General features: G+C 51.4%; 108 protein-coding genes and 3 pseudogenes (1 of these 111 cut by a window edge). 77 read left to right on the forward strand and 34 right to left on the reverse strand.

All coding sequences use genetic code 11. From position 1 onward, the window contains the following. From H8K43_RS00525 to H8K43_RS00565, 9 genes are all read right to left on the reverse strand, one after another. Window positions 1-271 carry the 5' portion of a hypothetical protein gene (locus H8K43_RS00525; RefSeq protein WP_186902049.1) on the reverse strand. Its footprint begins 110 nt before the window's first position, so 271 of the gene's 381 nt are visible here — the first part of the coding sequence; the start codon lies at window positions 269-271; the stop codon falls past the left edge of the window. A gap of 76 nt (window positions 272-347) precedes the next feature. Next, the gene (locus H8K43_RS00530) at window positions 348-1,139 is read right to left on the reverse strand and encodes a M24 family metallopeptidase (RefSeq protein ID WP_186902050.1); all 792 of its coding nucleotides are present in this window, start codon (window positions 1,137-1,139) and stop codon (window positions 348-350) included. A gap of 324 nt (window positions 1,140-1,463) precedes the next feature. Continuing rightward, on the reverse strand, window positions 1,464-1,922 hold the full coding sequence (locus H8K43_RS00535; protein ID WP_186902051.1) for a hypothetical protein: 459 nt from the start codon (window positions 1,920-1,922) through the stop codon (window positions 1,464-1,466). Window positions 1,923-2,477: 555 nt separating this feature from the next. After that, window positions 2,478-2,759: a hypothetical protein gene (locus H8K43_RS00540; RefSeq protein WP_186902052.1), complete on the reverse strand. Its 282-nt coding sequence runs from the start codon at window positions 2,757-2,759 to the stop codon at window positions 2,478-2,480. Window positions 2,760-2,988: 229 nt separating this feature from the next. After that, a complete protein-coding gene (locus H8K43_RS00545; protein ID WP_186902053.1) occupies window positions 2,989-3,411 on the reverse strand; it encodes a hypothetical protein in 423 nt (140 codons plus the stop codon). A 70-nt stretch (window positions 3,412-3,481) separates the two neighbouring features. Continuing rightward, window positions 3,482-3,922, reverse strand: a complete 441-nt coding sequence (locus H8K43_RS00550; RefSeq protein ID WP_186902054.1) for a hypothetical protein — start codon at window positions 3,920-3,922, stop codon at window positions 3,482-3,484. Window positions 3,923-4,091: 169 nt separating this feature from the next. Continuing rightward, window positions 4,092-4,625, reverse strand: a complete 534-nt coding sequence (locus tag H8K43_RS00555) for a hypothetical protein (protein WP_186902055.1) — start codon at window positions 4,623-4,625, stop codon at window positions 4,092-4,094. A 79-nt stretch (window positions 4,626-4,704) separates the two neighbouring features. Further along, window positions 4,705-4,995, reverse strand: a complete 291-nt coding sequence (locus H8K43_RS00560; protein WP_186902056.1) for a putative quinol monooxygenase — start codon at window positions 4,993-4,995, stop codon at window positions 4,705-4,707. Window positions 4,996-5,163: 168 nt separating this feature from the next. Next, entirely contained in the window at window positions 5,164-5,922 is a 759-nt protein-coding gene (locus tag H8K43_RS00565) for a helix-turn-helix domain-containing protein (RefSeq protein ID WP_186902057.1), read from the reverse strand. 71 nt (window positions 5,923-5,993) lie between these two features. On the opposite strand from H8K43_RS00565, the gene H8K43_RS00570 reads away from it, so the two are divergent. The 18 genes from H8K43_RS00570 (at window position 5,994) to H8K43_RS00655 (ending at window position 26,529) form a co-directional block, all read left to right on the forward strand. Beyond that, the gene (locus H8K43_RS00570; protein WP_186902058.1) at window positions 5,994-6,266 is read left to right on the forward strand and encodes a hypothetical protein; all 273 of its coding nucleotides are present in this window, start codon (window positions 5,994-5,996) and stop codon (window positions 6,264-6,266) included. Beyond that, the gene (locus H8K43_RS00575) at window positions 6,244-6,924 is read left to right on the forward strand and encodes a hypothetical protein (RefSeq protein WP_186902059.1); all 681 of its coding nucleotides are present in this window, start codon (window positions 6,244-6,246) and stop codon (window positions 6,922-6,924) included. Before H8K43_RS00570 ends, H8K43_RS00575 begins: the two co-directional genes overlap by 23 nt. Window positions 6,925-7,013: 89 nt before the next feature. Further along, window positions 7,014-7,817 carry a TatD family hydrolase gene (locus H8K43_RS00580; RefSeq protein ID WP_186902060.1) on the forward strand — a complete coding sequence of 268 codons (804 nt, stop codon included), beginning with the start codon at window positions 7,014-7,016 and terminating at the stop codon, window positions 7,815-7,817. A gap of 12 nt (window positions 7,818-7,829) precedes the next feature. Beyond that, a complete protein-coding gene (locus H8K43_RS00585; protein WP_186902061.1) occupies window positions 7,830-10,271 on the forward strand; it encodes a DNA internalization-related competence protein ComEC/Rec2 in 2,442 nt (813 codons plus the stop codon). Window positions 10,272-10,348: 77 nt separating this feature from the next. Then, window positions 10,349-11,155, forward strand: a complete 807-nt coding sequence (locus H8K43_RS00590) for an alpha/beta fold hydrolase (protein ID WP_186902062.1) — start codon at window positions 10,349-10,351, stop codon at window positions 11,153-11,155. A 20-nt stretch (window positions 11,156-11,175) separates the two neighbouring features. Next, window positions 11,176-12,174 (forward strand): lipid A deacylase LpxR family protein, encoded by a 999-nt coding sequence (locus H8K43_RS00595; protein ID WP_186902063.1) that lies wholly within the window; start codon window positions 11,176-11,178, stop codon window positions 12,172-12,174. Window positions 12,175-12,409: 235 nt separating this feature from the next. Continuing rightward, window positions 12,410-14,038, forward strand: coding sequence for a CTP synthase (locus H8K43_RS00600; protein WP_186902064.1), 1,629 nt, complete (start codon window positions 12,410-12,412; stop codon window positions 14,036-14,038). Between the two features lie 10 nt (window positions 14,039-14,048). Further along, window positions 14,049-14,903: a 3-deoxy-8-phosphooctulonate synthase gene (gene kdsA, locus H8K43_RS00605; RefSeq protein ID WP_186902065.1), complete on the forward strand. Its 855-nt coding sequence runs from the start codon at window positions 14,049-14,051 to the stop codon at window positions 14,901-14,903. A 186-nt stretch (window positions 14,904-15,089) separates the two neighbouring features. Then, window positions 15,090-16,373: a phosphopyruvate hydratase gene (gene eno, locus H8K43_RS00610; protein ID WP_162018381.1), complete on the forward strand. Its 1,284-nt coding sequence runs from the start codon at window positions 15,090-15,092 to the stop codon at window positions 16,371-16,373. 137 nt (window positions 16,374-16,510) lie between these two features. Next, window positions 16,511-16,888, forward strand: a complete 378-nt coding sequence (gene ftsB, locus H8K43_RS00615; protein ID WP_186902066.1) for a cell division protein FtsB — start codon at window positions 16,511-16,513, stop codon at window positions 16,886-16,888. 169 nt (window positions 16,889-17,057) lie between these two features. Then, window positions 17,058-18,731: an AMP-binding protein gene (locus H8K43_RS00620; RefSeq protein ID WP_186902067.1), complete on the forward strand. Its 1,674-nt coding sequence runs from the start codon at window positions 17,058-17,060 to the stop codon at window positions 18,729-18,731. Window positions 18,732-18,743: 12 nt separating this feature from the next. After that, window positions 18,744-21,104 (forward strand): bifunctional salicylyl-CoA 5-hydroxylase/oxidoreductase, encoded by a 2,361-nt coding sequence (locus H8K43_RS00625; RefSeq protein ID WP_186902068.1) that lies wholly within the window; start codon window positions 18,744-18,746, stop codon window positions 21,102-21,104. After that, the gene (locus tag H8K43_RS00630) at window positions 21,101-21,904 is read left to right on the forward strand and encodes an SDR family NAD(P)-dependent oxidoreductase (RefSeq protein WP_186902069.1); all 804 of its coding nucleotides are present in this window, start codon (window positions 21,101-21,103) and stop codon (window positions 21,902-21,904) included. Before H8K43_RS00625 ends, H8K43_RS00630 begins: the two co-directional genes overlap by 4 nt. Window positions 21,905-22,021: 117 nt before the next feature. Further along, a complete protein-coding gene (locus H8K43_RS00635; RefSeq protein WP_186902070.1) occupies window positions 22,022-22,504 on the forward strand; it encodes a MarR family winged helix-turn-helix transcriptional regulator in 483 nt (160 codons plus the stop codon). Window positions 22,505-22,602: 98 nt separating this feature from the next. Then, a complete protein-coding gene (locus H8K43_RS00640; RefSeq protein ID WP_186902071.1) occupies window positions 22,603-23,457 on the forward strand; it encodes an enoyl-CoA hydratase family protein in 855 nt (284 codons plus the stop codon). Window positions 23,458-23,461: 4 nt separating this feature from the next. Next, window positions 23,462-24,700, forward strand: a complete 1,239-nt coding sequence (locus H8K43_RS00645; RefSeq protein ID WP_186902072.1) for an acyl-CoA dehydrogenase family protein — start codon at window positions 23,462-23,464, stop codon at window positions 24,698-24,700. Further along, a complete protein-coding gene (locus H8K43_RS00650; RefSeq protein ID WP_186902073.1) occupies window positions 24,700-25,092 on the forward strand; it encodes a RidA family protein in 393 nt (130 codons plus the stop codon). Before H8K43_RS00645 ends, H8K43_RS00650 begins: the two co-directional genes overlap by 1 nt. Before the next feature lie 261 nt (window positions 25,093-25,353). After that, complete coding sequence (locus tag H8K43_RS00655) at window positions 25,354-26,529, forward strand: acyl-CoA dehydrogenase (protein ID WP_222610917.1); 1,176 nt, start codon at window positions 25,354-25,356, stop codon at window positions 26,527-26,529. Window positions 26,530-26,805: 276 nt separating this feature from the next. On the opposite strand, the gene H8K43_RS00660 is transcribed toward H8K43_RS00655, so the two are convergent. Continuing rightward, window positions 26,806-28,701 carry a DUF5018 domain-containing protein gene (locus H8K43_RS00660; protein ID WP_186902075.1) on the reverse strand — a complete coding sequence of 632 codons (1,896 nt, stop codon included), beginning with the start codon at window positions 28,699-28,701 and terminating at the stop codon, window positions 26,806-26,808. A 305-nt stretch (window positions 28,702-29,006) separates the two neighbouring features. On the opposite strand from H8K43_RS00660, the pseudogene H8K43_RS00665 reads away from it, so the two are divergent. The 5 genes and pseudogenes from H8K43_RS00665 to H8K43_RS00685 all read left to right on the forward strand — a co-directional run. Continuing rightward, a pseudogene (locus tag H8K43_RS00665) lies at window positions 29,007-29,222 on the forward strand (acyl-CoA dehydrogenase family protein); the annotation flags it as partial. 291 nt (window positions 29,223-29,513) lie between these two features. Then, window positions 29,514-29,927, forward strand: a complete 414-nt coding sequence (locus H8K43_RS00670) for a TIGR02594 family protein (protein WP_186902076.1) — start codon at window positions 29,514-29,516, stop codon at window positions 29,925-29,927. A gap of 53 nt (window positions 29,928-29,980) precedes the next feature. Then, window positions 29,981-30,253 carry a hypothetical protein gene (locus tag H8K43_RS00675; protein ID WP_186902077.1) on the forward strand — a complete coding sequence of 91 codons (273 nt, stop codon included), beginning with the start codon at window positions 29,981-29,983 and terminating at the stop codon, window positions 30,251-30,253. 101 nt (window positions 30,254-30,354) lie between these two features. Next, window positions 30,355-30,759 carry a VOC family protein gene (locus H8K43_RS00680; protein WP_186902078.1) on the forward strand — a complete coding sequence of 135 codons (405 nt, stop codon included), beginning with the start codon at window positions 30,355-30,357 and terminating at the stop codon, window positions 30,757-30,759. A gap of 156 nt (window positions 30,760-30,915) precedes the next feature. Further along, the gene (locus H8K43_RS00685) at window positions 30,916-31,323 is read left to right on the forward strand and encodes a DUF4279 domain-containing protein (protein ID WP_186902079.1); all 408 of its coding nucleotides are present in this window, start codon (window positions 30,916-30,918) and stop codon (window positions 31,321-31,323) included. Between the two features lie 67 nt (window positions 31,324-31,390). Here H8K43_RS00685 and H8K43_RS00690 read toward each other — a convergent pair whose 3' ends face one another. Beyond that, window positions 31,391-31,960 carry an Hcp family type VI secretion system effector gene (locus tag H8K43_RS00690; RefSeq protein WP_186902080.1) on the reverse strand — a complete coding sequence of 190 codons (570 nt, stop codon included), beginning with the start codon at window positions 31,958-31,960 and terminating at the stop codon, window positions 31,391-31,393. A 45-nt stretch (window positions 31,961-32,005) separates the two neighbouring features. Continuing rightward, a complete protein-coding gene (tssC, locus tag H8K43_RS00695) occupies window positions 32,006-34,048 on the reverse strand; it encodes a type VI secretion system contractile sheath large subunit (protein WP_186902081.1) in 2,043 nt (680 codons plus the stop codon). A 660-nt stretch (window positions 34,049-34,708) separates the two neighbouring features. Between tssC and H8K43_RS00700 the strand changes: the two genes are divergently transcribed. The 3 genes from H8K43_RS00700 to H8K43_RS00710 all read left to right on the forward strand — a co-directional run bounded on the left by H8K43_RS00700 (window position 34,709) and on the right by H8K43_RS00710 (window position 40,085). After that, on the forward strand, window positions 34,709-37,036 hold the full coding sequence (locus H8K43_RS00700) for a glycosyl hydrolase family 18 protein (protein WP_230403603.1): 2,328 nt from the start codon (window positions 34,709-34,711) through the stop codon (window positions 37,034-37,036). Between the two features lie 8 nt (window positions 37,037-37,044). Next, a complete protein-coding gene (locus tag H8K43_RS00705) occupies window positions 37,045-38,436 on the forward strand; it encodes a glycoside hydrolase family 19 protein (RefSeq protein ID WP_222610918.1) in 1,392 nt (463 codons plus the stop codon). Between the two features lie 113 nt (window positions 38,437-38,549). After that, a complete protein-coding gene (locus H8K43_RS00710) occupies window positions 38,550-40,085 on the forward strand; it encodes a glycosyl hydrolase family 18 protein (RefSeq protein ID WP_186902083.1) in 1,536 nt (511 codons plus the stop codon). Between the two features lie 96 nt (window positions 40,086-40,181). Here the strand turns inward: H8K43_RS00710 and H8K43_RS00715 are convergent, their stop codons facing one another. Both H8K43_RS00715 and H8K43_RS00720 read right to left on the reverse strand, forming a co-directional pair. Then, window positions 40,182-40,700, reverse strand: coding sequence for a M23 family metallopeptidase (locus H8K43_RS00715; protein WP_186902084.1), 519 nt, complete (start codon window positions 40,698-40,700; stop codon window positions 40,182-40,184). Window positions 40,701-40,758: 58 nt separating this feature from the next. Next, the gene (locus H8K43_RS00720) at window positions 40,759-41,313 is read right to left on the reverse strand and encodes an RDD family protein (RefSeq protein WP_186902085.1); all 555 of its coding nucleotides are present in this window, start codon (window positions 41,311-41,313) and stop codon (window positions 40,759-40,761) included. A gap of 70 nt (window positions 41,314-41,383) precedes the next feature. Between H8K43_RS00720 and H8K43_RS00725 the strand changes: the two genes are divergently transcribed. Beyond that, window positions 41,384-42,343, forward strand: a complete 960-nt coding sequence (locus H8K43_RS00725) for an HD domain-containing phosphohydrolase (RefSeq protein ID WP_186902086.1) — start codon at window positions 41,384-41,386, stop codon at window positions 42,341-42,343. Here H8K43_RS00725 and hslO read toward each other — a convergent pair. Together hslO and H8K43_RS00735 are read right to left on the reverse strand one after the other, a co-directional pair. After that, a complete protein-coding gene (gene hslO, locus H8K43_RS00730; RefSeq protein WP_186902087.1) occupies window positions 42,340-43,269 on the reverse strand; it encodes an Hsp33 family molecular chaperone HslO in 930 nt (309 codons plus the stop codon). The genes H8K43_RS00725 and hslO overlap by 4 nt on opposite strands. Before the next feature lie 87 nt (window positions 43,270-43,356). Further along, complete coding sequence (locus H8K43_RS00735; protein WP_186902088.1) at window positions 43,357-43,881, reverse strand: gamma carbonic anhydrase family protein; 525 nt, start codon at window positions 43,879-43,881, stop codon at window positions 43,357-43,359. Between the two features lie 163 nt (window positions 43,882-44,044). Here H8K43_RS00735 and H8K43_RS00740 point away from each other — a divergent pair, with 163 nt between their 5' ends. Then, a complete protein-coding gene (locus H8K43_RS00740; RefSeq protein ID WP_186902089.1) occupies window positions 44,045-44,887 on the forward strand; it encodes a ferritin-like domain-containing protein in 843 nt (280 codons plus the stop codon). A gap of 102 nt (window positions 44,888-44,989) precedes the next feature. Here H8K43_RS00740 and H8K43_RS00745 read toward each other — a convergent pair whose 3' ends face one another. Continuing rightward, window positions 44,990-45,610 carry a head GIN domain-containing protein gene (locus tag H8K43_RS00745; protein ID WP_186902090.1) on the reverse strand — a complete coding sequence of 207 codons (621 nt, stop codon included), beginning with the start codon at window positions 45,608-45,610 and terminating at the stop codon, window positions 44,990-44,992. Window positions 45,611-45,814: 204 nt separating this feature from the next. Next, complete coding sequence (locus H8K43_RS00750) at window positions 45,815-46,342, reverse strand: GNAT family N-acetyltransferase (RefSeq protein WP_186902091.1); 528 nt, start codon at window positions 46,340-46,342, stop codon at window positions 45,815-45,817. Between the two features lie 277 nt (window positions 46,343-46,619). Here H8K43_RS00750 and H8K43_RS00755 point away from each other — a divergent pair, with 277 nt between their 5' ends. Beyond that, window positions 46,620-47,156, forward strand: a complete 537-nt coding sequence (locus H8K43_RS00755; protein ID WP_186902092.1) for a flagella assembly protein FlgT middle domain-containing protein — start codon at window positions 46,620-46,622, stop codon at window positions 47,154-47,156. A 33-nt stretch (window positions 47,157-47,189) separates the two neighbouring features. Here H8K43_RS00755 and H8K43_RS00760 read toward each other — a convergent pair whose 3' ends face one another. Continuing rightward, window positions 47,190-48,884, reverse strand: coding sequence for an acyl-CoA synthetase (locus H8K43_RS00760; protein ID WP_186902093.1), 1,695 nt, complete (start codon window positions 48,882-48,884; stop codon window positions 47,190-47,192). Window positions 48,885-49,038: 154 nt separating this feature from the next. Here H8K43_RS00760 and H8K43_RS00765 point away from each other — a divergent pair, with 154 nt between their 5' ends. The 3 genes from H8K43_RS00765 (at window position 49,039) to H8K43_RS00775 (ending at window position 52,898) form a co-directional block, all read left to right on the forward strand. Beyond that, window positions 49,039-49,962, forward strand: coding sequence for an alpha/beta fold hydrolase (locus tag H8K43_RS00765; protein WP_230403604.1), 924 nt, complete (start codon window positions 49,039-49,041; stop codon window positions 49,960-49,962). Window positions 49,963-50,173: 211 nt separating this feature from the next. After that, on the forward strand, window positions 50,174-51,061 hold the full coding sequence (locus H8K43_RS00770; protein WP_186902094.1) for a phosphatidate cytidylyltransferase: 888 nt from the start codon (window positions 50,174-50,176) through the stop codon (window positions 51,059-51,061). Window positions 51,062-51,110: 49 nt separating this feature from the next. Then, entirely contained in the window at window positions 51,111-52,898 is a 1,788-nt protein-coding gene (locus tag H8K43_RS00775) for a bifunctional alpha/beta hydrolase/class I SAM-dependent methyltransferase (protein ID WP_186902095.1), read from the forward strand. Here H8K43_RS00775 and H8K43_RS00780 read toward each other — a convergent pair. Further along, on the reverse strand, window positions 52,852-53,487 hold the full coding sequence (locus tag H8K43_RS00780; protein ID WP_186902096.1) for a CDP-alcohol phosphatidyltransferase family protein: 636 nt from the start codon (window positions 53,485-53,487) through the stop codon (window positions 52,852-52,854). The two genes, H8K43_RS00775 and H8K43_RS00780, sit on opposite strands and share 47 nt — an antisense overlap. Further along, window positions 53,484-54,722: a phosphatase PAP2 family protein gene (locus H8K43_RS00785; RefSeq protein ID WP_186902097.1), complete on the reverse strand. Its 1,239-nt coding sequence runs from the start codon at window positions 54,720-54,722 to the stop codon at window positions 53,484-53,486. Before H8K43_RS00785 ends, H8K43_RS00780 begins: the two co-directional genes overlap by 4 nt. 56 nt (window positions 54,723-54,778) lie before the next feature. Here H8K43_RS00785 and H8K43_RS00790 point away from each other — a divergent pair, with 56 nt between their 5' ends. From H8K43_RS00790 to H8K43_RS00840, 11 genes are all read left to right on the forward strand, one after another. Then, the gene (locus H8K43_RS00790) at window positions 54,779-55,849 is read left to right on the forward strand and encodes a patatin-like phospholipase family protein (protein WP_186902098.1); all 1,071 of its coding nucleotides are present in this window, start codon (window positions 54,779-54,781) and stop codon (window positions 55,847-55,849) included. Window positions 55,850-55,860: 11 nt separating this feature from the next. Continuing rightward, window positions 55,861-56,610: an SDR family NAD(P)-dependent oxidoreductase gene (locus tag H8K43_RS00795; RefSeq protein WP_186902099.1), complete on the forward strand. Its 750-nt coding sequence runs from the start codon at window positions 55,861-55,863 to the stop codon at window positions 56,608-56,610. Window positions 56,611-56,789: 179 nt separating this feature from the next. Further along, window positions 56,790-58,034 carry a cystathionine gamma-synthase family protein gene (locus H8K43_RS00800; RefSeq protein WP_186902100.1) on the forward strand — a complete coding sequence of 415 codons (1,245 nt, stop codon included), beginning with the start codon at window positions 56,790-56,792 and terminating at the stop codon, window positions 58,032-58,034. An 84-nt stretch (window positions 58,035-58,118) separates the two neighbouring features. Further along, on the forward strand, window positions 58,119-60,617 hold the full coding sequence (locus tag H8K43_RS00805; RefSeq protein ID WP_186902101.1) for an ABC transporter permease: 2,499 nt from the start codon (window positions 58,119-58,121) through the stop codon (window positions 60,615-60,617). Window positions 60,618-60,673: 56 nt separating this feature from the next. Beyond that, the gene (locus H8K43_RS00810; RefSeq protein WP_186902102.1) at window positions 60,674-61,117 is read left to right on the forward strand and encodes a group II truncated hemoglobin; all 444 of its coding nucleotides are present in this window, start codon (window positions 60,674-60,676) and stop codon (window positions 61,115-61,117) included. Between the two features lie 14 nt (window positions 61,118-61,131). Further along, window positions 61,132-62,577, forward strand: a complete 1,446-nt coding sequence (locus H8K43_RS00815; protein WP_408058476.1) for a DNA recombination protein RmuC — start codon at window positions 61,132-61,134, stop codon at window positions 62,575-62,577. Window positions 62,578-62,789: 212 nt separating this feature from the next. Continuing rightward, window positions 62,790-63,215, forward strand: coding sequence for a hypothetical protein (locus tag H8K43_RS00820; protein ID WP_186902104.1), 426 nt, complete (start codon window positions 62,790-62,792; stop codon window positions 63,213-63,215). Between the two features lie 125 nt (window positions 63,216-63,340). Then, the gene (locus tag H8K43_RS00825) at window positions 63,341-63,826 is read left to right on the forward strand and encodes a hypothetical protein (protein WP_186902105.1); all 486 of its coding nucleotides are present in this window, start codon (window positions 63,341-63,343) and stop codon (window positions 63,824-63,826) included. Window positions 63,827-64,190: 364 nt separating this feature from the next. Beyond that, entirely contained in the window at window positions 64,191-64,820 is a 630-nt protein-coding gene (locus H8K43_RS00830) for a hypothetical protein (protein ID WP_186902106.1), read from the forward strand. A 327-nt stretch (window positions 64,821-65,147) separates the two neighbouring features. Then, the gene (locus H8K43_RS00835; RefSeq protein ID WP_186902107.1) at window positions 65,148-65,579 is read left to right on the forward strand and encodes a hypothetical protein; all 432 of its coding nucleotides are present in this window, start codon (window positions 65,148-65,150) and stop codon (window positions 65,577-65,579) included. A gap of 116 nt (window positions 65,580-65,695) precedes the next feature. Further along, window positions 65,696-66,316, forward strand: a complete 621-nt coding sequence (locus H8K43_RS00840) for a hypothetical protein (protein WP_186902108.1) — start codon at window positions 65,696-65,698, stop codon at window positions 66,314-66,316. Between the two features lie 74 nt (window positions 66,317-66,390). Here H8K43_RS00840 and H8K43_RS00845 read toward each other — a convergent pair whose 3' ends face one another. From H8K43_RS00845 to map, 3 genes are all read right to left on the reverse strand, one after another. Next, window positions 66,391-67,137, reverse strand: a complete 747-nt coding sequence (locus H8K43_RS00845; protein ID WP_162018437.1) for a pseudouridine synthase — start codon at window positions 67,135-67,137, stop codon at window positions 66,391-66,393. Between the two features lie 156 nt (window positions 67,138-67,293). Then, entirely contained in the window at window positions 67,294-69,846 is a 2,553-nt protein-coding gene (locus H8K43_RS00850; protein WP_186902109.1) for a [protein-PII] uridylyltransferase, read from the reverse strand. Between the two features lie 10 nt (window positions 69,847-69,856). After that, window positions 69,857-70,717 (reverse strand): type I methionyl aminopeptidase, encoded by an 861-nt coding sequence (gene map / locus H8K43_RS00855; protein ID WP_329604469.1) that lies wholly within the window; start codon window positions 70,715-70,717, stop codon window positions 69,857-69,859. A 251-nt stretch (window positions 70,718-70,968) separates the two neighbouring features. Here map and rpsB point away from each other — a divergent pair, with 251 nt between their 5' ends. From rpsB to H8K43_RS00995, 28 genes are all read left to right on the forward strand, one after another. Next, a complete protein-coding gene (rpsB, locus tag H8K43_RS00860) occupies window positions 70,969-71,715 on the forward strand; it encodes a 30S ribosomal protein S2 (protein WP_162018440.1) in 747 nt (248 codons plus the stop codon). A gap of 132 nt (window positions 71,716-71,847) precedes the next feature. Further along, entirely contained in the window at window positions 71,848-72,729 is an 882-nt protein-coding gene (tsf, locus tag H8K43_RS00865) for a translation elongation factor Ts (protein ID WP_162018441.1), read from the forward strand. 175 nt (window positions 72,730-72,904) lie between these two features. Then, window positions 72,905-73,621, forward strand: a complete 717-nt coding sequence (gene pyrH / locus H8K43_RS00870; protein WP_162018442.1) for a UMP kinase — start codon at window positions 72,905-72,907, stop codon at window positions 73,619-73,621. Between the two features lie 73 nt (window positions 73,622-73,694). Then, on the forward strand, window positions 73,695-74,255 hold the full coding sequence (gene frr / locus H8K43_RS00875; protein WP_186902111.1) for a ribosome recycling factor: 561 nt from the start codon (window positions 73,695-73,697) through the stop codon (window positions 74,253-74,255). A gap of 192 nt (window positions 74,256-74,447) precedes the next feature. Beyond that, complete coding sequence (locus H8K43_RS00880; protein ID WP_186902505.1) at window positions 74,448-75,278, forward strand: phosphatidate cytidylyltransferase; 831 nt, start codon at window positions 74,448-74,450, stop codon at window positions 75,276-75,278. A gap of 28 nt (window positions 75,279-75,306) precedes the next feature. After that, window positions 75,307-76,488, forward strand: coding sequence for a 1-deoxy-D-xylulose-5-phosphate reductoisomerase (gene ispC / locus H8K43_RS00885; RefSeq protein ID WP_186902112.1), 1,182 nt, complete (start codon window positions 75,307-75,309; stop codon window positions 76,486-76,488). Next, entirely contained in the window at window positions 76,488-77,873 is a 1,386-nt protein-coding gene (gene rseP, locus H8K43_RS00890; protein ID WP_186902113.1) for an RIP metalloprotease RseP, read from the forward strand. Before ispC ends, rseP begins: the two co-directional genes overlap by 1 nt. A 134-nt stretch (window positions 77,874-78,007) precedes the next feature. Further along, the gene (gene bamA / locus H8K43_RS00895; protein ID WP_186902114.1) at window positions 78,008-80,359 is read left to right on the forward strand and encodes an outer membrane protein assembly factor BamA; all 2,352 of its coding nucleotides are present in this window, start codon (window positions 78,008-78,010) and stop codon (window positions 80,357-80,359) included. Between the two features lie 45 nt (window positions 80,360-80,404). Continuing rightward, a complete protein-coding gene (locus H8K43_RS00900) occupies window positions 80,405-80,935 on the forward strand; it encodes an OmpH/Skp family outer membrane protein (protein ID WP_186902115.1) in 531 nt (176 codons plus the stop codon). 2 nt (window positions 80,936-80,937) lie between these two features. Continuing rightward, on the forward strand, window positions 80,938-81,996 hold the full coding sequence (gene lpxD / locus H8K43_RS00905) for a UDP-3-O-(3-hydroxymyristoyl)glucosamine N-acyltransferase (RefSeq protein WP_186902116.1): 1,059 nt from the start codon (window positions 80,938-80,940) through the stop codon (window positions 81,994-81,996). Further along, entirely contained in the window at window positions 81,993-82,454 is a 462-nt protein-coding gene (fabZ, locus tag H8K43_RS00910) for a 3-hydroxyacyl-ACP dehydratase FabZ (RefSeq protein ID WP_162018449.1), read from the forward strand. Before lpxD ends, fabZ begins: the two co-directional genes overlap by 4 nt. Beyond that, a complete protein-coding gene (gene lpxA / locus H8K43_RS00915; protein ID WP_186902117.1) occupies window positions 82,454-83,242 on the forward strand; it encodes an acyl-ACP--UDP-N-acetylglucosamine O-acyltransferase in 789 nt (262 codons plus the stop codon). Before fabZ ends, lpxA begins: the two co-directional genes overlap by 1 nt. 14 nt (window positions 83,243-83,256) lie before the next feature. Next, a complete protein-coding gene (lpxB, locus tag H8K43_RS00920; protein WP_329604460.1) occupies window positions 83,257-84,408 on the forward strand; it encodes a lipid-A-disaccharide synthase in 1,152 nt (383 codons plus the stop codon). A gap of 150 nt (window positions 84,409-84,558) precedes the next feature. Next, a complete protein-coding gene (locus H8K43_RS00925; RefSeq protein ID WP_186902118.1) occupies window positions 84,559-85,344 on the forward strand; it encodes a TatD family hydrolase in 786 nt (261 codons plus the stop codon). Between the two features lie 3 nt (window positions 85,345-85,347). Continuing rightward, the gene (locus H8K43_RS00930) at window positions 85,348-86,004 is read left to right on the forward strand and encodes an ankyrin repeat domain-containing protein (RefSeq protein ID WP_230403605.1); all 657 of its coding nucleotides are present in this window, start codon (window positions 85,348-85,350) and stop codon (window positions 86,002-86,004) included. 628 nt (window positions 86,005-86,632) lie between these two features. Then, complete coding sequence (locus H8K43_RS00935) at window positions 86,633-88,366, forward strand: ABC transporter permease (protein ID WP_329604461.1); 1,734 nt, start codon at window positions 86,633-86,635, stop codon at window positions 88,364-88,366. A 133-nt stretch (window positions 88,367-88,499) separates the two neighbouring features. Further along, window positions 88,500-89,798 carry an ABC transporter ATP-binding protein gene (locus H8K43_RS00940; RefSeq protein ID WP_186902120.1) on the forward strand — a complete coding sequence of 433 codons (1,299 nt, stop codon included), beginning with the start codon at window positions 88,500-88,502 and terminating at the stop codon, window positions 89,796-89,798. A gap of 158 nt (window positions 89,799-89,956) precedes the next feature. Beyond that, a complete protein-coding gene (locus H8K43_RS00945; protein ID WP_186902121.1) occupies window positions 89,957-90,502 on the forward strand; it encodes a hypothetical protein in 546 nt (181 codons plus the stop codon). Between the two features lie 151 nt (window positions 90,503-90,653). Beyond that, window positions 90,654-91,226, forward strand: a complete 573-nt coding sequence (locus tag H8K43_RS00950) for a hypothetical protein (RefSeq protein WP_186902122.1) — start codon at window positions 90,654-90,656, stop codon at window positions 91,224-91,226. A 691-nt stretch (window positions 91,227-91,917) separates the two neighbouring features. Next, window positions 91,918-92,370, forward strand: coding sequence for a DUF2214 family protein (locus H8K43_RS00955; protein ID WP_186902123.1), 453 nt, complete (start codon window positions 91,918-91,920; stop codon window positions 92,368-92,370). 374 nt (window positions 92,371-92,744) lie between these two features. Further along, entirely contained in the window at window positions 92,745-93,128 is a 384-nt protein-coding gene (locus H8K43_RS00960; RefSeq protein WP_186902124.1) for a hypothetical protein, read from the forward strand. A 95-nt stretch (window positions 93,129-93,223) separates the two neighbouring features. Then, the gene (locus H8K43_RS00965) at window positions 93,224-93,661 is read left to right on the forward strand and encodes a hypothetical protein (protein ID WP_186902125.1); all 438 of its coding nucleotides are present in this window, start codon (window positions 93,224-93,226) and stop codon (window positions 93,659-93,661) included. A gap of 26 nt (window positions 93,662-93,687) precedes the next feature. Further along, window positions 93,688-93,918, forward strand: a complete 231-nt coding sequence (locus H8K43_RS00970) for a hypothetical protein (protein WP_186902126.1) — start codon at window positions 93,688-93,690, stop codon at window positions 93,916-93,918. A gap of 361 nt (window positions 93,919-94,279) precedes the next feature. Then, on the forward strand, window positions 94,280-95,497 hold the full coding sequence (locus H8K43_RS00975; protein ID WP_186902127.1) for a hypothetical protein: 1,218 nt from the start codon (window positions 94,280-94,282) through the stop codon (window positions 95,495-95,497). A 29-nt stretch (window positions 95,498-95,526) separates the two neighbouring features. Continuing rightward, the gene (locus H8K43_RS00980) at window positions 95,527-96,567 is read left to right on the forward strand and encodes a hypothetical protein (protein WP_186902128.1); all 1,041 of its coding nucleotides are present in this window, start codon (window positions 95,527-95,529) and stop codon (window positions 96,565-96,567) included. Window positions 96,568-96,609: 42 nt separating this feature from the next. Further along, window positions 96,610-96,855, forward strand: a complete 246-nt coding sequence (locus tag H8K43_RS00985) for a hypothetical protein (RefSeq protein ID WP_222610919.1) — start codon at window positions 96,610-96,612, stop codon at window positions 96,853-96,855. 12 nt (window positions 96,856-96,867) lie between these two features. After that, on the forward strand, window positions 96,868-97,179 hold the full coding sequence (locus H8K43_RS00990) for a hypothetical protein (protein ID WP_186902130.1): 312 nt from the start codon (window positions 96,868-96,870) through the stop codon (window positions 97,177-97,179). A gap of 447 nt (window positions 97,180-97,626) precedes the next feature. Beyond that, on the forward strand, window positions 97,627-97,959 hold the full coding sequence (locus H8K43_RS00995; RefSeq protein ID WP_186902131.1) for a LysM peptidoglycan-binding domain-containing protein: 333 nt from the start codon (window positions 97,627-97,629) through the stop codon (window positions 97,957-97,959). A gap of 425 nt (window positions 97,960-98,384) precedes the next feature. On the opposite strand, the gene H8K43_RS01000 is transcribed toward H8K43_RS00995, so the two are convergent. Then, window positions 98,385-99,731: a type II toxin-antitoxin system HipA family toxin gene (locus tag H8K43_RS01000; protein ID WP_186902132.1), complete on the reverse strand. Its 1,347-nt coding sequence runs from the start codon at window positions 99,729-99,731 to the stop codon at window positions 98,385-98,387. 2 nt (window positions 99,732-99,733) lie between these two features. Further along, a complete protein-coding gene (locus tag H8K43_RS01005; protein WP_186902133.1) occupies window positions 99,734-99,997 on the reverse strand; it encodes an XRE family transcriptional regulator in 264 nt (87 codons plus the stop codon). Between the two features lie 215 nt (window positions 99,998-100,212). Between H8K43_RS01005 and H8K43_RS01010 the strand changes: the two are divergent. The 3 genes and pseudogenes from H8K43_RS01010 to H8K43_RS18880 form a co-directional block, all read left to right on the forward strand. After that, window positions 100,213-100,988, forward strand: a pseudogene (locus H8K43_RS01010) (transposase). Between the two features lie 133 nt (window positions 100,989-101,121). Beyond that, on the forward strand, window positions 101,122-101,469 hold the full coding sequence (locus H8K43_RS01015) for a hypothetical protein (RefSeq protein ID WP_186902134.1): 348 nt from the start codon (window positions 101,122-101,124) through the stop codon (window positions 101,467-101,469). Between the two features lie 290 nt (window positions 101,470-101,759). Continuing rightward, window positions 101,760-101,924: pseudogene (locus H8K43_RS18880) on the forward strand (transglutaminase-like domain-containing protein); the annotation flags it as partial. A 213-nt stretch (window positions 101,925-102,137) separates the two neighbouring features. Here the strand turns inward: H8K43_RS18880 and H8K43_RS01025 are convergent. Then, the gene (locus H8K43_RS01025; protein WP_186902135.1) at window positions 102,138-102,440 is read right to left on the reverse strand and encodes a hypothetical protein; all 303 of its coding nucleotides are present in this window, start codon (window positions 102,438-102,440) and stop codon (window positions 102,138-102,140) included. A gap of 631 nt (window positions 102,441-103,071) precedes the next feature. Between H8K43_RS01025 and H8K43_RS01030 the strand changes: the two genes are divergently transcribed. The 3 genes from H8K43_RS01030 to H8K43_RS01040 all read left to right on the forward strand — a co-directional run bounded on the left by H8K43_RS01030 (window position 103,072) and on the right by H8K43_RS01040 (window position 105,698). Then, window positions 103,072-103,749 carry a thiol:disulfide interchange protein DsbA/DsbL gene (locus H8K43_RS01030; RefSeq protein ID WP_186902136.1) on the forward strand — a complete coding sequence of 226 codons (678 nt, stop codon included), beginning with the start codon at window positions 103,072-103,074 and terminating at the stop codon, window positions 103,747-103,749. Window positions 103,750-103,785: 36 nt separating this feature from the next. Next, on the forward strand, window positions 103,786-104,730 hold the full coding sequence (locus H8K43_RS01035; protein ID WP_186902137.1) for an L-lactate dehydrogenase: 945 nt from the start codon (window positions 103,786-103,788) through the stop codon (window positions 104,728-104,730). Window positions 104,731-104,912: 182 nt separating this feature from the next. Next, the gene (locus H8K43_RS01040; RefSeq protein WP_186902138.1) at window positions 104,913-105,698 is read left to right on the forward strand and encodes a tetratricopeptide repeat protein; all 786 of its coding nucleotides are present in this window, start codon (window positions 104,913-104,915) and stop codon (window positions 105,696-105,698) included. A gap of 19 nt (window positions 105,699-105,717) precedes the next feature. On the opposite strand, the gene H8K43_RS01045 is transcribed toward H8K43_RS01040, so the two are convergent. The 7 genes from H8K43_RS01045 to H8K43_RS01075 all read right to left on the reverse strand — a co-directional run bounded on the left by H8K43_RS01045 (window position 105,718) and on the right by H8K43_RS01075 (window position 115,332). Then, window positions 105,718-108,954, reverse strand: coding sequence for an error-prone DNA polymerase (locus H8K43_RS01045; protein WP_186902139.1), 3,237 nt, complete (start codon window positions 108,952-108,954; stop codon window positions 105,718-105,720). Next, entirely contained in the window at window positions 108,951-110,516 is a 1,566-nt protein-coding gene (locus H8K43_RS01050) for a Y-family DNA polymerase (RefSeq protein ID WP_186902140.1), read from the reverse strand. Before H8K43_RS01050 ends, H8K43_RS01045 begins: the two co-directional genes overlap by 4 nt. Window positions 110,517-110,563: 47 nt before the next feature. Beyond that, window positions 110,564-111,265, reverse strand: a complete 702-nt coding sequence (imuA, locus tag H8K43_RS01055) for a translesion DNA synthesis-associated protein ImuA (RefSeq protein ID WP_186902141.1) — start codon at window positions 111,263-111,265, stop codon at window positions 110,564-110,566. Window positions 111,266-111,431: 166 nt separating this feature from the next. Next, window positions 111,432-113,039 carry a sensor domain-containing diguanylate cyclase gene (locus tag H8K43_RS01060; RefSeq protein WP_186902142.1) on the reverse strand — a complete coding sequence of 536 codons (1,608 nt, stop codon included), beginning with the start codon at window positions 113,037-113,039 and terminating at the stop codon, window positions 111,432-111,434. Window positions 113,040-113,201: 162 nt separating this feature from the next. Then, on the reverse strand, window positions 113,202-113,627 hold the full coding sequence (locus H8K43_RS01065; protein WP_186902143.1) for a hypothetical protein: 426 nt from the start codon (window positions 113,625-113,627) through the stop codon (window positions 113,202-113,204). A 2-nt stretch (window positions 113,628-113,629) separates the two neighbouring features. Beyond that, a complete protein-coding gene (locus tag H8K43_RS01070) occupies window positions 113,630-114,898 on the reverse strand; it encodes a porin (RefSeq protein WP_186902144.1) in 1,269 nt (422 codons plus the stop codon). 101 nt (window positions 114,899-114,999) lie between these two features. Further along, entirely contained in the window at window positions 115,000-115,332 is a 333-nt protein-coding gene (locus H8K43_RS01075) for a ComEA family DNA-binding protein (RefSeq protein WP_222610920.1), read from the reverse strand. Between the last annotated feature and the right edge of the window lie 11 nt (window positions 115,333-115,343).

The raw sequence follows: 115,343 nt of genomic DNA on the forward strand, positions 1-115,343 counted from the left end.
CGACCGCATTCAGCAAGACCAGACCCAGGCACACACCAAAACCTGCGCCAAAAACAAGTTGATCCCGGCCCGACCAGGAAAGAGGAAAAACGATGGTGCACAACATGGCTATGTTGTAGACGATTGCTAACAAGAGCGCACTCGTATTTACTTGTCCACCAGGTAGCAGCCAGTCGATGGCCGCAACAGACCAGATGGCTGTAGTTTTCAAATAGGTCAATACGCAGATAAGCAGCGTGATGAAGTGGCAGATGATGACTGTGCGTTTCATGTGATTTTTTTCTGGGTTAAGCTGCACTTAGAAATAAAATACTTGTAGCTTCGTCCTTAAATGTTATGTTGGCTATTCACTTATATGTAGAAGTGAGTACCTCGGGGCCATTGTCACCAATCAGCACAACATGACTAAAGACCGCTGACGGAAGCCGCTCTTTGTCAATCACCGTCCAGTTATCCGCAGCTAGTTTTTCATGCGGTTGTGCTGTATGTCCCAACGCTAGTAAAGAAAACATCGTTCCTGTCGAAAGGGTATGATCTTCGCCTATAAGTCCCTTTGGTAAAACAAATTGTGGAAGCATGATTGGTTCCCGGCCTATCAGGTGACCAGAAAACTTCTTAGATAAAACCATTTTTTCCGCCAGAGCGACTTCATGCAATGCAGTCACGATGCTTGAGATCTTCGCATTTGGTACGCAAATCTGAATTGCTTTTTCCAGGCATTTCATTGTGGATGACATTATATGGATTTTTGCTGGCGAAGCTTTTTCTTCCCCTGCAAGCACGGTCCAGTTCTGACTGCAAAGCGCACTCATAGCGTCATTCGTTCCGAGTGATATCTTGATCAAATCACCTGCTTCAATAAGCGTGTTATGTTTTGGTATTCCATTCATTATTTCGTGGTTACGGCAAATGGAAATATCTTCTGGAAATGAAAACTGCTTGCGAAATGAAAATTCAACTCCGGTTTCTTTCGCTGCTGCACGCGCTATGTCCGCCAGGTCTGCCGTTGTTCTGCCTGGAACGATGCTACTCAGGATTTGATCGAAAATGAAATTTTGCTTTTTTGCGAGTACTTTTATCCGCTCAATAGTTACTTGATCGTTTGCTTGGGTCGGAATTAGTTTTGTATAGAGCGGCATGTGATGATTGAAAAGTGGAATATTTTTCGTACGGCCAGACGATGGTTCGCTAACTTGTTTTAATGAAGAAAACGCATTTAGCCTTGGAATGCTGGCATGAGCACAAAACCTAGGCACAAGCAATGTTTCGCAATCAACGCTAATGCCTGGTTGTCTTGTGTGCGAAGTGAATCGTCCCGACTTTGGTAGGCAGCTCTGAACTTATAGTTTAGCCCAACAGGGGGCAATATGAGCTTGTGAGTGTCATACAAAACAATTTAAGATTGAAGTCACGGATCGCGGCCGCCCGGTCACTGAACTGGAAGAACGACTCTGTTCACTTTTTCATTTTACCTTCCCTGCAAATTGAGCCCGAACGCATACCTTGTATTTATCATCCCGTTGAGAATTTTCTTTAAAACATGTGGATAAGGCGTTAATGTCGATTTGGGGAGTGGTCAAAATATCCAGGTTTTGTTCGCATAAGCTTTGAAAATATTCTTGAAAGATTAGTAAATCCACGCGCCAATCTTCCGAGAAATTGTTTTTTTCAATAAATTTTACAGTGGCGACAATATGCTCTTTATCATCACCTAGCTTTTGATATTCATCTCCACCTAGATAAATCATATGACGCCAAACCTCTGCCATTGGGCCTGACATTGGATTTTTCTTTAAAGACTCAATTGTCGTTTTTTTTGTTATCACCATAGTCCCGGCAAGATTGCCACGTTCAATGCACTTTTCCGCTGCAAAAACAAAATGGCTGAAGAAAAGTATGAGTAATCCAACGATAAATTTCATATATAGGCACATGCTTGAATGATTGTTTGTGTGGGTACGTTTCCGAATTTTCGCATTCTTATTCTTGAACTAAGCTAATCAAGTTCAGATTATTTTTTATAAGCCAAACCGCCTGCCAATTGCCAACATGAGTGATGAAGTATCTTCGCTAGTTTTGAACATCATTCTGCACTATGTGGTTCGTCGAATCGTCCTTTGATGGCAAACTGAGTGGTAAATTGCTACTCTCTTTATTCATACAGCCTATTGGCACATCCGTGGCAAACATTTTCGAGGTAGGCAAGTGCTTGCCTGGATTTATTAGTGCCAGCAATTATGGGTGCTATTTCTTCTTGATACATGTGCAGCCGCCCATGGTTTGGCAACTGTCTTTGTATTGCCTAAAAGCGATGTTAGCGTCTGTCACACTTTCAGTGTAAAGAATTTTCTCAAATTCTACGTCATAGATAATGTCGGACCCACCGGTTCTACCCCACCATACGCGGATAAAAATGAGTTTTTCGTTGATCCACTTTACACCGGAGAGGCCGAAAATGTTTGTGAAACTAATGTCTGTCAGATTGGGTTTTTCTGAATAAACCGTGATGTGACCACGAGGCCGACTATTTTTTTAATAAACAGGTAAGCCTTGTTTGGAGATATTTCACCCTGTGATGGCTTTTCGGCAGCCCGGTTTGTGATTTTTATGTTTTGCTCAATGAGTGAGTGAAAATCATCATATGAATGGACATTTCTCGACTCTCGCCAACAATCTGGAGGTGAGCCAGGCCACATTTTTTCTTCTGCAAGTGCAGTATTTGAGAGAAATGAAATAATCATGCAAAGAATGAACTTCATTCTGGGCTCCCCAAACGTTTGACAAGTGCTGTTCGCCTAATGCGGGACGAATGGATGGAATGATTAGACTTCATTTCAGTTCAAATGCGGAAATTACACTCGATAACATTTAAGCTTGATGTCATTGATATGTGCTTACAAGATTTTCCGTCTCAATAAGCGAAAAACTTACTCCTGAACAGAGAATGACGCATGCCCGCCTATCCCCTACTCACCCCAAACCCAGTACTCATCTCAACAAATCCGTACCCGGCAACATCTCTAATTCACCCTGCTTTTGCACCACCACATTCAACGGCATATAGCCTTTGGTTCGCGGGCAGTTTTCGAAGTCGGTGACATCAACTTTGTACGGCCCGTACCACTTGTAGGCGCCGGAAAAGCCGCCGTATTGGTAGACCCAGGCTTGCTGCGCATTGCGATCGATCAGTGCGGCGTACAGAAACTGGTCGGTGGTGCCTACGGGTTCATGCAGGGATATGGTGCGTAGTGCCTTGCTGTCTCCGGTGGAGAGGGTGGGGGCTTCGACAGCCTCTGACAAGACGATTGCGGGCGGCGTCAAGGCAGTGAGTTTGCACACAGGCTGGGTTTCTGTGGCGTAGGCAGAAGCAGTGCTTGCAGCGGCGATGAAAAGTGTCAGCAGGGCTTGCATGATGTGTCCTTGATTGCGTAAGAAATATGGCGAACCCGGATGCGGGATACCGGGTATTGCCTGACGAATCTCAATGATCGCGTTTGTAAAGCCAGACACCGAGCGGTAAGGCAAACAGTGGCAAGACCAGGGCAGCGATGGAAGACCATACAGGGACAGGCAGATCATGGGGCAGGCGTTGCACCCAGACGCATAAACCAGCTGCGAACAGACTGGCCAGCAGTGTGTTGCGCGTAAGTCCTGATGCACTGAGTTTGACTACCCAGCCGCCGCCAGCTAACGGACCTATCAGGCTTAACAGGTGAGCGCCGATCAGTGTGAGTGTGAACGCGAGTGTGCTGACATCCGATGCTGTGGCTGGTACGCCAGGGGTGTTGTGTAGCCAGAAATATCCCGATGTGACGGCAAATACAATAGCGTTGCTGAGGCCGCAGCTCACCATTGCACCAAACAAGACAGCAGCGCAGTTACGGACAGAATCAGGAGTGGCAAGCAGTTGTTGGGTATTCATGTTGCATGTTGTTATAAATTAATTCTTTGACTTTAGCATAGTCGTGTTCATTTTGATATTTAATTGAATCAATAAAGCTTACGTCACATCGCGCTGTTGCGGCTGTTGCCTGCAAAGCGTTTCGGCAGTTATTTTGTTAAAAATCCAGCCAAAAACTGAGCAATACTGACTAGGCTTCAACGTCTTTTCGCAAACGGCTTAGTCTGGTCTGCGCCGCACGCAGTAAAGCTTTGCTGTATATGTGATGAAAACCGGATAGCAGGTGGAAAACAAATCCAAAAGATGCGCTGCCATCCGCTGCGCGTGATTTGGGGACAACCACGCTGCCAAAGTAAAGCCGGGTTGTATGGTGTTGCTGCGTATTCAGTGCCTCCACCATGAGCCAGGAGCGTGTGCGTCTGGTGGCATCGCGCAGCAGGATTTGCCTGGCATTGCGCTGTTCCACATCCCAGATCGCAAATTGGCGGGTTTGATTCAGCGCCAGTTGTTCTGCATCGTGTTCAGTTGACGGGCGCCTGGCGAGCCATCTCAGCAGGAAGCGTTCTATCCTAAACAGTGGTGTGGTGTAGAAGGCATATACGTAATCGCTGAGCGTAATTTCATGCGCCAGATCGATGTAATAACAATCGGCATAGGCACCGGACTTGCCATAGCTAGCTGATAAAGCGAGGTCCGGTAGTGTGCATTGATGTATGGTCTGCATGGTGTTTTAAAAACTGACTGGCTTGCTATAGCTTTGTCGACGCCGCCTCAACAGGCCGCGCCGACTGAGTAGTTTTAACTTATATGACCGAGCACTGCTGCACCGTGAGTGCTGTAATCATTGCGCCGGCTTGTTCTTTGAAACGTGCCAGACTGCTGCCCTGATCGTGTGCTTGATAGGCTTCCTGGTTGGCGTATAACTCAAAGATCATGATGGTATTGCTGAGTTCATCAGGCTGCAGTAATTCAAATTGCAGCGTGCCTGCTTCGGTTTGCAGACTGCGTTGCTGATGGTCACTGAGTGCTTGTAAAAATGCCGCTTTGGATTCTTCTTGATAAGAGATGGAGACAACGAGCGCTACTTTTTTCATGCTGAACTTTCAGGTGGGTGTGAGCAGGGTTAAGGCTAAACAGATCAGCCTAAGCAAATCAGCGAAAAACAAATGCTGGGTGTAAATGTAGCATTTCTATTAATAATGTGCCGGACTATCCCTGGTTTGCTTTTCCACTGCCTGGCTTTGCTCAGCGATGTGCGCGGCTCATTTTGCCTTGCCCGGCAATCTTCTGAAACCGGTAAATTCTGCCGGTTCCCATTCACGGCTGGCCAGCAGCAGGCCAACGCCACGCCGTTTTTTGAGCGGGGCGGCCAGACTTTCCTGATGCAGGTCGGCGAATTTGCGTTTGAGCTGGCGCAGTTCGCTATGTAGCTTGCTGATGGCGGCTTCGGTCAGCATGCCATGGCTGAAGCTCAGCGTTTGCTCGTCGTCGTGGAAGTGGGAATCCAGAAAATCATGTAAGCCGGATTGCTGAAAATACTGGCGTATCGGGCCAGCGGGCAGCCATTCGAAATCGCGTGTGATGTTGAGACGGATGCGGTTGCCGGGTAAGAGTGTGATCAGCCCCAGCTTATCGAGCTTGAGCAGGTAGTGCAGGCATTCCGGTTCGGTATAGCGATAAACTTGCATGATCTCTTCCATACTCCAGTGATTGATAGCGCAGACTGCAACCAGCAACAGGCGTTTATCGGCGACCAGTTCTTTTTCCTGATTCTGGTTCAGCGTGGGCAGACGGTTGCCCTGATGATTGGCTTCCTGCGTCAGTTCCATCAAGGTCAAGCCGAGAAAATGTGCGATTTGCAGTATGCGTTCCAGACTCAGATTTACGGCGTTCTCTTCGCGCAGTATGCGCTTCACACTGGCCTCTGACAGCGCCAGCGCTTCCGCTACATCACGATAGGTTTTCCCTTGCAGCTTGAGCTGGCTTTTGATGGTGCGCATGATTTGCCGGATTTCATTCATGGTTTGCCTTGCCTCTGTGTTTATTCTGCCAGCTCGCTGAACGGGCCTGTTGATTTCGATGAAGTTGCACTATGGTAGCGATTTCAGCTACTTTTCTTGCGATAACAACTGACTTTTTCCTGCATGGTTTCATTATTTGCCTTGCTTTGGCAAGCTCTGCGCTGGTTTTTTGGTCAAATAACGTCACTAACAAGCTGCCTCTGGGCAGTCTGTTAGTCAGTGATGTCGATATGGAGGAAAACAATGCGTATATCAATGAAGTGGCTGCCGACAGCGATAGTATTCATCAGTATGTGTGCGATGTTATGGCATGGACCGGTCTTGCAATTGGCCCATTATCATGAATTTGCCGATCAGGGTGTCTGGCTGGGTATTCCGCATGCTGCCGATGTATTGAGTAATCTGGGCTTCGCGTTCGTTGCTGCGCTGGCGGGTTATCAGCTGTTTGTGCAGCAGCGTTACGCACGTTCAGCGTCGGCGCTGCCTGCGTTTGGCTTATTGTGTGTGACCGTATTCCTGACCGCAGCTGCATCGGCTTACTATCATCTGGCGCCGGATGATGCGCGTTTGTTTTGGGACAGGATGGCGATTGCCATTGCATCCGTTTGCCTGATCTGCGGCTTACGTGCCGATGCTAAGCCGGGCATGACGCCGTATCGCGCCTTACTTGAGTTAATGCTGGGCCTGATGCTGGCAGTCGCCAGCGTGATTTGGTGGCGCTACAGCGCAGACTTGCGTCCCTATCTGTTGCTGCAGTTATGGACAGTGCTGCTGGTCATAGTGTGGCAAGGTATCTGGCAAGTCGATCACCGGGTTCGTCGCTGGTTTAATGCCGCCATCGCCTGTTATGTACTGGCTAAGCTGGCTGAAATGGCGGACCACCGCATCCTGAGCCTGACCGCTTGCGTTAGTGGCCACAGTCTGAAACATCTGATCGCAGCAGGTGCCGCAGCCTGTGTTTTTTATGGTTTGCGGCAAGCTTGTGCGAATCCGGTGAGGTGAACCGCCGCCACGCTAACTTCCGCTTGGCGTCATAAGCAGAATTCCCGCATAATCGGCGCATTAGTAGCCAATTTGCAAAGTGAACAGGTATGTGGATAGATACGCATTGTCATCTCGATGCGAGCGAGTTTGGCGGGACTTCGCTGCAGCTTGCACAGCAGGCGGTGGCGGCAGGGGTGAGTCAGATTGTGGTACCAGCGGTGCATCTGAACTTGTTCAATCAGGTGCAGCAACTGGCGCAGCAGCATGCGGCATGCGTGTATGGGCTGGGCATCCATCCCATGTATGTGCCGACTTCGGATGAAAGTCATTTGCAGATTTTACGTCAGCGTATAGAGCAGGTGCTGAGCAGTGAACACGCGCATCAGCTGGTTGCGGTCGGTGAGATAGGCTTGGATTATTTTGTACCTGCGCTGACCCAAAGTCCTTTGCTGGAAAAGCAGGAATTTTTTTATACCGAGCAGTTAAAAATCGCCAGGGATTTTGATTTGCCGGTCTTGCTGCATGTACGGCGTTCGCAAGACAAAGTACTCAAGCATTTGCGCCGCATCCGGGTTCGGGGCGGAATCGCGCATGCCTTCAATGGCAGTGTGCAGCAAGCCGGGCATTTTCTGGATCTGGGTTGTAAGCTGGGCTTTGGTGGCGCGATGACGTTTACGCGCGCTTTGCAAATCCGCCGACTGGCAGCGGAACTGCCACTCGATGCGCTGGTGCTGGAAACCGATGCGCCTGATATACCGCCCAGCTGGATCAGGGAAGGCTATAACCGGCCGGATCAGATACCGGCGATAGGCGCAGTGCTGGCGCAGTTGCGCGCGATGGATGTCGCTGACATCGCAGCGGCCAGTTCACGCAATGCGCGCGAGGTGTTGCCGCGCCTTTTACTCAATTGAGGTAATAGCGTCATGCGCAGCTTTGCTATCGCACTGACGCTGGGTATCTTGTGGCTGCAACAGCAAGCCAGCCTGCTGACATCAACGACGCTGATCGCTGTGCTTGTTGCCGCAGGCGGCTTATGGCTGTGCGTGTTCAAACTGCATTTGCCTTATGTGCGCAGAGCGGCTGCATTGCTGGCTGCTGCGCTGATAGGAATAGCCTGGGCTGACTGGCGCGCAGAGCTGGCTTTGCAAACCGCCTTGCCAGAGGCCTTGGAAGGACGCGATTTACTGGTGACTGGCGTGGTAGCCAGCTTGCCGGGCGTGAATGTGAATGGCAGCAGCTTTCAACTGGACGTTGAGACTCTGAGCGAATTCAAAGCTGCGCAAACAAGCGCAGCGCAAGCCCCACTGCCGGGTCAAGACCGGCTTCCCTCCCGTATCAGTTTATTCTGGCCAGCCAGAGCTGGTGAGGCGCCAAGCCTCAAAGCAGGTCAGCGCTGGCGCTTGCCGGTACGTCTGAAACGTCCGCATGGCAATCAGAATCCTGGCGGTTTTGATGCCGAATTGTGGATGCTGGAACAGGGTGTACGCGCTACCGGCACGATACAAACCGCACAGTCAGCCGCAATTCAGCCGCTACAGGACTTTGTGCCGGGTGTGCTGTATGCGGTAGACCGTTGTCGCGGCTGGTTGCGCGAACGTATCCATGCAGCCTTGCTTGGTAAGCCCTATGCAGCAGTGGTGGTGGCGCTGGTGATCGGCGATCAGCGCGAAATCCGTCAGGCGGAATGGAATATTTTTCAGCGTTCCGGCATCGGTCATCTGATCAGCATTTCTGGTTTGCACATCACCATGCTGGCGGGTTTTTTTGCGGTGTTGATGGGTGCTTTGTGGCGACGTTCATTCTTCATATTCCATACACGGCCTTTGCCATTAAGGCTGCCGGCGCAAAAGGTGATGGCGGCGACGGCTGCTGCAGTCGCTGTGCTGTATGTGGCACTGGCAGGGTTTGGTGTGCCTGCGCAAAGAACGATGTATATGCTGCTTACGGTTGCAGTAGCGATTTGGAGCGGGCGTTTTAATCAATTTTCTTCTGTGCTTGCACTGGCGCTGTGTGTGGTGCTGGTGATTGATCCCTGGGCTCTGATGTGGCCGGGATTCTGGCTGTCCTTTGTGGCGGTTGCAGTGATTTTGTATGTGGCCAGAGATGAAGCTATTGGCAGCCTCAATGCAGACAGTGACTGGCGGGTGCGTCTGCGCCGCAACTGGCATGCCGCATTGCGTACCCAGTATGGCATCACGCTGGGTTTGCTGCCACTGACCATGCTGCTGTTTGCGCAGATTTCGCTGATTAGTCCGCTGGCGAATGCGTTTGCGATACCGCTGGTGAGTTTTCTGATTACCCCGCTGGTCTTGTCTGGTGTCTTCCTGCCTGAGCCTTTCTGTGGCTGGCTGCTGAGTCTGGCGCATGCCGGTATTGCGCTGATGGCGGAGTTGCTGGCCTGGCTCAGTGCGCCGGACTGGGTGATCTGGACTGCGCCACAACCATCCTTGCCGATGTTTTTGCTGGCGATGCTAGGGGTGTTGTGGCTGCTGGGGCCGCGTGCTTTGCCGATGCGCTGGTTGGGGTTGGTCTGCTTGCTGCCTGTGCTGATGCCGCATCCACCCGCAATAGCTGAGGCAGGCTTTCGCGCCACGGTGCTGGATGTGGGGCAGGGTACCGCTGTGCTGATACAGACCCGGCAGCATACGCTGTTATATGACACTGGTCCGGCTTACGGCCAAGATAGCGATGCGGGTAGCCGCGTGATTTTGCCGTTTTTACGGGCTCAGGGCATACGCAAACTCGATCGTTTGCTGATTTCACATCAGGACACCGATCACTCAGGCGGTGCTGCCAGCATACTGGCGCAAATGGCAGTAGATGGCGTGATCAGCTCCCTGCCTGATCAGCATGCCCTGCGTCAGTCTGCACGCCCGCACAGCGCCTGCGTTGCAGGCCAGTCCTGGCAATGGGATGGTGTCACATTTGAGATGCTGCAGCCGACTGCAGCCAGCTATGCGAGCGATAAATGGAAGCCCAATGCGCGCAGCTGTACCCTGAAAATTTCGACGCCGCAGTTATCTATGCTGTTACCAGGCGACGCAGAAGCGATACAGGAAGACGAGATGCTGCATATGCTGCCTGAGAAACTGCCAGCTACCGTTTTGCTGGCGCCGCACCACGGCAGCGGCACTTCATCTACGGCGGCATTTCTGCAAGCGGTGCATCCTGAACTGATTGTGATCCAGTCTGGCTACCTGAATCGCTACCACCACCCCAAGCCTGTGGTGCTGGAACGCTATCAGGCATTTGGAATAAACCATCTAAGAACCGATGAGGCAGGTGCTATTCAACTTGATTTTGAAGCATCATTGCATATTTCCGAATATAGAAAACAACACGCGCGTTACTGGTATGGGCAATAAGCCCAAAAACAGGGAAAAAACATAAACACAGTCAGTCTGCAGGTACGCGCGCAAACAGGAAGATGAAGGCAGGGGACATGCAAACAAATATTCATTTCGTACACGGTAATGGCTTCCCATCTGGCAGCTACCGTGTTTTTCTCGATCACTTGCGGCAGGAGTATGAGGTACAAGTGACGGAAAAAATCGGCCACCAGGCGAATTATCCAGTCACTGATGGCTGGCCGCATCTGGTGCAGGAGTTAATCGATACGCTGGAAAGCCGCTATCGGCAGCCAGTGATTTTAGTCGGGCATTCGCTGGGTGGCTTGCTGTCGCTGATGACCGCGCAGCAGCGACCGGATCTGGTCAAGGCAGTAGTGGTGATCGATTCGCCAGTAGTGGCGGGCTGGCGCGCGATGCTGTTGCGGGTCAGTAAGTGGCTGGGCATCGATAAGAAGTTTTCACCGGCAGCCGCTTCTGAAAACCGGCGTCATCTGTGGCCTGATCAGGACGCTGCGTATCAGCATTACGCCGCCAAAGAGATTTTTGCAATCTGGCCGCCGGAAGTATTGTGGGATTATGTGCGCGCCGGTACCATGCCGTGCGAACAAGGCGTGACGCTGAGTTTTGACCGCGCCATAGAAACTGCGATTTACCGCACGCTGCCGCATACTTTGGGCAAGTTGTTGCGCAAGCGGCCGCAAGTGCCAGTCGGTTTCGTGGGTGGTAATGAGTCGTTGGAATGCCGTCAGGCCGGTGATTACTACACCCGTAAATTAATGGGTAAGCATTATCAACTGATACAAGGCGGGCATTTGATTCCTATGGAGGCGCCGGCACAAACCGCGACGGCGGTACTGGCGATGTTGAATGCAATGCGCAGTGAAGAAAGAGGTCTATGAATAGGTCTATGAAGAGGTCTATGAGTAAAGCTAAGCAAAATGCCGATGGCGTACTGAATAAAAAGCTGAGCTGCTTTAACGGGCTGGCAACGATGGCTGCACTTTCACTGCTGACTTTGGCGCCGCTGGTGGCGCAGGCACAAGTGCTGGCTGATGCGCCTGACTGGCAGGAAATGCAGCAGGTAGTGCGTGCTGGTAAGCAGCAACTGCAACTGAATATAGAAAATGACAGCCTGTTGCTGAATCGTGATGATCGCTTCTATACCAGCGGCATTCATCTTCAGAAGTCGTTTGCTGTGGCTGATCAGTTACGCCAGACGGAGTACGGCTGGCGCGTAGGGCAGGATTTGTACACTGCCTCTGATATCAAACTCACACCTGCGCAAATTCCTGTGCCTGATCACCCCTATGCGGGCTGGCTGTATGGCGGCTTTTTTAAGACCAGTGCTTATGCTACCGGGCGCAGTATCAGTTATGGGCTGGATTTCGGTTGCCTGGGGCCTTGCGCCGGGGGTAAATGGACCCAGGAGCAGCTACACCACGTGATTAAGCAGCCGCAACCGCAAGGCTGGAGTACCCAGCTGAAGAACGAGTTTGGCCTGATGCTGCATGCGGCTTATGCGCCGGGCCGTATGCTGCCGTGGTCGGGCATGGATCTGACTCCGGCTGTGAAGGGGCGCTTCGGCAATATCATGACCGATGTATCGGCCCAGCTGGAATGGCGCATAGGGCAGTTGAATTTGCTGCCCGCGCAGGATGCCAGCTATGGCTTTGCACGCGCAGAGCCTAAGTACACGGCTTACAATGCGACCGTGCAGGGTGGCTACTTTGCGCATCAGGCGAATGCCTTACATGCTAAGCGCTGGGGTGGTGAGCTGGAGCTGGGCTATCGCTGGCAAAAAAATGGCTCAGGCGTGCTGGTTTCGCTGGTGCGTCGTGCTAACGAGATAGAAGAGATTTCCAATGCTTATGGCGCGCAGAATTTCGTGAAATTGCAATTTAATTACGCGCTTAAGTAAGTCAGCTTCGCCACTGTTAATTAGCAAGAATGTGCAAGTTGATAGCCAGCCCTATTCTTCAAGGCTGGCTGCTTGCCGCGCGTTTGCCGGCTTAGGCGGCAATGGTGCTGAACCTGTGACTTAAGCAAGGGCAGTCTGAATAAAAAAGCGGCAGGATTCACGCGGGACTCGTCTACATGAACAAGAGTGATGTATAATTCGAATTTCCCGCTTGTGCCATCGGGCACCTTCTGCAATGACAAAGTTCGTATTCGTTACGGGGGGCGTAGTCTCCTCACTAGGCAAAGGCATTGCTGCCGCCTCTCTCGCCGCTATTCTTGAATCCCGCGGTCTCAAAGTCACTATGCTCAAACTCGATCCATATATCAATGTGGACCCGGGTACCATGAGCCCTTTCCAGCATGGCGAAGTGTTTGTTACCGATGACGGTGCAGAGACCGATCTGGATCTGGGTCACTATGAGCGTTTCATCAGCTCCAAGATGAAAAAAGTGAATAACTTCACCACTGGTCAGATCTATGAATCCGTCATTCGCAAAGAGCGTCGTGGCGAATATCTGGGTAAGACAGTGCAGGTTATTCCGCACATCACCAATGAAATTCAGGAATTCATCCACCGCGGTGCGGCTGGTGCCGATGTGGCGCTGGTTGAAATCGGCGGTACTGTCGGTGATATCGAGTCTTTGCCCTTCCTCGAAGCAGCACGTCAGCTCAGTCTGCGCGCAGGTCGCAATGCAGCAGCCTTCGTGCATCTGACACTGGTGCCTTACGTGGCAGCGGCTGGTGAACTGAAAACCAAGCCTACCCAGCACAGCGTTCAGAAGCTGCGTGAAATCGGTATTTTCCCGGATGCTTTGCTGTGCCGCGCTGACCGCCGCATTCCGGATGATGAACGCGCTAAAATCTCCCTGTTCGCGAACATTCCTGAAGAAGGCGTGATCTCGGTCTGGGATGCAGACACCATCTACAAAATTCCTCAGATGCTGCATGATCAGGGTCTGGACAAAATCGTGTGTGACGCGCTGGGACTCAATCCTAAGCCAGCAGATCTGTCCATGTGGGACAAACTGATTTTTGCGCTGGAAAATCCTAAGGCAGAAGTCACTATCGGTATGGTCGGTAAGTATGTCGACCTGACTGAATCCTACAAATCCCTGACCGAAGCGCTGCGTCATGCAGGTATTCATACCGAAAGCCGCGTCAATATCGAATACGTGGATTCAGAAGAAATCGAAGCGCACGGTACTAAATCGCTGGAAAAATACGATGCGATCCTGGTGCCTGGCGGTTTCGGCAAGCGCGGTGTAGAAGGAAAAATCCTGGCTGCCCGCTTTGCACGTGAACACAAAGTACCTTACCTCGGTATCTGCCTCGGTATGCAAGTGGCGCTGATTGAATACGCGCGTAACATGGCTGGTCTGAAAATGGCGAATTCCACAGAATTCGATCCTGAAACAGAACAGCCAGTTGTTGCGCTGATCGATGAATGGCAAAACGCCGACGGTAAAGTTGAAAAGCGTGACGAGAATTCTGATCTGGGCGGCACTATGCGTCTGGGCGCGCAGACTTGTGCCATCAAGCCGGATACGCTGGCAGCAGAAATCTATGGCACGGTTGTGACTGAGCGTCACCGTCATCGCTACGAAGCAAACAATCATTACCTGGAACGCATAGAAGCAGCCGGTCTGGTGGTGTCTTCCCGCACTGCCTCCGAAGATCTGTGCGAGATCATGGAATTGCCACGTGATGTACATCCTTTCTACATCGGCGTGCAATACCATCCTGAGTTCAAATCCACGCCACGTGATGGACATCCGCTGTTCATCGCATTTGCAAAAGCGGCGTTAGCCCATAAAAAGGCATAAGGAATCAAGCATGAAATTATGTGGATATGATGTCGGTCTGGATCAGCCATTTTTTCTGATCGCCGGTCCTTGCGTGATCGAATCAGAACAAATGGCGCTCGATACCGCAGGAATTCTGCGCGATATGACCAAGGAACTCGGTATTCCTTTCATTTACAAATCCTCTTTCGATAAGGCGAACCGTTCTTCCGGTTCTTCTTTCCGTGGTCTGGGGATGGAAAAGGGTCTGGAAATACTCGCCACAGTCAAACGCGAAATCGGCGTGCCAGTACTGACGGATATCCACTCGATAGATGAGATCGCGCCGGTTGCGGCTGTGGTTGACGTGTTGCAGACGCCAGCTTTCCTGTCGCGTCAGACGGACTTTATCGAGGCCTGTGGCCGTGCCGGTAAGCCGGTCAATATCAAAAAAGGCCAGTTCCTGGCACCGCATGACATGGTCAATGTGATCGCCAAGGCACGCGCTGCGGCACGTGCAGCAGGCTTGAATGAAGATAACTTCATGGCTTGTGAGCGTGGTGCTTCATTTGGTTATGGCAATCTGGTTTCTGACATGCGTTCACTCGCGATTATGCGTGAAACCAATTGCCCGGTCGTGTTTGATGCGACCCATTCCGTGCAATTGCCGGGCGGGCAGGGTACGTCTTCCGGTGGTGAGCGTCAGTTTGTTCCAGTGCTGGCGCGTGCCGCAGTCGCGGTCGGTGTGGCTGGTCTGTTCATGGAAACGCATCCTGATCCGGCCAAGGCTTTGTGTGATGGCCCGAATGCCGTACCGCTGAACCGCATGAAAGAATTGCTGTCCACCCTGACGGATCTCGATCGTATCGTCAAGAAGAATGGATTCCTCGAATCCAGCTTTGCTTAATCATTGATTGGTGACACTCACTGCTGTCGCTGATCCTTGCGGCAGCAGTGAGATGGTCGTCTTGCTTCTGCTGCGTTAGTCTCCTGATGGCTTGCCTGTGCTTGGTTGGCTATGAATCTCAAGACCGCAATCCCGGATGCAAAACTTTTTATTTTGTACGCAATTTTGATCGTTTAGGAGATATAAATGAGTGCTATCGTTGACATTATCGGTCGTGAAGTGATTGATTCACGCGGTAACCCAACCGTGGAATGTGACGTTTTGCTGGAATCCGGCGTCATGGGCCGTGCTGCTGTTCCTTCCGGTGCATCGACCGGTTCCCGTGAAGCTATTGAATTGCGTGATGGCGATAAATCCCGTTATCTGGGCAAGGGCGTACTGAAAGCCTGCGAAAACATCAACACAGAAATCGCAGAAGCGATCATGGGTCTGGATGCGAATGAACAGGCTTTCCTGGATCGCACTCTGATCGATCTGGATGGTACAGAAAACAAAGGCCGTCTGGGCGCGAATGCGATGCTGGCGGTTTCTATGGCGGTTGCTAAAGCAGCGGCGGAAGAAGCTGGTCTGCCACTGTACCGTTACTTCGGCGGTTCAGGCGCAATGCAATTACCTGTGCCTATGATGAACGTGATCAACGGCGGAGCACATGCTGATAACAACCTGGACATCCAGGAATTCATGATTATTCCGGTTGGTGCTCCTTCCTTCCGTGAAGCAGTCCGTTACGGCGCTGAAGTATTCCATGCACTCAAAAAAATTCTGCACGACAAAGGTCTGACCACAGCCGTTGGTGACGAAGGCGGTTTTGCACCTTCCGTTGATAACCACGAATCCGCGATTAAACTGATCATTCAGGCGATAGAAGCGGCTGGTTACGAGCCAGGCACACAGATCGCTCTGGGTCTGGATTGCGCAGCATCTGAATTCTACAAAGACGGCAAATATCACCTCGAAGGTGAAGGCCTGACTTTGTCTTCCACCGATTTCACTAACCTGCTGGCGACTTGGGTCGACAAATATCCTATCATCTCGATTGAAGATGCGATGGCAGAGGGCGACTGGGATGGCTGGAAAATCCTGACTGAAAAACTGGGCAAAAAAGTACAGTTAGTCGGTGATGATCTGTTCGTGACCAACACCAAGATCCTGAAAGAAGGCATACAAAAAGATATCGCCAACTCTATCCTGATCAAGATCAATCAGATCGGTACTCTGACTGAAACTTTCGCAGCGATAGAAATGGCAAAACGTGCTGGTTACACCGCTGTTATTTCTCACCGTTCCGGCGAAACAGAAGACAGCACCATCGCTGATATCGCAGTTGGTATGAATGCGCTGCAGATCAAAACTGGCTCTATGTCCCGTTCTGACCGTACAGCAAAATACAATCAATTGCTGCGTATCGAAGAGGATCTGGGTGAAGTTGCCAGCTATCCAGGCCGTGATGCATTTTACAACCTGAAGTAATCTGCTATAGTCGGCCAGTTAGTCAGACTTTGTCAGTGTGGCCGTGAATTTGCGGCCCGGCACTGACAACTGCTGAATATGGCCATAGGGGGAACCTGGTTCCCCTTTTTTCTTCTGTTCATTGTTAGTGAGTTGCTGTGCGTCTGATCGCAGTCGTTTTCCTGTTGTTACTGGCCGTCATACAGTACCCGCTCTGGTTGGGTAAGGGGGGGTGGTTGCGTGTATGGGAGCTGGAACGTCAGCTGACCCAGGCACAGGGACGCAATGACAAATTGAAAGAACGTAACAGCAAGCTGGAATCCGAAGTCATGGATCTCAAAACCGGTACCGATTCCGTTGAGGAGAGGGCGCGTTTTGAGTTGGGCATGATACGAAAAGATGAAATTTTTGTTCAGGTGCTGGATCCTAACAGCACACTGCCAGCACCTCCCATACCGGCTGCACCAGCTGTATCGACGAAAGCAGCGGTGCCAGTCAAAACTCCAGCCACAACACCGGCTAAGAAAAACCACTGATTGTTCTTTCTCGTCACCGGTTAAGCTTAGTGCACCTGTCTGATCCTGCATCGCCCGTTGTTCCACTGCCTCATCAATAAGAAAAAATCGCTTTACCTAAATTTATTTTAGGTTTAAAGTAATTTGGCTGTGTATTTTATGCAGCACATCTTTGAATGATGGAGGGGCTATGGCAGATATCAGTGCACATCAGGCATTACATCAGACTGCGCATCTGGATACATTTACGCATGCGCATTTACCGCCTGCCGAGTTTTGGCCTGAGCGCAGTTTTGCGCTGCCTGAACTGAAATACCCGGAACAATTCAACTGTGTCGATGCGTTTTTAGACAAGGCGCACGATGCGCAATTTGCTAATAAGCCCGCTATCCTGAGTGCAGAGCTGCAATGGACGTATGCAGAATTACTGGCACAGGTAAATCGCATTGCGCATGTGCTGACCCAGGATATGGGCGTAATTCCGGGTAACCGTGTGCTATTGCGGGGTACTAACCATGCGATGCTGGCTGCCAGCTTTTTAGCGGTGCTGAAAGTTGGCGCGGTTGCTGTCCCCACCATGCCCTTGCTACGCGCTAAAGAGCTGGGTGTAATGATAGATAAAGCGCGCATCAGTCACGCGATTTGCGATTTTCATCTGAAAGCTGAAATGGAAGAGGCCCAGGCCACCCACCCAGAATTACGTCAGCTGATTTTTTACCGTGGCGGTGAAAACAGTCTGGAAAGCCGCATGGCAGCGATGCCTGCAGAATTCACCAGTTTCGCCAGCTATGCTGATGATGTGTGTCTGATCGGGTTCACCTCTGGCACTACCGGCACGCCTAAGGCCACCATGCATTTTCATCGCGATATGCTGGCCATCTGTGATTGCTTTCCACGCTCAATATTAAAAGTCAGGGAAAGCGATATTTTTATCGGTACGCCGCCGCTGGCATTTACTTTTGGGCTGGGTGGTTTGCTGTTATTCCCTTTGCGTTACGGCGCGACCACAGTGCTGTCAGAAAAAATGACGCCTGACGCCTTACTGCAAGCGATAGTGCGCTATCAGGCCACGGTCTGTTTTACCGCGCCGACTTTCTATCGTCAGATGGCGCTGCTGGCGAAAGGCATGGACTTGCGCTGTCTGCGCGAAACCGTGTCAGCCGGTGAAATGCTGCCGATTTCCACACGTCAGGCCTGGCAGGAAGCGACAGGATTGCGCATGATAGATGGTATCGGTGCGACCGAGATGCTGCATATTTTTATCTCCGCTGCTGGCGATCAGGTCAGGCCGGGCGCGACCGGTAAGCCTGTGCCCGGTTATCAGGCCTGCATACTGGACGCTGATGGGCAGCCAGCGCCTCCGGGTGTGGTGGGGCGGCTGGCGGTTAAAGGGCCGACTGGTTGCCGTTATCTGGCTGACGAGCGTCAGCTTAATTACGTGCATCAGGGCTGGAACCTGACCGGTGACGCCTATGAAATGGATAACGATGGCTATTTTTATTACCGTGCCCGCACCGACGATATGATCATCTCGGCCGGATATAACATCGCTGGCCCCGAAGTGGAGGATGCGATTCTGCTGCATCCTGCTGTGGCTGAATGCGCGGTGATCGGCATTGCTGACGAACAGCGTGGCCAACTGGTCAAAGCCTTTGTCGTACTGCGCGCCGGACAGGAAGCCTCTGAACAGATGGTCAAGGCGATCCAGGACTTTGTCAAACAGTCGATTGCACCTTACAAGTATCCGCGTGCCATCGAATTCCGCAGCAGCCTGCCTCGTACCGAAACCGGTAAATTACAGCGTTTCCGCTTGCGCGAAGCCAGCACAACGCCCCCGCCTGCAGCGCATCCATCAGCTCAGTGAAAGGATAAGAACATGAATATTCTGTGTATAGGTGGCGGCCCTGCCGGTTTGTATTTCGCACTGCTGATGAAGAAGCAAAGACCTGAGGCCACGATCACCGTCTTGGAGCGCAATCAGCCTTACGATACCTTTGGCTGGGGCGTGGTATTTTCTGACCAGACCCTGGGTAATCTGGAGCAGGCAGATGCAAAGACCGCCGCGCAGATACTGGCAGCCTTTAATCACTGGGATGACATAGATGTGCATTTCAAAGGACAGCTGGTCAGCTTCGGTGGTCATGGGTTTTGCGGCATAGGCCGTCAGCGTCTGCTCAACATTTTGCAGCATCGCTGTGAAGAGCTGGGCGTGCAACTGGTGTTTAATCAAGACGTTGAGGATGAGCAGGCGCTGGTACTGCAGTATCAGCCTGACCTGATCATCGCAGCAGATGGTTTGAACAGCCGCCTGCGCAGTAAATATGCGGCAGTTTTTCAGCCTGACATTGATACCCGGCGCTGCCGTTTTGTCTGGCTGGGTACTAAGCAGCGTTTTCCGGCTTTTACTTTTGCGTTTGAAGAGACAGAATTCGGCTGGTTCCAGGCACATGCCTATCAATACGATGGCGAGACGTCGACCTTTATCGTGGAGACGCCGGAAGAAGTCTGGCTGCGTGCCGGGCTGGATCAGATGAGCCAGGAGCAGGCGATACAGTTTTGTGAAAAGCTGTTTGCGCGCTATTTGAATGGACATGCACTGATGTCGAATGCGCGTCATTTGCGTGGCTCTGCTAACTGGATCAAGTTTCCACGCATCTTGTGTCAGCGCTGGGTACATCATTTGCAGGTTGCACAAAAATCTGTACCGCTGGTATTGATGGGCGACGCCGCACATACCGCGCATTTCTCTATCGGTTCCGGTACCAAACTGGCACTGGAAGATGCGATAGAACTGGCGCAGAGCTTTGCAGCACAAGGCAATGCTGATCTGCATTCGGTGTTGACTCAGTATGAAAGCAAGCGCTCGGTGGAAGTGCTGAAGATACAAAGTGCGGCGCGCAATTCCATGGAATGGTTTGAAAGCGTGAGCCGCTATTCGCAACTGCAAGCACCACAATTTGCGTATTCCATGCTGACCCGCAGCCAGCGTCTGTCGCATGAAAACCTGCGTCTGCGTGATCCCGCCTATATCGCCGGACTTGAACAGAATCTGTCACAGCAAGCCTTTGCCGCAGCGGGCCTGCCATTGCCAGTGACAGAACGGCCAGTGCCGCCTATGTTGACGCCGTTCCGCTTGCGCGAGCTGGTACTGCCTAACCGCATCGTGGTTTCGCCTATGGCGCAATATTCGGCACAGGATGGCGTGGTCGGTGATTATCATCTGGTGCATCTGGGCAGCCGTGCGATGGGCGGTGCCGGACTGGTGATGGCAGAGATGACTTGCGTATCGGCCGATGCGCGTATCACACCGGCTTGCCCGGGGCTGTATGCCGATGCGCATATCCCGGCCTGGCAACGCGTAGTCGAATTTGTGCATACCCGGAGCAGTGCAAAAATCGGTGTGCAGCTTGGTCATGCCGGTGCCAAGGGCGCGACCCGGGTCGCGTGGGAAGGCATAGATCAGCCGCTGGCGGAAGGTGGATGGCCTTTGATCTCGGCTTCGGAACAGCAGTATCTGCCTGGTATATCAGCCCTCGCTAAGTCAGCGACGGCAGCGCAGTTACAGCAGGTCTTAAACGACTTTGTTTCCGCCACCCGGCGTGCCGATGCAGCCGGATTCGACTGGCTGGAATTACATTGTGCACACGGTTATTTCTTATCCAGTTTTATTTCACCGCTGACCAATCAGCGCAGCGACCAGTATGGCGGCAGTCTGGAGAATCGCTGTCGCTACCCGCTGGAGGTATTCGCTGCCATGCGTGCGGTCTGGCCCGCTTCTAAACCACTGTCGGTGCGTATCAGTGCGCATGACTGGGTGCAGGGCGGAATCACACCGGATGATGCGGTACAGATTGCCCGCTTGTTCAAAGCGGCAGGCGCCGATCTGATCGATTGCTCTTCCGGTCAGGTCAGTAAGGCAGAAAAGCCCGTATTTGGCCGCATGTACCAAACCCCATTTGCAGACCGCATTCGCAATGAGGCCGGTATCGCTACTATGGCGGTTGGTGCAATTACAGAAGCGGATCATGCCAACAGTATCATCGCAGCCGGTCGTGCGGATTTGTGTGCAATCGGTCGTCCACACCTCACAGATCCGGCCTGGACCTTGCATGAAGCCGCCAAAATGGGATTCCGTGACATCGCCTGGCCGCGTCAGTATCTGGCCGGAAAAGCCCAGTTGGAGCGCAATTTGCAACGTGAGCGCGCGGTCGAAGCGCCGGAGGCACGTATCGTATGAAGTCTGTTGACTTGACTACAGCTGGCAGTCTGGCTGGCAAACACGCGCTGATTACCGGTGGTAGCCGTGGCATAGGTCGCGCCATCAGTCTGGCCCTGGCGCAGGCTGGTGTACGTGTGACTATCGCTGCCAGAAATGACGCAGGCTTACAGCAATGCGCCTCGGATATTGCGGCGTTGACTGGACAAACCGTGTACACGGTGCAGATGGATGTTTGCAGTGCCGAATCGGTGGTCGCTGGCTTTGATGCAGCGGTTAAAGCGCAGGGTGCTGTCGATATCCTCATCAATAATGCAGGACAAGCTGCTTCCGCGCCTGTGCTGGCGACGGATCAGCATTTGTGGCAGCAAATGCTTAATGTGAATCTGAGCAGTGCCTTTCTGTGTACCCAGCAAGTCTTACCCGGCATGATGGAAAGGCGCTGGGGGCGTATCGTCAACATCGCCAGTACTGCCGGATTGAAGGCTTATCCTTATGTCAGTGCCTATGTCGCAGCCAAGCATGGACTGATCGGCTATACCCGTGCAGTGGCACTAGAAATCGCACGTTCCGGTATCACGGTCAATGCAGTTTGTCCCGGCTTCACGGATACTGCAATCGTCGATGAGGCAATACACAATATCGTAGAAAAAACTGGCCGCAGCGCAGAGCAGGCGCGCGACAGTCTGGCGCAACATAATCCGCAGCGTCGCCTGATCCAGCCCGAAGAAGTCGCGCGCTGCGTGCTGTGGTTGTGCGAACCTGCTGCTTCAGCGATGACAGGGCAGGCGATCACCGTCGCCGGTGGTGAATGGATGTAGTTACTGAAAAAAATGCGTGAACTTGCACTGGGCATTACGGTCCGTGCGAGACAGTGGTATGGTGACTGACTGTGAAGGTCAGTGAGCATCAGTGAGCATCAGTGTAAAAGGAAATTAATGAGTGAGAGTCAGCAAGCAGTGACCGATATGGAAACCCGACTGACAGCGGATGATCATCAGTCCCTACGTCTGTGGTTACGTATGCTGTCCTGCAGTAACCGCATAGAAAACGAAATTCGCAGCCGGCTGCGCGCCGAATTTGGCATTACCTTGCCGCGCTTTGATTTGATGGCACAGCTGGAGCGTTATCCCGATGGTCTGCGTATGGGCGAACTGTCGCGCCGTATGATGGTCACTGGCGGTAATGTGACTGGCATTACCGATCAGCTGGAGCAGGAAGGATTAGTGCAGCGGGTGATTGATACCAATGACAGGCGCGCTTACAGCGTGCGCCTGACACCGGCCGGGCGTAAGGGATTCAGCAAGATGGCCGCAGTGCATGAAGAGTGGATCGCTGAGTTACTGGGCGGTCTGCCCGCGCCAGACAAGAGTCAGCTGTACAGCTTACTGTCACGCCTGAAGCAGCAACTGCCGTCCTGATCGTCATGAACACAATACGATTGCAATACGATCACAACAAGATGGCTAATAACTGCTGCAGCTGAAACGCAGCAGCCTGGATTTAAAGAAGGATAAGCATGAAATATTTACCCGGCCATCCCCATCAGTTACCCGCAGGCCGCAGCCAGCTGGCCGATTATGAGGCTACTCATTTCTACTTTGAAGTGGCAGAGCAGGTTGCGACTATCATTCTGAACCGGCCTGAACGCAAGAACCCGCTGACCTTTGAGTCTTATGCTGAACTGCGCGATTTGTTCCGCGCTTTGGCCTATGCCGATGATGTGAAAGCGGTGGTGCTGACCGGTGCCGGACATAATTTTTGTTCCGGCGGCGATGTGCATGAAATCATAGGCCCGCTCACAGAATTAGACATGCCGGGCTTGCTGGCGTTTACACGCATGACTGGCGATCTGGTCAAAGCCATCCGTGCCTGCCCTCAGCCTGTGATCGCTGCGGTTGACGGTGTCTGTGCTGGTGCAGGCGCGATACTCGCGATGTGTTCCGATATCCGTTTCTCTACCAGCCGTAGCAAGACCGCGTTTTTATTCACCCGCGTCGGACTGGCTGGTTGCGATATGGGAGCCTGTTCTATCCTGCCTCGTTTAATCGGTCAGGGAAGAGCCGCAGATTTATTGTATAGCGGCCGCGTGATGACGGCGGAAGAAGGCGAGCGCTGGGGCTTTTATAATCGCCTGGTAGCGGAAGATGACTTACTCATTGAGGCACAAGGCTATGCGCGAATGCTGGCCAGCGGGCCTTCGTTTGCACATAGCATGACGAAAAACATGCTGCAGCAAGAATGGAATATGAGTATCGATCAGGCGATAGAAGCGGAAGCGCAGGCGCAGGCGATTTGCATGATGACCAATGATTTTCATCGCGCTTATCACGCCTTTGTCGCCAAACAAAAACCGGAATTCGAAGGGGATTGAAGTCATGAGTCAAACCAACAGGACGACGCTGTTACAGGATAGCGCCTATCTGGAATGGCCTTTTTTTGAAACCAGGCATGCACAGTTGCAGCAAGCGCTGGATAGCTGGGCGGCGCAACACCTGCTGCATCCTGCGCATGACCCGGTGCAGGTGGGGGCCAGTTGTCGGGCATTGGTCAGTCAGTTGGGACAGGCAGGCTGGTTGCGGCATGCAGTCGGAGGCAAGCAATGGGGCGGGCTGCAGGATGTGATCGATACCCGTGCAATTTGCCTGATACGCGAAACCCTGGCCCGCCACGAAGGCCTGGCCGATTTCGCATTTGCCATGCAAGGCCTGGGTTCCGGCGCAATCAGCCTGTTTGGCAGCGCAGAGCAACAGGCGCGTTATCTGCCACGCGTGGTCAGTGGCGCTGCGATTGCTGCTTTTGCCTTGTCCGAGCCTGAGGCTGGCTCCGATGTCGCTGCCATGCAGTGCAGCGCCGTGCGCGATGGCGCGGACTATGTGCTGAATGGCGAGAAAACCTGGATCTCGAATGGTGGCATCGCTGACTTTTACACCGTGTTTGTCCGAACCGGTGAAGCGCCCGGTGCGCGTGGTATCAGTGCCTTTATCGTCGATGCCGATACGCCGGGTTTTTCTGTGGTTGAACAAATAGATGTGATCGCACCACATCCACTGGCACGCATCCGTTTTGAGAATTGCCGCATTCCGGCCAGTCAGCGTATAGGTGAAGCCGCGCAGGGCTTTAAGGTCGCGATGGCCACACTGGATGTATTCCGCACTTCGGTTGCTGCAGCCGCGCTGGGCTTTGCGCGCTGCGCATTGCAGGAGGCCCTGCAACGCAGTACTACACGTAAGATGTTTGGCCAGACGCTGGCGGATTTTCAGCTCACGCAAGCCAAACTGGCGCAGATGGCGATGGCGATAGACAGTTCCGCCTTGTTGATTTACCGCGCCGCCTGGCAACGTGATCAGGGGAAAAAAGTCACGAAAGAAGCGGCGATGGCAAAGTATGTCGCGACTGAATCGGCGCAGCAGGTCATCGATATGGCGGTGCAGATGTTTGGCGGCATGGGTGTGGTCAGTCAGGTTAAGGTAGAAAGTCTGTACCGCGAAATCCGCGCGCTGCGCATTTACGAAGGCGCAAGCGAAGTGCAGCAACTGATCATCGCACGTGAAATGCTCAAAGAATTCAGCGCCGCACAGTCAGCAACGGAACAACAAGCAAGGCAGGAGGCATAATGGAAATACTGCAACCACCGGATTGGGCCAGACCACGCGGTTATGCCAATGGCATTGCTGCCAGCGGCAGACTGGTTTTTGTGAGTGGCATGATAGGCTGGGATCGGCAGGGCGTCTTCCATACCGATGACTTTGCGGGGCAGGTCAGGCAGGCCCTGGCCAACATCGTCGCCGTGCTGGCAGAGGCCAAAGCCCGCCCTGAACACATCGTCCGCATGACCTGGTATGTGGTCGACAAAGCAGAGTATGTGGCGGCCTATAAAGAAATCGGTGTGGTGTATCGCGAGCTGATCGGCAGTCATTTTCCCGCCATGACTGCGGTACAGGTGGCAGCCTTAATCGAAGACCGCGCCAAAGTCGAAATCGAAGTCACCGCTGTGGTTCCCGAATAAATTCCGGTATTTGGGGCTGAAATCCATCAGATATCCGTCACTTATCGCCACTTTGCAGGCGGGGAAAATGCGCGCTTGGCTTATACTATGGGCTTTTCCGGAAAGTCTGCATCAGCAAGGTGCTAAGCCAAGTGGTATTGCATGACTGAATGCGTGACTGAAGGAAAAAAGCTTCACGTCTGCACCGCAAACGTGAATCTGCAGCGATCTGTAGCCTAAGGATCGCATGCTGTTTTCTATAAAAATGATCAGGAGATTTTGATGGCCAAGGCTGTATTTAACTGGGAAGACCCGTTGTTATTGTCGTCGCAATTGAGCGAAGAAGAGCGCATGGTGCAGGAAGCGGCACGTGCTTATTGCGAAGAGCGCCTGGCGCCACGCGTGTTGGAAGCATTCCGCAATGAAAAAACGGATACCGCGATCTTCCGCGAAATGGGCGAACTGGGTTTGCTGGGCTCCACGATACCGGTTGAATACGGCGGCGCTGGCCTGAATTATGTCTGCTACGGACTGGTCGCACGCGAAGTCGAACGTGTCGATTCCGGCTACCGTTCTATGATGAGCGTACAGAGTTCATTAGTGATGGTGCCGATTAATGAATTCGGCAGCGAAGCGCAAAAACAAAAATACCTGCCTAAACTCGCCACCGGCGAATGGATAGGCTGCTTTGGCCTGACCGAACCGAATCACGGGTCCGACCCGGGCAGCATGGTGACCCGCGCTAAAGCTGTACCAGGCGGTTACTCGCTGAGCGGTTCTAAAATGTGGATCACCAACAGCCCGATCGCCGATGTGTTCGTGGTCTGGGCTAAAACCGAAGACGGCCGCATCCGTGGCTTCATTCTGGAAAAAGGCTGGAAAGGCCTGAGCGCACCGGCTATTCACGGCAAAGTCGGCCTGCGTGCTTCGATCACCGGCGAAATCGTCATGGATGAAGTGTTCGTCCCTGAAGAAAACCTGATGCCAGGCGTAGAAGGTCTGAAAGGCCCATTCACCTGCCTGAACTCTGCCCGTTACGGTATCGCCTGGGGTGCGCTGGGTGCCGCCGAATTCTGCTGGCACCTGGCGCGCCAATACACCATGGACCGTATGCAATTCGGCAAACCACTGGCCGCTAACCAGCTGGTACAGAAAAAGCTGGCCGACATGCAAACCGAAATCACATTGGCACTGCAAGGCTGCCTGCGTTTAGGTCGCATGAAAGACGAAGGCACAGCCGCTGTAGAAATCACCTCCATCATGAAACGCAATTCCTGCGGCAAAGCACTGGACATCGCCCGTGTCGCCCGCGATATGCTGGGCGGTAACGGCATCTCCGATGAATTCGGCATCGCACGTCACCTGGTCAATCTGGAAGTCGTGAACACCTACGAAGGTACCCACGACATCCACGCCCTGATCCTGGGCCGCGCCCAAACCGGAATCGCTGCATTCTGATTGTTGATCGCGCTGTTATTGGTGTAAAGCGATTTGTGAGTATGAAAAAAAACCGCACTGGGTAGTGCGGTTTTTTGTTTTTGGACAGGAGAATTTTGCGTGCTTGGTCTGTTTGTCTTAGATTGGCATAGCAAGATCTCGTATTCCTGCTTTGCGTTTTGACAGAACAGACCATGCACCTGAACTCAAGCATCAACAGCCAAACGCTTTAGAACCAGGTGCTGCGGATTACTGGCCACACCCATTCAAAAAACAGCAAGGCCGTTCTTAATAAAACTACTTTTTACCTGCAGGCCGAATTAACATAGCGCGCGTTTTAGCCAATTCTAACTCTTCACGCATAGTTAAGGCCTTAATCTGGGGGCTACTTGCATTTTGTGCCGACCAATAAATTTTTCCTCTCAGTGCTGCAGGTCCGCGCTCACAATGCTGCTCAAATCGAAGCTCCAGTTCATTAAGTATGCCATTCACATATTTCACGTTATCTACAGCAAACCAACCTGACAATTCATTGCAACCTCGTCCATACCCACTCCAGTCCAACCCACCCTTTACCGGATTATGAAATGGATATCTTCTTAAATCAGGATAGTAGCCCACCGTTAACTGCGGCAATGAATTCATTCTCATAAAATTCCCATACCAGTTACCAGTAACGACCCTGATCGAAGATCCGTCCAGGACTTGTATCCGGTCTGTTGCGCCCTGATACAAATATTCTCTACCCCCACCAATATAGTCGCCAACATCACTCTGCAAATACACATAGTTTCCAGTGGCAGGTATTTTGGTTTGCGCTGGTTTCCACAGATTGTCAGGAATCGGATTAACAGGGCCTTTTATTTTTGTAGAATCAAATTTGTTATAAACAATTGCGCCATGAAGAGACGATGTTCCATTTTCACAGTACTGGTCAAACTTGAGGTCAATATAGGACAGGTCATTTCCGATGTATCTAACATTTTTAATCACTACGTTCGTTGTTGAGTTATTACATCCGCGTCCCTCACCATACCAGGTAAACCCCCCAACACTCGCTGAGTTAAACGGGTATCGAACAAAACCTGTGTAAGTTCCTTCAATAAATTTAGTAAACGTATTTGGCAACACCAGGTTAGCGTCCCAGTATTCGTCACCATTTACCTTGACGCTTAATGATGCTCCATTCGCGGAAATACTCAGTAAGGTATTACTTTTGTCATATGCGTAACTTCTTCCGGCTCCGATATAGTCGCCGGCATCACTTTGTAATGTGATGCTGCTTGGGCCTGAAACAGACACCGTGTAGGTTCGGTTTGAGCCATCCTCCGCAGTAACGACATACTTAAGCTCTTTAGTGAAGTTCTGAACATTTTTTTCACTTTGCTGAGGAACATTATTCACGCTCACCACCACGCCTGTCGTGACAAATCTGGGGGTTAACTGGCTCACATCTGTATTTGCAGGTACAAGCACGGAGATGATGCTCATATCATTATCAATGGTGCCAGATACGCCAAGTGAAGGGATGGAAAATGAACTTATCTCTTTGGCAGACGATAAGACTAGGCGTGAAATCAGAACGATGTACAGTTGTGATGTGCCGTCTTCTGCCATCACCTTGTAGCTGACAGGCCCCGAAAAATCAATCGGTGAAACATCACTGACTTGTTTAACACCATTGACACTGACATCGACTCCATTTGTTTCAAAGCGAGCCTTAAGCGATGCTAAATTTGCGTTCGCTGGCAGAGTTGCGGTGATGATCTTTTTACTTTCATCAATCACTGCACTGGTCTGATAATCAGGAAACGAGAATGCAGTAATAGCTTTATTTGAAGATTTCACTAGCACAATCACTTCTACCCTATAGGTTTCTGTGCTTCCGTCTTCTGCTACCACTGTATAGTTCACCGGTCTCGAAAAATCATTAACAGTCGTTCCGCTTACCTGAGTTATTTCACCGATCTTTACCGATACACCTGTCGTGGAAAATTTTGCTACCAGTTTTTTTACATCCACAGACTCAGTAATGTTTATTGTAATAAGTTTGCTAGCTTCATTAATTATCCCTTGCGTGTTTGGGGTAACAATCGAGAAACTTGCCAATGTCTTGGCCGCCGACTTATTTGGAGATGCAGGTGTCGTAGAGTTGCCTCCTCCGCCGCCGCCACACGCCGTGACCAATGCCATACAAAACAGCATCAGCCAGAGTGATTTAATGTACCTGAGCATTACAAATTCCCTCTTGGTGTAAAAAAATATAATATTGTATTTGAATTAATGCACACATCGCAATCACTTAGCCTCTCAGTTCTCCTCGAAATCCAGCGCTACTCAAAAATTTGGTGAGAACAATCCATGGACATGTTGGATCTTGCGCATGCTGCGAGCGCAAATGTCCCATGTAAAGATCAGATCATGAGCACGATCGACATGGACAGGGCCTCAGACTTCGGAAAGAACTAGGTTCAAAAAAAAAGCTGGCCGATTTGCACACCGAAATTACCTCCATCATGAAACGCAATTCCTGCGGCAAAGCACTGGACATCCCCCGTGTCGCCCGCGATATGCTGGGCGGTAACGGCATCTCCGACGAATTCGGCATCGCGCGTCACCTGGTCAATCTGGAAGTCGTGAACACCTACGAAGGTACCCACGACATCCACGCCCTGATCCTGGGCCGCGCCCAAACCGGCATCGCTGCATTCTGATTGTTGATTGCGCTGTTGTTGGTACAAAGCGATTTATGAGTATGAAAAAAACCGCACTGGGAAGTGCGGTTTTTTGTTTTTGGCATGGGTGTTTTGTGTGGGGGCTATGGATGTAATATTTAATGAGACAGCGTAGTGAAAGAATGGTTGTGAATAAAAAGGTTTATAAAAGATGATTTGCCATGCTTCTTTTTGAACTCACTGGAACAAGGTTGAGTCCATTGCTCCATTGTGTTAATGTCATTCTTTACTTTAATTTAAGTCATAACCCATATGCAGCAGCCTCCTTGGATGTCAGTTGCCTTTGCAGAAGTCGGCGTCCGTACGTTTCCGCTTGGACAAAGCAATCCGCGAGTCACCGAGTACCATGAATATACAAACATACGCGGCTACGATGACAAGGCTGCCTGGTGTTCCTCATTTGTCAACTGGTCACTCGCTCAGGTGGGAATCGTTGGTACAAATTCGGCTCTCGCAAGATCATGGCTTGAGTGGGGTGAGGCTTTGAGTGAGCCGCTTCCGGGGTGCATCGTAGTCTTGTCTCGCGAAAATCCAAAGGGCTGGAAGGGACACGTTGGATTTTTCCTAAGCCTTGACCAAGAGCACATACATTTGCTTGGTGGGAATCAATTGGACCAGGTACGAGAACATTCCTATACAAGGGACTCGGTGTTGGGCTATCGCTGGCCACCGAAGAGTATTTGACTTGAATTAAGCAGTTCCTGTTCTGGTTTTGCTTAACTAGGATCTAAGATTCGATGAAGACTAAAGACATATTAGGAATACTCTTCTGCAGCGCCGCTGCCACGATCGGCACGATAGGTTATAGGCTGTTGGGTTTGGAGTGGTATTTTGGCGCATGTGTTTTATTGTTCATCGGAGGTAGGCTAATTTGGGATGCCGCACGTGATCGAAAATTACGCAAAGCAATGGATGAAGTACCTGGCGATTCGGGCGACAGACATTACATTTCGGGCGCAAGTGCCACTGATAGTTTTGATGATGTTGGAGATCATAGCGATGCGTCTTAACTTAGCACTCAGTATGGAATCAACGATACAGACCATTATTCGTTTAGCCTGATCTTTGCCGAAAAAACTTCACTCAACCCCCACACCAGAAAGGCAAACCCATGAACAAACAAATCTACCTCAATCTGCCGGTTGCTGATCTGCCTAAGTCGATTGCGTTTTTCAAGGCACTCGGGTTTGCGGATAACCCTCAGTTCGCCAGTGATGCAGGGGCCTGTGTGGTGCTCAGCGATACGATTTTTGTGATGCTGTGTACGCGTGACCGGTTTCGTGACTTCACGCCTAAAGCGATTTGCGATACCAGTGTGGCAGTGGAAATGCTGATCAATTTGCATTGTGACAGTCGTGAAGAAGTCGATAGCCTGGTCGCCAGGGCGCTTGCTGCGGGTGGCTCAAGTTACGATCAGCCTGAGGACTTAGGCTTCATGTATTCACATAGTTTTGTCGACCCCGATGGTCATGGCTGGGGGCTGTTCCACATGAATGCCGCTCGGGCTCAGGGCTGAACCCTGAGTGAGATCCACACGGCTCACACCTGACACTGATGACTATTCCCAAATTTTTTCACCTCGGTGTTTTCACAAAGTGTCCAGCTATAGCCTTAGTGAGGCATGGCTGAGCAAAGATTCGGCCTAATATACAATCAAGCTTGAGGTGCATGGGTGACAGAGCAAAGCGATGTTTTTGCGTATTTCTGGGTTAAGGCGAGCAACTGCCCGGTAGAGGCCATCACTGCACAGCTACAGACTGAGCCAACGGAAGTGACGGTTATCGGAGCATCCAGGTCAGGTGACTTTCCGAAGATAAAACTGTGGCGCTTACTGAGCCCAATTCCACGTGGCGATGGTTTTTTGCAGGACTATATTGACGCACTATTGGCTCGCCTTGAAACGCGCGCAGACGCAGTTGTCGACTTAGGATCGAACTGCGAAATGGGTATTAGCTGCGTAGGCTACTACTATGGATCAAGTCCGGGTTTGCATCTTTCTGCTACCCTGATTCAAAGGCTGGCAGCACTGCGACTTGCGGTTGATTTTGACTTGTATAACTTCGCAGGCGAAGACAATTGAGTATGACAAAAGAATTAGCCGCCTGTTGACTTAATCCATGCAAAGCACGGGCTGTAATTTCTTTAAATTAGCTAAAGGCGCTAATCGGTCTGTTGCGCGCGACACTCCAGCCACTGGTATGCTGGTCTGCTAAGGTCACATCATTGGACTGCGCAGAGTATGTCCATAAAATTTCAGTGAAGCAGAGTTTGAACTGCTCAGTCGGCATATCATCCGGATTCGATTGGAGTTGAATCTCGCTGATGATGGCATCTCTTAACTGTATCGTGATGATGTTACTCAGTGCATCGCCGGAATTGCGTAGCAAGTAAATGAACGTCGGTGCGGCTGCCCCTTGACCCAGCGGTATGGCGCGCAGGCAGTAGTCATACAATTTGACGGAAGCTGCATCGACATACTTGACACATGTAATTTCGCTAATCACCGGACGACCTGAAGTACGTGCCTGATTACTGGCATCTGTGGTGATTGGCTGCTTCATACCTTGATGAATCGAGATTAGTTCCAGGCAGGGATTTTTATTGGCGGGGTTGAAGGCGTTGGCAGTATTAGTCAGTGGCCAGCCTTCCTGAGTCACACTGCCTGTCCCCGCGCTTAATACACCTGCGTCGCCAGGCTGAAATAAAATTAAATCCATGTTAGCTCCATTAATGATTAAAGGGATGGTGAATGCGACTCCATGTTAGCCCGGCAAATCCGTGATCAGCCGAATTGAAGTGCTCAATTCTTCTAACTGGAAATGCGGTTTTAAAAAGATGGTCGCACGATAGGTGCCGGGTTCGCCAGGCACATCGCTTACCGTGACGGATGCTTCGCGCAAGGGATACGCTGCCTCTGCTTCTTGCGAGGCATCGTCATCAAGCAAGACGTAGTTGGCGATCCAGTTATTTAAAAAAGATTCGACGTTAGAACGCGTCATGAAGCTGCCTATCCTGTCGCGCATGATGACTTTGATGTAGTGCATAAAGCGCGACTCAGCTAAGACGTAAGGCAACATCGCTGTAATTTTTGCCTGGGCGTTGGCATCATCGGAAAAGTGTTTTTTAGGAAGATGGGTTGTTTTCCCGCCGAAGATGGCAGCACGACCAGTCGCTTTACAACAAGACAGAGCGATGAAGCCCAGCTCGCTCAGTTCTTTGTCGCGTCGCTCGCTGATTGAGACTTCGATCGCGCCTATCATTTCCTGGCTGCCGGCATGGTTGGTATAGCGGTAGGAGGGCAAGCCTTCAATCAGTCCACCACCATGTACACCACGGATTGCGGCTGGCCAGCCATACAGCGCTTGGGCATTGGTAATGCGCTCAGCCAATACGTAGGCGGCATTGCCCCAGAGCAGATTTGGATGATCTGGTTTTGCATAGCCAATCAGATTGCCTGCAGCAGACAAATACCGGGTCGGGTCGTCGCTGCAGATATTTTCTTCGAAATCCCATCCCTCGCAAGCTATCGTAGTGCGCTTATCCGGATTGCCGTAAGGCGGACGCAGTAAAACGCGTGGCATCACCAGCGAGACGTAACGTGCATCTTCCGTTTCACGGAATTCACGCCAGGCTGTGAGGTCGGCATTTTCAAATATTTTTGCCAGCTCACGCGGTTTGTGGAGTTGCTCAAATCCGTTTAAGCCAAACAGACTGCTCGATGCCGCAGCGAGAAACGGTGCATGCGCGACAGCGGCAATTGCTGAAATTTTCTTTAAAAAGTCGATATCTGCTGCATCTGCCCCAATCTCATAAGCGCCAATCAGCAAGCTATAGGGGAAGCCGCCATAAGTACCATATTCTGCTTCGTAGATCAGTTTAAACAAGGCGCTTTGGTCAAATTCAACGGCCTTCACCAAGTCCATGCTCAGTTCTGCCTGCCGGGCATTAAAAACACGCAGTTTTAGCAGAGTGCTGGTGTCGGTGTTAAAGACCAGGTGCGCTAAGCCGCGCCAGGCCGCTTCCACCTGTTTAAAGCCTGGGCAGTGCAAAATGGCGTTTAAGGCGCTGCTCAGTTGTTGATCGCAATGTACAATAAGTTCATCAATGACTGCAACAGCACTGTGTTTCTGAATATATAGCTGGCGATTGATATCCTGATTTTTTTCTAAGTAAGAATCTAACTGTAAAGATAAATGAGAGAGACAGCGTAAAGTCGTATCCACATCGGTTTCAGCCTTATCTGCAGCATGCATTTCCATGAAGGCTACCCTTAGCCGGGATTGGAGCTGGTCTGTAGCGGTCGGAATTTCGCCCGGTATTGATGCGTCTTTATTTAGTACGAATACACTGACCAGCTGAGCAAAGTCATCGTCGCCTGCACAACGTGTCTGCATGCTGCGGATAAGCCCGCGTGATTCATACAAGGAGTGCAAACCTGGCAGTTTTTGAATGATGCGCATCGGTTCGAAATCAGCGATGTTTTCGAGTATAAGTTGCTGATCATCCGGCGTGGACAGCAGTGCCGCAATCGTTGTTGAAGATTGTGTGATCTCAAGCAGATCAACCCGTGGACGGATACTTTTCATGACATCGTTGAAATTATTACGATCGATGTCTGTCATTTTTCGTTCTTTTAAGGGCGTCGTCACCTGATCTGTAGCGAGATCCCCCGATAAGTCCGCCAGTATGCCGACGATAAACGGAAGCTCACGGTGTTCAATGTTGCCGCCTGTTTCAATATCGTAGGTAATTCTGACTCGGGGTGGCCGGATACGTAAGCGTTTTTTTTGTATGCTTTCAGTCATCTTTTTGTCTCAGGTTCGCTGAAATGTTAATTTATAAATTACCCGTAATATATCTGTATAAAGGCTGGATAGCACAGAAAGAATAAAATTGTTCCAGTCCGCTCAAACAGTGAGAAAAATCCAGATGTTACCTGGCCAGATATGGAGAGCTATTCCGCTTGTCGCCTTTGCTGACGGGCGGGACTGTACTGGTTATCTTTAATCCCGGCCTGCTAGCCTCAAGATCCAAACGAAACACCGGCGCATCTTCCTGTCGGTATTTCCGTTTCCCTATTTCTGCGCCTGCAGTGCTATTCAAAATTCCCTGTCCTGTTTAATACCAGTTACATGTTTAAGCCTGGTTTGAATATGTGTTCTCTGGGCAAGTATTTAACGAAATACGAAATTGTAAGCGTAGACAAAAACCACTTGCAGGCCTGCTGTTCTCTTCTAGACTGGACTTGCTCATCTAGTACCAGATTAATACCAAAATAAGTCACTAAATTAGTCACCAAGAGCGCGCAAAAATTGCGCTGTTCTGGTCTGCGTCAGCATGGGCGAGGAGGGTGTAGGTCGTCGCAGCAGCAGGTGTGAATACGCTGCTGTCGCGTCATATGCCTTAACGAAAATTCGGTGAGCAGGCAATGGGCCTGAGCAAATGGATGATCACTTGGGGGAGACATGAAACAACAACTTACTATGCGCTGCGCGCAGCTGTTAGGACTCAGTTTGTGTGCGGTCGTGACGATGGAGGCTCAGGCTGCCTGCAGTTCGCCAGCCTGGGATGCAGCCAAGGCTTATAACGGTGGTGCCAAGGTGTCGTATCAGGATCAGGAATGGAGTGCGAAGTGGTGGACGCAGGCGAATCCGCCTAAAAATGATGCGGATGGTCCCTGGAAGTTTGTCGCGAATTGCAATGGTGGCAGTGGGGGAGGCGGTGGCGGTGGTGGCGGATCGTCAGATCCTGTGCTGGTTACGCCATCATTGCCACCGGGTAGTGCGCTGTGCCGGCCTGATGGGATGGCAGTGACTGCGGGTGTAAATGCGCCTTACTGTCAGGCTTACGATAGCAATGGCCGTGAAAAACTGGGTAAGCTGCAGCGCCGTGTGATCGGCTATTTCACCAGCTGGCGCACCGGTAAAGATGGTAGCCCGGCTTATCTGGCGCATCAGATTCCCTGGGATAAGCTCAGCCATATCAATTATGCGTTTGCGCATGTGGACAGCCAAAACCGCATCTCTGTCGGTGATGTCAGTGACCCTAAAAATGCCGCGACCAGCCTGCAATGGCCAGGCGTAGCGGGTGCGGAAATGGACCCAGGCTATGCGTATAAAGGGCACTTCAATCTGCTCAATAAATTCAAGAAACAAAACCCGCAAGTGAAGACCCTGATCTCGGTTGGCGGATGGGCGGAGACTGGCGGCTATTTCGACAGTACCGGCAAGCGCGTCAATAGCGGTGGCTTTTATGCGATGACGACCAATGCTGACAATAGTGTGAATCAGGCCGGTATCAATACCTTTGCGGATTCTGTGGTGGCGTTTTTACGCCAATACAATTTCGATGGCGTCGATATCGATTATGAGTATCCGACTTCGATGAAAGATGCGGGTAATCCACTCGACTTTAACATCGCCAATGCGCGCCGTCCCGGTCTCATGAAAAGCTATTCGGCCTTGATGAAAACCCTGCGTGAAAAGCTGGATGCAGCGGCGGCGCAGGATAATCGCTATTACTTTTTGACGATTGCCGCTCCGGCTTCGGCCTATCTGTTGCGTGGTATGGAAAACTCACCGGCACTGGCTTATCTGGATTTTGCCAATCTGATGTCTTATGACTTGCATGGTGCCTGGAACGAGTTTGTCGGGCCGAATGCCGCTTTGTTTGATGATGGTAAAGACGCAGAACTGGCGCGCTGGAGTGTGTACAGCTCTGCACAATATGGCGGTATCGGCTATCTGAATACCGACTGGGCGTATCACTATTTGCGTGGCGCGATGCAATCGGGTCGTATCAATATCGGTGTGCCGTATTACACCCGTGGCTGGCGTAATGTGAGCGGTGGAACCAATGGGCTGTGGGGCAAATCGCTGGGCAGCAATTGCCCGCCCGGGACCACGGTGTGCGGCGCGGGTGCGATTGGTATCGACAATCTGTGGCGTGACTTGGATGCACAGGGCAAGGAAGTACCTGCCGGTGGTAATCCTATGTGGCATGCGAAAAACCTGGAACGTGGTGTAGCCGGTTCTTATCTGGCCAGCTATGGCCTCAATCCGGCCAGCAATCCGGATGACAGACTGGTGGGCAGCTATGTGCGCAATTACGATGCGACGCTGGTAGCGCCTTGGTTGTGGAATGCACAGAAAAACGTGTTTCTGTCGACGGAAGATGAAGCATCGGTACAAAGAAAAGCGCAGTGGATCATCGCGCAGGGCATAGGCGGGGTGATGTTCTGGGAGTTGGCTGGTGACTATGACTGGAATGCCACGCGCGGTGAGTATTTTATGGGCAGCAGTTTAACGCGCAGTTTTTATCAAGCCTTTAGCACGGCCACCCCTTATGGCAATCTGCGTTCTAAGCAGGCTGCGCCAACGGCTGCCATCGATTTACTGGTCGAAGTCTCAGGCTATAAATTAGGCGATGCTAATTATCCGATTAACCCCACGCTGAAAATCACTAACCGCTCCGGTTTTACGCTGGCAGGAGGTACAGAAATCCAGTTCGATTTGCCGACTTCCACACCGGATAACACCAGCGATCAGTCTGGCATGGGCCTGCGCGTGCTGAGTAGCGGACACAGTGGAAATAACATCGGTGGCCTGAAGGGGGATTTGCATCGCATGTCCTTTAAGTTGCCAGCCTGGTCGAGTTTGCCACCAAACGCCAGCACCAGCATGACGCTGAATTACTTCCTGCCAGTTGCCGGGCCAGCTAACTTCAGCGTCATCATCAATGGCAAAGCCTATGCCCTGCGTAGCGAACAGCCCTATCTGCCCTATATCAAATGAGGTCGGCGATGAAGCTCAAATTAATCAGTCTGTTATTCGCGTTTGCACCTGCGGCCTATGCTGCGACACCGGTGTGTTCACCCTGGCAAGCCAGCAAAGTCTATGTGAAGGGGGATTATGTCCAGGTGCAGAGCAAAGTCTGGCGCGCCAAATGGTGGAGCCAGAATAATCAGCCGGGTGCAGCCGATGTATGGGAAGCGCGCTTGCCGGGAGAGTGTACGCCGGATAGCAGTAATCCCGGCAATCCCGGCGACGCTGGCAATCCTGCGGGCAGTCCGGCTGTCCCCAGCCGCAAAGAGGCCGAGACAGAAGAAGCAAAAAAAACCGATAACTCGCTGTTTAAACGTATCCAGGCCAGCGTGCGGACTTTGGATAGCGCAGCGGTCGATGCGGTGCAGCCTGGGCGTAGCGCCAATCCTTTGAATGTGAAACGGGTGGAACGCATACTGAGTGCGGCTGATTGGCAAACGCTGTTCCCTTTGCGTGATGCGAGTTATAGCTATACGCGTTTTTTGCAAGCCATCGCCAAGTTTCCTGCGGTGTGTGACGACTATAGCGATGGCCGCAATGCCGAGGCGATTTGTCGTAAGACGCTGGCCACTATGTTCGCCCACTTTGCTCAGGAAACCGGCGCACACGATCCGAATTCCAGTGTGCCGCAATGGCGTCAGGGCCTGTATTTTTTGCGTGAAGCGGGCTGCTCGGATAACGATACCAGCTGCGGCTATAACGCGGAATGTGAACCATCGACCTGGCAAGGGCAAACCTGGCCTTGCGGTAAAGATGCCAGTGGACGCTGGAAGAAATACTATGGCCGTGGTGCGAAGCAGCTTTCGTACAACTACAACTATGGACCATTTTCTGACGCCATGTTCGGCACTGTGCGCACCTTGCTGGATAAGCCAGAGCTGGTGGCTGATACCTGGCTCAACCTGGCTTCGGCGATTTTCTTCTTCGTCTATCCGCAACCGCCCAAGCCATCCATGCTGCATGTGGTTGATGGCAGCTGGCAAATCAATGATGCTGATCGTCAGGCTCAGCTTATCCCCGGCTTTGGCGCAACCATACACATCATCAATGGCGGGATTGAATGTGGTCAGGGTTACGACAAACCGCAGGCACAAAACCGTATCAGCTATTACCAAAGTCTGGCCGCATATTTTGCGGTACCGATTGCAGCGGGTGAGGCACTTAGTTGCGCCAATATGAAAGCCTTTCCCGCTGGCGGGGCAGGTGCCCAATTGCTGTACTGGGAGCAGGACTGGAGTTATGACCCACGTCGTCCGGATGGCAAAAGCTATGCCTGCAAACTGGTGTCTTACCAAACCCCGCATTACGCATTAAAGGCGGGCGATTATGTGCGTTGTGTTGAGCATCATTTTAAAGTCGTACTGAAATAAACCCTGGAGCTGACGCAAATTTGAACGCGAAGCACGGCTCATAGTGGCAGCTTATCGGGACATTTTTTTGCATCAGCCTACATATCAGACTACATCCCCAAACGGAGGAAATTATGTATGCAATGAAATCGGTATTTTATGGCGTCGCCTTGTGTGCCGCCATGAGCTTCAGTATGAATGCACAGGCTGCAGCAGCTTGTGATTCCTGGTCGGCGGCGACCGTATACACCCAGGGCAAATACGCAACGTATCAGGGTAAAGCCTGGCGCGCAAAATGGTACACCCAGAATGAAACACCCGGTGCGCAATGGGGACCTTGGGAAGAAAGACCTGCTTCCGAATGCTCGGCGACTCCAGCACCGGGCGGTGACGGTAGCGGCATCCCGGAACCCAGCCCTACAGTAGGCATGCATCATGGCTCATATTTTGCGCAATGGGGAATTTACGGACGTAACTACAAACTGCGCAATCTGGTGGATGCGGGCGGCGATAAAAAGCTGACCTTCCTGAACTATGCGTTTGGTAATGTGTATGCGAATGGCGAATGCAATATCGTGACCCGTACTGAAACTGGCAATGGTGACGGTGGTGACGGCTGGGCCGATTATCAGCGCGGCTTCGCAGCCAATGAATCGGTCGATGGTGTCGGCGATAACTGGGACGATAAACTCAAAGGCAATTTCAATCAGCTCAAAAAGCTGAAGCTGAAAAATCCAGGTTTGAAGGTCATGATTTCCTTAGGTGGCTGGACCTGGTCGAAAAACTTTAGTAAGGCAGCGGCGACTGATGCCAGCCGTAAGGCGCTGGTCAGCTCCTGCATTAATCTCTACATCAAAGGTAATCTGCCAGTGGCAGAAGGAACGGGTGGTACCGGCGTCGCCAAAGGCGTGTTTGACGGCATCGATATTGACTGGGAATATCCGGTCGCTGGTGGCTTGGCCAGCAATGGCTATAGCGCTGCCGATAAGCAGAATTTTACGCTGTTGCTGGCAGAATTCCGCAGTCAGCTGAATGCATTGAGTGCCACCAATAAACGCCGTTATTACCTGACTGCCGCGATCGGTTCCGGTGTCGATAAAATTCGCAATACCGAACCTGCCTTGTACTCGGCTTATCTCGATTGGGTGAACGTGATGAGCTACGATTATCACGGTGGCTGGGATGCGACTGGGCCGACCAATTTCCAATCCAATTTGTATGCTGATCCTGCCGCACCGGGCACGGGCGACATCCTGAAATACAATATCCACGATACGGTGCAGGCGCTGACCGCTGCGGGTATGCCTAAAGCGAAGATCGTACTGGGTATACCTTTCTATGGCCGTGGCTGGCGTGGTGTGGCTGCGGGACCAGATAAAAATGGCCTGTACCAAAGTGCCAGCAATGCAGCACCCGGCACCTTTGAAGCAGGGATCGATGATTACAAAGTGCTCAAGCTCAAGCGCTCCACCAGCTACGTGCATCCGGTTACCAAACAGCTCTGGATTTACGATGGCAATGAATTCTGGAGTTACGATGATCCGGCTGTGATTGCCACCAAGATCGCCTACGCCAAAGAAAAAGGTTTGGGCGGCCTGTTCTCCTGGTCGTTGGATGGCGACGATGCGAATGCGACGCTGTTAAAAGCCACAGGGGGCATACGACCATAAACCTGTTGCATGCAGGCCGGCTTTCTGACACTGCGTTGAGTGTGGAAGTGCGGCCTGCATAGCTCACCTATTTGACGTGCCATTTGACATAAGTCTTTAGCTTCCGCCAGCAAGCACCTCATCGGGATTCAGATAGTAGATTTGTCTCCAGCCTTGCGTAGCCTGACTATAGCGCCAGGGCAGGGGAATCACAGACAGAATCGCGTAGTGCAGATGCGGTGCTTTGCCAGCAGCGTTACCACTGGTACCCACAGATCCTATGCGCTCGCCAGATGCCACGAACCAAGGCGCAGCTGTCGGTTCGGCCAGGTGTGCGTAATAGTGTATGCGCCATTTCGGACCCAGTATGGCGATCACGTTTCCACCAATGCCTAATTGTCCTTGATAGATGACGATACCTGAGCTTGCTGCGATAACAGGCTGACCCTGCTTCGCAAAAATATCGATCCCCTTGTGTACACCCGACTGGCCCCAGGGTTCAAACCAAAAGGAAGAACGATTCCAGTCTTTTTTAGAGGCCGCCTGAACCGGAATGACAGTTTTGTCCGGAATAAGGTAGCCCGTGACGACGATGGCGAGTAAGAAAAGCAGGATCTGAATGGAACGATGGCGCATGCGCTTGCTGGCAGATGGGTAAGGGGACACGGCCTCGTGTCCCCGGACTTGAGTGCAGTTAGTTGCTGACTGCAGTGTTGTTCAACGCAGTGTTGATAACCACAGTTCCAGCTAAAAAATCATGTGCCGCTCTGCGTTTTTTATTAAAAAGCATGGTGAAGAATTCTCCCCAGACCCAGATGTTCATGAGGATGATGTTGATGCCATACCAGGAAGGAGCCAATTCTTCCAATTTTTCAGCTTGCTGCATGTAAGTTAATGACAAATACTCTGCATCACTGAGCTGCAAACAAGCATAAACCATGGCAATCGAGGATAGCGTCGAAAATATAAACAAAACAGAATGTCGTACTATCGCTGCTTTTGCCGTGACGGGGGAGCCATCGACCATTGCGATTCTGGTTTTCAACAATAATTTACCTGGTGTTCCACCATATTTATAAACCAAATACACAGAAAACCAAACGCCTATGATCAGTTCAGGTAAAAACCAATACAGGTAAAACAAGCGAAAGTGCGAACCCAAATAATAGTTAATTCCAATCAATGGAAGTAAGCACACTAAATCAACCAGATAAGCGCCAAGTCTGCGCCAGAAACCTGCATAGTCCAAAATTTTTCCTTTGTTGTTGAATTTTGAAGCAAGCAATCTAACATGTTCGTATCATAAAGGCAATTTTTGCATGCCTACATGCGCGGATGTGATGATGCCGGATAAAGACGGCTATGAAGTGTGTCGTATGCTGAAAGAAAATCCGGTCACTAAAAACATACCCATTATTTTTATCACTGCGATGAATGAAATCCAGAACGGGCAAAAGGGATTGGCGCTCGGCGCGGTGGACTACATTACAAAGCCGATTAGCGCACCTATCGTTTTATCACGTATCCGTACCCATCTCGCGCTGTATCAGCAAAATATAGAATTGGAACGTAAAGTGCAGGAGCGCACGCTGGAGCTACAGAAAACCAATCTGGCAGTGATACAAAGACTGGCACGTGCGGGTGAGTTTAAGGACAATGAAACTGGCCGCCATGTGATACGCATGACTTATTATTCGCGTCTGATCGCCAGCAAAATTACGCAGGATGAAAGTTGGATAGAGTTGGTATTCCATTCTTCAGCCATGCATGACATAGGAAAAATAGGTGTGCCGGATAAAATTCTGCTGAAAAACGGCAAACTGGATACCGAGGAATGGAGTGTAATGATTTCCCACCCTATGATGGGTGCGCAGATTATCGGCGAACATGCTTCAGATTTGTTAACCATGGCCAGAGAAATTGCGCAATCTCACCATGAAAAATGGGATGGCAGCGGCTATTCGTTCAAGTTCAAAGTGGAGCAGATTCCTCTGGCAGGCCGCATTGTCGCGGTGGCTGATGTGTTTGATGCGCTGACTTCAGAGCGGCCTTATAAAAAAGCCTGGCCGATAGAAGAGGCTTATGCGCATTTGCTGGATCAGTCCGGGAAGCATTTTGATCCTAAGCTGGTGGAAGTTTTTATTGCGTCAAAACCTGAGGTGGAAGAGATCATGCATAAATATGCAGAAGTCCGGCTCAGTGACGATGATAAAAAAAACTGCGCACTTATTCGTAAATCAGCGCCCCGTCGCCGGAACGCCGATTTCACTGGACATTAGTGTTTGATCTCTGCCGGCGCTACTGTACCTTCGGCCAGGGTATTCGTGACGAATAACTGCGCACAGTCGACTGGATCAAAGCCATAGTGCTGGCCGCAGAAGTCGCAGTTGATGTCTATGCGTCCTGCTTCAGCAATAGCGCTTTCGATTTCGGCAGCACCCAGCATTTTCAGCATATCGCCGACTTTTTCACGGGTGCAGCTGCAATGAAATTCAGGATGCAGAGGTTCAAACACGCGCAGGGTCTTCTCCCAGAACAGACGGTGCATCAGGGTTTCTGCACTGTGTTCCAGCATTTCGTCTTTTTTGAGGGTGTCACCCAGCATCACTGCATGGTTCCAGGCCTCTGCTTCATCTTCGACTTTGGATTCGCTGCCGCCGATTTTCGGCAGTTTTTGCAATAGCATGCCGCGTGTTACTTTGTCGTTGGCCGCCAGCCAGAGCTTGGTATCGAGCTGCTCAGAACGCAGCATATAGTTTTCGATGACGGTGGCGATATCATCACCATCAAGCGGCACGATGCCCTGATACGCCTGCTGGCCTGGCATTTTATCGTTAGGATCGAGCGTGATCACAAAGCGGCCTTGTCCGTGCGCATGCACCAGGTCTTTCAGGCTTTCATTGTCTTCGATCACGGCATCATCGGCCAGTTTGGCGGTCGCGCGCAAACGCAGATTGGCATCACATTCGACCACCATCAGCTTGACCGGGCCATCACCGTGTATTTGCATGATCATAGTGCCGTTAAATTTCAGGTTGGCAGAGAGCAGGGCGGCGGCGGCCATCAGTTCGCCCAGTAAAGTCTGTACCGCCTTAGGATAGCTGCGGTGGGACTGCATTTGCTGCCAGGATTGCTCCAGTTCGACCAGTTCGCCGCGTACGCCGGCATGTTCAAACATAAATTTTTGCAGTGTATCTGTTTTCATAAGTTCAAATTGAAGCTGAGTGTTAAGCTGCACAACACTGTCCCAGCCAGCTGTCTTCAGCTGCGTGAGACATGTTGCGGCAGTTGATTAATCTATGCGTTTAAGCTCAGTTTTATAGAGCTGGCCGCGCTGCGCATAATTGGCGGTGTTTCTGTGCATGCCCGCGATGTCCTGTTCCGTCAGCTGGCGCACAGCCTTGGCGGGCGAGCCTATGATCAGTGAGTTGTCCGGAAATTCCTTGCCCTCTGTGACCAGTGCACCGGCACCGACCAGACAATTTTTACCTATTTTTGCACCGTTCAGTACGACTGCCTGGATACCGATCAGCGAACCTTCACCTATGGTGCAACCATGCAGCATGGCCTGATGACCGATGGTGACATTGCTGGCGACAGTCAGCGGATAGCCGGGATCGGTATGCAGGATGCAGCCTTCCTGCACATTGCTGTTTTCACCGATGTGGATGAGTTCATTGTCGCCGCGCAGGGTGACATCAAACCAGATGCTGGCTTGGGCATCGATTTTGACTTTACCTATGATTTTCGCGGTATCCGTGATGTAGGCGGAAGCATCGATATCGGGCGTTTGATCGCCTAATTGGTAGATGGGCATGGTTTTTCCGTAAAATAGCGGGACATGAACAGAATCAGCGTAAGACGCTTTGCGATTTAAGAGTGACGTATGCACGAAGCATATGCTGTCTTTTTACGCTGATAGGATGCAAACCCCGTATTTTAGCGCTCCGCGCATGATATTGCCGGACTCTTTCAAAAACATGAATCTATTTCCCAGCCAAGCCCCTGAGTTAAAAGCAACTGCCTTACACGTATTGTTGCAGACTGATCCACAAGAAAAATGTCGCCTTGCTTTGTCTATCCCCGATGATGTGAGGCTGGACAACGCGATCCAGATCCATGAGCCGGATGGCATCCCTGGCCGGCCGCTGCGTCCAGAACTGGTACCGCCTGGTCAGGTTGGACGACGCGCCATGCATACGGTGGAGGGCAGGGCGGTACTGATCCACGCGCTGGCTCATATAGAAATGAACGCGATTAACCTGGCGGCCGACATTCTGTGGCGCTTCGCCGGTTTGCCGGAACAGTTTTATCGTGACTGGTTACGCGTGATGAAGGAAGAAGCCTACCACTTTCAGTTACTTAGTGATCATTTGCAGCAGCAGGGTTATCGCTATGGCGACTTCACCGCGCATAACAGTCTGTGGGAAATGGCGGCCAAGACCAGACAGGATCTGATTGCGCGGCTGGCGCTGGTGCCACGCACGCTGGAGGCGCGCGGGCTGGATGTCACACCTGGCGTGGCAGTCAAGCTGGCGCAGGCCGGTGACGCACGTGGTGCTGAGATACTGATGATTATTTATCGTGATGAAATCGGCCATGTCGCGATTGGTAATCACTGGTATCTGCACTTTTGTACCGAACAGGGACTGGACCCGGTCGCTTTATATCCGCAGCTGGCGCTGCAATATAAAGCGCCACGTTTGCGCGGCCCCTTTAATCTGGAAGCGCGGCGTACTGCTGGTTTCAGTGATGAGGAATTGCAACTGATGCTGCAAGCGGATCAGCCGCAGAATCAAGCACAGACGCAGCCCAGGGTTTAACTGAGGCTGAAGAGTGCGATAAAAAAGCCCTGAAGGCTGCTCGCACAGCTATTCAGGGCAAAACCTCTCTTGTTTAAAGGCAGGAGAAAACTGTAGTCTGGCTTAGTCACCAGCCTTGATGCTGCCGATACCATCAACCGATTTGCTCAGATTGCGCGGATGTCCGTAATAGGTCAGGGAGCCTATGCCTTGCACGGAGGCGCTGAGTTTTTCTTTGGCATGCACTGAAACCGAGCCTATGCCTTCCACGCTGACATCGGCGCGTTCAGTCAACAAGTCCTTGGTTTCTACCATGCCCACACCTTGGGCTTTCAGGCGCAGATTTTTTACCTTGCCGGCGGCAGTCAGCATGCCTGCACCTTCATAAGAAATTTCTACGTCGTCGCTGTTAATGTTATTAATCCTGGCGACACCTGCGCCTTCCATTCTGAAACGGCTCAGGCTGGGAAGGGTAACGATGACTTGTGCGTCATCCTTGATTTTGATGGAGTTTTTGTCTTTGTAGGAGATAATCAGTTCATTGCCCGCGACTTCGGTGAGGACTTTGGCATTGAATTTGTCATCGCCTTTGAGTGTGATAGATTGCGTTTTTCCTACTTCTACACTGAGGTTAAACGCGCAACGGCATTTGATTGCAGTAAAAGCCGGTACTTCTCTTGTATTGCTTTCTGCATGTGCCATGCCTGCAATGAGTAAGCTTCCCAGTATCCATAATTTGCGCATCGTGATCTCCATCAGTTCTTGTTTATAGGTGAGGAAGTAATTGCCTTCCTGCGTCTTGTTTTTACTTGTTACTGCTTGATGGCTGCAGTATCCGGTAAGTTCGCGTCCTAAGCTAAGACTTTGCGACAGGCTGCAAAATCGGAAGGGTGAAATGCGCTATGTCCGGTCTTGATGATGCGATTTGGCACCTGGCGGTTTACTGCTTTAGCTGGTAATCAGCGCATCAGAAGCAAGTCGCTCAAAATGCAGCATATCCATCCAAACCTCATGCCTGAGTACGGCGGAGCGTGCGTGTCCATATTGTTGGAAGCCACATTTTTTCATCACTGCACGGGAGGGCTGATTATCGATGATCACGACCGCTTCCAGCCGGTGTAAACCCAGCTCTTGAAAAGCCTGTGCACAGACCAGATTGACTGCCTGGCTGGCATAGCCATGGCCGCCATGTCTGGCACTGAAGCGATAGCCGACCGAGGCCTTGTGATAATGATCACGTTCTATGCCGCGCAAGGTCACCCGTCCTATGATTTCTTCTCCCAGCCAGGCCAGGTAGTGGTACTCACGGCCGGCGCTCGCCATCCATTGCGCCTGCTCCAGACTGCTGCGTACCTGCTCGCTTCGGTAGTAGCTATCGCCCCGGCTCGCTATCCATTGCTCGAAATGCTGACGATTCTCCAGTTCGAAGTCCAGTAGTGCCTGAGTATGAGATGTATGGGCAAGGGTAAGTTTCATATAGGCGCAACCTGATAGTTTCAGAGATGGAAGGATGTTGTGATTAAAGTGTAACTAAATTGTAAAATATGCATACATTTTCGATTTGATTCATGAATCCTGAACAGATGTCGTTACTATATCAAATCATCTACTTGCAGGAGGCTGTATGTCTGCGTCCAATTCGGGATTCACACGATTTTCTCTGATTTTTCGTCAACACCTAAAGTCTTATTTGGGCTGTGTTTTGTACTTGCTCTGCTTTAGTCAGGCAAAGGCTGATACACAGATACAAGCGATGTTTCCCGCACGTGATGCGGACCGCAGTGTTTTATTGACTGGCTTTGCCGTCAATAAACCAGCCCAACTGTCGGATGTGGATGATATTGCCCAGGGATTCCCGCGTGAAGTGGCGCGTGTGCTTGAACAGAGTCAGCAGTTTGGTGTGCGCACGATCCCTGATTTGCTGTCGCTGGACTGGCAAATAAATCCGCCGACACCGGGGTTTCTGGCCCAGGTCGCCAAAAATTTTGATGTGCGCTACGTGATATCCGGCGACATCCGTAATGCAGGCATACGTAATACTCCGGTGTTGTTTGGTTTGTGGATTAAAAAGACACGTGCGATCGAAGTTGATCTCAATGTATTTGATGCGAAAGCCGGTGTGCTGGTCGCCAAATACCGGTTGACCGGAACCGCTGAAGGCGATGTGATGGTAGGACGTCAGCATGTGTTCGCCGGCGAGGGTTTTGCTGCAACCGGCTATGGCAAGGCGATACTCGATGTGGCGCAAAAAGCTGCACAATCGATCACCGTTCAGTTGGCCCCGCGCTAGCGCTTGTGCAATCTTGTCGGCTACAGGTCTTCGTTACTTATCCTTGTCACTGCGTTTCGCGCGCTCAATTTCCTGCAAACGTAATACCCGGCGCTGTACCTTGCCGGTAGTCGTCATCGGCAAGGCATCCAGGAATTCAATTTCTTTCGGATATTCGTAGGGTGCCAGCAGTTTTTTGACAAATTGCTGCAATTCGCTGATCAGCCCATTATTTGCGCTATATCCAGGGCTGACTACGATATATGCCTTGACCAGGTTGCCGCGCTCTTTATCCGGTTTGGGAACTACCGCAGCATTGGTGACCGACGGATGCTTGAGCAGACAGTTTTCAATTTCAGCGGGGCCTATGCGGTAGCCCGCCGATTTAAACATATCATCGCTACGTCCCTGATACCACAAATAACCATCTTCATCCATCACCGCCAGATCACCGGTGCGACACCATTCACCGCTGTATTTCTGACGGGTGGCCGCTTCATTTTTCCAATATCCGAGAAAAAATACCGGATCAGGCTCGCCCTGGATATCACGCCTGTGAACGGCTATTTCACCCGGCGAGCCGGTGGGAACCTGCTGGCCATCTTCATCGATCAGTGCGACCCTGTGACCGGGGTAGGGGCGGCCTATACTGCCGGGACGGGCGGGCCAGCGCTGATGGGAATTTCCGACGATGTAATTCATCTCAGTCTGCCCATACATTTCATTTGGTGTGATGCCCAGCGCCTGCTGGCACCAATGAAATACCGTTTCTCCCAGCGGCTCACCGGCACACATCAGTGCGCGCAGACGCAGCCGGAACTGAGTGCGTGGCTGCGGAAAGGTTTTCATCATTTGTTTGAGTGCAGTCGGGAATAAAAAGGTATTCGTAACGCGATATTTTTCCAGCAACTGAAAGGCTTTTTTCGCAGAAAAGCGACCCTGCCAGGCGACGATGGTTTTGCCGAAATACAGGGTCGGTAACAAGGCATCCATCAGACCGCCAGTCCAGGCCCAGTCTGCCGGTGACCAGAAGACATCGCGCTTTTGAGGAAACCAGTTTTGCGAAGCGACGAAACCAGGAAGATTACCGATCAGCGCGGAATGCGGCAGCAATGCGCCTTTGGGATCGCCGGTGGTGCCGCTGGTGTAAATCAGGATGGCGGGATCGCTGGAGCAGGTATCCGTCTGTTCGAATTCGCCCGGCATTTCCGGTACATAGTGGGTCCAGCCGAGTGCAGGCAAGTCTTCATCCAGGTCTTCATGATCGACGCAGATACAGGTTTTCAAATCCCGGCAATGTTCAGCTATTCCGGCAAACTGATCCCAGACCGAGCGGTCGATAATGATGGCTCTGGCCTGGCTATGCTGTAGCCGGTATTCGAGCGCATCCGGGCCAAACAATTGCGACAGCGGCATCGCAATCGCTCCCATTTGCAGGATGGCGATCAGCGTAATGGCAGCTTCTGGTCGCTGAGGTAATACATAAGCCACTACATCGCCACGCTGTATGCCTTGCAGACTCAGCAGGTTGGAGAGCTGATTGGCCTGAGTCTGCAATTCGGTGTAGGACAGCGTGCGGGTAAGGCCAGCTTCATCCTCATGCCGGATCGCGATCTGGTTCGGGTTTGCTGCCCAGCGTCGGGCACAGACCTCGGCGATATTGAAACGCTCTGGAACAGACCAGTTAAATTCCTGATACAACTGCGCATAGTCATCACAATCAGGGAGTTTTTTTGCGGCTTTCTGCATACGACTTCAGTCTCCGTTATAATTATCGAACGATCGTTCTATTATTTTAAGTCTGCGCTGCCTGATTGCTCCTTAGTGTCGCTCTGGTGCGCTCCTTTTCAGACATGCTACTGTAAATTGATCAGGACTTACCTGTCTGAACTGCTATTCCTTGATGAAAAAAATTAATCCTATGAGTTTGCCTGACCAAACACCGCGCCGCGCTTCCCGTACCGAGATGATACAACTGCGTGGCATTGCCTACCATGTACGTCACTGGGGCAATGAAGATGCGCCGAAAATTTTTATGATGCATGGCTGGATGGATGTGTCAGCTTCATTCCAGTTTGTGGTCGATCAGTTGCAGGCTGACTGGCATGTGATAGCACCTGACTGGCGTGGTTTTGGTCTGACCGAGGCACCGGGTACCGATACTTATTGGTTTCCCGATTATCTGGGTGATCTGGATGCCATGCTCGCGCATTACTCACCCGATGAACCTGTGAATTTGCTGGGGCATAGTATGGGCGGTAATGTGGTGGGTCTGTATGCTGGCGCACGGCCGGAGCGGGTCAGGCGCCTGATCGATCTGGAAGGTTTTGGCTTGCCTGCTACTACGCCCGGGCAAGCCCCGGGACGCTATCGCAAATGGCTGGAGGAATTGCGTACCCCGCCTGTGCTGAAAACCTATGCCAGTCTGGCTGAAGTGGCAGCACGCTTGCAAAAAACCAATCCACGTCTGAACGATGAAAAAGCCGCGTTCCTGTCTCAGCACTGGGCCAGGGAAAATGTGCAGGGACGCTGGGAGATTCTCGGTGATCCGGCGCATAAACAGACTAGTCCGCTGCTGTTCCGGGTCGAGGAAATGATGGCATGCTGGGCTAATATCAGTGCACCGGTGTTGTGGATGGAAGCAGAGGATACCGATATCTGGAGCTGGATGGGTCCTAAGGAACAGGCGCGACCTGAGATAGACCGCCGCCTGACTTATTTCCGTCAACTGGAAAAACATATGATCGCCGATGCGGGCCATATGTTGCATCACGATCAGCCTGCTTTGCTGGCGCAGATTATTGAAGAGTTTTTGCTGAAGCCTTGATACGGCTACAGCAGCCAGTCCCGAGGCTCCTGGCGCGATCTTGATCTTACTCACCCTTGCAATTTTTTACAAAATATCCGGCCCCTGCTCAGCACGGAGTTTGTCTTGTCGAGATTATAATCAGAGATGTCCATTGAACATCGTCAGCAAAATCCACTTTGCTGACGATCTGGATAGCCTGTCCACGGCTTGGACCCCATCTCTGATTTTCATGCATTTAATTTCACTGTCTTCCCTTGCTATCGCAACGCTGGGTATCTACAGCTTTTTGCTACTCGCCACACTAGCGACGGCGATCACAACCCGCGGCCAGCCTGATTCGGGACTGCGGCCACGGGTATATGCCTGGTGGATCATCGCACCGGTAATCACCGCCTCACTATTGGCCTATCCTTTCGGCGTGCTGGCTTTGGCGCTGTTGATCGCTGGACTGGCATTGAAGGATATTTGTCGCCTGAGCGCGAAACTCGCACAAACTTTGTGCTGCGCGGCTTTGATCGCGATGACGCTTGCGCTGGTCGTTATGCACCAGTCTGCGCAGGCTGCCCTTGTGCTCGGCTGCGTGTATTTGTCGGCTTATCTGTTTTTTTTAATGAGCAAGCACAGGCAAGCCAGTTTACTGATCGCCTGGTGCTGGACTTGTTGCGGGCTGGGCTTTTTGTATTTGCTGACGGCCGATGCTGTAATAGGGACTGCTTCGCGACTGCCTTGGTTGTTTTTTCTGATCGTGAGCACCTGTCTGAATGATGTGGCTCAATACCTCACAGGTACACAGTTCGGCAAACACAGGGTGGTGGCCAGCATCAGTCCGAATAAAACTGCGCAAGGCCTGATCGGCGGCATGCTTTTTTCTGCGGTGTTTTGTATGCTGCTGGGGTCTTACCTGCAACTGGCCAGCCTGCCATGGTTGTGCGCAATCGGTATCTGGCTTGCGCTTGCGGGCTTTTGTGGCGACTTGCTGTTTTCTGCTGTCAAACGTCGTTTAGGTATTAAGGATTTTTCAAACCTGATTCCCGGCCATGGCGGCATACTGGACCGGGCTGACAGCCTGATGCTGACTGCACCTGCTTTGTATGTGGCGCTCCGCATTTTGCAATGATGCGCGCAAAGATGCGTGCTGCTGAGTTTCTTTTTAAGAATGGAATAAGATGACTACTAACTTGCCTGTCACCCGGCTTGCTGAAGAAAGCGGTTTCGTTTCACATGACGGCACCCGCCTGTTTTTTCGCCACTGGCCTGCGCTGAGCGGCGCACCGGATAATGCGAAGAAGGCGCTGGTCTTTCTGCACCGTGGGCATGAGCATTCTGGCCGTGTGCAGCAACTGGTCGAAGAATTCACGCCCGCTGACACCACAGCCTTTGCCTGGGATGCACGCGGACATGGTCATTCGCCTGGTGAGCGCGGTGATGCGCCGGATTTCATGTGTCTGGTCAGGGATTTTGAAGCCTTCATGCAGCATTTATCTGCGCATTGTGGCTACGCTGCGGAGCAAATTGTGGTGATCGCCAATAGTGTCGGTGCCGTGATCGCTGCGACCTGGGTGCATGACTATGCGCCGCCATTGCGCGGCCTGGCGATGGCTGCAGCGGCATTTGATATCAATCTGTATGTGCCGCTGGCTAAGCCTGCACTCAGGCTGGCGACGTGTTTTCAGCCTGACTTATTTGTGACCAGTTATATCCGGCCCGGTATGCTGACCCATTCGGCGCAGCAAGCCAGTTCCTATGCCTCGGATAAGCTGATCACGAAAAATATCTCAGCCCGCGTCTTGTTAGATCTGGCCGATACCGCACAAAGGATAGTAGCGGATGCGGCGGCGCTGGATGTGCCAGTGCTGATGCTGGTTGCGGGCAGGGATTATGTGGTCAAAGAAAAGCCGCAGCACTTATTTTTTGAACGTATCAGCTCGCTACACAAAAAATATGTGCGTATTCCGGATGCCTTTCATGCGCTGTTATACGAGCAGGATACGCAGCTTGCGTATCAGGAAGTGCGTGAGTTTGTGCAGCACTGCTTTGCGTTGCCGCTGCCGGATGCACGGCCTTATCTGACGTTGGACCGCAATGGGCAGTCAGCGCGTGCTTATCAGGCCTTGAGCAATGGTCAGAGCATAAGCACACTGCAAAAACTGAATTTCGCCATTCAAAAGCGCATGCTCCATAGTCTGGGACGCCTGAGTGATGGCATGCGCATCGGTTTGGAAACCGGCTTTGATTCCGGCAGCTCGCTCGATTATGTGTATAAAAATCAGGCAGCAGGACGCTGGGGCATAGGTAAAGTTCTGGACCGTGGCTATCTGGATGCGGTGGGCTGGCGCGGTATCCGTGAGCGCCGCGTCCATTTACAGCAAATCTTATCGGAGGCAATACAGGCTGTGCCCGCTGGCCAGACTGTGCGCATCCTGGATCTGGCAGCAGGTGGCGGACGTTATTTGCTGGAGACAGTGAAACGCTTTGGCGAGCGCAAGTTCGCACTGTGCTTACGCGATTATGCAGAGGCCAATCTGCAGGCCGCACAGCGCCTGGCGACTGAGCTGGGTCTGGCAGACAGTGCCCGTTTCGAGCAATGTGATGCGTTTGATGCAGCCAGTTATCAGGGCGATGCGCAATACGATATTGTGATTGTGTCCGGTTTGTTTGAACTGTTTGCTGATAATGCTCTGATACTCAATGCGGTGCGGGGCATCACGCGCGTGCTGGCAGAGCAGGGCTGTGTCATTTACACCGGGCAGCCCTGGCATCCGCAGTTAGCGATGATTGCTGGCACGCTCAATAATCATCAGGGCCAGCCCTGGGTGATGCGGCCGCGTTCACAGGCGGAGCTGGATGCGCTGTTGGCCGAAACCGGCTGCCGTAAAGTCCGCTCCCTGATTGGGCTGCAGGGCATATTCAGCGTGAGTCTGGCGCGCCGTCTTGTGCCTTGTCCTGCGGCTTAAGCGCAGCGCTCAGCCGGTTCCAGACCGTACACACAGACAGCAGGATGGCCAGTGCCAGCAGCGCACTGATCCAGCTGGCTGGCGCTGCGCATACACCGGCCAGACTCAGTAGCCCAAACAGCACGGCACGGTCGCTTTTCCCCATCGGCCCCTGAAAGCCACGTGCCGCGCCTACGCTGAGGCCCAGCACCCCGGCAAATTCGCTGAGCATAGCCAGCATCAGCACAGCGACGATCCAGGCCGGATGCACAGGTAATAAGAGGATCAGCGGCAGATACAGCGCGAGGTCTGAAATCACATCGCAAATTTCATTGAGCAGTGCACCGAGCCGGGTTTTCATGCCGCTGGCATTGGCATACATGCCGTCGATTGCATTCAGCGCCATCCTGAGCAGCATGGCAAACGGATAGAACCACCATAAAACCTTGTTATCGGCGAACATCGCCAGCGCGCCGCCATACAGCAGGCACAGCGTCATGCTGAACAATGTAATTTGATTCGGCGTGATGCCGCTGCCTTGCAGCGCGCTTAACAGCGGGCTCAGCAAGCGTTGGAATTGGGGTTTTAACTGGTAGACAGAGATTTTCATAAATTGGAAGTCAGGTAGCGTGCAATATGGCGGCAGCGATGAAAGCCCATCGCACAATGCAAATATACCGGCGTACCAGCCTTCAGCAAGGGCAGGATCAGCGCGGCTAATTCCTGCATTTGCTGCGGCGTGGGTGGCAGGATGTCGAGCAAGGGATAATGCAGATAGCGTTTCGTCGATCCAGCCAGCGGGCCGCATAGCGCCGGATGTTCCGGTATTTCTGCACTCAGATCGATGACGACGCCAGCCGCATGCAGCTGGCTGATTTCTGCACTCAGCAAACGGGGGCCTATAGCCAGCAATGGCGTGATCTGCTGAATGCGGATGGAGGGCTGTAGCAGATAACGTTGCAGCAGCCAGCTCAGCCTGTAGCCCGCCAGATAAGGTGCATACAACAGCCTGACCCAGACAGGATGCTGTCCCTGATGTTTATGCAGGAAGTGACGGTCACCACGCGCATAGGCAAGCGCCACCAGCAGCAGACAGGGCAGGGTCGCAGCCGTCAGCAGGAATAGCCACAGCTGTTGAAAGTACAGCGCCAACGCTGCCAGCCAGGCGGCAGCAATCCGGTAATAGGCCGCGACTGGCGGTACATCATGTGGCTTGCATCGCCAGATACACAGCCAGCCCAGCGCAGCACCGGCAATCACATCTGCCAGATGATGTTGATGCGTGAACAGCGTGGATGCAATCAGCAAGGTAATCCCTGTATGCAGCAATAGCCGCGCAAGCAGCGTGTGCATAGCCAGACGCAAATGAAACCAGAAAATAGCGGCATACGCCACATGCAAAGACGGTAGCTGGTTATAGCGCTGATCCATCAGATACAGGGATTGATACGCATAGCCCAGCCAGCCTTCAGGCAGCACGGCAGCATGTTGCTGTCTGAATGGCATCAGCAGAAAGCACATTCCCGCCAGATGTGTGGCCGTGAAAATTTGTAAGCTATACTGCCGGCATTGTTGCTGTGTGCCGCAATGATAAAAAATGAAAATAAACAGCACAAGCGAGCTGCTGTAAGGAATAATCATCCACGGTATCAGCGGTATGACAGCATCGGCGGCCAGCATCAGATGCTGGCTGACCTGATGCGCCGCAGCCAGCCAATTGGTCGTCAGATAAATCAGCGTAAAACTTAGCGCATTGAGCACCAGCAGCCTGATCGTCAAAGAAGGCGTGCTGGCGCGCTCAGGCGTTTGCAGACTGGCAGCAGAAATTTCAGTGAATTCAGACAAAGCAGGCTATGCAGCAAAAAATAAAAAAAGACAGCGCAAGGGCTGAGCATCTTAGCATGAGCACGATGGCGCAAACCACTGCGGCCAAGCCTTACCAGCGTTGTCTGGTGATGGCGGGTGGCGGTTTTCGCTTTGGCTATTATCTGGGCATGATGGCGGCATTCGAGCAGCATCAGCGTGCGCCGGATGTGCTGGTGGCCAGTTGTGGTGCGGCGATTGCAGCTGCGGTCATTCAGGGCTTGCCAGATAATGCATCCAGACTCGAATTCCTGAGTTCACCGCAAATGTATGCATACTGGTGCGGCCTGGGTTCGAATCCGCAAAAAAAACTGAGTACCACTTTAAAGGATCTGGGGCAGCGTGCCTTGTGGTCGCGCTTTATGCAGACTGCGCCCGATCTGTATCAGGATTACTTGTTTGAAGTCCCGCCGCTGCTGCCTTTGCCTGAGCCGCAGTCCTATGCGGGCGCACCAGATCTCGCGATCATTGCAGGCCGTGTGCTGTATCCGTCTGCAGCAGCTGGCAGTCGCATAGGCGGGCCCTGGTTTGAAGAAACCGTGTTTGCAGAGGGCGCGCTGGCAGCGGCCTTAAGCGGCATGGTGTCGCCTCTGGCGCCTGTGCATTTTCCCGGCTCGCGTATCGCGCCGCAGATCAGCGTGCAAAGCGGCGTGGCGCTGAAGGATGCAGTACGCGCCTCCATTTCAGATATGTATTATTTCCGCTGCCATGAAGTCGCAGGGCAGGCTTATATAGGCGGTGTGGTGGATTTATTCCCGATAGAAATCGCGAATCGGCTGGCCAGCCAGGTCGTGATGGAGCGCAAAGCCCCATATGATCGCTTACTGGGTTTGCCTGCTGTGAGGGCAGTGCTTGGGTTTGATGGCAATCAGCGTATCCGCCAGGTGAATCAACAGTTTGCCGATTACTGGGTCGATACCGCCGATATGACGAGTGCTTTGACAAAACACCAGATAGGCAAACGCATTAACTGGCGCGCCAACCGCATCGAGCTGGTGATGCCTGCCACCTACCCGCAATTCCGGCAAATGCTGCAATTGCAGTGGGATTACGGCTATCAGCGCGCATGTCAGGCACTGGGTGTCGGGGTCAGCCTGAATGCCGCATGAGGGTTGATCAGATGAGCGAGCACAGTCAACAGATACTGATTATTGGCGGGACTTCAGGCATAGGCTGGGCGCTGGCACAAAGCTATTTGCAGGCTGGTCATCAGGTCACGGTGGCGGGCAGGCACCCTGAACGGCTGGACCCGCAGGCATTGCAGCAGTATCGGAGTTTACAGTATCTGCAGATGGATATTGCGGATGCGGCGGCAGTACGTGCTGCGATCAGCGGGTTTGCTGCAACCGGGTTGGATCTGCTGATTGTCAGCGCCGGTAGCTACGTCAATTCACGGCGAGAGGCGCTCAGCCTGGAACAGACTGAACACATGCTGGCCACCAATGTCAGCGGCCTGGTGCATGCATTTCAGGCAGCGTCTGAGCTGATGCTGCGCCAGGGACGCGGGCAACTGGTGGCAATCGCCTCGATTGCGGGGCTGATGCAAGACTATCCGGGGGCTTCGGTGTATGCCGCGACCAAACGCAGTGTGATACAGCTGGCCGATACTTACCGCCGTGCCTGTGCACCATTCGGTGTGCACGTGACGACCATCATCCCCGGTTATGTCGATACCCAGAAATTGCGCGATCTGAATCAGGGCGATGCCAGTCATAAGCCTTTTCTGAGCTCAGAGCAGCAAGCCGCCAGCCGCATACTGCAAGCGATAGCCAGTAAACAGGCGACACTGATCTTTCCAAGACGCCTGGCCTGGCTGGTGCGGCTGCTGAATTGCCTGCCCGCCTTTGTTTTGCGCTTTCGACCTGATTAAAGTCAGTGCACAGGCGGAACAAGACCAAAAGTGCTGCGCCATCCTGGGGCGGAATAGTAAGGGGCAGGGCAATGCGGTACACTGCACGCTTGAAACACCGCTTTTATGCCGTTTGCTGCACGCGCTGTGTAGTCTGACGGCTCAAATCAACGCCGACCGCAAACCAAACAGAGTCAAGAATGAGCAATCTAGCCAATTACGGATTTACCACCACCATCCTGCATAACGACAGACAAAAAAGCATAGAGCACGGCTCAGTGCATAAGCCAGTACATAACGCCGTCATGTATGGCTATAGCGATGCGCGTGAACTGGCCGCTGTGTTTCAAGGTAAGCAGTCTGGTTATCGCTATGGCCGTCAGGGTAATCCTACGGTCGCTGCCTTAGAAGAAAAAATCAGTAAGATGGAAGATGCGGTATCCAGCATTTGCTTCGCGACTGGCATGGCAGCTATCGGCGCGGTGTTCCAGGCTTTATTGCGTCAGGGCGACCATGTGGTGTCATCGGTTTTCCTGTTTGGGAATACCAATAGCGTATGGCAAACCACGGCCCAGCAAGGCATACAGGTTTCCATGGTGGATGCGACCGATGTCGCGCAGGTCGAAGCTGCTTTACGTCCTGAAACCCGCATGGTGTTTGTCGAAACCATCGCCAATCCACGCACCCAGATTGCTGACTTGCGCCGCATCGGTGAATTGTGCCGTGCGCGTGGCATCCTGTTCGTGGTCGATAACACCATGACCTCACCGTATTTATTCCGTCCCAAAGCGGTGGGTGCCGGGCTGGTGATTAACTCGCTCACCAAGTCTATCGCTGGACATGGCAATGTACTGGGTGGTGCGATCAGTGATACCGGTCTGTTTGACTGGGCCAGCTATCCGAATATTGCCGATAATTTCCGCCAGCAGGCATCCGCCATGCAGGGCATGTCGCAAATCCGCGCCAAGGCCTTGCGTGATTTTGGTGCCAGCCTGTCACCGGATGCGGCGCATCAGATCGCAGTCGGTGCAGAAACCCTGGCCTTGCGCATGGAGCGTGAATCGGCCAATGCACTGGCGCTGGCGACCTTGCTGCACGAAGATGAGCGGGTCGCGGTGGTGCACTATCCTGGTCTGCCCAGCCATCCCCAGCATGCGCTGGCCACTGAATTGTTCCGTGCTTATGGCGCTTTACTCAGTTTCGAACTGAAGCCAGAAATCGACTGCTTCGATTTCCTGCAGCATTTGAAACTGGCTATCCATGCCACCCATTTAGGCGATACCCGCAGCTTGATAATTGCGGTAGCACACACCATTTTCTTTGAAATGGGTCCGGCCCGCCGTGCAGAAATGGGCATTGCCGATTCACTGATCCGTGTTTCGGTCGGTATCGAGGATCGTGATGATTTGCTGGCGGACTTCAGCCAGGCGCTCAACGCATTTTAAAGCCGTGCAGCCTGTGCACAGGCTGTGTTCAGCCTTGTTCGCTGAGTTCGCTTAGTCCATGTAGGAAACAGATAGGAAACTGGTATGTGGTTGATCTCCTGGCGTATGACTTTACGCGACTGGCGTGCGGGCGAATTGCGCTTCTTGCTGGTGGCTTTGATGATCGCGGTTGGTGCGCTGAGTGCCGTCGGTTTTTTCACTGACCGCATGCGCAATGGCCTGGCCAGAGATGCGCATCAGTTGCTGGGTGCGGATTTACTGGTCAGCGCTGATCAGCCCGTCCCGGCCAGCTGGAAGGCGGAAGCCAGTCAGCAAGGTTTACAGCTGGCTGAAACCGTAGTATTTCCAAGTATGGCGATCAGCGGCCAGGGTGATCAACTCGCGACGCGCCTGGTGTCGCTCAAGGCGGTCAGCGCTGGCTATCCCTTGCGTGGGCAGATGAAGTTACTTCAGGGCGAGCGCGAAGTCGCGACCATCACCATTCCGGCCGCCGGGACCGTTTGGATAGATCCTGCCGTGCAGGCCGCGCTGCGTGTGCAGCCCGGATCCTTGCTGCGACTGGGTGAAAAGGAATTCAAGGTAGCAAATCTGATTGGCGATGAACCTGATCGTGGCGCCGGTTTCATGAATTTTGCGCCGCGCGTGATGATCGCCTTACCTGATCTGGTGGCCACCGGCCTGATCCAGGATGGCTCGCGCGTGACCTATCGTTTGCTGCTGGCGGGTGACAAAGCGGTCATCCAGGCTTTTCAGCAAACATTAAAAAACCGCATAGAACAGCAGGCACTCAAAGGCATACGGCTGGAATCGCTGGACAGCGGACGTCCCGAAATGCGCGCGACGCTGGATCGTGCCGAACAGTTTTTATCGCTGGTCAGTCTTTTGTCTGCCATGCTGGCGGCGGTGGCAATTGCGATGGCAGCACGCCGCTTTATGTTGCGTCATTTGGATGCCTGCGCCATGCTGCGTTGTCTGGGACTGACCCAGAGCCAGGTGACCTGGCTGTATTTGATTGAGTTTTTATTAGTCGGTATTGCCGGTAGTCTGGCCGGTATTTTGCTCGGCTTCCTGAGTCACTATGTATTGCTGGAGTGGCTGGGTGCACTGGTCGCGAAAAATCTGCCAGCAGCCAGTTTGCTGCCAGCCGTGCAGGGCGTCGCGACCGGGCTGGTGTTGTTGCTGGGCTTTGCTTTGCCGCCGGTACTGCAATTGCGGAATATCCCGCATAACCGCGTGATACGGCGCGATCAGGATGCGCCGCAGCCTGTGACCTGGTTCAGTTATCTGTGTGGTCTGCTCATGTTTGTCGGCTTATTGCTGTGGCAGACTGGCGATATCAAGCTGGGTTTGCTGACCAGCGCCGGTTATGCGATAGGCCTGGCGCTGTTTGCGCTGATTGCCTGGGGCAGCGTGAGCGCATTAAAGCCTGCACGCAATCTGTTTAGCTCAGCTTCCTGGCGCTTTGCCGTGAGCGCCTTGCAGCGCCGCCCGGGTGCCAGCGTGATTCAGGTGGTGGCATTGGCACTGGGGCTGATGGCCTTGTTATTGCTGACCGTGATACGCTCAGATCTGGTCTCTGCCTGGAAAAAATCCACACCGGCTGACGCACCGAATCAATTCGTGATCAATATCCAGCCGGATCAGCGCGAGCCTGTCGCCGCCTTGCTGCAGCCTTACTCGGCACCGCGTTTTTATCCCATGATACGCGGCCGCTTAGTCGCGATTAACCAACAGGCAGTCACCGCTGAAACCTTTGAGCAGGATCAGGCCAAACGCCTGGTAGACAGAGAGTTTAATTTGTCGACCATGGATGATCTGCCGGAACTCAATAAGATCACGGCGGGTCAGTGGTTTGATGCATCTAAAGCGAATGTCGCAGAAGCCTCGGTTGAAGAAGGCATAGCAAAAACTCTGAGTCTGAAACTCGGCGATCAGCTGAGCTTTGATGTGGCAGGTCAGCAAACCACCGTGACCGTGACCAGCCTGCGCAAGCTGGACTGGGGTTCGATGCGGGTCAACTTTTTCGTCATCATCAATCCGGCTGCTATGCAGGATATGCCGCAGACCTGGATTACCGCTTTTCATTTGCCAGCTTCCGACCAAAGCCTGATACAGAAAATGACGGCGCAATTCCCGAATCTGACAATCGTCGATGTGGGCGCCATGATACGGCAATTGCAGGCTGTGCTTGATCAGGTGGTGACAGCCGTGGAATTCCTGTTTGCCTTCACCTTGTTGGCAGGCGTACTGGTTTTGTATGCCGCCTTAGCCGGTACTCAGGATGTACGTATGCGCGAAGCTGCTTTACTGCGTGCTTTGGGGGCGACGCGCCAGCAATTGTCACGCGCGCAGTGGATAGAGTTCTTACTCATCGGTAGTCTGGCCGGGGTGTTGGCGGCCGCTGGAGCGACGGCGATAGGCTGGACGCTGGCCACCTATAGTTTTCAGTTTGAGTGGCAATTCTCGCCCTGGGTCTGGCTGGCCGGTGCTGCCTTAGGTGCGGGCTGCGCTGTGACTGGCGGCTGGCTGGGCCTACGGCATGTGCTCAGACAGGCCCCCATCATCAGCTTGCGTGAATCCTGAACCGAATCGCAAAGAATCAACGTTTAAAAATTAGCAGGAAAGTCAAAAAAAGAAGTATGACAACAGAACAAAACAGTCATCAGCAAAATGATGGGCAAGGTGATGTGCAAGAAGAACAGACCGTCACCCTGTATCAACGCATAGGCGGTGCTGAGCCGCTGCGGCAAATGGTCGATCGCTTTTATGACCTGATGGAGCTGGAGCCGGAATTTGCAGGCATACGCGCCATGCATCCGACTCCGACCGATGGTTCGCGTGACAAATTATTCTGGTTCTTGTCGGGCTGGATGGGTGGCCCGGATTTGTATATCAGTCAGTTTGGTCATCCGCGTTTGCGTGCGCGCCATTTGCCATTCGCTATCGGCGTCAGTGAGCGTGATCAATGGCTGCGTTGTATGGCCTGGGCGATGCAGGATGTGGGCATCGCTGAAGAGCTGCAACTGCACTTGATGAATTCCTTCTTTCAAACCGCCGACTGGATGCGGAATACACCCGGATAAGGCCTATGACAACAATGGTGTGGATGGATTGGGCGCTCTTACTCGGCTTGTTATGCGTGCTGGGCTTGTTAATTCTGCTCTTGCTCAGACAAGGCAAGGCTGGTAATGCAACGTTGGGCACGGAGCTGCAAGCTTTGCAGGCTTATTTGCAGCAGGCACAATTACAGCAGTTGCAAAGTCAGGAAAGAACAGAACGCTCACTGCGTGAGCAATTGCAGTCCACTGCGCTGGCGGGACGTCAGGAAATGGGCAGTAATCTGGCCCGGCTGCAGCAGGCTTTGGTACAGCAACTGGCCCAGGGCGCGGGTTTGCAAAAAGGGCAGCTGGACAGCTTCGCGCAACAACTGGAGCAATTACGTCAAACCATGCTGCTGCAAAGCCAGGGCGGACGCGAAGAACAGACCGCCAGCCTGAAGCAGATGGCCGATACCCTGGCGCAGCGCATCGATCAGCTGACCGAATCTAACGCACAGCGCATGCAGGAAATCCGCAGCACGCTGGAACAAAAGATACAGCAACTACAGGCTGAAAACAGCAGCAAACTCGAAGAGATGCGCAAAACCGTGGATGAGAAACTGCATGCCACGCTGGAGCAGCGGCTGGGTGAATCGTTTAAGCTGGTTTCTGATCGTCTGGAAAAAGTGCATCAGGGTCTGGGCGAAATGCAGCAACTGGCAATCGGTGTGGGTGACCTGAAGCGGGTGCTGACCAATGTCAAAACCCGTGGTACCTGGGGCGAAGTGCAGCTGGAAATGGTGCTGGAACAGATGCTGACACCCGATCAGTATGCAAAGAATGTAGAAACCGTGCCGGGTTCCGGCGAGCGGGTTGAATTTGCCGTCAAGCTGCCCGGCAAAGAAGAAGGCAGGGCGCCGGTATGGATGCCTATCGATGCCAAATTCCCTAAAGAGCAATACGAGCGTCTGTTAGATGCCGCCGAACGGGCCGATGCAGAAGGTGTGGCGCTGGCTGGCAAAGAGCTGGAGCGCAGCATACGCATTGAAGCTAAGACCATTGCTGAGAAATACGTATCCCCCCCTTTGACAACCGATTTCGCCATCCTGTTTTTACCGACCGAAGGCTTGTATGCCGAAGTCATGCGCCGCCCCGGACTGGCTGATGATTTGCAGCGCAGTTTCCGCGTTTCCGTGGCCGGACCCTCGACTTTATCCGCTTTGCTGAACAGCCTGCAGATGGGCTTCCGCACATTGATACTGGAAAAACGTTCTTCCGAAGTATGGCAAGTGCTGGGTGCCGTCAAAACGGAATTCGGTAAATTCGGTGAAGTGCTGGCAGCGACGAAGTCAACACTGGAGCGCGCCGCCAAAAATATCGACCAGGCCGAAGTCAGAACCCGTCAGATGACCCGCAAGCTCAAGCAAGTCGAGCAAATGCCTGAACTGCAGGCACAAATGCTGATCGACAGTGCGAGTGGGGCGGGTGAGGATGGCAGCGAATAAAGCTCGGGGCAGGTGGCTTACCAATACCCGCAAAGGTAGGGCGCATCGCGATGTGCCGCATGGGCTTACTTCAATCAATGGCCGATGAGTATCGCGTATATGTTTTGCGAAGTGTTTTTAGAAAATGAAACAACCGATAGGAAAGTAACATGCTTAATTTTCAGCCTATTCGACGCCATCTCGTTGGTCTGTTGCTACTGATAGGAATGTTGATGACTGTCCAAAGCGTTGACGCTACTAAACCTGTATCCAGGAAAACCATTTTTAAAGGGATAGAGTTCAATGAATTGCAAACGACAATCATTGAAGAATATCGTAAGCTTGGTTTTGAGTTTAAGAGTAGTAAGAAAACGGAAATTCCATTCGGCTTCGTTTTGGAAGTTTATTTCGACTATTTACCAAGAATAACAAAGGATGACCAGGGGGGGACATTCTGTCGGGTGGTAATTTTAAAACAGATACAAGGAGATGAGATTTTATATTATGTCAATCTACACGGTTTTCAATTTAATGATTCAATTATTATATCGGATGATGCAGATCAAGTTCGTCGTGTCAAAGCATTTAGTGATCAGAAACTTGGGTTATCCAATGTAAAAATCAGACTTGACAAATATTTAGTCCCAGATAGGTGGTAGCTAAAGTACAGGTAGGGCGCATCGCGATGCGCCGCATGGGCTTACTTCAATCAATGGCCTATGAGTATCGCGTATATGTTTTGCGAGGTGTTTTTAGAAAATGAAACAACCGATAGGAAAGTAACATGCTTAATTTTCTGCCTATTCGACGTCATCTCGTTGGTCTGTTGCTACTGATAGGAATGTTGATGACTGTCCAAAGCGTTGACGCTACTAAACCTGTATCCAGGAAAACCATTTTTACGGGGATCGAGTTCAATGAATTGCTAACGACAGTTATTGAAGAATATCGTAAGCTTGGTTTTGAGTTTAAGAGTAGTAAGAAAACAGAAATTCTATCCGGCTTTCGTTTGGAAATGGATTTTGTTTATTTGCCAAAAATAACAAAGGATGACAAGGGAGGTACCATTGGTGGGGTCGTAATTGCAAAACAAACTCGAGAAACTGAAGATGAATATCATGTCTTCCTATACGGTATTCTTTTTGATAAATCAATTATCTTAACTGATGATGCAGATCGAATTCGTCGTGAAAAAGCATTTAGCGATCACGAACTTGGTTTATCCAATGTAAAAATCAGACTTAAGAAATATTTAGTCGAAGATAACTAGCAGGTGCGACAGGCAGAATCCTGTTGGCAATTGTGCACTGGGGCGATGATGTGCAACTGAACGTCGAAGGCACAACGGTACTTGGTCAAAAGACCGTAAGGCGGAACGAATTGTAGCCAGTAGGGCGCATCGCGATGCGCCGTATGGAATCGCAAATATCATCAAGACTGATCAAAACGCCTGCTGTCCAATGGTGAGGATAAAAGCTTGCTTCTGCCAAGCGATGCATGGTCCAGCAAGAACAATCTGAGACCCGATTGAAGAAGCTATACCGGACGGTCGCTATGCCAAACAGTCAAATGCGGCGCATCGCGATGCGCCCTTCGGCGGCGCCTTTGAGAGAGAATAAAGCAAGGACTCAGCCATGGCAGAAATAGAAAACAAATCCAGCCGAAATTCCATACCCTATAGCTCAATTGCAAGATTTGAAGACGACATTCATCGTGTATTCCCCAAACACGCAATACCTGACATTCAAGACATGGGTGGCACCAGTTTTGAAAGTGGAGTTCGGGTGTTGTGCAAGGGGAAAATATGGAGCGATGTTATCGGAAAACGTTTAAACGTCGATGAATTGAATTCGACTTTCATGTCTTGGGTGTGTTATGTACCGTTAAATATCCTTAAGTATTATTTTCCTGCTCATTTGATGTATGCTGCAATCCTGCTTTCGGGAGGTTCCATCATAAATTATCCGATGGACATCGCAGATGCCTTGGTGTTACCACCGTCATTGGACCCGGATATCCTGAAGGATATTGATCACGAGCTTTTAATGACCTGCGGCGACTTAAGTGAGCGTTGGGAGCCTAGAGTTGAATTCTATAAATGTATGAACCCAGAGGAGCGCCGCTGCGTTGCCTGGTTTTTGGAAATTTATGGACAGTGCAGGGCTTCCGATTTCACGCCGCGTGGTTTGGAATACTTTAAGCAGAATATCGAGTTCTGGAAAAACTCATCGCTACCGCTCTCTCTGTTTTCGAAACAAGAGTAGATTGTGTTATGGCCCCGAGGCCGAACAAATTGTGGGTGCAATGTGCGCCATCTATTGCGCCGTGCGAAGCAGCGGTAGCACAGGTTGGGCGCATCGCGATGCGCCTTACGGGGTAAACCTTTCGGCCTTATTGACAGTACATCTCAGTGGTGTTGTCCTTTGTGGCGACGCTGAGTATTGCTTGAACCAATTCGAGATAGACATAGAGTGGTGTGACCAAAATTTCCACGGGGGAGACAATGTTGATTGCCACATTTGGGCCGACAACGGGCTATAACCTTGCAATGCGGGCCCTCCCGTTAACTGTTTAAATGCTGAGGTGGAGCCATGCTTTTTTCAGAAGATATTCACTATCGCGCTTACGGCGCTCATATAGCAGCGCGCGATTACCCTGCTGCGAGATCAGATTTGCAGGCGTGCATGCTGAATCCTTCCATCGTTCCGACGCAAATAGCCATGCTTCTTCAATTTATAGGTAAGACCTATTTTTTTGAACAAAACATCGAACAGGCTTTGCATTACTATGAAATGGGTGAGCAAGCTGGCGTGGGGATGTTGAGGCCCTACTTAAGCACTGCTCAATTTTTGGCCGAGTGGATGAAAGATTATGAACGGACGATTGCCAAATGCGATGAAATCATTCGTCTGGCAACATCATCACCATTCGAAAAAACGGAAGATGATCACGGTAGCGACTATTACCTTTCAAAAGCTGAAGACCTGAAGCATTTTTGTTATGCGCAGAAAGCAGGAAAGTAATGCTCTGCAATTACTCGTCCAGTACAGTAAGGCGGAACGAATTGTAGAGCGGGTGGCGCATCGCGATGCGCCCTACGGGGTGTGCCTTTGAGAGAGAATAAAGCAAGGAATCAGCAATGTCAGAAATAGAAAAAAAAATTTACACGACTACCGGACTCTATTCTTCAATTCTAAGATTTGAAGACCATGTTCATCGCGTTTTCCCTAACTATCCGATACCCGACATTCCAGGCATGCGTGATAGTAGTTTTGAAAGTGAATTTCGTGTGTTATGCAAGGGAAAAATATGGAGCGAAGTTATTGGAAAACGCTTAAATTCCGCTGAATTGAATATGTCTTTTATTCTTTGGGTGCGCTACATACCCTTAAATATTCTTAAGTATTATTTTCCTGCTCATTTAAAGTATGCAACAATCCTGCTTTCCGAGGGAGTCGGGGAAAATTATACGATGGACATTGCAGATGTCTTAATTTTACCACCGTCATTGGACCAGAATATCCTGGTGGATATCGGTCGTGAACTTTTTATGTGCAGCGGCGACTTTAGTGAAGGTTGGGAACCCAGAGTTGAATTCTATAAATGTATGAACCCGGAGGAGCGCCGCTGCGTTGCCTGGTTTTTGGAAATTTATGGACAGTGCAGGGCTTCCGATTTCACGCCGCGTGGTTTGGAATACTTTAAGCAGAATATCGAGTTCTGGAAAAACTCATCGCTACCGCTCTCTCTGTTTTCGTAACAAGAGTAGAGCCAGTAGGGCGCATCTCGATGCGCCCTACACAGCTTAAACACATGAACGTGTTGGACGGCTGATCAGAAAACCTCATCTTCACGCAGATAGCGCCATTGGCCTTCAGGTAATTTGCCGAGTTTGACTTTACCTATGCGTACCCGTTTCAGACCCAATACACGCAGACCGACCATTTCGCACATGCGGCGGATCTGGCGTTTTTTGCCTTCTTTCAGGATGAAATTGAGCTGATCTTCATTTTGCCAGCTGACTTTGGCGGGTAACAGCTTTTTACCGTCCAGCGACAAGCCATGGTTCAGGCGTTTCAGGTCTTCGGCTGGCAGGCGACCCGGTTTGCTGTACTGTACGCGTACCAGGTATTCTTTTTCCACAACCGTGGTTTCACCGATCAGGTGTTTGGCGATACGGCCGTCCTGCGTCAATACCAGTAAGCCCACGGAGTCGATATCCAGGCGGCCGGCAGGCACCAGGCTGCGTAGCTGAGTAGGGTGGAACACGGTGTCGACCGTGTCTTCGGACCAGCGGTTTTCTGGCTTGATCAGCCCGACTGCAGGCGTGTAGCCGTCTTCGGCCTGGCCACTGACATAGCCTACCGGCTTATTGATTAAGATGGTGACGCGCTTGGATTGTTCGGCGGCGGCCTGGCGTTCTACGCTGACTTTTTGATGGGGTAAAACTTTGCTGCCGAGTTCGGACACAATTTTGCCATCGACCCGGACCCAGCCCTTGGCGATCCATTCATCGGCTTCGCGGCGTGAACAAAGTCCGAGTTCGGACATGCGTTTTGATAATCTGATTAAGTCTGTCATGTGTTGCTTATAGTGGCTGGTAGTTACTTATATTTGTTTGCATTAGCTGGTCGTGGCTTGTCGTGGCTTGTTTTGGCTCAGTTTGGCTAATGGATTTGCTGAAATGCGTCAGGTCCGCATTGTAACGGAGTGCCGCGTCGATCAGGCTGTAAAACCTCAGATGCGTAATGCATCGAGCAACTCCGCTTCAAACTGAATCTGGGTTCTGGCGCCTTGTAAAGCAGCGCCGTCAACGATGAATACGTCTTCCACGCGTTCGCCCAGGGTCATGATCTTGGCGGTATGCAGATTGATTTTGTACTTGGTGAGTACATTCGCAATCGCGTACAACAGACCATTTCTGTCATTCGCCGATATCGATAACAGGTAATACTGCCCCTTATCATCGGGGCGTAAATCCACGCTGGGTGTGATCGGGAAGTTGCGCGACATTCTCGACAGGCGTCCGCGGTTCGGCGCTGACAGCGGGGTCTGATGGGTCAGGATTTCACTGAGTTCATGCTCGATGAGGTTAATGATGTCGCGGTATTGATTGGCAAAGCTGGGTTCGATGACCAGGAAGGTATCGAGCGCATAGCCATTGCTGCAGGTATGAATTTTGGCATCCAGAATGCCGAAATTTTTACCGTCAAAATAATTGCAGATGCGCGCAAACAAATCCGCCTGGTCCTTGACATAGACTGTGACCTGCAAGCCTTCGCCTATCGGTGATAATCTGCATTTGACGACGGGATGGCTGGCATGGGTTTTATCATGCAGGACCCGGGTTTGCCAGGCGATGTCTGAGGCGTCATGGCGCAGGAAATAGGCGACATCGAGCTGCTTCCAGAATTCCTCGTGTGCGTTCGGTGCGATACCGGCCAGGCGTAAGGCTTTGAGCGCATCTTCCTGGCGGTTTTTGAGTTCGCGGTCTTTGGACGGCATTTCCCCACCCAATACGCGCAGGGTCATTTTGTATAAGTCTTCCAGCAGCTTGCCTTTCCAGGCATTCCACACTTTCGGGCTGGTGCCACGGATATCGCAGACTGTCAGCAAATACAGTGCGGTCAGATGGCGCTCATCCTTGACCAGGCTGGCGAAATGCTGCACCACGTCGGGATCGGATAAGTCCTGTTTTTGCGCGACCTGAGACATGGTCAGATGGTTTTGCACCAGGAAGACCACCAGCTCGGTATTGGCACGCGTCAAACCATGGTCGTAACAGAATTTCTTGGCATCAGCCATTCCCAGCACCGAGTGATCGCCGCCGCGTCCCTTGGCAATATCATGGAACAGAGCGGCGATGTAGAGTACCCAGGGTTCATTGAAATTCGCCATTAACTGGCTGCAGAACGGATATTCATGCGCATGTTCAGGCATGGTGAAGCGGCGCAGATTGCGTACCACCATCAGGATGTGCTGATCTACGGTATAGGCATGGAATAAGTCATGCTGCATCTGGCCTATGATGCGGCGGAAATTGGGCAGGTAACGGCCCAATATGCTCATCTGATTCATGCGGCGCAGCGCATGGGTGATGCCGCGCGGCGATTGCAGTATCTGTAAAAACAGCGCACGGTTGAAAATATTATGGCGGAATTCAGCATCCATCAGCAGGCGCGCATGCCATAGCGCACGCAGGGTGCGCGCAGTCATGCCCTTGAGTTCGCTATGCTGGGCCAGTACCAAAAACACTTCCAGCACCGCAGAGGGATGCGATTCAAAGGTGTCGTCCGCTGCGATATCGATGAAGCCATTGACTTCATTAAAGCGCGCATGGATGGGCCTTGCTGTACTGTCTTGTGGGAACAGCACGGCTTCTATGTTTTGCAGCAAAATCTGGTTCAGTTGTGTGACTGCCTTGGCCGCCCAGTAGTAACGCTGCATCAGGTATTCGCTGGCGCGGCGTGATTCCGTGGTTTTAAAGCCAAAGCTTTCCGCGATCGGTGCCTGTATATCGAAAATCAGGCGGTCTTCGCGCCGTTTGGCGTGCAAATGCAGGCGTATGCGTATGTCTTTGAAGGCGCGTTCATTGCGCTTCAACTGACGTGCTTCGGTATCGGTAATCAGTCCGCGCTTAGCCAGTTCATGCCAGGAATTACCCAGATTGGCAGCCTTTGCCACCCAAAGTATGACCTGCAAATCACGCAGGCCGCCCGGGCTTTCCTTGCAGTTTGGTTCCAGACTGTAAGGCGTGTCTTCATACTTCACGTGGCGCTGCTGCAGTTCCAGCAGTTTGGCCTGGAAAAATTTTTGCGGCTGCATCGCCGCCAGATAATCCTGCTGTAATTCGCGAAATAATTTCCGGCTGCCGGTCACCAGTCTGGCTTCCAGCAGGCTGGTCTGGACGGTGATATCGGCGGCTGACTCTTGCAGGCATTCTTCGACGGTACGTATGCTGTGTCCTATATCCAGGCCTATGTCCCACAGCAATTGCACCAGGTTTTCCAGTTTCTCTTTGAGTGCACTGTCGGGCTGGGTTTGCAGCAGTATCAGTACATCCACATCGGAGTAGGGGAACAGTTCACCACGGCCATAACCGCCGACGGCGACTAATGAGCATTCCTTGGGCAGGGCAAAATGACGCCAGATTTCAGTCAGGGTCTGGTCCACGTTTTTACACAGATCCTGTAGTAGCTGCTCTGCTTTTTCCTGTTCTTTAAAGCGCTGTATGACTTCCGCCTGCGCACTTTTCAGTTTGTCCTTGAATGCCAGCATAGGAGTGCTCATCGTCGGGATCTCAGGCCAGTTTGATGAAATCCGGCAGCGCTGGATAGCCTTCAGACATAGTCAGTACTTCAAAGCCGGTTTCGGTGACCAGTATGGTGTGTTCCCATTGTGCTGACAGGCTGCGATCCTTGGTTTTGATTGTCCAGCCGTCTGGCATGACCTTGATTTCTTTTTTGCCCGCATTAATCATCGGTTCTATCGTGAAGATCATGCCGGCTTCCAGTTTTTCCATGGTGCCCGGTTTGCCATAGTGCATAACTTGCGGCGCTTCATGGAAGACCTTGCCTATGCCGTGGCCGCAGAATTCACGGACTACGCTGTAGCCGGCTTTTTCTGCGTGCTGCTGTATCGCATAGCCGATATCGCCCAGATGAACGCCGGGTTTGACCTTGGCGATGCCTATCCACAGGCATTCATAGGTGATCTGTGACAGGCGGCGCGCCAGGATGGAGGGTTCGCCGATAAAAAACATGCGGCTGGTATCGCCGTGATAGCCGTCCTTGATGACAGTGATGTCAAGATTGACCACGTCGCCGTTTTTGAGTGCCTTGGCATTTGGGATGCCGTGGCAAATCACGTCATTGACCGAGGTGCAGATCGCTTTTGGGTAAGGTGTGTAACCAGGCGGGCAGTAGTTCAGCGGCGCCGGGATAGTGCCCTGCACATTCACCATATATTCATGGCAAAGGCGGTCTAATTCCTCAGTGGTCACGCCGGGTTTAACGAAAGGCGTAATGTAATCCAGTACTTCGGAGGCTAATTTGCCTGCAATGCGCATGCCTGCGATATCTTCGGCGGATTTAATAGAAATGGAGTCCATACGGATTTTTGTTATTTTGAAAAAGTGTTGGGATTGCTGCGCTCTGGAAATGTTCTTAAAACATTCCTCGGAGAAAGCATTGGGGCTTCATTATAGACGAGCTGCGCCCCTGTCGTCCTGTTTGCGATGACAGGATGCTTGAGGAAAGCAATGTTTTCATAGTAGAATAGATGGTTAGCTTGTATTGGCATTAAAAAATCTGTGCAAGTTAATCATTTTTTATTAATCGAATCCGGTCTGAAAGGGTGTTCAGGTATTACCTGGATCACTGACTGGATTCAAGACCTAACCCTGGAGTTATTATGTCCGTAACAATGCGTGAAATGCTGGAAGCTGGTGTGCACTTTGGTCACCAAACCCGTTTTTGGAACCCAAAAATGGCACCGTTCATTTTCGGCCATCGCAACAAGATTCATATCGTCAACCTGGAAAAGACTCTGTCTATGTACCAGGAAGCGATGAAGTACATCCGTCAATTGTCCGCTAACCGCGGCACAATTCTGCTGGTTGGTACTAAGCGTCAATCGCGTGAAATCATCGCGGCTGAAGCGCAGCGCGCAGGTATGCCTTTCGTTGACCAGCGTTGGTTGGGCGGTATGTTGACAAACTTCAAAACTGTCAAAACCTCCATCAAGCGTCTGAAAGAAATGGAAGTAGCTATCGAAGACGGCTCCGTAGAAAAGCTGTCTAAAAAAGAAGCTCTGATGTTCCAGCGTGAAATGATCAAGCTGCAAAAATCCATCGGCGGTATCAAGGATATGGGCGGCATCCCTGACGCAATTTTCGTGGTTGACGTTGGTTACCACAAAGGCGCGATCACTGAAGCAGCTAAACTGGGTATCCCAGTTATCGGCGTGGTTGATACTAACCACTCCCCAGAAGGCGTAACTTATGTTATCCCTGGTAACGATGACTCTTCCAAAGCAATCGCTCTGTACGCTCGTGGCGTTGCAGATGCAATCCTGGAAGGCCGTGCAAACGCAGTTAACGAAGTTCTGGAAGCTGTTAAACCAGGTTCTGACGAGTTCGTAGAAGTAGAACAAGCGTAATTTTGTTCAGCTGAATCACCCTGATCTGTTGCGGCAGATCAGGGAAAAAATGGGGCAACGATCGTTCGCCCTTTTTTTTAAACTAAATTTGATGATCAGTGTCCGTTGGCACTAATGAATTAGGAGAATGACATGGCAGCGATTACAGCAGCGATGGTTGGCGCACTGCGCGCAAAGACTGATGCCCCTATGATGGAATGCAAAAAAGCATTGACAGAGGCTGATGGTGATATGGACCGTGCGGAAGAGATTCTGCGTGTAAAACTGGGTAGCAAAGCTTCTAAAGCTTCTTCCCGTATTACTGCAGAAGGCGTTGTTGCTTCCTATATCTCCGGTAATGTTGGCGCGTTGATCGAAATCAACTGCGAAACTGACTTCGTGACTAAGAACGATGACTTCATCGCTCTGGCAAACACTTGCGTCAAACTGGTTGCAGAACACAACCCAGCAGACGTTGCAGCATTGGGCGCATTGCCACTCGACGGCAAAACAGTGGAAGAAGTACGTGCAGCACTGGTTGGTAAAATCGGTGAAAACATGTCTATCCGCCGTTTCGTTCGTTTCGAAACTCAGTCCAAACTGACTTCTTACCTGCACGGCACACGTATTGGTGTTGTAGTTGAGTTTGACGCAGCAGAAGAGCAAATCGGTAAAGACGTAGCGATGCACATCGCTGCGATGAAACCAGTTTCCCTGTCTACAGAACAGGTTCCTGCAGAACTGATCGAAAAAGAGCGTTCAGTTGCAGAACAAAAAGCAGCAGAATCTGGCAAGCCAGCGGATATCGCAGCGAAAATGGTAGAAGGTTCTGTACAGAAGTTCCTGAAAGAAGTATCTCTGTTGAACCAGCCTTTCGTTAAAAACGACAAGCAAACCGTTGAACAGATGCTCAAAGCATCCGGCGCATCTGTCAAAGCATTTACCATGTTTGTTGTTGGTGAAGGCATTGAAAAGAAAGTCGACGATTTCGCAGCTGAAGTTGCAGCGCAAGTTGCAGCAGCAAAACAAGCGTAATCTGGCATTAAAGAAAACGGGCCGAAAGGCCCGTTTTTTTAAGCTCAGCAATTATGCAGGTCAGACAGGCTAATTTGCCTTGTACATCTTGATAGCTCAGGTGTTACCCGGTGTTCAAAGCAAATCAGCAAGTTTATTTTTGTTTTTATTTTTTAATATTTGAAGGAGTCCTGTCATGACAAAACCTGCGTATAAGCGTGTGCTCTTGAAGCTCTCCGGCGAAGCCCTGATGGGCGATGATCCATTTGGCATCAATCGTGCAACGATAGAACGTATGGTGGCAGACGTTGCTGAAGTGTCCCGCATGGGCGTGGAGCTGGCGATTGTGATTGGTGGCGGCAATATTTTCCGTGGTGTGGCACCTGGTGCACAAGGCATGGATCGCGCGACAGCAGACTACATGGGTATGCTGGCAACCGTCATGAATTCTCTGGCGCTGGCTGACGCGATGCGTCAGGTTGGCCTGACTGCTCGCGTGATGTCTGCGATTGGTATCGAGCAGGTAGTAGAGCCTTATGTGCGCCCTAAAGCACTGCAATACCTGGAAGAAGGTAAAGTCGTCGTGTTCGCGGCCGGTACCGGTAATCCTTTCTTCACCACAGATACCGCGGCAGCACTGCGTGGCTCTGAAATCGGTGCAGAAATCGTGTTGAAAGCGACTAAAGTAGACGGTGTTTACACTGCTGATCCGAAGAAAGATCCGAATGCGACCCGTTTTTCTACTATTTCTTTTGATGAGGCTATCTCCCGTCATCTGCAGGTGATGGATGCGACTGCATTCGCACTGTGCCGCGACCAGAAGCTGCCGATCAAAGTGTTTTCTATCGTGAAACCAGGCGCATTAAAGAATGTGATCCTGGGTGCAGACGAAGGCACATTAGTACACGTATAATTCTGGCTTTTGCATTAATCAATTTCCTGTGCGGGATGACAAATGATTCCCGCACTGATGTTTGGAGGTAAGTATGTCCGTAGCAGATATTAAAAAAAATACCGATCAAAGGATGCAGAAGTCGATAGAGACTCTCAAAGCAGATCTGGGTAAGGTGCGTACTGGTCGTGCGCACACAGGTATTCTCGATCACGTCATGGTGGACTATTATGGTTCCCCGACGAATATTACCCAGGTTGCCAATGTGACGCTGATTGATGCGCGTACCATCGGTGTGCAGCCTTGGGAAAAGAAGATGCTGAGCACGATAGAAAAAGCGATTCGTGATTCCGATCTGGGTCTGAACCCATCCAGCCAGGGCGACATGATCCGTGTACCTACGCCGCCTCTGACTGAAGAGCGTCGTAAAGAAATGGTCAAGCTGGTCAAGACCGAAGGCGAAGGCGCGAAAATTGCGATTCGTAATATCCGTCGCGATGCCAATGAATCCCTGAAAAAAATGCTCAAGGAAAAAGAGTGCTCGGAAGATGATGAGCGCCGCTCACAGGATGATATCCAGAAGCTGACAGATAAATTTGTCGCTGAAGTGGATAAACTGCTGGCAGACAAAGAAAAAGAAGTACTGACGGTATAAATCTGCCTTTGCATGTCAAAGCGTAATTTGTACTTGTCGATGTAAACCGGAATCGTGACGGATTGGCCTGATTTTCCAGCCTAGCTCTGAAAACAGGCCAATCCGTCACTTTTCTTTTTGTGCGTCTTATTTTCCCGTGCTGCAGATCGATGTTGTGCCTGATCGCAGCGATGCATGCTAACGAAGATCACTATGTTAAAAACCCGGATTATCACTGCACTGGTCTTGTTGGCCATTTTGATTCCTACCTTATTTTTAGGTAATCCCATTTTATTTGCAGTCGTAATTTCTGCATTTTTTGCAGCTGCCATCTGGGAGTGCCAGCGCCTGTTTAAAAAACCGCTGCCGATTCCGATGAGCGTGGTCTGGACGGCTTTTTTTGCCTATATTCTGTTTCATCTGCGCGATTTTTCCACTGTGCTGCTGTTTGCCCTGTGTGTCGCATTCTGGGTGCTGCGCCTGCTGCCTTTGCTGTACAAAGGTCTCCCTAAAGATTTCGGCTATTCAAATGGCATACTGAGTACCCTGTATGGCATCGTTGTGTTCGGCTGCTTTGTCGCAATTGCGGTGTTATATCAACGCTCTGCCTTATTTTTGTTGTCGGTAATGGCGATCGTCTGGATCGCAGATATCGGCGCCTATTTCGCAGGTAAGGCTTTCGGTAAGCGCAAACTCGCTCCGACTATCTCGCCAGGTAAATCCTGGGAGGGTGCGATAGGCGGTGCGATTGCGGTGGTCGTGCTGACAGCTGCATCGACTTTTGTACCCGCATTGCAGGATACCTTTGCGACGCAATTAATGCAGGCGAAAGGCGTGCCTGTCTTTGTAGTCGTGATGTTGTTGATTTCTGCCGCCAGCGTGGTGGGTGACTTGTTTGAATCTATGCTCAAGCGCCGTGCCGGCATGAAAGATAGCAGCCAGCTCCTACCTGGTCACGGTGGCGTGCTGGATCGCGTCGATGCGCTGATTCCGGTACTGCCTTTGGTGGCGCTGATTTGCGCTTACCTGAATATTACTCACTGATTTCGTTTTATATTGCTTATTGCTTGATATGGCTACTCCTCAAAAAATTTGTGTGCTGGGCTCTACCGGTTCCATCGGTGTCTCAACCCTGGATGTCGTTGCACGTCATCCGGAACGTTATGCAGTCCATGCGCTGACCGCACATAGCCAGGTCGATAAGCTGCTGGAGCAATGCCGCGTATTTCAACCGGCGCTGGCTATCGTGGGTACAGCGGCGGCAGCAGATGCCTTGCATCAGGGTTTGCTGGCGGCCGGTTTAAGCGGCATACAGGTTGAATTCGGGCCGGAAGCCTTATGCCGTGCGGCCTCAGCACCTGAAGTGGATATGGTGATGGCGGCCATCGTCGGTGCTGCTGGCTTGCCGCCATCGCTGGCAGCGGCGCGCGCAGGGAAGAAGGTTTTACTCGCCAATAAAGAGGCGCTGGTCATGTCCGGCCAGCTGTTTATGGATGCGATTGCGCAGTCCGGTGCCAGCCTGCTGCCTATAGACAGTGAGCACAATGCGATTTTTCAATGCTTGCCGCGCCAGTATCAGGGCAATATGCAGCAACATGGCGTACGTAAAATTGTATTGACGGCGTCTGGCGGTCCTTTCCTGCATCGTGCCGTCGAGACCCTGAACGACGTGACGCCGGAACAGGCGGTGGCGCATCCTAACTGGGTCATGGGACGCAAGATCTCGGTTGATTCCGCGACTATGATGAATAAGGGCCTGGAGGTGATTGAGGCACACTGGCTGTTTAATGCACCGGCTGAAGATATTGAGGTGGTGATCCATCCGCAAAGCGTGATCCATTCCATGGTGTCTTACAACGATGGCTCAGTGCTGGCGCAAATGGGGAATCCTGATATGCGCACGCCGATTGCTTACGGTCTTGCCTATCCTGAGCGTATCGACTCTGGCGTAGCGCCGCTGGATCTGGTGAAGGTCGCGAAGCTGCATTTTGAACAAGCGGATTTCCAGCGTTTCCCTTGCCTGGCACTCGCGTATCAGGCCTTGCGTGCTGGCGGCTCTGCACCCGCAGTGCTGAATGCAGCCAATGAAATTGCCGTGCAAGCCTTCCTCGATAAGAAAACCGGCTTCCGCGATATCGACCGGATCATCGCTAAAACCATGGATGCGATAGAAGTCAGTCAGTGTCAGGATCTGGCGGCGATTCTTGAGGTGGATGCGAAAGCGCGCCAGTTTGCCGCTGGGTTGGTGAACTGATGATTTTTTCTCAAAATGCGCTGGCATTTCTGATCACCATAGGTTGCCTGGTGACCTTTCATGAGCTGGGGCACTATCTGGCCGCACGTCTGTGTGGTGTGAAGGTCTTGCGGTTCTCGTTTGGCTTCGGACGCGTGCTGTTCTCGCGCCGTTTTGGCCCGGATCAGACCGAGTGGGCAATTTCCATGATACCGCTAGGTGGTTATGTGAGTATGCTCGATAGCAGTAATCCGGACGAGTCGCAGGCTGGCGCATCGGAGCAAGACAGTCAGCGGGATTATTCCCGTCAGCCGGTCTGGAAGCGCATGATTATCGCTGCAGCAGGTCCGGCAGCGAACTTTGTGTTGGCACTGTTGCTGTATTTTGGTTTGTTTGTACATGGTACGCCAGAGCCACAAGCACATCTGCGTATCGCGAATGCAGGCTCGATTGCAGCGCAATCGGGTTTGCGCCATGCAGATCAGGTGCTCGCGATTAATGGCAAAGCCGTGCAGAGCTGGAATGACGTGCACTGGCTGATTTTGCAGGCTGCCGTTGCAAAACAAGATGCGAGCGTTGAGGTGCAGCGTGTTGAAGCTGGTGGCGCCACAGCGCGTTACCGTCTGCATCTGCCTTTGTATTCACTGAAAGCGGACGACCTGGAGCAGGATTTTCTGGCTAAATTGGGTATGGCGGTGGCAAGGCCGCCAGCCATATTGACTCAGGTGCTCAATGATGGTCCGGGTTTTGCGGCGGGCTTGAAGGAGGGGGACCGCATCCTCAGTGTGAATGGGCGGCCTTTGCTGGATGGTGTCGATTTTGTTGAGCGTGTTAACCAAAGCCCGGATCAGGCGCTGCAGCTGAGCGTCTTGCGTGAGCAGACTGTATTGACGCTGAGTGCGACACCAGTGGCCGACGAAGTGAATGGTCGTCGTATCGGGCGCCTGAAAGTGCAGTTGAATCTTGCGCCAGAAATGAAGGAAATCAGTTTGCCTGTGCTAGCAGCGATTCCTAAGAGCCTGGAAAAAACCTTCGATACGGCCTGGCTGAACTTAAAAATGATAGGCAAGCTGCTCACCGGACAGGCCTCGCTCAGTAATGTGACTGGGCCGATTACGATTGCTGATTACGCGGGACAGACCGCACGTATCAGCATAGTGACCTATATTTCGTTCCTGGCGGCGGTAAGTATCAGTCTGGGTGTGATGAATTTACTGCCTGTACCGATGCTGGACGGTGGTCATTTGTTGTATTATTCGCTGGAACTTATCAGAGGTAAGCCTTTATCTGTGCGCGCAGTCGAAATTTCCAAGACGATTGGTATCGCTTTGCTGGGCGCGATGATGGCATTAGCTTTTTTTAATGATTTTCGGCGACTTGGTGGCATAATAGCCCGCCTGATATAAGTGATGTGTCCTGGATAGCAATATTGAGAGTATTAAGGGCTGAAGTGACTGAAGCATTTGCTGGCTGAATTCCTGACCAGAATGGATGAAATCGGTTTTACCTGAGTCCTAGTATTGAAAGAACTTTATACCCAATGAAATTACATATAGAGCATTTTACTTTGCCACATTTTCGTCGTCGTTCACTGGCTCTCGCAGCCTTAGCACTTTGCTCCGGTAGTGCATTCGCCATCCAGCCATTCACCGTCAAGGACATCCGGGTTGAAGGCTTGCAAAGAACAGAGGCAGGAACTGTTTTCAGTTATCTGCCAGTCAAAGTCGGTGATGTATTTGATGATGCCAAGAGCACCACGGCAATCAAGTCTTTATATGCAACCGGATTTTTCAAAGACATCCAGATCGAAGAGCAGGATGGGGTGCTGGTTGTTTTGCTGGAAGAGCGTCCTACCATTGCCGGTGTAGAGTTCACCGGTACTAAGGAATTTGAAAAAGACGCATTGGTTAAAGCGCTTAAGGATATCGGCATCGGTGAATCCCGGATTTTCGATAAAGCGACTGTGGACCGCGCCGAGCAGGAATTGAAACGCCAATACTTGTCTAAAGGCTTGTATGGCATGCAAATCACGACCACCATTACACCTATTGAACGTAACCGTGTGCGTGTAACGTTTGCGGTGGATGAGGGTGAGATCGCGCGTATTGCGGAAATTAAAATCACCGGCAATAAAGCATTTTCCGATGGTGAATTACGCGATCTGATGGCCTTGAACACGCCTACCTGGTTCTCCTGGTACACCAAGGCTGATCAGTATTCCAAGCAAAAACTGTCCGGTGATATTGAGAGCCTGATTTCCTTCTACCAGAACCGTGGTTATCTGGAAATGCAGATTTTATCCACCCAGATTTCTATCAGTCCGGATAAAAAGAATATCTATATAGCGATCAATCTGACCGAAGGCGACAAATACACAGTCTCTGATGTGAAGCTGGAAGGCGATATGTTTGGCCGCGAAGAAGAGCTGAAATCCCTGATGTTGCTCAATAAAGGCAATGTCTACAATGCGGCGCGCCTGACTGAGAGCACGAAGCGTATTTCGGAACGCATGGGGAATTTTGGTTATGCGTTTGCGAACGTGAATGCGATTCCGCAGCTGGATAAAGAGAAAAAAGAAGTGGCGTTCAATATTGCTGTCGATGCCGGCAAGCGCGTGTATGTGCGCCGTATCAACCTGGCGGGTAATACCCGTACCAGGGATGAAGTCATACGCCGTGAATTCCGCCAGTTTGAAAGCAGCTGGTACGATGGTGCCAAGATTAAAGCTTCACGTGACCGCGTTGAACGCCTTGGCTACTTTGAAGATGTGAAACTGGAAACGCCGGAAGTGGCGACCAGCGCCGATCAGGTTGATATCAATCTGAGCATTAAAGAAAAACCGACCGGTAACCTGATGTTCGGTGCCGGTTACTCCAGTGCGGAACGCCTGACCTTATCCGGTTCGGTCAGCCAGGCGAATGCCTTTGGTAGCGGTGATACGATAGGTCTGGAAATTAATACCAGCCGCCAGAACCGCACTATTGTGCTGGCACATACCGACCCTTACTTCACCGATGATGGTATTAGCCGCAGTGTCGATGGCTTCCTGCGTACCACTAATCCTATTCTGGGTTCTTATTCTTACTATAAGATCCAGTCGGTCGGCGGTAACTTGCGTTTCGGTGTGCCTTTCTCTGAAGTTGATACCGTATTCTTTGGTATTGGCGTAGAGCGTACTAAAGTGCAGACTGACTACACCAGTCCTGGTCTGTATAAGACCTATGTTGCGAACTTTGGTGATGGCGGTAAAGACATCACGGATCAGACAACGTACGGTATTGGTACCGCGACCACCAGTTCTTATCCGCTGACTGTGGCCTGGCAGCGCGATAGCCGTGACAGTGTATTGACGCCGACGATTGGTCGCTACCAGCGTGCCAATCTGGAATTGGCAGCCCTTGGTAACTACCGCTATTATCGTGCGATTTATCAGGCGCAGTACTTCCAGCCAATCTATCGTTCCGTCACGCTGGCACTGAACGGTGAATTCGATTATGGTCATGGTTTGGGTGGCAATCCTTACCCGGTATTTAAAAACTTCTATGCCGGTGGTATCGGTTCGGTACGTGGTTACGAGCCTTCATCGCTGGGTACCAAGACCCCGCAGGGCGATTCCCAAGGGGGTGCTAAACGGGTCTTAGGTAATGTAGAATTGCAGGTGCCATTCCCGGGCGCTGACAAGTCCTTGCGCTGGTTTACCTTCCTGGATGCAGGCCAGGTATTTGACGAAGGTCAACGTATACGTTACAGCGACTTACGTTTAGGCGCAGGTATCGGTATAAGCTGGATATCGCCGGTTGGTCCTTTGAAACTGAGCTTTGGCCGCGCGCTGAATGCGAAGGAAGGCGATAAGAAGCAGGGCTTCCAGTTCCAGATGGGTACCGGGTTCTGATTTGCGTGGCTATGTTTGCTTTATGTGTTTGCTGTGCTTAGTGTTATGGAGATTATTTTGAGTCAACTGATTACACCGTCCAAATTGTTCCAACGCTTGATGATTTGTGCGGCTTGCTTGGTGAGCGTCTCTCAAGTGCATGCACAGGATTCTAAAGTTGCTATTTTTGATTCGCAGCGCGTGATTCGTGAATCTGCGCCTGCGAAAGCAGCAGAAATTAAGATAGAACAGGAATTTTCCAAACGCAGTAAAGATCTGCAGGATATGGCAAACAAATTCCGTATCCTGGCAGAGAAGTTTGATAAAGACGCGCCGGTATTGGGGGAGTCTGACCGTATCAAGCGTCAGCGTGAACTGGCTGACCTGGATCAGGATATTAAGCGCAAGCAACGTGTGTTCAGCGAAGATCTGAATCAACGTAAAAACGAAGAAATTGCGGCCTTGCTGGAGCGTGCATCCAAGATCGTGAAGCAGATCGCTGAAGCTGAAAAATACGATCTGGTATTGCAGGACGCGGTGTACCACAATCCACGTATTGACATCACCGACAAGGTTCTTAAAGCACTCACTAAATAATCATGACCACCAAAAGCATTCGGCTGGGAGAATTGGTCGATCGCTTCGGTGGTCAATTGATAGGCTCTCCTGATTTGAGCGTGACTGGTATTGCTCCTTTGAGTGATGCCGATGCCAGTCAGCTCACATTTCTCTCCAATTCAAAATTAAAACAGCAGGCGGCCAGCACGAAAGCGGCTGCGCTGATCGTGACTGAAGCTGACTATGAACATGTTCGCAGCAGTTATCAGGGCGCCTGCATCGTGTTTGCCAATCCCTACGTTTATTTTGCGCGTACTGCACAGTTGTTTGCGGAGCTCAATAAGATCCCTGCTGTGACTGGCATACATCCGACAGCCTGGGTCAGCCCGGCGGCGGTAGTCCACGAGACTGCCAGCATCGGTCCGCATGTGAGCATAGAAGCAGAAGCTGTGATTGGTGAACACGCAGTGCTGGAAGCCGGTGTGGTGATAGGTCGTGGTGTGGAAATCGGCGCGCACACGCTGATACATGCCAATGCAACGGTGTACGACTATTGCGTCATCGGCACGCAAGGCATCATCCATTCGGGCGCGGTAATCGGTGCCGATGGATTTGGTTTTGCCAATGAAAAAGGGCGCTGGATTAAGATACCGCAAACCGGTCGCGTGGTGATCGGTAACGACGTGGAAATCGGTGCTAACACCAGCATAGACCGTGGGGCTTTGGCTGATACTATCATTGAAGATGGTGTGAAGCTGGATAATCAGATTCAAATTGGACATAACTGCCATATAGGAGCGCATACAGCGATGGCAGGATGTGTCGGCGTTGCCGGTAGTGCAAAAATCGGCAAACACTGTACATTTGGCGGCGCAGCGATGGTGCTTGGGCATCTGACCATCGTCGACAATGTACATATTTCGTCCGGTAGTATGGTTTCGCGCTCGATCTTGGAGCCGGGGCAATACACTGGTTTTTACCCTTTAGCGAAAAATGCGGATTGGGAAAAGAGTGCGGTCATCGTGCGTAATCTTCCTTCCATGCGTGAAAAAGTTCGCGAATTAGAAAAAACAATTAAAGTTTTAGCAGACAAATCATGAATTCTCTCGACATTAACCAGATCAAAGAATATTTACCTCACCGCTACCCGATGTTACTGGTAGATCGCGTATTGGATTGGGAAAGCGGTAAGCGTATCACTGCGATTAAAAATGTCACGGCGAATGAAGAATTTTTTAACGGGCATTTCCCGAACAAGCCTGTCATGCCTGGCGTGCTGATGATAGAGGCGATGGCGCAAACCGCCGCGATATTGTCCTTCCTGACCATGGGTAAAAAACCGGATGAAAAAACCCTGGTGTATTTCCTGGGTATTGATGGTGCGCGTTTTAAACGTCCGGTTGAACCTGGCGATCAGTTAAAAATGGAAGTGGAAATCACCAAAGTGGCACGCGGTATCTGGAAATATCAGGCCCGCGCAACGGTAGATGGTCAGTTGGCAGTAGAAGGCGAACTGATGTGCACCATGCGTTCCACCGACGACTCAGCGGAGAAGTAATGTCTATTCATCCCACAGCACTGATTGATCCGAACGCCCAGCTCGACAGTACTGTAGAGGTGGGGCCGTATTCCATCATAGGTCCGCATGTCAAGATTGGTGCCAGAACCAAGATAGGCCCGCATGTCGTGATCGATGGGCATACCACCATAGGCAGTGATAATCACTTCCATGCGTATTCATCCATTGGTGGTCCACCGCAGGATAAAAAGTATGGCGGTGAAGTCACTTATCTGGAAATCGGTGACCGTAATCTGATCCGTGAATTCTGTACCTTCAATTGCGGTACAGTTCAGGACAAAGGAATTACCCGTATCGGCAGTGATAACTGGTTCCTCGCTTATGTGCATATTGCGCATGATTGCGTGGTCGGAAATCACACCATATTTTCCAATAATGCTGCATTGGCGGGTCATGTGCATGTCGGTGACTGGGTGATTATGAGCGGCTTTTCAGCGGTTCATCAGTTCTGTCAGATTGGTGCCCATGCTTTTGTCGGCATGAATACCAGCCTGACGCAGGACGTGCCACCGTTCGTGTTGTTATCGGGTAATCCGGCGCAGGCACACGGTGTCAATCTGGAAGGCTTGAAACGCCGTGGCTACACACGCGAGCAATTGAATGCGATCCGCCATGCATACAAGCTGATTTACAAATCCGGTTTGACGCTGGACGAAGCCAAGCAAAGTCTGGATGCCTATGTGGCTGAACTGAGTGCAGAGGCGCAGCTGCCTGTACAGCAAATGCGCAGCTTCCTCGATGTGTCCACGCGCGGCATCGTGCGCTGAAACAGGATAGTGTTGTGACTCGTCCTATCATTTCTATGGTCGCCGGTGAGACTTCCGGCGATATGCTGGCGGCCCGCATGTTGTCCGGTTTGCGCCCCAGATTGCCTGATTCGCTGATGCATGGCATAGGCGGCCCACGGATGGCGGAACATGGCTTTGTCAATGACTGGCCTATGGATAAGCTGTCGGTACGCGGTTTGTTTGAAGTGCTTGCGCATTACCGCGAAATCAGCGGCATTCGCAAACAATTGAAACAGCGCTTGCTGGATGAGCGGCCAGATGTATTTATCGGGGTCGATGCGCCAGACTTCAATCTGGATCTGGAAATTCAGCTCAAGCAGGCTGGTATCCCGACCATGCATTACATCAGCCCTTCCATCTGGGCCTGGCGTGCTGGCCGCATCAAAAAAATCGCGGAAGCCGTTTCACACATGCTGGTGGTCTTCCCGTTTGAAGAGCAGGTTTATCAGCAAGCCGGTATCCCTGTGACTTATGTTGGCCATCCGCTGGCACAAGTCATCCCTGTTGATATCGACACTGCGGCTGCTCGGGATGAACTGGGGCTGGACCCGCGCTTCAAAGTGGTCGCGATTTTACCAGGCAGCCGTATTTCAGAAATTAAATACAATACTGAAGCCTTTATCCGTGCCGCTAAAATTCTGACCGACCGCGATCCGAATTTGCAGATCGTGGTGCCGATGGCAGGTAATAAGCAAAGAGCGTATTACATCAAGCTGGTGGTGGCCGCAGGTCTGGAAGGCGTGCCGGTTTTGCTGGTGGATGGACGTTCGCACACCGTGATGGCTGCAGCGGATGCAGTGCTGGTCGCATCGGGAACCGCCTCGCTGGAAGTAGCTTTGTACAAAAAGCCTATGGTGATTGCCTATAAGATGATGGAAGCTTCCTGGCAGATTTTGCGTCATATGGGCTATCAACCCTGGATAGGTTTGCCGAATATTCTGGAAAAAGAATTTGTGGTACCGGAATTCCTGCAATCTGCGGCTACACCACAGGCATTGGCAGAGGCGATCTGGCAGCAATTGAATGACGATGCCTTGCAGCAGCGCCTCAAACAACGCTTCACGGATATGCATCACAGTCTGTTGCGCGATACCGCCAATCTCTCAGCGCAGGCAGTGCAGGATGTGATTCAGGCACACAAATAAGCCACACAAATCAGCCGTACCAATCAGTCTTAAGATGCCGCGCACTACGCGGCATTTTTTTGGGCTGCCCCCAAACAGCTACAGCGCCATCTTGTGCCTTAACGTACACTAGGGTCTGTTGACTTAAATACCGTTTTTTTTTGATTATCCATGTACATCGATTCACATTGCCATATCAATTTTCCTGAGCTTGCCGCTAAACTGCCTGAGCTGATGCAGAACATGCAAAACAACGGGGTCACCCATGCCTTATGTGTGTCGGTGGATTTGCCGGACTTCCCGCAAGTATTGGCCTTGGCTGAGCAGTATCCGCATATCTACGCCTCAGTCGGTGTGCATCCGGATTATGAAGACACGCCTGAGCCCAGTGCACAGCAGTTAGTGGAGCTGGCCCAGCATCCTAAAATCATCGCCATCGGCGAAACCGGCCTTGATTACTTCCGCTTGCAAGGCGATCTGGAATGGCAGCGTGAGCGCTTCCGTCAGCATATACGCGCCTCTCGCCTGAGCCGTAAGCCGCTGATTATCCATACCAGAGCGGCGTCAGCAGACACGATACGGATTATGCGAGAAGAGGGCGCCGGTACCGATCAGGGCGGCGTGGCAGGCGTCATGCATTGCTTTACTGAGTCGCTGGAAGTCGCGCAGGCGGCGGTGGAAATGGGCTTTTATATTTCTTTTTCCGGCATCCTTAGCTTTAAAAGCGCTAAAGACTTGCAGGCAGTCGCCAAAGCCTTGCCGCTGGATCGCATACTGATCGAAACTGATTCGCCGTATCTGGCACCGGTACCTTTCCGTGGCAAGATGAATGAGCCAGCCTATGTCAAACACGTGGGTGAGTTTTTAGCGGATTTGCGCGGCATTTCCGTGCTCGAGGTACAGCAAGCCACCACCGAGAATTTTTTCCGTCTGTTTCAATTTGCCAGGGAAGCTTAACGCATGCTGACACTGCCGTCTGTACGCACACTGTGCGCTGCTGCATTGCTGACCGCTACACTGGCTGTGCAGGCGGCAGAGATCGATGATTTATTTTTTGCCGTCAGATTTAATGATGTGGGAACCATGCAAGACTTATTTCGCAAGGGTCAGGATCTGAATGCGAAAGAGCAGCATCGTGGCGAAAGTCTGCTGATGATGGCAATCCGCGAAAAATCGCTCAAGGTGGTGGACGCACTCATCAATACGCCGGGCATACAGCTGGAAGCCCATGCCAATAACGGCGACACCGCACTGATGATGGCCAGCTATCTGGGACAGACCGAAGTCGCGCAAAAGCTGATTGCCAAAGGCGCTGAAGTCAATCAGCCTGGCTGGACGGCATTGCACTATGCTGCAGCCAGCGGTAAGACCGAGCTGGTGGCTTTGCTGTTAGAGCACCATGCGTACATCGATACCGAATCGCCCAATAAAACCACGCCCTTGATGATGGCGGTACAGTTTGGCAAAAAAGCAGTTGTTAAATTATTGCTGGAAGAGGGCGCGGATGCCAGTTTAAAAAACGCAGCTGGTCAGACTGCCCGGGATTTTGCCAAAGCCAACCGGCGTGACGATATCCTGGAAATTTTTGCGGAATTCGCCAGTCAGCAAAAGAAATAGACAGAAGAAACAAGCAGAAGATATAAGCAGTTCAGCACGCTGCCTGACTGCGTCCGCATATCTGCCTGCTTAGCATCACAGCCTCTGCGGGGGAGGCCGCTTTTACAATCAGCAAGCGCTATACCGGGATAGCGTCATCCCTGCGCAGGCAGGGATCCAGCGTCTTTCTGTCTCGTACCATAGCCAGCATAGACAACTGTGCGATTGCTGCCATCCGCCTTCCTGTCACCGCAAATCCGACAGCGACGCTGATACAAAAAAATACGTTCATTCCTTGCATTTTGCGTCGCAACATATTGCTTCTGTTTTTGCTCCCGTGTTACATTGCGGACTTCATCATTTCGGAGCTCATTCTGTGGATAGTTATAGTTGTCGCTGCTGCGACTTCACCATGGCAATGTAAGCAGTCCTAACGCTGCTACCTTGCCATCAGGCGGGTAGTGGATCTGCGCTCAGGCGCGCCTTCTCTCACCCACAATTTCAATTGATTTCACGTCGTCACGCTGACCTCTCAAGGCTGCGTTTCTCGGCGTACGTGCAAATTTGTATGGCTTCAGATACTTGATCTGAGGCCGGGGAGTACGCATGTTTTTCTACATCCTAAGCTGTCGCCTCAATGGAGGCGCCTGTGTTTAATCTGTTTTCTCTGCGATCCGGATCGGATAGCGCAGCGCAACGCGGGCCCAATAAATGGGACTGGATTTTATTGCCGGTTTTTCTGGCATTGCTGGGTTTGCTGACCTTTGCTGCGCTGCAAATGAGCCGGCCATTTGCGGTCGGGGATGTGCTGCCAGTATCGCTCGATCCCTGGTATCTGCCGTATTACCTGCTGCGCACTATCTTGCGCATGTTCACGGCGCTGACTTTTTCTCTGCTGTTCAGTCTGATTTTTGCCGCAATAGCAGCAAAATATCTGACCGCTGAAAAAGTCATGATACCGGCGCTGGATATCCTGCAATCGGTACCTATCCTGGGTTTTCAGGCGATTGCGATTGCGCCGTTCATCGCCTTCTTCCCGGGTAATTTGCTCGGTGTGGAGTGTGCAGCGATTTTCGCGATCTTCACCTCGCAAGCCTGGAATATGGCTTTCAGCCTGTATCAATCCATGCGCACCATACCGCCTGAATTACAGGAAGCCGCCAGCGTATTCCGGCTCTCGCCCTGGCAGCGTTTCTGGCGTCTGGATTTGCCATTCGCGATACCGGGTTTGTTATGGAATATGATGATGTCCATGTCTGGCGGCTGGTTCTTCCTGGTCGCAGCAGAAGCGATTTCTGTGGCTGGACAAGACATACGCTTACCCGGCATAGGTTCGTATATCGCCGTCGCGATTGATGCGCGTGATGGCACTGCTATCGTCTGGGCCATCCTGGCGATGATGACAGGCATCCTGGTCTACGATCAGTTATTTTTCCGGCCTTTGCTGGCCTGGGCCGATAAATTCCGCTTTGAAGAAAACCCTGGTGAAATTCCTCCTGATTCCTGGGTCTTGCGCTGGATGCGTAACAGCCATTGGGTCAGGCGTCTGAGCATGGCGATGTGGCGCAGGCTGGCGGTGATGATAGGCTGGTTCCGCCTGCAGCCAGATACCGTGCCACGGCCTAAACGGCGCATCATGCAGTTGCCCTGGTTGGCCAGAGCCTTTGATATCGCGCTGGTTTGCGCCATGCTGGTCGCAACGCTGCAATTGCTGCAGTTCATACATAGTGTGGTCGGTTGGCGCGAAGTCGCCCATGTGGTCGGTTTAGGCGCACTGACGCTGTTGCGTGTAATGCTGCTGATTGCCATTGCCTCGCTGTTCTGGGTGCCGGTCGCTATCTGGATAGGCTTGCGGCCTAAGTATTCTCAAGGGGTGCAGGCGATTGCCCAATTTCTCGCCGCATTTCCGGTCAATCTGATGTTCCCGCTGGTGGTATTGGTGATGGTGAAGCTGGATTTAACGCCGAATATCTGGCTCAGTCCGCTGATGGTATTTGGTACCCAGTGGTACATCCTGTTTAACGTGATTGCCGGTGCCGCTGCGATTCCAAATGAGTTAAGGCTGGCTGCGGATAATCTGGGTCTCAAAGGCTGGCTCAAGTGGAAACGGGTGTATTTACCCGCTGTATTTCCCAGCTATATCACCGGTGCGATTACGGCCAGCGGCGGTTCCTGGAATGCGAGTATCGTGGCTGAATACGTGACCTGGGGCGATACCACGCTGATGGCTGATGGGCTGGGCAGCTATATCAAGCAAATGACGGAAGCGGGCGATTTTCATCGTATTGCGCTCGGCATCGGTGTGATGTGCGTATTTGTGATGCTGCTGAATCGCTTTTTCTGGCGCAAATTATATGTGCTGGCCGATCAGCACCTGCGCTAAAGCACAGCGACAACAGCGCATAGACCAAGCAAACTATCGCCAGCGGCAAGGCCCGGCGATGAATACCGACGAACAAATAAACATACAGACCGGCAGTGGCTGCAAGAGGCAGGCACTGCACAAGGAGTAAGTCATGATGCAAAAAAATTTACTGGATTTACAGCGTGTCGCAAAATCTTTCACTGCCTCAGACGGGCAGGCCAGAGTGATCCTGGATAAAGTCGATTTTCAGTTAAAAGAAGGTGAAATCGTCGCCTTGTTAGGGAAGTCTGGTTCCGGCAAATCCACCTTATTGCGGATTATGGCAGGCCTGATCAGTGCCGATCATGGCGAGGTCAAATACCGCGAACGTGAAATCAATCAGCCGGTCTCCGGCATCGCAATGGTGTTTCAATCCTTCGCGTTATTCCCCTGGCTGACGGTACAACAGAATGTAGAACTGGGTCTGGAGGCGCAGGGCATGCCGCAGGCTGAACGTACCGTACGTGCCGATGCGGTGCTGGAATTGATCGGCTTGTCCGGCTTTGGTGGTGCTTTGCCACGCGAACTGTCGGGCGGCATGAAACAGCGCGTCGGCATTGCGCGTGCGCTGGTCACCAATCCCGATATTTTGTTGATGGATGAGGCTTTCTCCGCACTCGATGTGCTGACCGGTGAGACCCTGCGCAATGATATGCTGGAATTGTGGGAGCAGAAAAAAATCCCGACCAAGGGCATCCTGATCGTCTCGCATAATATCGAAGAAGCCGTCATGATGGCCGACCGCATCGTATTGCTGACCAGCGATCCTGGCACCGTACGTTGTGAAATTCCGGTCGATCTGCCGCGTCCGCGTGATCCGGATTCGCTGGAAGTCAGGGCGCTGATCGATGAGGTCTATGGCCTGATGACCATGCGCGCACAAAGCGACAGCCATCCTGAATCGGCAGCGCGTCATCTGGGTTACCGCTTACCGGAAACCACCATCAGCCGCATCGAAGGCATCCTCGATATGCTGGCCGAAGCACCTTTCCTGGGTCGTGCTGATTTGCCGGAACTGGCGGAAGAAGCTGAATTGTCAGACGAGGATTTATTCCCGACTTACGAGGCGCTGAGCATGCTGGGTCTGGCCAGTCTGGAAAAAGGCGACATATTGCTGACCGCATTGGGCCAGCAATATGTACACGCAGAGCAATCGCTGAAGCAGGACATCTTTGGCCAGCAATGCCTGACCCATGTACCGCTGGTCGCCCACATCCGGCGCGAACTGGAACGTGACCCCAGCGGCAGTGTGGCTGAGCAGCCGGTATTGGATCTGCTGCAGGAATTCCTCAAAGAGAAAGAAGCCAAACGCGTACTCGAAGTCGCCATCGAATGGGGCCGCTACGGTGAAGTCTACGAATACGACTACCACACCGGCCGCCTGACTTTGCCGGGCAGCGCAGAGGATTAATCTCACCAATACCAGCGTCAGGCCGCGCTTCAGTGCAATGGACTTTGCACAGAAGCCTGGCCTCAAACGGCATGACAGGGCGCATCGCGATGCGCCCTGTCTGAGTCCATTACTGCAGCACTGATATTTTTAATCAATATTATTGGTAGATAAAAAATATGTCGAATGTATGCAAATCGATCATCATTTTTATTTTTGTCACGTTCTATTTTGCGGCAACGTCTAATGCGCAAGTCACATCGTCAAAAATAACTAAAGTGGAAGATGCTAATTCAGTTCAAGTCACACAAAGCGTGGAGGTAGCTGAGAATTCGATCATCGTAACCATTCATTATGAAAATGTCTCGAATGAACCTATTTTGATTATGGAGGGGGTATGGGGTATTGCAGTGAGAGGAAGGCCTAAGCAGATCTATTCGTTGGCTGAGCCGGAATTCGTGGTCAAAGTCGATGGAGTACAATTGGATTATATCGGCCCGATGGTGAAACGATACGCGTTCACGAAAGCCCTTTTTGTCATGTTTCAACCAAAGGAACAAAGTACGGTTTTTTTACAAATTGCTGATAGCTTCAGATTTTTATCCGGCAAGCATGAATACGAAATTGTGCACCACCACCTTCAATTCAATGACATCACTGATCGAATTAATGTAGTTCAATCTGCGCCGGTCAAGTTTATCTATGATTCGAGAAAATTGAATTAAAAGATTTTTATTTGTGAACGAGGCAAGTTGCAATTTTGAGGAAAAGCGGTAAGGCACAAGCCCTCGCAGGGCGCATCGTGATGCGCAGCATAGAATGTGGTGAAGACCATGCCAAATGTTAAACATTAAATGTAAACACTGAGGTAGCTGCATGAAATTTTTAAAAACCATACTGCTGTCGGTAAGCCTGATTTTTGCCTCGTCAGTAAATGCTGAAAACATAGACAGGGTTGTCGAAATTAATAAGCTCTATCAGGTTGATCAAAAAACTCGTTCGCTATTTAAACGAGGCGATGTCTATGATAGGGCGACCGAGTTAAAGTCAGATGCCGCCAATCGGATACGCCTGTTTGAGATGATGGTAGACGATTTGCCTTGGACTGCATTGGAATTTACTTTGGCGTCGCGTATTTTTCAACATACAAATACTGGCTCAGAATCTGAAGAAAATGAGAGTTGGCGCTCCCAGGAAAACCACTTGATCGGATTTTTCTTATCACGCAAGGCGGTCAGACTTGGTTCGTTGAATGAGACAGGAAGTATGGTTGATCGTGTCAACAGGTATCTCAAAGCCAGTGGAATATCTAAAGAATATGGATTGGAATTAGTTTCAAGAGCACCTATTAAGGTTTGCCCGATTAATCCTGCGATAACTGACGAACAAAGGCTAGATGCAGGACTCCCGCTGAGACTCAATGAAATCATGAAAGAATTTTGTCATTGATTTGTGAAATACTGACGAGGAGGCTGTATGACACAATCCTCCGTAGGACATATCGTGATACCCCGCATGGAATCGCTTAAGCCGAAACTGGCAACCTCTCATCCGGCGTGATTGCAGCCTTGATGCGATCATTTGGAAGATGAGACTTTCTGTGCACGCACTTGAAGATACTAACTTTCCTATGCACGCGGTCAGGGCTTATCAGCTTATTGGTAATACTTATTTTTAAGAGAACATCGAACAGGCTTTGCGGTACCATGAAATGGCTGAGCCAGTTGAGGTGAGCACGTTGAGACCCTGTCAAGCACAAGCCAATTTATTCTCGAGTGGATCAATGACTACGAACGGGCAATTCCCGGATGCGATGAAATGATTTTGATGGCAATCTCATCACCATTCGAAAAAACGCAAGACGATCACGATAGCGACGATGACATATTAAAAGCCGAAGAACTTAAGCGATTTTGTGAGGAGCAAAACGCTGGAGAGCAAAGGCGACGACCTGGAGTTTGCGTCGTGTGCGACCATCTGTTTTTTTTTCGTGTAGCTTCTACGTTTTCAGTTCACGCCATTATTGCGCTGTCTCGCGACAAATTTTCGGGCACTGATCACTCATTGATTTCTCAAAACTGGTCAAGGGCTTAGACTCCCCACTCTTACTGATTTTCCTGGCTTAAGCGAGATAAACCAAATGAGTATACTTGTCGCCTTTCTTCACCACCTGGCTGCCTTTACACTGGTCAGTGCCTTGCTTGCAGAAGCAGTATTCATCGCCCAGCCCATCACCATGTCTTCCGCCAGATCGCTGCGCTTTCTGGATGCCCTTTATGGAATGAGTGCCACACTCATATTGGTAATAGGTGTACTACGCGTGATGTATTTTGAAAAAGGAGCTGATTATTATCTGCACAGTCATGCCTTCCTGTTCAAAATGGCGGTGTTTGCTGTTGTTGGCCTGATTTCAATTTATCCGACGGTGGTATTTCTGCGCTGGGGTAAAACCATTAAACAAAATAGAATCCCGGCGCTCAGCGGGACTGAATTAAAAAACATACGTAGAGTAATAAGGCTGGAATTGTGCGGTATCGTGCTCATCATCCTGAATGCTGTGCTGATGGCAAAAGGAACCGGCTTTTCTGGCTAGACACGTTCAACGTGGACTCCTCTTTTCGTTTTTCACTAGCCAGCCTGTCTGACATGCCCTGCGCATTATGATGTCGTTGCTGAGAAGCGGAGTTCATTTGATTGAGGTGTAATCCCGACCTGCTGCGCATCGTGATGCAAATTTTAATACTGATTTTCGCGAATCTAAGGCGTTCAGAAATGGGCATATCAAAGTTATTGAAGACGGTAAGACATTCACTCTACAGGGGACTGCGAGTTTATTTGGTGAGGATCTTGATTTCCTTAAACAGAGAGTCAACGCATCTTGGGGAGCGCCTGATCAAGTGTACACAGAGAAAGGTATCACCTATAAGATTGCACCAGTAAAGTTTATACAAGCTGAAAAATGGCAAGATGTCGAACGCACAAACGGGAGCCAATGACTTAACTGACAGTGCGCAGTTACCAAGAGTTGAACTAACTAACGATGTAACTTTACCGGATAAACAAAAGCTTACTTCTGAAAATGCTGTTTTCGAGGGGCGTGATTGGCAAATAAAAATACGCAATGATTTGCTGACCCGAGCGTCTTTATCCTCCAGGGAGGCTGAACAATTTGCGGAAACATTATTCCACGAAGTGCGCCATTCTGAGCAAACCGACGACATGCTGCGCTATAAAGAGCCAACTGGCTGGCGGTTTCCATTGAGCGATTTCAAGGATGATGTGGTTAAAATGGCCCGTGCCAATCCGCTCGACGCTCGTACCGTCGATGGTATGGCCGCCAAGGGATACTAAGAAAGCATGTATGGTCTTGGTCGCACTGAAAGGATGCAAACCTTTACTGCATTAGCAAAAGCAGAGATGTATAACTTGCCGTGGAGGAGGTAAGAATGGCTTTAGAGTTTGAAGAAAGCACACAAGATGGACAAGTCATTCAGGCTTGGCTCGACGATTCATCGAGTCCCGGTTGGACGGGCGACTGGACTAAACTCCGAATGCGTTACAGCGCTGATGGTGGAGAGACATGGCAAGACTTGTCTATGCGATTGGCACTTATTTCCAGAATTCTGACAATATGGCGTGCAAGCTCGCCTCATTGGCCTCCTACTTGGGTGACCGCAATTGGTATTGCTAACGGTGTGCCTTGGTTTGAATATAAAGATGAAATGTATGATTGGAGAACTACTTTTAAACCAGCTCTCTGGCGCGCGGAGTTTGTGCCAACACACCAGCATTGGCGAATTCGGAAATTAGTCTTGCTTAATTCTGATCACGAAGTTCCCTCTGAATTTGCCTCCTCGCACGAACAGAATCAAAAATCTTATTAATATTTGATAATACATTTGGCAATGCGTTGGGGTCTAGCCTGGCTGAGGCGAGTTCAAGCGTCGAAGAAAAGAAACCACAGAATAGTTTTAGTGAGCAAGTTAAATACAATCTGGCGCGTAATACGCTGAATGGTTTAAACTTTACCGTGCAGAAAATGGCAGCCTTAATGCAGGTGATCAAGCCGCTTATGACCGTAATGCACGCTTTTACCGAACTGTCGGGTCTGGTGACGAATCCGTGGCGTAGCAGGCACTGAATCAAACTGTACTACGACAAATCAATATGCCTGAGCTTGGTTCTCTGACCGCTGTGCCGATGCTCGGAACCAGTGGATTTGGGATGTCGCGCGGGGGTGGAAGCTGCGCTTGGTATGAATGGTTCACTTCCCGTCGTTGAAAAGCTTCCCGCGACCGTCAGGCTTACAGAAAACTTGAAGGAGCTAGGGGTGAACCTTGGCGATCATTATGGTTTACCTGAAGGGAAACTTCCTTCGACTGTGGGCGGTATTCCCGGTTCTATGTGGGGCGACTACGGTAACCGCGTGAATATATACCTCGATACAACTCGATAAAATCTGGTTGGAATTCCGTGACAAACTGGTTTAAGAGGAAATGAACATGGTGGATGACGCGCTGATATTCGATATATTGGAAAGACCTGCGATACGCTTCGGCAGGAAGCTTGCTCTGTTGGTGCCAGACGTCGGGGTCAAGGCTATAGATTTCGGTGTCTATCCTTACTGTCTTCAGAGTCTATCGCCGACCCCTTGGAAACGTGCTTGGGCGAGTCGGGGGCGGCTTTGGTATCACCTGAACAAGTCTAATTTACAATGTCAGGTGATTGATGAGTCTGATCTGCCGGTGTATAGGGACAGCGGATCAGTCTATCCCGGTACGTGGCTGATTGAAGAGCGTGACGACGGCGCTATTCTCGGTGCGAACGCGTTAGGGGGCGCGCACCCGCAGCTAGGCGTCGCCAGTAAGTCGGGTTTCCATCTCTATTACCTTCGGAACCAACGCCTGGAACTGGTCAACCTGGAACCGATTCCTTATCTGGTCTGGTCTGCGTGGCGCGAAGGTGATTTCCTTATTCTTGCAGGCATGACTCAGCGAAGTATCAGTGATTGGTCTGATCAAACCGATCCGGACGTGTCGCTTGGTCGCCCGGCATTGATACGATGCAGTTTGACGGGGGATCGCTGGGAAGAGATCAGTTTAATGGGAACACTTAGCAGCGATGCAAATATCTTAGGTCAGTGTTTTGATAAGACTGGTCTAGACCGTATCTTGCAGTTTGAAACTTGGGGAGGCAGCGCACATGTTGAGGGGCATGGTCGAATTATGCTTGCAATGTTCGCGAGAAAAAATACCTCATTCTTCGATAGCCAAGATGCGATTCCTGTTCAGCCCTTGGCAAGTGACTATTCTGCGCTGGCCTTTGTTTCTCGTGAAAGCGGTGAAGTCATTCATGTCGAGGCTTCCGCACGGTTGATCCTGACCCTGTATACGCCGCAAAAGAATCTTTTTGTCATATGCCGCAAACTTGCACAGGGAGCGCGGATAGTGGAAGGGCTGCACATTCTCGATCTAGAGTCCCATGGGCTATTGGTTCGGGAGATGCATATTGAAGGTTTGGATACACTCACCCCCTTTACAAGTCTGTCAGCGGCTTATTTTGGTGAAGAAGGTTTTTTCGGTGCCTTGGCATGCGAGGAAGACACCGTCTTCATTCATAGCCGGAACGGTGTGAATTGGACGGTATTAGAAGTCTCATCGAAGATCGATTGCTGGTTAGACTCGGATTTCAACGAAGCTGATCGGTTGCCACGTATGTAGTTAACAGCACAGATGCATTTGGCAATGCGTTGGGGTCTTCCCTGGCGGAGGCTAATTCTGGTACAAAATCCAATGATTCAACACAACCAGAAACGGTCGATGTCGATTTTGAAGAGGCCAAAGTCGGCAATAAAACCGATCCGGCATTTAAACGTAAATTGAGTACTCTGGGATCACTCTGGTCTCGTGCTAAAAATACGCAAGATATTTTAGAAAAATTCAAAGGTGACGACACTTGTTTTAATGGTGTTGTCAGTGACATCCGAGAAAAAGGCTACGATTCTGAATATGCTGCGGTGTTGGGCGTCGCACTAAAAACGGATGACAAAGACTTTCTTGCTCGTGCAGTTGCCAGTCAAAGAGATAAAGCATATGACTCGGGAATGAGTCGTGCGACGCTACTAGAAGCAGTTGCAACACACGGATTAGCTGATCTTGGATTTACTGATGTTGCCGTTGTAAATCATCTCAAGTTTGGCAATCTCACTAAAGAAACTTTAGATTTCTTCAGCGACCCGACTTCAGCCAAAGGAATAACACGTAACGCATGGGTGGGAATGTATGAAGCTGGAATAACGGATTTCCGCACATTTGAACAAGTTGGTTACGCTGCATTTGAGCGTAAAGCTGGACAAGCCGAAACGATTGCTGGTGCCGCTTGGCTTGGCGCAGATGTTTTAATGGACCCTAAAAAATACCTGAACATAATTCGAGGAGTGGGTGCTGAATTGTCGGGAATTGCGGGTGCTTCGGCGCAGCGTTTAGGTAGATTACAAAGTTTCCTTTCTGGGAAAATGGATACCTTGTATTCCAATTTAGCCCGACCAGGTTTGGATAGTACGTTTGCTCGCATTGAGCCACAGATCGCCAAGCAAGGCTTCGAAACTGGTGTTGTAGTGGATGATGCAGGGCGAGTCTTGGTAAGACGTGATGCGAAAATTGGTCAGGATTCTGCCATCATGTTTACCCAAGAAGAAAGAAATCTTATATCGGGTAATACCTTTACTCATAATCACCCGAATGGTTCGCCTTTTTCTATTGCTGATATTAGAAGTGGATTGGCTTATTAAGCAAAATCTATTAGGGCTGTAACTGATGATCTTACCTATGTGATGGAAATCGACAGATCGGCGGCAGGATTCCCACTTGAACAAATACAAGGGAATGCATCATCGTTTGTGGCAAAACAGTATGCAAAAGCACAGCAGATAACGTCGAATCAATTCGGTGCAGGTATTTTGAGAACATCTGCGGAAGTGACCACGAAAAAATTCGATATATGGTTTAAGAACGAGGTTTGGCATAATTTTGCAAAAAATACGCCAGGTATTTCGTACAAAGTTCTTCCAACTAGATAAGAGGAGTAGCTCATGAATTGGCCTGTGACGTTTGATGATGCCGTTTCAGATTTTTTAAAAAATTTGTCCGACTCTCAGAAATTATATTTGCGGACAAAAACAAATTTGGTTGATTGGGATGTAGGAGAGCATATTAATTTCATCGTAGAAGAATACGGTCTAGCAGGAGAGCAAAACATGGTTTTGTTGCGAGATATTAAAGCAGCGAATCCAGAAGGCTTGTATAACGAGCTTCTGTATAAAGATCATGCAGATGCAAGGAATGGTGCGATGTTGATTATTTATGCTGTGCAAGAAAAACTAAAACAGGAACCGTTGGGGTAATGTGCTGTCCATCAGTGACGCACGTTCATCGGCTTGGGTAACTACCTATACTTACAATGCCAATGACCAAGTCATTGAAACCAAGCTGCTAGGCTACACGGATGCAACGAATGTATCCCGCTTGCCGACAACTCGAATCGGCTACGGCGAGTCGGGTCGCCAAGGCCGTAAGGCGTAACCCGGTAAGGCGCATCAAGATGCGCCGCATGGAGGCCTGATTAATATGAAGGACGGCTAAATTCCCGCTACTCTTCTTTATTTCTAAAACTAAAAAAGCCTCATCTAATCCCTGTAGTTGCAAGGGGTAGTTGAGGCTTCTTTTTTTTGCTGCTGTCAGCGGTTAAGTAAACCTGGTCCTACGACGCCAATGGTCACGCTACGGAGATTCATGACGTCAACGGTACAGACCGGACCATACAGGTTGACACCGCAGGCCACATCCTGCGTATGCAGCAAGGATCCGACACGGTCTACAGCCTCCTCATTAACGACGAAGTGATTGGCAGCAGTAATACCAAAGATCCGGGTAAAGACAGCATCAACCAAAGCTACCAGTCCGCCATGGCACTGGGAGCAGGCACGACGAACAGCACCTATGTCATTCGTCAGGGAGACAGCTTCGCCGGCATCGCCAAAGCAGTCTGGGGAGACAGCAGCCTGTGGTACCTGATTGCAGATGCCAATCACCTGCAAGACGACAGTCTTAAAGTCGGTACCGTCTTCTTGTCATGCGCCACAAAGCCGATAGGCCGCTTCTTGGTCGCAGGTTCCGGCGGCTAACTCAATTCCCGGGTCGCTTCAAACACCTGTTTCAATTGAAGACGTGTATTGCGCTCAAAATTATCGTGCTTGACCTCAATCAAATCCGCCTTACTCTCCAATTGATCGAGCTTATGCGCCAGATCACGGTGAGCAATTCGAAAGACACCCACTCCAAAAAGCAAGAAATTACTATTTTTTCCTTTTGAATATTGTTAACCTAAGCTAAAGCCACTGTATTTTCTCCTAAAACGAAGTAGGCGGCTGATGCCTATGGCGCGTAGTCGTTATATCTCACTCGAAGTCTCGAGCTGAATTTCGTACTCAATGTTAAGTAAATGCAATAATGCTATCTACTTGATCCATTAGAGGGGGAGAGTATGCTTGTTTCGTGATACTGAGCTACTGATTACATGCGCCTTATGCGCCGCGATCCAGGCAAGCATTCAGACGGCGGACATTCCTTCCAGGGCGCGCGCTGCCGCGAGAATGCCACCGAGAATTCGGTCAGCGACCTTTTCAGAGAACCCGGCTGGCAGCTGCGCGCGGACCTTATCTATAACTGCAGGTGTTCGGGTAATGAAATCCTGGATGAGGGGTTCCGCGCTGTTGCCGTAACCTACTTTTTTTGCAGTATTGTTGAAGTGGCGTCGCGTGATTTTATGCGCCAGGTAGTGCTTGCTTTTTCCGAACAGTGCCATAGCCATTTTGATGTCCTGTTCTGCCCACTGATTTGGACCATTGCCCATAGCAGGGTAGGCGGACATTACGTCATAGAGGGGCGTCATCTTGAAGCGCTGTTCACCAGCGAGTAGCTGGATGCTGAAGTTCTTGGCGTGACCATCTGGCGCCCGTAGTATCCAGAACAGTAGTTGCGCAGCCAACAGTGTGTGCATGTCTGCGACCGCTTGTTGTGACTGTTGCAGCAAGGTGAATATCTGCCGCAGGCCCGGGCCTCCCTCGTTTTCGTATTTTATTAGTGGCGAGGTCCCGGTCGCTTGACAAAAATCTTCTTGAACCAGTCGGAACAGCTGCTTACCATCTTGCGACAGCGTCCGGTCAAAACGCTCGACGACGAGCACCCGTTGTGTACCGAAAGTCATAATCTCAGCATTTGCCGTTGGCAATCCGTACTCTCTGAGCAGACGCAGGCACAACCACTCGTTGTCGACCGACGTAGTGAAGTCTGCTTTTTTTCCGCCAATTAGTCCGATCCGGAGCTTGAAGATGTGTGTCGTCGGTGTTGCGCCACGCGGTTTCATCCATTTTCCGTTCCACCATAGGAACGCGTCCTTCTCTTGCGCGCCGGCCAGCGAAATTCTGAAGTCGTCATCAGGGTCTTGCATGGAGCCGTATTGGCCCGGATTAATCACGTCCAGCAAGTGTCGCTCTATATCCTCATCTTCAACGACGATGCCGTCAACCTTTCCTTGCCCTTGTGGGGTGATGCCCTCAGGCAGAAGCTGCAAAGCACCAACACAGTCCCGGCCAACAGCCGCGAGCAGGTCGAATGCTTCGATCGAACCTGTCTTGAAGCGGGCTGCGACCCGTCTGCGAATGGCGTCGCTATCTGGCAACAATCCATCAAAGTAGTATAAAACGCGGTTTCCCTTTAACGGTTCGTTATGAAGATTAAATGGAAGGGATAGTGAGATCGGACGCCCACGTGGGGAATTGTGCCAGGCCGCGTCGTATTGCAGTTCGGATTCTCCCGAAGCTTTGACCGTCCAGCGCCCGACGTAGTCCCCATTTGCCCAGAGATTGAGTGTTTGGCTATGCGCGCGGCGGCCCATGATTACCACTCCGCAGAGCTGCCAGGCTCACCCTCAATTGGTTCGCTGATCCTCAGCTCCAACCCGATTACAGCGCACCAACTAAGCAACTGCTTTAGGCTGATTTCATCCGGATGTTGTTCCAAGTGTGAAATACGGTTTTGACTTAAGCCAAGGCGATGCGCTACCGCGGTCTGCGTGAGCTTACGCCGCTTGCGTGTAGACAGCAGCAGTTGACCTAGCTGTGGTGTGGTGATAACAAGCTGGGATGCGGGCACGGTTGACATAAAAAATATCCATTACTCAGATAAAACCAATATATCCGATATTCGGATAAAGTCAATATAGCTGAATAACGGATAAATCTAAAATCTAAATTGTCAGAATTTAGGATAACTCTTTGTTGATTATGAATAATAAGTGGCAGCTGATTGAGAGCTTCCCCTGAAATTTAGTTCCCCAAAGGTGACGTAAAATCAACGACACTTTGGAAAGACAAATGGTGAACAGAATACCAAAAGCAGCTTACACGACCGAGTTTAAAGAGCTGGCCGTTAAACGTGTTTCAGATGGTGAAGCCATCTCTGTAGTCCTCAAGGAGCTGGGCTTAAGTGGTCAAACGCTGCGCAACTGGATCAAGGCTGCGTCGGAAGGAAAACTGAAAGGTACAGGCACGAAAGCCGTCACACCAGAAGCCATGGAGCTATCCCGTTTAAGAGCAGAAGTGGCCAGACTGAAAAGGGAGCATGAAATCATAAAAAGGCGGCGGCATACTTCACGAAAGATGTTCTGTGAAGTATGCATGGATCGCAGCCAACAGCAAAACCTATTCTTTAGCAGAGATGTGCACCGTTTTTGAAGTCAGCGTGAGTGGCTATCGTACCTGGCAACGCGACGTAATTCCTGGCCGAGAGCGCTTAACAGACGCCCAGAGCCGACCGGCAGCCGGGGCCATGCATCATTCAGATCGTGGCAGTCAATATGCCAGTCAAGCGTTTCAGGGCAAGCTCAAGGAGTTTGAGTATGATTTGCTCCATGAGTCGCAAGGGAAATTGCTGGGATAATACACCGACCGAGAGCTGGTTTAACAGCGTCAAGAATGCGCGTTATCATGGAATTCGCTATGCAAGCCATGATGCAATGAAAGCTGCGAGCTTTGAATATATTGAGGTGTTTTATAATCGAACGCGGCAGCATTCCACATTAGGTTACCGCTCGCCGGTTCAATATCTGGAAGACTGGGTAAAGAAACAAAATCAAGAGAATCTCGCTGCATGACATTCACCTGATGGTGAACTCATTGTCGAGGGAAGGTCAAATACCGCTCACTCTTGTAAGTGAGTGTCTGGTTGGATTTGAGATTCTGTTCATTCATAAGAAACGAAATTAACTCAGTCTGAAGGAAACTGTAATGATCGTTATTTGGGTATATTCGTCCACTGTAGTTCTTTGTTTAGGTTTGGTTCCTTCTTTGCTACCAAAAATTTTTGGTGGGATATCGAAGGAATATAGAGATTATTACTCGAGGCTATTTTTATTTGTTTCTACGATTGGTTTGTTAAAAATGGCATTCGGTTTGTCGCTGGATGTATTTGGTTATTTGCTGTGGGGGACGGTTATATTTTGTATCGGGCTGACTTGGCGAGAGTCGAGAGCTTGTAGTCCTCTAAAGTGGATAGCTTGGCTGCAGATAACATTCGGTGTGATTGCGAATATTTCTTATTTCTCTAAGAGTATGTTTGCATTTTTGGCGCATTAAAAAGCCTAAGGGGTGGCGCAATTCAGACCACCACTTAGGCTACGATCTAAAGAAAAAATGTCAGGCTACGCCCGATTCCAAACTCTATCCATGAACAAATGCTGCGAGGCAAGGACTCGGCTTTGCAAGGCCTCATCGTTATGTAGGCGCGAAGCAGTGTTTCGCTGTTTTCCTATTCCACCGCCCATTACCCTCCCTGCCACCCCTAACGCAGCAGACTTGGCCGCCACCGAAGACATTCAACTCACCCCCCCGCGGTCAAAGCCCAGGAACTCAACAACAACCCGGTACAAATCTATAACTGGGTCAGAAACAACATCAGCTTCATCCCCAGCTATGGCTCTATCCAGGGCAGTGAACTCACGCTACAAAACAAACGCGGCAACGCCTTCGACACCGCGAGTCTACTGATTGCTCTGTACCGTGCAGCAGATATTCCAGCCAGATACGTCTAAGGCACAATTGATGTGCCAGCCGACAAAGTCATGAACTGGGTCGGAGGCGTCACCAAAGTCGAAGCGGCACAAAGTTTAGTCGAGGAAGTTAAATCTTGAAAGAAAAAATGAGAGCTAATCCGGTTGTACCCTACGGGTCTGGCCTTGAGCAATTCGACATTTCACATCGGCGGCATTATTCGGAGTGTAGGCCGCAGCATGCTGCCGTCTGATTTAATGCACTGTATCTGAGCGCTGTACAGCCGGCGGAATATCCTGCAGCTGAGTATTGCCAGGGGCGCCGGTGGCTATAGGCGTTTGCTCTGATCTGCTCAGTATATAAATCAGCGAAAAGCTTAATTTAAAAATCCGCTCAAAGCCAAACCAGCAAAACAGATAAATAATTTGTGTCGCCGAGAACAGCTCTGCGTCGTAGGGGGAGAGGTGGGCGCGCGAAAACAGCAAATTGGTACACAACAGGGCGATTAAGGTGATGAGCATGCTAAACCAAAGTTTATTTTCTATCGCTGATTTCATATGTGTTCCATGTTTTAAAAAATTCAGGAAGCAGCCAGACAGCAGTTTTCCTGAGTGTGGGTAAGTGGGGCAGCTAGCGCCACCATGTTACTGCTTGATGTGTTTTTTGCATACTATCATTGGCAATAAAATTTTCATTAAGATTGACGCAGAATTGTCCCGGCAAGACTGGAACCCCCTTTGCTGCTGTGAGAAATATCACTGATATGCGATGTCCGTTAGACCAGCAGGCAACATCTTGCCTGAAACCCTGGCTACACCCGCGGTACGGCAAGGAAGCATCACGCCACTGGGGCGGTTTTGGGTAGGTTCTATGCGTAACATTTTTTTGAATATTTTGAGTATTCTTTTGCAGGTAAATCGTCCGGGCACAAGCTGAACGCAGGTCCAAACCCAATTGGGTATGCCAGTTGAACAGACTTTTGCTAAATGGTCGACGCGGATACACAGGGCAGGATGATACCGGTCAGAGTCTTCATCTGATACAAGTAACGAGAAACGATGCAGCTCTGGTTGAATGTGGCGCTTTATGCGGGCAATCTGCAATTTATGCGATACTTGACGGTTTCTGTGTATGAACATTTTGCAGGCAGTCTGCACAGACTGTCTGCCTATAACTGTCGGGGAAAGTATGCGTGGTTTTCGCTGGATGTTTTTAGCTTGCACTCTGTGGGCCGGTGTGGTGTCGGCTTCACCGCCGAATCCGGTACGTGGTGCAGAGTTTCAGGTATTGGGTAATCCTATGCCGGTACGGGCGGCTGAGAAAAAAGTCGAGGTAATCGAGTTTTTCATGTACCACTGCCCGGCCTGTAATGCGCTGGAGCCTGCGCTGCAGGACTGGTTGAAGAAAATGGGCGATAAAGTCGAATTCCGTCGCATCCATTTGCCGTATTACGGAGAAACCGACCCTGAAGCGCGCATGTTCCTGACGCTGGAAGCGCTCGGTATGGATAAGGAAATGCATGCGCGTTTGCTGATTACCTGGCATGTTCAGCGTAAGCGTTTGCGCAGCGATCAGGATAATCTGAGCTGGGCGGTGACACATGGCATAGATCAAAAGACCTTTTTGGATGCGTATAACTCGTTTTCTGTGCTGAGTATGATGAAGCGCCTGCCGCGTCTGGTGGAAAATTATGGTGTCACGTCAACTCCGACTTTTGTGATTGATGGCCGGTATGTGACGCAGACATCGATGGTGGTTGAGGCCAATCCTAAGCTCACCAATGATGAAGTCCTGCCTGCTGCTTTTCAGGTAATGGAAGTGCTGGTAGAGCGCGTCGCTAAAGAAAAACAGAGCAAACAAAAATAAACGCTGCGGCGCAGGCCAGACAGGGAAAGTATAGCAATGAAAATCGGGATAGTCGGTGCCGGGCATGTAGGCAGTACTGCTGCGTATACGCTGGTTTTACAAGGCATAGGCAGTGAGCTGGTGCTGGTCGATCAGCAGCCAGCGCTGGCACAGGCGCAGGTGATGGATATTCTGCATGCCACGCCGTTTTCTCACCCTGTGCATCTCCGTGCCGGGCAGTATGCCGACTTGCAGGATGCTGCGCTGGTGATTGTGGCGGCGGGTGTCAGTCAGCAAGCCGGAGAAAGCCGGCTGGCTTTATTGCAGCGTAATGCGGATATTTTTGCGCACATTATTCCCGCTATCCTGCGCTACGCACCGGATGCAGTGCTGCTGATTGCGACTAATCCGCTTGATATCATGACCCAGGTGGCGACCCGGATTGCCGTGGCGGCGGGGGCGGATGCACGCCGTGTGCTGGGTACAGGCACCATGCTTGATACCGCCCGTTTCCGCGCTTTGCTGGGGCAACACTGTGGTGTCGCGCCGGGTTCTGTGCATGCCTATGTATTGGGCGAGCATGGCGATAGTGAAGTGCTGCTTTGGTCCAGTGCCAGCGTGGCTGGTGTTCCTTTAAGCCAGTTTGCGGCTGACCGTGGCTGCAAGCTGGATGCAGCTGTGATGGCACACACCGATCAGGCGGTGCGCCGTGCCGCCTATCAAATCATTGCTGGTAAAGGCGCCACGTATTATGGCATCGGCGCAGCGATTGCCTTGCTGAGCCGCTGCATCCTGTTTGATGAGCGTCAGGTTTTGACGGTTTCTTCCGTGCAGGATCAGGTGCAGGGCGTGCGCGATGTGGCTTTGTCGCTGCCGCAGGTAGTCGGGCGGGCTGGCATCCTGCAGACCTTGCATCCGCCACTCGACAGCGCAGAACAACAGGCACTGGCGGCCAGTGCGCAAATCATCTCTGAGCATGTAGCTGGTCTGGTGCTGAACTGATTTTCCGGGCTGGATGCCTGGGTTTGCCAACTGGTCTCTCCGGTTGCACGACTTGATACACCGGCATTTTTTATGTGTGAGCTGGCTGGCTTGCCGCATACTGCGCAGACTTCAGTGTCTGGCATCAGACTGTCAATGACTGGCAGACACCTTTAATCATTCATCTGTTCCGGAGCGCCATCATGCCTTCTCGATCTCTTTCTGTCTTTTTAGGTGGCGCGCTGTTAGCCAGCTGTTTCAGCATCGCCAGTGTGCACGCAGCGGAGCTTGCTGCCGATAGCATGGCCAGCAAAGTAGTGACTATCGCTGCCGGTGAGCCGGGTGCGGCGACCAGCTTGAGCGGCGCTCAACTGGCAGAGCTGCAATACCACGCAGGTATGCTGTTCAATAATGGCATTGCCGGTGCTAAGAAAGACCCGGCGCAAGCCTTGTTCTGGTTTCAGAAATCCGCAGCAGCGGGTCATCCTTTAGGTGCTTATAAGCTGGGTTGCTATTATGCGGGCCAGTTTCCGGGTGTGATCGCGACCGATGATGCTCAGGCCTTACATTTTAAGGGTATCGCTGCTGAAGCCGGTTATTCACTCGCCCAACATGATGTCGCGCTGCTATATCAAAAGCAGGGCGACTGGCAGCGCGCCCTGAGCTGGTACAAGAAAGCAGCAGATCAGGGTCTTTTCCCAGCGGTGATCAGAATGGCCTGGCTCGCTTACTCTCAGCCTGAAGCAGACAAACAACTGGCTTATCAATATTTCTTGATTGCGCAAAGTCTGCAGTCAGACCAGACCAAGGCTAAGCCTGAGTTGATGCAAGCCCTTGATGACTTGCAGGCGCGCTTATCCGACAGTCAGAAAGCAGCGGCGCAGCAGGCTGCCCGGCAATGGCGTGCTGCGCCTGCCGCACTCAGCGTAGAGGCAGCGCAGGGCGTGCAGCGCTTATCGGCGCTGATGCGCTCAGCTGGTCAGTCTTAATGCTGATCCGACTTTACGTCTAACAAAAATCCCGGCTGTGGGTGCTCAGGGCACCGATCAAATGACTCATGTCGACCAGGCGTTTGGCGATCAGGTGCTGTACTCCCTGTTCGTTTTGCCAGATACCATAGACGCCCAACAGCCGGGCACTCAGTATTTCACGTCTTTGTTGTTCGACCAGAGAGGGCCAGATGATCACATTGACTGGCCCGCTTTCATCTTCCAGCGTCAGGAATAACACACCTTTGGCAGTGCCGGGCCGTTGTCTGACGGTGACCAGTCCACAGGCGCGTGCAAACTGACCGGACTGAAACGTTGCGAGCAGCCGTGCTGGCAGAAAACGCTGCTTCAGTAACTGTGCCCGTAACAGTGCGACTGGGTGTCGTCGCAATGTAAGGCCGGTACTCTGATAGTCACTCAGTATTTGTTGTCCTTCGCCGGGTGCCGTTAATTCCGGTGTGCTTTCTGCGACACGGGTTGGCTGCAGCAAATCCTTATCGGCGACTGCGGCTACCGCCTGCCACAAGGCCTGACGCCGGTGTCCGGCTAACTGGATGAGCGCATTGGCGGCTGCCAGGGTTTCCAGTTCATGCCGGTTCAGTCCGGCGCGGCGTGCCAGATCAGCCGTATCCTGAAATGGGCCAAGGGCTCTGGCTTGCATGATGCGTTGTGCGGTCGCTTCAGACAGGCCCCTGATCAGCGACATGCCCAGTCTGACTGCGGCTTGTGGCGTGTTGGTATAGCGATTGTGAAACCAGTCATTACTGAGCGTGCTGTCCCAGTCACTGTGGCAAACGTCGATTGCCTGTACCTGTACATCATGCCGTCTTGCATCCTGTATCAGTTGTGAGGGCGTGTAAAATCCCATAGGTTGTGAATTCAGCAGCGCGCACAGAAAGACGGCGGGTTCATGGCATTTGATCCAGCTGCTGATGTAGGCCAGTATCGCAAAGCTGGCAGAATGACTTTCGGGGAAACCGTATTCACCAAAGCCCTTTATCTGTTCCACAATTCTTTCTGCATAAGCCTGCTCGTAACCATTGGCCTGCATGCCACTGATGATGCGCGACTGGTAAGCTTCCAGACCGCCTTTACGCTTCCAGGCCGCCATGGCGCGGCGCAGATTATCGGCTTCACCGGCGGTGAAACCCGCAGCCAGCATAGCGATCTGCATCACTTGCTCCTGAAAAATCGGTACTCCCAGCGTGCGCCCCAGCGCTTTCTGCATGGCGGCATCATGATGCTGCTCTACCGGTTCCAGCCCCTGACGGCGGCGCAGATAGGGATGCACCATGCCACCTTGTATCGGGCCCGGCCTGACGATGGCGACCTGTACCACCAGATCGTAGAATTCGCGCGGTTGCAGTCGTGGCAGCATACTCATCTGGGCGCGCGATTCGATCTGAAAAACGCCGATGGTATCGGCCTGGCAAATCATGTCGTAAGTCAGCGGGTCTTCGCGCGGGATGTCTTGCAAGCGGGCTGGTTTGCCGGGGATGTTTGCCAGCAGATCGAGTGCGCGCCGTATCGCTGACAGCATGCCCAGTGCCAGCACATCGACTTTTAATAAGCCCAGCGATTCCAGATCATCTTTATCCCACTGGATCACGCAGCGCTCTTTCATGGCAGCGTTTTCTATCGGTACCAGCCGCGATAGTTTTCCTTTGGCGATCACAAAGCCGCCGCTGTGCTGTGATAAGTGGCGCGGAAAGCGTAATAACTGAGTCGCCAGAGCCGCCCATTGTTGTGCGATGGCCGAGCTGGTATCGAGTCCACATTCGGCGAAGCGTGCCAGCAGATCCTGTTTGCTATCGAACCAGCGATGGGATTTGGCCACCGCATCGACGATATCCTGATCGATGCCTAAGGCTTTTCCGGTTTCACGCAAGGCACCGCGTGGCCGGTAGGTGTGGACGGCGGCGGCCAGCGCAGCGCGTTCGCGTCCATATTTGCGGTAAATATACTGCATGACTTCTTCGCGCCGCTGATGTTCGAAATCGACATCGATATCAGGCGGTTCGGCACGCTCTTTGGAGATGAAACGTTCGAACAGCAGGGTGTTCACTTCCGGATTGACTTCGGTGATATGCAGGCAGTAGCACACCACAGAATTCGCGGCAGAGCCGCGCCCCTGACACAATATGCCTTGCTGACGCGCGAAGCGCACGATGTCGTGCACGGTCAGAAAATAGGGTTCATAAGCGAGATCATTAATCAGATGCAGCTCGTGTTCTATGCGCTGTATCAGGCTGTCGCTGATACCATTGGGATAGCGGCGCTGCGCACCCCGGTACACTTGCTGCCGCAGATAACTGGCCGGGGTATAACCAGGCGGGACGATTTCATCCGGATATTCATAGCGTAATTCATCGAGTGAAAACTGACAGGATTGCGCAATGCGTATGGTGGCAGCCAGCGTTGCAGGCGGATACAGCCTGGCCAGTCGCAGCCGCGAACGCAGATGCTGCTCGGCATTCGGAGCCAGCGCATAGCCGCATTCCGTGAGTGTTTTACCCAGTCGTATCGCTGTCAGCGTATCCTGCAAGGGCTTGCGGGAACGTACATGCATGGTCACCTGACCCAGCGCCACCACCGGCAAGCCATAGCTGGCGGCGCTGTGCAGCACGTGTTGCTGTTGATAGTCGTCGGCAGCCTGCAGTAATAAAGTCAGTCCCAGCCAGCCGCTATGCTGACCTGAACGGTGAAAATACTGAGCAAACCACTGCAATTGCTGATCCAGTATCGCCGGCCGCAGCGGATATTCCGGCAGCAGTATTACGCAACAACCGGGCAGACCGGCGAGGTGGGCGTAAGCGCTGTCGTTGGGCTGCAGATCTTCGGGTTTGAGCAGGTAATTGCCTTTACTACAGCGGCTGCGTGCCAGCGTAATCAGCTCCGACAAATTGCCATAGCCCTCGCGGTTTTGTGCAATCACCAGCAGTCGCAGGCAGGATAGCGCATCGCTGTCATGGCTGAGTGCGAACCAGCTACCAATCAGCAGTGGCAATTGCTGTGCCTTGGCTTCGTCATGCGCACGTACCACACCGGCCAGCGAGCATTCGTCAGTGATCGCCAAGGCCTGATAGCCTAGCCTGGCGGCACGTTTGACCAGTTCTTCGGCATGGGAGGCACCATGTAAAAAACTGAAATTGGACATGCAGAGCAGCTCTGCATAATCGGGCAAATTGTGCCCGTAAGCCGCATCTGCATTGGGTGTTCCATTTTTGGATATTCCATTTTCGCCCGGCTTACTCATCCGAAAATCCCGTGTAAAAACCAACTGAGCGCTATCGCATCGCCGTCGGTTTGCGTCACGTTGCGCTCACGGTAGATCCAGTACAGCTGATGCCTGGCATGACTGGCAATGAAGTAATCCCTGACCTGTGTGCTGTCGCTCCACCAGCCTGCCTCTATGCGTTCGGCCGGTGAAATGATGGTCAGCACCGATCCGGCATACCAGGGTTGATGCTGACGCAGTGTCAGCGCCAGCGGCTGGGCCAGCAGCCAGACCGGGCGCAGCAAGGCATGGGCTGCGCTGGTGGCAACATGGGCTTGCGCTGATTTTTTATGCAGTACGGAGACCCATTGATTCGCAATGTCCGGCCGGAAATCCGCCTGCGGTGCGGCCTGCAATACCTGATGTTCGCCCAGCCTGGCCACCAGCAGTGAGAGCAGACGCTGATGATCCTCTGGTTTGCCGCCCGGTTCGGGAAATAAATCCTCGCTGTGTAACTGGCGGCTTGCGGTTTCGGTGGCTTCCAGCTCCAGCGCAATCACAGGACCGCTCAGACCCAGTTGCTGCAGACGTTCACGCAGCAGCAGTTGTAAGTGTGCTTCTTGCCAGCCGGGCTCGGCCAGCATGATGTTGAGCTGGCTGGGGGCGATCGCGCTACGGCCGCGCTCATGGTGTAAGCACAGGCGTAACTGACTCAGGGCCAGCTGTTGCAGCCGCAGCCAGCTGCACAGCTGGGTCAGCAAGGCCTGCACATACGGCAGTAACTGATCGCTGCGTTCCAGGCGGCCAGCCAGCTCGCGTTTAATATGGAAGGTTTCACTGGCGACGACCCAGAGATGCAGCGCAGTTTCTTTGCCATAGGCCTGATCCAGTTCCTGTAACAAGGCGGCACCACAGCGTCGTTGTAAACCGGCGCGCGGCAGCTTTTGCAAATCTTTGAGCTGATGGCAGGCCAGTCCTTCAAGCAGATCGAGATAGGCTTGCGCCTGACTCAGGGTATGCACCGGTAGCTGATCCATGACAGTAGCCAGCTTGCGCGGTGACAGACAATAGCAGGCGGCTTTGGCGCGCTCTGCAGCATACAGCGCGAGCAAGGCTGCTGCTTTAGAAAACGGCGCACAGGCCAGGCTGACGCTGAGCCCCAGCGCCTGCACAGTCAGGCGTATGCGCTGACGCAGACGGCGTATGCCACCGAACAGACGCAGGCTGCTGCTGACTTCAAGCACAATGCCAGCTGCGCCATGCAGCGCGACCGATGGGGTGTACTGCAACAATGCCAGCGCGGCGGCTTGTAATAAGTCTTGTTGTTTGCGGCTGTCACAGGGGAAAAAACTGGCGTCGGGCAGCAGCATTTGCACCCCGCCACGACGCATGCCTGTGCGTACCCCAGCCGTGCGCGCCGCCGGGCTCATCGCCAGCACACGTTGCTGCTGCAGGATGACACTGCCCTGATCATGCTGCTGCCATTCCCAGCGTGGAATAAAGGCTTCCAGCGCCAGATGCGGAAAGTGCAGCGCCACCCATAGTGCGGGTTTGCGTTCTGCTACAGCCTGTGCCGGATTTGGGTTGGAACTGGGGGACATGAGTGCTGCCTGTGGTGTCGGGGGCTGGTATCGCCGTTGTCATGCAATCAGGACTGCAGGATGTCGCGCGCCACCTGGCTGCTGCGTGCCACATCCTGCGGCAAACCTTGCGCACGATCATGACTTAAGCCAGCCAGATAAGGATGTTGCGGCAGGTACAGCGGCAAGGAAGCGACAGACTGTGCGCCGCGCCGTTTCAGTATCTGCACTTGTAAGCCATAGGACACGCTGTGTACCTGTACCCGCAGCAAGGCGGGGGAGGGATTGCTGGCGACGTTTGCCGGCCGCAGCATAAAAAATGCCATTTGCGTCTGCTGTGCCAGCAAATGCAGGCGGCGTAAGGCTTCCGGGCGTATCGCTGTCTGCCAGAATAAGAGCGCGGCACAACTGCCATGGCGGATGATTTGCTCTGCCGCCCACAAGCTGTCCTGATGTTTTTGCGTCGGCAGCCAGAGCAAGCGCTGAGCCGGGATCTGTTGCGCAGTAAAGGCTGCTATCTGCGGTATATGCGGTGGATTCAGTAAGGCAATCGGGCCGGAGCGTATCTGACTTAAGGCGGGCAGTAAGAGCCGCATTTCTGCAGCGCTCCCCGGTTCGCTCAGGATTTCCGTCATGCGCCCTAATGGCCAGCCGCCGCCCGGCAATTCTGTGCGCAGCACGGCATAACCGGTGTCGGTAGTCGCCAGATCGCTATGCGCCAGCTGATTGGCGCGCCAGAGCGCAGGATGAAGGTGTTCAAGAGTAGACATGATAGCGGCTGAAAAGCAGGGCGCTTTTCAGCGCTCCGGGATAATATACTGATTAAATATACAGTATATTATCCCGGAGCGGACTTTTCAAACTTTTCTGGCTTTTTATCTGACTGTGGCCAGCGCTATGCGTCGCTGTGAATAGTGACTTCAGGCAGGTTCAGGCTCAGGAGGGCGAGAAATGATGGCTATTCCTGCCGCTCTTTTTCACGGTGTACAAGGCTTCATCTGCTCTTTCTATCAGGCTGGCAGGCGCGAATTCCTGGTTACGGGTGAAGCTGATACCGATGCTGGCACCGATGATGACTTGTTCATTGTCGGAAATAGAAATCGGTTGCTGAGTCAGCTGGATGATTTTGTCGGCAATTCTTTGTGCTGTCTCTAATTCACTCACACCTCTGAGCAAAACCACAAACTCATCGCCACCCAGGCGCGCGATAAAGTCAGTTTTTCGTAAGGTAGCGCTCAAAATGGCGGAAAAATGCATGAGTACCTTGTCACCGGCGGCATGTCCATAGCTGTCATTCACTTCTTTGAACTTATCCAGGTCGATCAGCAGCAGGAAAAAATCACAGCCTGCATGACGTGCATTTTCTTTCGCCAGGCGGCTCATTTCCCGCTCAAAACCCAGCCGGTTATGGATATTGGTTAAATGGTCGGTGACCGCCAGACGATTCGCCTGTTCTTCACTGAGTTTGCGCTCGGTGATGTCATTCATCAGGCCTTGCAGCACACCGTTTTCAGCCGAATGTATCACCAGATGTATCCATTTCTTTTGACGTAAGCCCTGACCGGTTTCTATCAGGAAGTCTTCGGACGCGGGCTGCGCGGTTTGTGTCGTCTGATCTATCATCAGGTGTAATCTCAACTCTTGCCCCTCCAGCGCTTGTAACAGCATGGCGTCATTTTCTGCGATGCTGCTGATACCGAGCATGCGCAACAAGGCCTGATTACAGGACAGCAGCAGTCCTTCCGGATTGATCTGAAAAATGCCAGTTTCTGCATTATCAAACAGTGTCTGGTATTTCCTCTCTCCTAAGGCATGCTGAATGCGCAGCCGACGTTCTTCATCCAGCGTATTGACCAGATTGCCTATCAGCTGATTCACATCGCTGACCAGCGTGCCCAGCTCGTCCGATCCATGATAGGACAGTGATTGCAACAGCTCACCTTTTTCCGGCCTTAAACGGTGCAGGCGGGAGGAAATACTCATAATCGGACGGGTGATCAGCACCAGTATCAACGCGGCTACGATGAGCGCGATCGCAATCGCTTGCAGCAGCAACAGGTAAGCAATGAAGCTGGCTTTTTCCGAACTTTGTGCGCGTATCGCAAGCTGATCAGTTTCCATCGCTACGGTACAGACTTGTTCGGTGGCGTTGAACGGAGAATGAATATTTCTTTGTATGCCGTTGGTGTTTGCGGTGGCTGACAGGATTTTATCGATGGGGCTGGGGTTTCCATCCGGGTCGCGCCGGAAGCTGGCCAGTACGTGTTCTTTTTGATAAATCACAATCTGACGGATGTCGTGATTTTTACTTAATCCCTGCACTAATTCTTTGGCCAGATTGGCATCGGATAAATAACAGGCTATCTGTGCGGTATTTTCAACAGAATTCAGCAAGTCATGCATAATTTGCACCGCCTGCTTCTGTTCCGCACGCAGAAAATACAGGTAACTGACGGTAGAAAATAATCCACCGATCAATAGCGTAATGCCCAGCACGATGCTGGTACTCCGGAACACGATACTGGTTCTGAATAGTTCTCGCATAATCGCCGATAGAAGCAGGGTGCACTGCATTGTTCGCACAGAGTCTGCTGACATAGGGTCAGCAAGCCGGCTCTCCGATGTACCGCATACAGAGATGAATGACTCATGTTCAGACGCATCTAACTGTCCGGATCCGTCGCTTTACCATTTTAAAACAGAGCTCTATTCGAAAACATAAATCAGCCTGACCCGTTTATCCAGCTTTTTTTTATCGACATAGCCGATGGCGGCTTTGTTTTCAGCAACAATGCGTACTACTTCTTCCATCGATTCTGCCTGCAAAGGTGGTGAACCCTGGCCAGAAAAACGTAATCTTGCCCAATAAGAGTTAATTTCCGCGACTTCTTTTCCGACTAACAGCGCATAAAACTGGGCTTTTTCATGCTCAGCATTTTTTAAGTCTATAGGCAAGGCACTCAGACCATTTGCAAATTTACGGGTTCTGCCCATATACAAATTAATGACCTCGTCTTTGCTCAGTTTGTCGATGCCGCTATATGGATTAGCGATGACGACTAATTCTGCATGCGCTCTTCCACAGAGTAGCAACAGGCTGAACAGAATAAGAAACAGGCGCGCTTTAAACATGACTAAAACACAAAGTTATAGCTTGCACTCAGCAGCATCGTCTGCCCATTCCAGTCTGGTGCCTCCTTACGCACCAGAAATTTCTCCCTGCTGTGGATACGGTCAATTTGCAATTTCAAATTCGATGCATCACTGAGGTCATAGCGCAGTCCCAGGCTTAGCGTAGACTGCCGGTTACGCTGGCTATGTATGCCATCGTTGAGATCCTTGTATAACTGAACGAGTTCGGCAGGTGCGTTGGCCGGAGGCTGTAGTGGTATCTGTGCTGAAACCGGGCGTGAAGCGGACAGCGTGGCATATGGGGTCCATTTCCCCATTCTGTAGCTGGCCGACAGGAAGGCAGCATAACTGTCGGGAAAATTCAGGCTATTTGTACTGGTCTGGCTAAACATCGCTTGAACCTGCAGCGGCCCTGCATCATAGACAAGGCCCGCTGACAGGTAACGGATACGCTTGTTTTGCATGCCGAGCTCAGCACTGAGTTGTGCTGCATCCGGGATCAGTGTAGCCAAAGGCGCGGTATGAAAGGCGTCGAGCACAGGAACTAAAGATGAATACTCATTCTTGACCAGCAACTGGCTATAGCCCAGCCTGGCGCTCCAGGCACCGCGCTGATAAGCCAGGTGACCACCAAGTATTCTTGAACCATCCAATGAAAAATCATAGTCTGCATGGCCGGTATAGCTTTTCCCGCGCGCAAAACCGGCATATAACTTCACCTGATAATTTCCCTGCTGCGCATCCTGAAAAGACAGGACTGCATCTGCCCCATCAAAATAAGAAACGATCAGACTGCCAAAAAAATCGACGGGTGGCCGCACCCAGGTATAGGAGTAAGCGACCTGACGCGAGTCAGCCAGCATATAGGCGTCGAAGCCTACCCGGCCCAGCCTTAGCTTGAGTCTGTCATTCGGGGTATAGGCGGCGTACAGCCAGGTCAGTTCTGGGACAAAGTCTTTATCTGCTTTTCTGGCTAAGAGTTGAATTGCCGCGTCGGTATTTTCATTAATACGCTGATCCAGCTGCAGACCGAAATTACTGTCCAGCGCCAGGCTGGTACGGCCACTGGCGCCAACACCACTGCGTTGGGACAGGTCGCGGACGATATCTGCCTGGCTGGTGGTACTGTGCGCAATGCCCAATGTACCGAAACCGGTCACTTGGGTTGTAGCGGAATGCAGCTCATCCGTATGATCCTCTGCATAAGCACAGGTACTGATGAGTAAGATCAGTGTAGAAATAAAGGAGAGGGGAAAATACGTACGCAACATAGTTCACACTAGTGGGAAGTACGCCCTGGAAGAGTAACCTGAGAATAGAGTTATCTGGCGGCAATATCAGTATAAACGCCATTGCCAGGTTACAAATCAAATTATTTCTTTTCAGTTGTTTTTTGTTTGGCGATGATCAGATCTTTAATGCCGTTATACACATCTTCAGGAATAATTTTTTTGCTGAGCAGCTCGTCTTTGCCACGATAAGGGCGGCCTTTGATGATTGCATCAGAGCGTACATCGCCGATTTTAGGCAAACCGGATAAGTCTTTTTTGCTGGCGCTGTTGATGTCCAGTAACTCAGTTTTAGCACTGGCTGCCGACGCTGAAGCGGCAGCTGCGCTCTTAGGTGTGTCCTTCGCCTGTACCGCTGAGGCCATGAGCAAGACAGCACACAGACCGGATAACAACTTTGCATACTTTGTTTTCACTGCGATTCTCC

Source organism: Cognatundibacterium curvum (assembly GCF_014284235.1).
GTDB lineage: Bacteria > Pseudomonadota > Gammaproteobacteria > Burkholderiales > Burkholderiaceae_D > Undibacterium > Undibacterium curvum.

Coding starts and splice junctions, on each gene's coding strand:
- H8K43_RS00530 (WP_186902050.1), bottom strand. CDS start 1,139: ATGCCGCTCTATACAAAACTAATTCCGACCCAAGCAAACGATCAAGTA.
- H8K43_RS00535 (WP_186902051.1), bottom strand. CDS start 1,922: ATGAAATTTATCGTTGGATTACTCATACTTTTCTTCAGCCATTTTGTT.
- H8K43_RS00540 (WP_186902052.1), bottom strand. CDS start 2,759: ATGAAGTTCATTCTTTGCATGATTATTTCATTTCTCTCAAATACTGCA.
- H8K43_RS00545 (WP_186902053.1), bottom strand. CDS start 3,411: ATGCAAGCCCTGCTGACACTTTTCATCGCCGCTGCAAGCACTGCTTCT.
- H8K43_RS00550 (WP_186902054.1), bottom strand. CDS start 3,922: ATGAATACCCAACAACTGCTTGCCACTCCTGATTCTGTCCGTAACTGC.
- H8K43_RS00555 (WP_186902055.1), bottom strand. CDS start 4,625: ATGCAGACCATACATCAATGCACACTACCGGACCTCGCTTTATCAGCT.
- H8K43_RS00560 (WP_186902056.1), bottom strand. CDS start 4,995: ATGAAAAAAGTAGCGCTCGTTGTCTCCATCTCTTATCAAGAAGAATCC.
- H8K43_RS00565 (WP_186902057.1), bottom strand. CDS start 5,922: ATGAATGAAATCCGGCAAATCATGCGCACCATCAAAAGCCAGCTCAAG.
- H8K43_RS00570 (WP_186902058.1), top strand. CDS start 5,994: ATGGTAGCGATTTCAGCTACTTTTCTTGCGATAACAACTGACTTTTTC.
- H8K43_RS00580 (WP_186902060.1), top strand. CDS start 7,014: ATGTGGATAGATACGCATTGTCATCTCGATGCGAGCGAGTTTGGCGGG.
- H8K43_RS00585 (WP_186902061.1), top strand. CDS start 7,830: ATGCGCAGCTTTGCTATCGCACTGACGCTGGGTATCTTGTGGCTGCAA.
- H8K43_RS00590 (WP_186902062.1), top strand. CDS start 10,349: ATGCAAACAAATATTCATTTCGTACACGGTAATGGCTTCCCATCTGGC.
- H8K43_RS00595 (WP_186902063.1), top strand. CDS start 11,176: ATGAGTAAAGCTAAGCAAAATGCCGATGGCGTACTGAATAAAAAGCTG.
- H8K43_RS00600 (WP_186902064.1), top strand. CDS start 12,410: ATGACAAAGTTCGTATTCGTTACGGGGGGCGTAGTCTCCTCACTAGGC.
- kdsA (WP_186902065.1), top strand. CDS start 14,049: ATGAAATTATGTGGATATGATGTCGGTCTGGATCAGCCATTTTTTCTG.
- eno (WP_162018381.1), top strand. CDS start 15,090: ATGAGTGCTATCGTTGACATTATCGGTCGTGAAGTGATTGATTCACGC.
- H8K43_RS00620 (WP_186902067.1), top strand. CDS start 17,058: ATGGCAGATATCAGTGCACATCAGGCATTACATCAGACTGCGCATCTG.
- H8K43_RS00625 (WP_186902068.1), top strand. CDS start 18,744: ATGAATATTCTGTGTATAGGTGGCGGCCCTGCCGGTTTGTATTTCGCA.
- H8K43_RS00630 (WP_186902069.1), top strand. CDS start 21,101: ATGAAGTCTGTTGACTTGACTACAGCTGGCAGTCTGGCTGGCAAACAC.
- H8K43_RS00635 (WP_186902070.1), top strand. CDS start 22,022: ATGAGTGAGAGTCAGCAAGCAGTGACCGATATGGAAACCCGACTGACA.
- H8K43_RS00640 (WP_186902071.1), top strand. CDS start 22,603: ATGAAATATTTACCCGGCCATCCCCATCAGTTACCCGCAGGCCGCAGC.
- H8K43_RS00645 (WP_186902072.1), top strand. CDS start 23,462: ATGAGTCAAACCAACAGGACGACGCTGTTACAGGATAGCGCCTATCTG.
- H8K43_RS00650 (WP_186902073.1), top strand. CDS start 24,700: ATGGAAATACTGCAACCACCGGATTGGGCCAGACCACGCGGTTATGCC.
- H8K43_RS00655 (WP_222610917.1), top strand. CDS start 25,354: ATGGCCAAGGCTGTATTTAACTGGGAAGACCCGTTGTTATTGTCGTCG.
- H8K43_RS00660 (WP_186902075.1), bottom strand. CDS start 28,701: ATGGCATTGGTCACGGCGTGTGGCGGCGGCGGAGGAGGCAACTCTACG.
- H8K43_RS00670 (WP_186902076.1), top strand. CDS start 29,514: ATGTCAGTTGCCTTTGCAGAAGTCGGCGTCCGTACGTTTCCGCTTGGA.
- H8K43_RS00675 (WP_186902077.1), top strand. CDS start 29,981: ATGAAGACTAAAGACATATTAGGAATACTCTTCTGCAGCGCCGCTGCC.
- H8K43_RS00680 (WP_186902078.1), top strand. CDS start 30,355: ATGAACAAACAAATCTACCTCAATCTGCCGGTTGCTGATCTGCCTAAG.
- H8K43_RS00690 (WP_186902080.1), bottom strand. CDS start 31,960: ATGGATTTAATTTTATTTCAGCCTGGCGACGCAGGTGTATTAAGCGCG.
- tssC (WP_186902081.1), bottom strand. CDS start 34,048: ATGACTGAAAGCATACAAAAAAAACGCTTACGTATCCGGCCACCCCGA.
- H8K43_RS00700 (WP_230403603.1), top strand. CDS start 34,709: ATGAAACAACAACTTACTATGCGCTGCGCGCAGCTGTTAGGACTCAGT.
- H8K43_RS00705 (WP_222610918.1), top strand. CDS start 37,045: ATGAAGCTCAAATTAATCAGTCTGTTATTCGCGTTTGCACCTGCGGCC.
- H8K43_RS00710 (WP_186902083.1), top strand. CDS start 38,550: ATGTATGCAATGAAATCGGTATTTTATGGCGTCGCCTTGTGTGCCGCC.
- H8K43_RS00715 (WP_186902084.1), bottom strand. CDS start 40,700: ATGCGCCATCGTTCCATTCAGATCCTGCTTTTCTTACTCGCCATCGTC.
- H8K43_RS00725 (WP_186902086.1), top strand. CDS start 41,384: ATGCCTACATGCGCGGATGTGATGATGCCGGATAAAGACGGCTATGAA.
- hslO (WP_186902087.1), bottom strand. CDS start 43,269: ATGAAAACAGATACACTGCAAAAATTTATGTTTGAACATGCCGGCGTA.
- H8K43_RS00735 (WP_186902088.1), bottom strand. CDS start 43,881: ATGCCCATCTACCAATTAGGCGATCAAACGCCCGATATCGATGCTTCC.
- H8K43_RS00740 (WP_186902089.1), top strand. CDS start 44,045: ATGAATCTATTTCCCAGCCAAGCCCCTGAGTTAAAAGCAACTGCCTTA.
- H8K43_RS00745 (WP_186902090.1), bottom strand. CDS start 45,610: ATGCGCAAATTATGGATACTGGGAAGCTTACTCATTGCAGGCATGGCA.
- H8K43_RS00750 (WP_186902091.1), bottom strand. CDS start 46,342: ATGAAACTTACCCTTGCCCATACATCTCATACTCAGGCACTACTGGAC.
- H8K43_RS00755 (WP_186902092.1), top strand. CDS start 46,620: ATGTTTCCCGCACGTGATGCGGACCGCAGTGTTTTATTGACTGGCTTT.
- H8K43_RS00760 (WP_186902093.1), bottom strand. CDS start 48,884: ATGCAGAAAGCCGCAAAAAAACTCCCTGATTGTGATGACTATGCGCAG.
- H8K43_RS00765 (WP_230403604.1), top strand. CDS start 49,039: ATGAAAAAAATTAATCCTATGAGTTTGCCTGACCAAACACCGCGCCGC.
- H8K43_RS00770 (WP_186902094.1), top strand. CDS start 50,174: ATGCATTTAATTTCACTGTCTTCCCTTGCTATCGCAACGCTGGGTATC.
- H8K43_RS00775 (WP_186902095.1), top strand. CDS start 51,111: ATGACTACTAACTTGCCTGTCACCCGGCTTGCTGAAGAAAGCGGTTTC.
- H8K43_RS00780 (WP_186902096.1), bottom strand. CDS start 53,487: ATGAAAATCTCTGTCTACCAGTTAAAACCCCAATTCCAACGCTTGCTG.
- H8K43_RS00790 (WP_186902098.1), top strand. CDS start 54,779: ATGAGCACGATGGCGCAAACCACTGCGGCCAAGCCTTACCAGCGTTGT.
- H8K43_RS00795 (WP_186902099.1), top strand. CDS start 55,861: ATGAGCGAGCACAGTCAACAGATACTGATTATTGGCGGGACTTCAGGC.
- H8K43_RS00800 (WP_186902100.1), top strand. CDS start 56,790: ATGAGCAATCTAGCCAATTACGGATTTACCACCACCATCCTGCATAAC.
- H8K43_RS00805 (WP_186902101.1), top strand. CDS start 58,119: ATGTGGTTGATCTCCTGGCGTATGACTTTACGCGACTGGCGTGCGGGC.
- H8K43_RS00810 (WP_186902102.1), top strand. CDS start 60,674: ATGACAACAGAACAAAACAGTCATCAGCAAAATGATGGGCAAGGTGAT.
- H8K43_RS00815 (WP_408058476.1), top strand. CDS start 61,132: ATGGTGTGGATGGATTGGGCGCTCTTACTCGGCTTGTTATGCGTGCTG.
- H8K43_RS00820 (WP_186902104.1), top strand. CDS start 62,790: ATGACTGTCCAAAGCGTTGACGCTACTAAACCTGTATCCAGGAAAACC.
- H8K43_RS00825 (WP_186902105.1), top strand. CDS start 63,341: ATGCTTAATTTTCTGCCTATTCGACGTCATCTCGTTGGTCTGTTGCTA.
- H8K43_RS00830 (WP_186902106.1), top strand. CDS start 64,191: ATGGCAGAAATAGAAAACAAATCCAGCCGAAATTCCATACCCTATAGC.
- H8K43_RS00835 (WP_186902107.1), top strand. CDS start 65,148: ATGCTTTTTTCAGAAGATATTCACTATCGCGCTTACGGCGCTCATATA.
- H8K43_RS00840 (WP_186902108.1), top strand. CDS start 65,696: ATGTCAGAAATAGAAAAAAAAATTTACACGACTACCGGACTCTATTCT.
- H8K43_RS00845 (WP_162018437.1), bottom strand. CDS start 67,137: ATGACAGACTTAATCAGATTATCAAAACGCATGTCCGAACTCGGACTT.
- H8K43_RS00850 (WP_186902109.1), bottom strand. CDS start 69,846: ATGAGCACTCCTATGCTGGCATTCAAGGACAAACTGAAAAGTGCGCAG.
- rpsB (WP_162018440.1), top strand. CDS start 70,969: ATGTCCGTAACAATGCGTGAAATGCTGGAAGCTGGTGTGCACTTTGGT.
- tsf (WP_162018441.1), top strand. CDS start 71,848: ATGGCAGCGATTACAGCAGCGATGGTTGGCGCACTGCGCGCAAAGACT.
- pyrH (WP_162018442.1), top strand. CDS start 72,905: ATGACAAAACCTGCGTATAAGCGTGTGCTCTTGAAGCTCTCCGGCGAA.
- frr (WP_186902111.1), top strand. CDS start 73,695: ATGTCCGTAGCAGATATTAAAAAAAATACCGATCAAAGGATGCAGAAG.
- H8K43_RS00880 (WP_186902505.1), top strand. CDS start 74,448: ATGTTAAAAACCCGGATTATCACTGCACTGGTCTTGTTGGCCATTTTG.
- ispC (WP_186902112.1), top strand. CDS start 75,307: ATGGCTACTCCTCAAAAAATTTGTGTGCTGGGCTCTACCGGTTCCATC.
- rseP (WP_186902113.1), top strand. CDS start 76,488: ATGATTTTTTCTCAAAATGCGCTGGCATTTCTGATCACCATAGGTTGC.
- bamA (WP_186902114.1), top strand. CDS start 78,008: ATGAAATTACATATAGAGCATTTTACTTTGCCACATTTTCGTCGTCGT.
- H8K43_RS00900 (WP_186902115.1), top strand. CDS start 80,405: ATGGAGATTATTTTGAGTCAACTGATTACACCGTCCAAATTGTTCCAA.
- lpxD (WP_186902116.1), top strand. CDS start 80,938: ATGACCACCAAAAGCATTCGGCTGGGAGAATTGGTCGATCGCTTCGGT.
- fabZ (WP_162018449.1), top strand. CDS start 81,993: ATGAATTCTCTCGACATTAACCAGATCAAAGAATATTTACCTCACCGC.
- lpxA (WP_186902117.1), top strand. CDS start 82,454: ATGTCTATTCATCCCACAGCACTGATTGATCCGAACGCCCAGCTCGAC.
- H8K43_RS00925 (WP_186902118.1), top strand. CDS start 84,559: ATGTACATCGATTCACATTGCCATATCAATTTTCCTGAGCTTGCCGCT.
- H8K43_RS00930 (WP_230403605.1), top strand. CDS start 85,348: ATGCTGACACTGCCGTCTGTACGCACACTGTGCGCTGCTGCATTGCTG.
- H8K43_RS00940 (WP_186902120.1), top strand. CDS start 88,500: ATGATGCAAAAAAATTTACTGGATTTACAGCGTGTCGCAAAATCTTTC.
- H8K43_RS00945 (WP_186902121.1), top strand. CDS start 89,957: ATGTCGAATGTATGCAAATCGATCATCATTTTTATTTTTGTCACGTTC.
- H8K43_RS00950 (WP_186902122.1), top strand. CDS start 90,654: ATGAAATTTTTAAAAACCATACTGCTGTCGGTAAGCCTGATTTTTGCC.
- H8K43_RS00955 (WP_186902123.1), top strand. CDS start 91,918: ATGAGTATACTTGTCGCCTTTCTTCACCACCTGGCTGCCTTTACACTG.
- H8K43_RS00960 (WP_186902124.1), top strand. CDS start 92,745: ATGTCGAACGCACAAACGGGAGCCAATGACTTAACTGACAGTGCGCAG.
- H8K43_RS00965 (WP_186902125.1), top strand. CDS start 93,224: ATGGCTTTAGAGTTTGAAGAAAGCACACAAGATGGACAAGTCATTCAG.
- H8K43_RS00975 (WP_186902127.1), top strand. CDS start 94,280: ATGGTGGATGACGCGCTGATATTCGATATATTGGAAAGACCTGCGATA.
- H8K43_RS00985 (WP_222610919.1), top strand. CDS start 96,610: ATGGAAATCGACAGATCGGCGGCAGGATTCCCACTTGAACAAATACAA.
- H8K43_RS00990 (WP_186902130.1), top strand. CDS start 96,868: ATGAATTGGCCTGTGACGTTTGATGATGCCGTTTCAGATTTTTTAAAA.
- H8K43_RS00995 (WP_186902131.1), top strand. CDS start 97,627: ATGCAGCAAGGATCCGACACGGTCTACAGCCTCCTCATTAACGACGAA.
- H8K43_RS01000 (WP_186902132.1), bottom strand. CDS start 99,731: ATGGGCCGCCGCGCGCATAGCCAAACACTCAATCTCTGGGCAAATGGG.
- H8K43_RS01005 (WP_186902133.1), bottom strand. CDS start 99,997: ATGTCAACCGTGCCCGCATCCCAGCTTGTTATCACCACACCACAGCTA.
- H8K43_RS01015 (WP_186902134.1), top strand. CDS start 101,122: ATGATCGTTATTTGGGTATATTCGTCCACTGTAGTTCTTTGTTTAGGT.
- H8K43_RS01025 (WP_186902135.1), bottom strand. CDS start 102,440: ATGAAATCAGCGATAGAAAATAAACTTTGGTTTAGCATGCTCATCACC.
- H8K43_RS01030 (WP_186902136.1), top strand. CDS start 103,072: ATGCGTGGTTTTCGCTGGATGTTTTTAGCTTGCACTCTGTGGGCCGGT.
- H8K43_RS01035 (WP_186902137.1), top strand. CDS start 103,786: ATGAAAATCGGGATAGTCGGTGCCGGGCATGTAGGCAGTACTGCTGCG.
- H8K43_RS01040 (WP_186902138.1), top strand. CDS start 104,913: ATGCCTTCTCGATCTCTTTCTGTCTTTTTAGGTGGCGCGCTGTTAGCC.
- H8K43_RS01045 (WP_186902139.1), bottom strand. CDS start 108,954: ATGAGTAAGCCGGGCGAAAATGGAATATCCAAAAATGGAACACCCAAT.
- H8K43_RS01050 (WP_186902140.1), bottom strand. CDS start 110,516: ATGTCCCCCAGTTCCAACCCAAATCCGGCACAGGCTGTAGCAGAACGC.
- imuA (WP_186902141.1), bottom strand. CDS start 111,265: ATGTCTACTCTTGAACACCTTCATCCTGCGCTCTGGCGCGCCAATCAG.
- H8K43_RS01060 (WP_186902142.1), bottom strand. CDS start 113,039: ATGCGAGAACTATTCAGAACCAGTATCGTGTTCCGGAGTACCAGCATC.
- H8K43_RS01065 (WP_186902143.1), bottom strand. CDS start 113,627: ATGTTTAAAGCGCGCCTGTTTCTTATTCTGTTCAGCCTGTTGCTACTC.
- H8K43_RS01070 (WP_186902144.1), bottom strand. CDS start 114,898: ATGTTGCGTACGTATTTTCCCCTCTCCTTTATTTCTACACTGATCTTA.